Origin of the sequence: Phyllobacterium sophorae (assembly GCF_003010965.1) — a bacterium.
Taxonomy (GTDB): domain Bacteria; phylum Pseudomonadota; class Alphaproteobacteria; order Rhizobiales; family Rhizobiaceae; genus Phyllobacterium; species Phyllobacterium sophorae.
The window spans coordinates 1-112,654 of the sequence record NZ_PGGM01000008.1 but is presented as its reverse complement, the minus strand read 5'-3'; the positions used below and the strand labels follow the sequence as shown (position 1 = coordinate 112,654).

Sequence of the window (112,654 nt, the reverse complement as noted above, 5' to 3'; positions counted from 1 at the left end):
CCAGCGTTACCCCTTTGGTTTTTCTATCGAATCGGCGCATGGTTGCTGCGCCGGTGAGGTTCGACTTAACAGGTGCACAGGATCAACAGGCAGTGATGAATACGCTACAGCCGAATCAACAGGAACGCGTGCGATTGCCGGGCGCGCCATCCCTGTCTGTTGCCATATCGGCCGACCGGGCAATTGCTGCCGATGCGGAGATGCTGTCGGCGCAATTGCGAGCCATGCGCAATCGCCTGTTCCCGCCAACGGCGCAGAAGGCCTTGCGCAAATTCACCAGCGGCGAGGCTGCAAAGTTGATCGGTGTCTCTGACGGCTACTTGCGCCAGTTGTCCATTGCCGGCGAGGGACCGCAGCCGGAAACCGGCAGTGGTGGTCGCAGGCTCTATGCGTTGGCTGAGATCAATGCGCTGCGCCGCCACTTGGCGGAAGCCGGCGGTGCCAAGGCAAAGACCTATCTGCCGCATCGCGATCCTTCGGCCAACGAACATATGCAGGTCATCGCGGTTACAAATTTTAAGGGCGGGTCAGGAAAGACGACGACCAGCGCTCATCTTGCTCAGCACCTGGCCATGGCGGGCTTGCGGGTTCTTGCCGTCGATCTCGACCCCCAGGCGTCGATGTCAGCGCTGTTTGGCTATCAGCCGGAGCTGGACCTCACCGGTAATGACACGCTTTATGGGGCGATCCGTTATGATGGCGAGCGTCGCCCTTTGCGTGACATTATCTGCAAGACCTATTTCGATGGCCTTGACCTCATTCCGGGCAATCTGGAGCTACAGGAATTTGAACATACCACTCCACAAATGTTGGCCGACCGCCAGCATGGCGCGCAGCAAAGTGTTGAACAGCAATTGTTCTTCGCACGTGTCCAGGCTGCCCTGGACACGGTGGCTGGCGACTATGATGTCGTTGTTATCGATTGTCCGCCACAACTCGGGTTCCTGACGCTTTCAGCGCTTTGCGCGGCAACGTCGGTTCTGGTGACAGTTCATCCGCAAATGCTCGACGTGGCGTCCATGAGCCAGTTCCTGTTCATGACCGCGGATCTTCTCACCGTCGTACGCGAGGCGGGCGGTGAACTCAATTTCGACTTCATGCGCTATCTTATCACCCGTTTCGAACCAAATGACGCCCCGCAGCAACAGATCGCCGGCTTCCTGCGATCCCTGTTTGGTGACCGTGTGCTGACGTCGTCGGTGGTGAAATCGACTGCTTTTTCTGACGCGGGCCTGACCAAGCAGACACTTTACGAAGTATCCCGTGATAGTTTTACCCGCGCGACCTATGACCGTGCGATTGAATCGCTGACATCAGTCAATTCTGAAATTCAAGGGCTTATCTTCAAGGCTTGGAACAGGCCGGGGTGAGGGAGCGAGGATGGCAGACAAGAACCGCAGGGATCAGCTCAGGGCACTGTTTGAAACAGTCGAGACATCATCGCCCACTTTCACGCAAAGACAAGCCGACAGCGCTGCACCCATTGAACGCAATTCTTCCCTTGAAACGCCGAAGCCAAGGTCGGCTTCGGGCGCGGTCAAGGCTATGGGCCTGTCACTTGGTGGTATTTCGCAGGAAATCGAGGATGCACGCCGGTTGAAGGAAAGTTTCGAAGGCACGGAGCGTGTGGTCGATATCGATCCGCGATTGGTGGAAAGCTCGTTCATCGAGGACCGGCTCAGCCATGAAACCGGACTTGATGAAGGTTTTGAGAAACTGGTCGAGAGCATCAGGCTGAACGGCCAGCAGGTGCCTATCCTGGTTCGGCCGCATCCACAAAAGCAAGGGTTTTATCAAAGCGCTTATGGCCATCGCCGCCTGCGGGCCGCTGCCCGGGTTGCTAAGCCGGTGCAGGCTATTGTCCGCGACCTGACCGACGTGCAACTGGTTCTGGCGCAGGGTAAGGAAAACACCGAGCGGCGCGATCTTTCATTCATCGAGCGCGCGTTCTTTGCCCGCAATCTCGTCGAGCGCGGCTTTGAACGAGGGCTGGTGCAGGACGCACTTTGCCTCGACAAAGCAGAGATGACACGGTTTTTACAAGTGGCCGCGGCCGTTCCGGCATCGATTGTGCGCGCCATCGGCCCGGCTCCGAAAATCGGGCGGCCGCGATGGGTCCGATTTGCCGAGATGCTCAAATCCGACAATGCGCACCAAGCAGCGCTGGAGGAGATTGCCCTTGATGGTTTCAAGGCGGCCGACAGCAATTCGCGCTTCAATAGGATTTTCGAACGGCTGCTAAAACAGGCGGCACCCGCGGCGGCGCGGGAAGTGAAGGGTATCATCCAGGACAGCACGGGCGTCAAAGTGAGCGCTCTCGCGCAATTGCATTTGGACAAAGGAAGACATGTTCTCGCCTTTGCTGAGCATGCGCCGAACGGTTTTGCCGAATATGTCGCATCGGAACTCGAGACGCTTTTGGATCGCTTTGAAAGCCGGCGGCGAAGTTGAGTCGCTTTTCCGTTTTAAAACGGGAAGAGACAAGGACTCCTTCGGGAAAAAAGGCTGCAGAACATCAGCGCTCTTCATGCCCTTTTCAATGAAGCAGTTCAAAGGCCCAAGCACGTCAATCCCTTTTTCCGAATCGCCAGTTTGGTCAACGCGCTGGCCGATCGTCGCGCAGATGGCGATTGCGCAACTTGCAAAGGGGGCCCGTGCCGTTTGGTTGGCAAAGCTGGCCGTCTCCCGCCCCTGGCAGGGGCTGCTTTGGCCCCTTTTCGAAGCAAGCGGCGCACTTTGTGCCAAGGTCGAGGCAACAATATCTGACTGTTAACTGTCTAATCGACACGGCCGCGCGCGGCAACGCGTGCACTCTCAATGATTTCGTCACCGGAAATGAGGATGACTTCATCAAAGAGGTTTGAGACCACACAGCAATGGTTGGGAATGACGCGAAGGCGATCGCCGACCTTTGGCTTGGAGGCGCACGCACCAAGGTCAATCACCCCATGTTCTTCACTGAGCGAGGTAATCACCGCATCCGGATAGTCTGTGATGCGCCCGAATCCCTCCAGACCCAAAGTATCGCTGGTGAGGGCCTTTGAGCCAGCGTCAATGACTGCGCGGTTTTCCGTTGGCCGGCTGACAACTGTTGCAAGCACCGTCAATGCACAATCATCCCAAGTACCGACCCCTTTCGACACCTGAAATCGATCCAGATAAATATAGGTGCCCGGGCGATGCTCCGTGGCACTTGTCACTTCGTGTGCCCGCCACATATCCGGCGAGCCGCCGTTAGAAATGATGCGGGGATCAAGCCCCGCATCACGCGCCATTTTTTTCGCCAAAGACAGGAAAGCTTCAGTTTGCGCGATCGAACCGGTCTTTGGAAAGGTCATGAAGCCGGCAAAGCTCAAACCGTCGGACCCATCAACCAGCTTGGCCAAGGCCAACGCTTCATCGGGCGTCTGGACACCACATCGGCCCATACCGGTATCGCACTCGATGAGAACAACAAGTGGTTTCGTGCTGTTCTTGAAAGCCTCGGCGAGGCCATGGATGGCAACGTCGCTATCGGCCGTAACGGCAATTTTAATGCGTGCGTTTAGCGCGACGAGGCGATCGAGCTTGGCATGTCCGACGATGTTATAGGGAAGGAAAATGTCGGTGATGCCCGCATCGGCCATGACCTCGGCCTCTCCCAGCTTCTGGCAGGTGATGCCGACTGCACCAAGTTCTATTTGTCGTTTGGCAAAGCGTGGCAGTTTGTGCGTCTTGATATGCGGGCGCACGGCAAGCCGGTGACCGTTGGCATAGCGCTGGAAGCGCTGCAGATTGGCTTCAACGCGATCGACATCGATCAGAACAGCAGGCGTATCAACGTCAGAAAGTTTCACGGTCTAGTCTCCAAGTGGAAGGTTAGGCGCATCGCTCTTATGCATGCCCTGAAGGTTCTTGATGCGGCGCATCCGCTCGACGCCAGGCGCCCCGATCTTTTCGGCAATCGTCATTGCCAGCATATCGGTCAGGGCGAGCAAAGCATAGCGCGCCGGCGAAGGCCGGTACACATTGGTGCCCTCATCCACATGGAACGGCAGGACGAGTTCGGCGGTGCGTGCCAATGAGGAGTTGGGCGCGGTGAAGACGATTGTCCTTGCCCCGTAATGCCCGGCAATCGTGACCGCTTCGATCAAGGGTTTAACCTCTCCGGAAAGTGAGTAGGCGACGATGACCGTTTCCTTGCTGCTGATTGCAGCGGTCATCTGCTGCATCTCGCCGTCGGTATGTGACGACGCCAGGATTCCGAGTCGAAACAACCGGTTTTCCAGTTCGGTCGCCGCCATGGAGGAGGAGCCGCCGGAACCATAAGCCCGGACCATTGCGGCCTGCACCACGATCGTTGCGGCGCGGTCAAGATCGTCGTGATTGATCAGTTTGCCGACCCTTTCAATCGCATCGCGAGCGCCTTGAGTGATTATCCCCGGAACCCCGCTCCCCCCGTTCTCCGCAGAGGGAGTGGCAACGATGAACCGTCCCGCAATGGCGAGTGATTGCGCCAGCCTTACCTTGAACTGGCGCGTGCCTTCAAAGCCGAGCATCCGGCAGAAACGGGTGATGGTCGGCTCGCTCACCCCGGCTTTCTCCGCCAGTCTTTCGATCGATGCATGCGTGGCAAATTCAGCGTCCGACAGGATCGCCGCTGCAACCCGTTGGTCTGATCGCAGCCCGCTATCGGCTATTTCTCTCAGTCGGGCGATGATGTCGAAATGGGGCGATTCCATGGGTAAAATCAGATCCGGATTCCTGTTGCGCGGTCAAAGACATGCACCTTTGCTGGATCGGTCGTCAGCAGCAGCTGACTTCCGGGCTCCGGTGCAACGCGGTCACGAAAGACACAACGCACACCCACGCCCGCGACGGTGCCAAAAATATGGGTTTCCGAGCCCGTCGGTTCGACCACAGCGACCCGATACGGGAAACTTTCAGCGTTGTCAGCCAGCCGGTAGTGTTCGGGGCGAATGCCAATCTCAATTTCCTGGCCCGACGCTGCGCTCGTCTCACTGACGGGTATGGTAAATCCGTCCTGGGTCCGCATCCGGGGCGCGCCATCGCTGCGCTCCAGCGTGCCGGGAATAAAATTCATGGCCGGTGATCCAAGGAACCCGGCGACGAACTTGTTGACCGGTTTGTCGTAAAGCTCCAGTGGCGAGCCGGACTGTTCGATGCAGCCGCCATTCATGACGACGATGCGGTCCGCCATTGTCATGGCCTCGATCTGGTCATGCGTGACATAAACCATCGTGGTCTTCAATTGCTGATGCAGTGCCTTCAATTCCGTCCGCATCTGCACGCGCAACTTGGCGTCAAGGTTGGAAAGCGGTTCATCGAACAGGAACAGGTCGGGCTCGCGTACGATCGTGCGGCCCATGGCGACGCGCTGGCGCTGGCCGCCGGAGAGCTGGCGGGGCAGGCGATCGAGATAATCATGGAGATTGAGCGTCTCGGCCGCCTTGTTGACCTTGGCATCAATCATGCTCCTCGCTTCGCGCCGTATTTTCGGACCAAAGCCGATATTCTTGCGGGTGGTCATATGCGGAAACAGCGCATAGCTCTGGAACACCATGGAAATATTGCGCTGCTGTGGCGCCAGTCCGTTCGACAGACGATCACCGATCCACAGTTCACCCGAGGAAATCTCGTCAAGACCGGCGATCATGCGCAAGAGTGTGGACTTGCCGCAACCCGAGGGGCCAATGAGAACCAGAAACTCGCCGTCACGAACGTCAAGGTCGATGCCGTGGAGTACATTCATGGCGCCATAGGATTTTACCAGCTGCTTGATCTGCAGTCCGGCCATGTCAGTTTCCCCCTGCAAGAATTTCATTGATGAAACGCAGATTGCCGGCCGTCAGTCCCGCATCCACCGCCAGTGCTGTCCCGGTGATCCCCGAAGCGGCAGATGACGCCAGGAAAAGCGTGGCCTGCGCCACTTCCTGCGGCGTTACCATGCGCCCCAGCGGATAGTGCGGCAATAGTTTTTCCACAAGCTCCGGCTTACCTTGCAACCGGTGATCCCAGGCCGGCGTCCGGACAGAACCCGGACAAATCGCATTGGCCCTGATTCCGTAGCGTCCGCGTTCCACTGCGAGTGCTTTCACATAGGAAATCAACCCGGCCTTGGCAGCAGAGTAGGCGGGATTGCCGAAATAGCTGAGACCATTGACCGAGGATATGAAAACAACATTGCCGCTGCCGCGCTCGCTCATGGCGTTGACAACCGGTGCGGTCACGTGGAACACGCCGTTCAGATTGATTGCGATCTCCCGCTCCCAGACCTCATCATCGACATCATCAAGCGTTTCGCCGCGCGTAAAGCCTGCGTTGTTGATCAGCACATCGGGTGTGCCATAGGTTTTGATGAAATCGCGGACAACCTCATGGACTTCAGTTCGGTCAGCCAGATCGAAAACAAGCCGATTTGCGAGTGGCAATGGCTCCATGGAAACGAGATGCTGATCGGCCCCGGAGATAATCGCTCCCGCAGCATGAAAAGCTGTGATGAGAGCCTGTCCGATCCCGCCACCGGCACCGGTAATGAGGACATGTTTGTCTTTGAGATCAAAGAAATCGTTGAAACCTGAAGTGGTCATGGAACTGGCCTGCATGATGTTGATGTGCGAGCTGCGCCCGCTTGCCGTCAGCTAAAGGCGTGTCATGAAAAAAAGCAACATAAAAAACCTGACCGTGGGCGAAATACCGACTTGCATGAAACTAAATTACATTTGATGATAGTGCGCCGGTTGAAGGCGCTTGCCGGGAAAAGGAGAATTCCCTGATGGCGTCAAAAAAGTGCTGCCTGCGTGCAGCTGGAACAAGGGGATTGAAGATGACAATCAAACAGAAATTATGTTTTCTCGCTGGAGCAGGTCTAATCGCGTTCAGCACGAGCGCCTTTGCTGAAAGTACAGTGCGGGTCACTATCGCCGAATACAGCAAGGGCACGGGCCCCTATTTCGAAGAAGCCGCCAAGGCTTTCGAAGCGGCGAACCCCGACACCAAGATCCAGATCGAGGTCGTGCCATGGGACAGTTTGCAGCAAAAGCTCACCACAGATATCTCCGCTGGCGCCAACGCGGATCTTTCCATCATCGGCACACGCTGGCTGCTCGACTATGTCAAGGAAGGCATCGTCGCCCCGCTGGATGAGAACATCACGCCCGAGTTCAGGGCCCGCTTTATCGACACATTCCTCACGCCCTCGGTCATGGATGGCAAGGTCTACGGTCTGCCGATTGCAGCCTCGGCCCGCGCCATGTATTACAACAAGGATATTTTCGCCAAGGCAGGCATTGATACGCCGCCGGCGACCTGGGCCGATTTCAAGATTGACGCGGAAAAAATCAAGAAGCTTGGCGCAGAGACCTATGCGTTCGGCCTTCAGGGCAAGGAAATCGAGACAGACGTCTATTTCTACTATGGCATGTGGTCGAATGGCGGCGAGATCGTCAAGGACGGCAAATCAGGCCTCGATTCACAGGCGGCCATCGATACCGCGAAGCTTTACAAGAGCTTCATCGACGCGGGCATGACCCAGCCCGGCGTTACCTCCTACTCCCGAGAGGATGTGCAAAACCTGTTCAAGCAGGGAAAGGTCGCGACCGTGATCACCGCCCCGTTCCTGTCCAACCAGATCAAGAGCGAAGCACCTGAGCTGAAATATGGTGTTGCGCCCATCCCGGCAGGCCCGAACGGTGACAAGGGTACCTATGGCGTCACAGACTCCATCGTGCTCTTCGAGAATTCGAAGAACAAGGAAGCGGCGTGGAAGTTCCTGGATTTCCTTTTCACCACCGGACAGCGCACGAAATTCGACAAGATCGAAGGGTTCCTGCCGGTCAATGCGGAAGAATCCAAGGACCCCTATTTTGCCGACAACGCTGACTTGAAGGTCTTCACCTCCTTGCTGCCAAATGCCCGCTTCGCGCCGGTTATTCCAGGCTGGGAGGACATCGCACAGACGACCTCGAACGCCATCCAGAAGATCTATCTGGGTCAGGGCGAGGCTGAGGCGACTTTGAAAGAAGCCGCTGCAAAGATCAACGAAACGCTGAAATAAGGCCGACAAAGGAGGGCGGCTTTGCCGTTCTCGGCCAGGTCTTTCAGTGTCTACCATCTCCAGGCAAGGAACGCACGCGGATGCAACGGGCTGCAGCTCCCTATTTTCTCATCCTGCCAAGCTTTCTGCTGGCGGCGGCCATCATTCTCTGGCCGCTCAAGGAGATCGTCTCGCTGTCACTGCACGATGTGAACAGGTTCGGGATGTTGCGCGATTTTATTGGGATGGAGCATTTTCGCGTGCTGTTTGCCGATCCTGATTTCATTGCCGCCACATGGCGCACGCTCGTCTGGACCGCGGCAGTTGTGCTGGGAACATTGATCGTTTCAGTGCCGATCGCGCTCATTCTCAACGAGGATTTCTACGGTCGCGGCGTCGCCCGCATCCTGATCATGCTGCCCTGGGCGATCTCGCTGACCATGACTGCTGTGGTGTGGCGCTGGGCACTTAACGGTGAAAGCGGCATGCTCAATTCAGCCTTGCGCGGTCTTGGCGCGATCAACACCAATATCCAATGGTTGGCGCAGGCCTCAACAGCCTTTCCAATGCAGGTTCTCATTGGCATCCTCGTTTCGGTGCCGTTTACCGTCACCATCTTCCTTGGCGGCCTCTCCTCTGTGCCAGACGACCTTTACGAGGCGGCGGCGACGGAAGGGGCTGGGACATGGGACCAGTTCCGTCTGATCACGCTGCCGCTGCTCAGGCCCTTCATCAATATCGCCTTCGTCCTGAACACCATCTATGTGTTCAATTCTTTCCCGATCATCTGGGCGACAACAGGGGGTGGGCCTGCCAATTCCACCGACATTCTGGTCACCTATCTCTACAAGGTCGGTTTTCGGCTCGGCAAACTCGGCGAGGCCGCCGCAGTATCGCTGATCATGTTCGCAATTCTTCTGGCCTTCACGATTATCTATGTGCGGCTTGCCATGCGCGAGGCGAAGACATGAGCAGGAAATTGAAACTCTCGATCCTTTTCTGGCTTTTTCTGTCGCCGATCGTCGTCGTGATCCTGTTTCCCTATGCGGTGATGACCATTACGTCACTGAAATCCGCAACCGAGGTGCTCAATCCCAATTGGTGGCTCTCCGAATTGCATTGGCAGAACTTTCCAGAGATGTGGCGGACCTCGGGCATTGCCGAGGCTTTGGCCAATTCACTCTACGTTTCGACCCTGACGACCACTTTGACCACCCTTGTCTCGATCCCCGCCGCCTACGCGCTCAGCCGCTATCAGTTTACCGGGCGCGACGCGTTCCGCCAATTCCTGTTGGTCTCGCAGATGCTCTCGCCGATTGTCCTCGTCATCGGCCTGTTTCGGCTGGTAGCCGGCGTCGGCATGATCGACAGTCTCAATGTGCTGGTCGTGATCTACACGGCGTTCAACATCGCCTTCTGCGTGTGGATGCTGCAAAGTTATTTTTCCACTATACCGCGGGATCTTGAGGAAGCTGCATGGATGGAGGGGGCAAATCGATGGCGCACGCTCATTGCCGTGTTCCTGCCCCTGGCGGTCCCCGCCATGGTCGTCACCGCCATCTTCACCTTCATCAATGCCTGGAACGAATTCGTCATCGCATTGACCATGCTGCGCACCGAGGGCACCTATACATTGCCAATCCGTGTCTTTTCGCTGGTGGCAGGGCGTTATACCGTGGACTGGCATTATGTGATGGCTGCGGCTTTCGTGGCTTCGGTGCCCGTTGCCATACTCTTTGCCTGGTTGCAGCGCTATCTGGTGCGCGGACTTGCCATCGGCGCCGTCAAATAATCAGAAAGCAAGGACCTTTGTCATGACCAAGCAACATTTTGGATTGTCGCATGTACCGTTGTCGCCGGCCGTGCGGGCTGGAGATTTCATCTACATCTCAGGCCAGGTACCCGTTGGCAGCGAGGGAACGGTGATCATCGGAGGGATAGAAGCCCAGACGAAACAGGTGATGGAGAATATAAAGTCCGCGCTGGCACTGGCGGGTGCGGAACTTTCCGATGTGGTGAAGACCTTCGTCATTCTTGAGGACGGGCGTGAATTTGCTGCCTTCAACAAGACCTATGCCACCTATTTTCCAGAAAATCCGCCCGCTCGCACCACCATTGAATCCCGGCTGATGATCGACATCAAGATCGAGATCGAAGCCATTGCCTATAAGCCCCTGTGAACCCAGTGTGAAAGCCCACCATGCGCATTTTTACCGCCTCTCTCGCGACCGAAACCAATACCTTCTCCCCAGTACCCACGGATCGCGCCAGCTTCGAGATGGCGTTCTATGCGGCGCCGGGCGAGCATCCGGAAACGCCGACCTTGTGCTCGGCGCCCATGGTGGTGCTTCGGAGCCGGGCGAAAGCGGAAGGCTTCGAACTGGTCGAGGGTACGGCAACCTGGGCAGAGCCGGGCGGACTTTTGCAACGGCGGGCCTATGAAGGTTTGCGTGACGAGATCCTTGGCCAGTTGCAGGCGGCATTGCCGGTTGATGCCGTGATCCTTGGTCTGCATGGTGCCATGGTGGCGCAGGGGTATGATGATTGCGAGGGTGATTTGCTTGAGCGGGCCCGCGGCATTGTCGGCCCCCATGTCCTCATTGCCTCGGAGCTTGATCCACACAGTCATCTCACCCGCAAGCGCGTCGAAAACGCCGATATTCTGGCCGCCTTTCTTGAGTTTCCGCACACGGATTTCTACGAGCGCGGCGAGCACGTCGTCGACCTTGCCCTTAGAACCCTCAAAGGTGAAATCAAGCCGGTAATTTCTACTTTCGATTGTCGCATGATCGGCGTGTATCCGACGAGCCGCGAGCCGATGCGCTCCTATATTGATCGGCTCAAAGCGCTGCAGGGTCATGATGGAATCCTCTCTGTCTCGCTCATCCATGGCTTCATGGCGGGCGATGTTCCGGAGCTGGGCACACAACTCATGGTCATCACCGACAATGACGAAAAAAAGGGGGTCCGACTCGCCGAAAAACTCGGCATGGAGCTGTTTGCCTTGCGCGGCACGACCGCGATGCCGATGCTCGACACGGAAGCCGGACTGGACAAGACGGTTGCGCTCGTTGCGACGAACCCGGGCAAGCCGGTCGTGGTTGCAGATGTCTGGGACAATCCGGGCGGCGGCGTCGCAGGCGACGGTACGCTGATCCTGCGGCGGATCATCGAGCGGGGTATCGGCAACGTTGCCGTAGCGACGATCTGGGACCCGATCGCAGTGACCTTCTGCCTCGCAGCGGGCGAGGGCGCACTTATCCAGCTGCGTTTTGGCGGTAAAGCGGGGCCTGACGGCGGCGCGCCCATTGATGCTCGCGTCGAGGTCCTTCGGACCACAGAAGAAGGTTGGCAGAGCTTTGGCAAGAGCCGCGTCACGCTCGGACCTGCGGCGGTCGTTCGTCTGGAAGGCACGGATATCGAGGTGATCCTCAACACCAACAGGACGCAGACATTCGAACCCGATATTTTCTCCAATGTCGGCATTGATCTGCGGTCGAAGGAGATCCTTTTGGTCAAGTCCACCAATCATTTCCACGCGGGTTTCGAGCCGGTTGCAGCCGAGATCCTCTATATCGATGCGGGTGCGCCCTATCCATCTGATCCAAAGAAAACCGACTACCGCAAACTGTCGCGCGAAATCTGGCCAAGGGTGGAAATGCCTTTCTGAATGTCAAAGAACCGGCGGTCAAAGCGTCGTCGTGGGCAGGTATGCAATCGCGTGGACAGGTCCTTGCGGCCTCTTCTTTTGCGGCGGCAGCAAGGCTCACAGGATAGCCCTGCTTTGCTGCCGCTCAGCGTGCAAACGTACTGCCTGGCCGGTGCGGCCGGCAGCGAGATGATGATCCGCCTCGACATCGAGAGTGAATATTGTGCGCGCCCGTGCGTCGCTTCGGCAATGTTATCCGTCGGAGGGAGGAAGCACCGTCCACGCGCCCGCAATGACCGCATCAACCCGATGGCGTCTGGATGCTCTGCCAGAGCCAAAGATCAGCCGCGGGGTTGCAGCAGCGCCAGGGTGACCGTCGATGCACAAGGCATTGCCAAATTGAATTGATCATCCACTGCACGACAGCGGCGACAAACGCGCTCTCGCGTGCGGAACGTTGCGCCAGGCAGTTGGTTACTATGATAGCGGAATGTTGCCAAAGGCAAAGGCATCCGTCCCGATAGGAGGGTGAAAGCTTTCTTAGGGGACACTCGATTGGCGCGTTCACAGGAAACACCAGGAGGTTCAAAATGCAAACGCTAAGTGGTCTATACGACAACTACGGCGATGCCCGAGCTGTGGTCAGAGAGCTTGAGGATGTCGGAATATTGTCTTCCAACATCAGCATTGTCGGTCGCGGTGCTGTAGCCAATGAGACCAATGCTGCACAGGGCGCAGCCGCGGGTGCTGGCGTTGGAGCTGTTGCCGGAGGCACGGGCGGGCTCCTTGCCGGGCTGGGTATGATCGCCATTCCAGGCGTAGGCCCCGTGGTGGCAGCAGGATGGCTCCTCGCCACCATTGCGGGAGCGGCCGCGGGTGCCGTAGCGGGAGGTGCCGCCGGCGGCGTCATCGGCTCTCTAACTGATGCAGGCGTCGATGAGGACGAAGCGCATGTTTATGTGGAAGGAATCCGTCGGGGCAGCACCTTGGTATCCGTTCGCGTTGACGAGGATCAGGCAGCCATCGCAAGGTCAATCATCAAGGACGATACGTTTGCTGATTTTGAAGCGCGCCGCGCCATGTATCATGAAGAGGGTTGGCAGGGATTTGATGAGACGAACCCGGTGTTTACAGAAGAAGAGGTCGCTAGGGAGCGGCAACGCTTGCGCGAATATCGCCAGCAAATGCCGTAAGCGGGGTGGACCGCAGGTCGGCAGCTGGGTCGGCTCGATAATGACCTAATTTCTGGGTCTATAACGGCTGGCTCGACGAGACCGGAAGGTCCCGATTTCGCCGCCAAAGGGCAGACGATGCGGGTTCCCTATCGTAGGATCGCCCGGAGCGCAGGCTCGAGTGTTGGCGAAAGAGGCTCGAACATACGACCGTTCGCTCGATGCCAGCGCCGCTGCCACAGGCAATTTCATACTGCCCAAACGCGTTGCATTTTACCCGACTTATATGGATTGTCGTTTGTCTGCGTTCGGGTACAGGATTCGTCCAGGCCTGTTAGACAGGATCGGCGCCCATCACCAATCCTTCAATATCATGCTTTTGGGTCACCGGTACTAACTCGTCCACCACCCGGCAGACCAAATGCTTTTGCACCGAATCCGGCAAACTGTCAAAATAGCCCTGGGTGACCATGAGGTCGTGCAGTTGCGCGTGTCCTGCCCCGGGAGCATCGACGCCAAGCACCATGACCGGTCGCGCTATTGGAGATGCATGTTCAGTACCCCTGTGCACAGTCAGCGCCGAACGACAGGAGATATCGCCAAGTTTTGGGAACTTGCGAACAGCTTTGCTTTGAAACACCGGCCAGATATCCTTGCCAGGAAACATCTGGTGCTTCCATTCGCGACCATCGACGTACTGCGTTCCTGGCGCCACTTCGAATGGCCCCATAGCCTCGGTCACATCCACGCCGGTCAAGTTAAAGGCCAAAGATGTAATGCGGCGATCGACATAGGTTTCCGGAGGCGAAGGAAAATCGCGGTGCCATGGTTGAAACTTCGCGCCTTGGAAAGGAACATCAAAACCGATCTCGACGATCTGGTAATCCTTGCCAAGCGCATTTTCGCAAATTGCTGCAACCCAAGGATGCGTTACCAGATCAACGAATCCTCCAAATTGCTCTGGATGGATTTCGACATACCAGCGTCGCGGGCCTCGTCCTACGGCGCCGCCGGGCCGCTGAATTGCAGACCAAAAGGCCGTCATCATATCTTCACGCATGTTTTCGGCCCACTCGCGGGAAAAAGCCGATTTTTTGCCGACAATTCCATCGGTCGTTAGGGTCGCTAAGTCGTGTTGGAGCTCGTCAACGATGAACGGAGTGCCCATAAAACCTCCCAGAATTTATATTATTAGTATGGTCGCTTATAATTATGAGTCAATGTGGAGAATGAAACATGTATGCCTCTTAGTGTTGCGGTTGGACCAGGCGACCGCCGTGCGCATTTGGTGCAGCAGTTGCGAATGAGAGCAAAGCCTTTGGCCAGCGGAAAGGCGGATCTTCCGCAAAAGCATGCCCAGCTTGATAGGTCAGCGATGACAGAAGGTGAGGTCTTTACCCCTCCCCTCGTGGGGGGCCGAAGGCGGGCGAGGCCCGATGTCCCGGGCGCTGGAGGCCGCGCAGCAGCAGGCAGGGAGACTTTACAAAGCGCGAGGACACCCCGTTAAAAGAACTCCTGCGCACCACATGCCTGCAATTCTTTTACGAACCAAGCCGAGCATTTGACTCTCTGCCTCTTTCATGCTGAATTGGCACAATGGTCCAACCAATTTTGGTGAAGCGTTTCGTGATAAGCCCGATCCTTTCCCCCGTGCATACGCCCTCACGCGACGACGCCGTGCTGCATGCGCTGGTGGATTTCGTGACGAGTGAAGGGTTGAGGCCAGGCGACCGGCTGCCGACCGAACGCGTGCTGGCCGAGCACCTGAAAGTCAGCCGGACGACAGTGCGCGAGGCGTTGACGCGTTGGCAGGAGCTTGGCCTTGTCGAACGGCGCCAGGGCAGCGGTACCTATCTGAAAGCGGCGGTCACGCGCAACATGCTGCATCTGCCACTGACGCTGCCATCGGGCAACGACTTCAACAGCCTGATGCACACGCTGGAAATCCGCCGCGGCCTTGAGGCCGAGGCGGCCGTGCTCAGCGCCGAACGCGCCAGCGATGCGGATATTGCCTTCATTGAGCAGAAACTGGTCAAAATGGAGGATGCCTTCCACGCTCGCCATGGCATGTCCGCCGATGAAGACTGGGACTTTCACCTTGCTGTGTTCCGCACCTCCGGCAACCCGCTGTTCGAACAGATTATCGCGGCCATGTATGAGATGTTCCACCGCTTTTGGGAGCATCCGCTTGGCGTGCAGGATTTTGGCCATGCCAGCTTTCCCTATCACCGCACCCTTTTCAACGCCATTGCCGCACGTGATCCCATCGGTGCCCGCGCCGAGGCATTGAAATTGATTGCCACCGTCGAGGACGACCTCAAGCGCGGTGCTGCAAACCTGAAAAAGCAGAACAAGAAGAGCCAAGAATGAGCGACAACCCGTATTTCCACGATCAGGACATGATGGCGCAAGCCGCAACGCTGCTTGCCCATGACGAGCCGTTTCCTGGCGGTTCGGTGGTCCCGCCGATCTACCAGACATCGCTCTTCACTTTCGACAATTATGCAGCAATGGCCGATGCTTTTGCGGGACGCAAACGCCAGCCGATGTATTCGCGCGGCGACAATCCGACCGTTATGGAGTTTGAAGCCAAGATCGCAGCGTTGGAAGGTGCCGAAGCCGCCCGCGCCTTCTCCAGTGGCATGGGCGCCATCAGCGCAATGGTTCTCGCCTTTGTCGGGGCGGGGGATCGGATTGTGGCAGTGCGCAATTGCTACGGCGATGCCTACCGGCTGTTCGAGCGGCTGCTGCCGCATCTTGGCATCAAGGTCGATTACGTTGACGGCTCCGATCCGGACGCGGTGGCGGCGGCCTTGCCGGGTGCGAAGATGCTCTATCTCGAAAGCCCGAGTTCGATGATGTTCGAGTTGCAGGACATTGCCCATTATGCGCGCCTCGCCAAGCAGCACGGCGTTGTGACCACCATCGACAATTCCTGGGCGACGCCGCTGTTCCAGAAGCCGATCATGCACGGCATCGACCTCGTCATGCATTCGGCCTCCAAATATCTCGGCGGTCACAGCGACACGGTGGCCGGCGTCGTTGCCGGTTCGCAGGAAATGATCGATCAGATCAATGCACGCACCTATTCCTATCTCGGAGCGAAGCTATCGCCCTTTGAAGCCTGGCTGCTCTTGCGCGGGTTGCGCACGCTGACTTTGCGGCTGCCGCATCATATGAAGAGCGGGCTTACCATTGCCGAGCGGCTGAAAGCACACGACAGCGTCGAGCGGATCATGCATCCGGCCTATTCCAATCATCCGGGAAAGGCGACGCTCAGCGGCTATTCGGGCCTGTTTTCCTTCGAGGTGAGTAAGGACATCGATGTGCCGACATTCGTTGATGCGCTCCAGATTTTTCGCATCGGCGTCAGCTGGGGCGGTCATGAAAGCCTCGTCGTGCCGGCGCTTGCCTCGTTGCAGCAGACGCCGGATGCAAATTCGATCGGGCGATTTGGTGTCAGCCCGCGAACCATCCGCCTGCATGTGGGACTCGAAAGTGTAGAGGAGCTTTGGGCGGACCTCACAAATGCACTGACAAAAGCAAAACGCTGAACTTCATAAATGGGAGCTTTATAATGCAAAAACGAATGGGAACATTTTTGGCAGGCGCAGTTGCCGCGCTGTCCATGACCGTATCGGCGGCTTGTGCCGACGCGACGATCAAGATGGTGGAGGTGATCTCCAGCCCGCCGCGCACCGAGCTTTTGAAGAAGCAGATCGCCAGTTTCGAACAGGCCAATCCGGGCACGAAGGTCGAGCTTGTCTCGCTGCCCTGGGGTCAGGCATTCGAGAAATTCCTGACCATGGTGCAGGCCGGCGACACCCCCGACATCGTCGAGATGCCTGAGCGCTGGATGGGGCTTTACGCCAACAACGGTCAGCTTGAGGATCTCGGGCCCTACATGGCCAAGTGGAAGGATGCAGGAACGCTCGGGGACCGCGCCAAGCAGTTCGGCTCTGTCGTCGACAACAAGCAATACATGATCCCTTACGGTTATTATGTCCGGGCCATGTTCTGGAACAAGAAGCTCTTCGCGGAAGCCGGCCTGAAGGAGGCGCCGAAGACGCTCGATGAATTCATGCAAGCCAACAAGAAGATTTCGGCAATCCAGGGCAAGTATGGCTACTGCCTGCGCGGTGGTCCCGGCGGTTTTAACGGCGTGCAGATGTTCATGAACATTGCCAACGGCAAGGGTGGCTATTTCAACCAGGATGGCACCGCGACGCTCAATGAACCTGGCGCCGTCAAGGGTTTGGAAATGCTCGCCGATATCTACAAGAACGGCTATGCACCCAAGGACAGCGTCAGCTGGGGCTTCAATGAAGTCGTCACCGGTTTCTACTCCGGGACCTGCGCCATGCTCGACCAGGATCCCGATGCTTTGATCGGCATCGCCGAGAAGATGAAGCCGGAAGATTTCGGTGTCGCGCCGCTGCCGACAGGACCGAACGGCAAGTCGTATCCGACACTCGGCTATGCCGGCTGGGCAATGTTCGCCAATTCCAAGGTCAAGGACGAGGCCTGGAAGTTGATGGGCACACTGCTTTCTCCAGCTGACAATCTGGAGTTTGCCAAGAATGTCGGCGTGCTGCCGATCCACAACGGCGCGGACAAGGATCCGTATTTCGGTTCCGAAAGCTTCAAGGGCTGGTTCCAGGAGTTGAGTGATCCGAAGACATTCGAGTTCGTCACGCCTCCGACCCATCTGGAAAACCTCGGTAATTTCTATGACTCGGTTTCGGTCAAGAATTTCCAGGAGGTGCTGCTTGGCCAGAAGACGCCCAAGGCGGTTGCCGACGAATGGGCCGCGTTCCTCACCGAACAGCAGCAGGCATGGATGGCCAAGAACAAGAAGTAACGTGACTTGCGAGGATGCTCCGGTGCTTTTGCGCCGGAGCATTTTCCTTTGCTTTCACCAGCCAATCAACCGGGTGGCGAAAGACAAGGAGGGCTTTGCCAAAATGAGGGGCCGAAACATATGGTGATGCAATCGACGGCGGCAGGTTTGCCGCAGAATAGCGGCGGCAAGGGTGCCAAGCGGTCCTTTTCGGTCGCATTCGAGCCCTGGCTTTATCTCAGTCCCGGGCTTGTCCTCCTGCTGCTGGTGCTCGTCGTGCCGCTGATCTTCGGCGTGAGCTATTCCTTCCGCAAATTCTCGGCATTCAAATCCGAATATGTCGGTCTGGCGCAATATCAGGCGCTGTTGCACGATCAGGTGCTTGGCCAGGCCTTGATGAACACGCTGTGGTGGACTGTGGCCAGTCTGGTTCTGCAGTTTTTTCTGGGCCTCGGGCTGGCATTGCTCCTTGACCGGGATTTTGCCGGCAAGAAATTCGTCCAGGCAATTGTCTTTCTGCCATGGGCTGTCCCGTCGTTCCTGTCGGGCCTGACCTGGGCCTGGCTGTTCAACCCGATCGTCGGTCCGCTGCCGCATTGGCTCTTTGCGCTTGGCCTGAAAGCTGAGCCAACGAACATTCTGTCAGATCCTGCCACCGCCATGTGGGGACCGATCATCGCCAATGTCTGGTTCGGCGTTCCCTTCTTTGCCATTACGCTGCTGGCGGCACTGAAATCCATTCCAGGTGAACTGCACGAGGCAGCGGCAATCGACGGCGCCAATCCCTGGCAGCGCTTCACCAAGGTGACTCTGCCCTTCCTTGCACCGACCATTGCCATCACGGTGATGTTGCGCACGATCTGGATCGCCACCTTTGCCGACCTCATCTATGTGATGACTGAAGGTGGGCCTGCCGGTTCCACCAATACGGTCGCCACCTATATCTATGTCAGTGCCTTCAAGACGCTCGATAAGGGTTATGCTTCGGCTGTCGCCGTTTTGCTGCTGGCACTACTCATCCTGTACGCGATCGTGCTGATCCGAATTCGCCGCTCGCTTGTGAGGTATTCCTGATGATTGCCGGACGATCCCGCAACGCGCGCATCCTTGGCGGCATTGGCCTTTACGCCGCCATTGGAGCCTATGTCGTCTTCGCGCTGTTCCCCTTGTTCTGGACGCTGAAGATTTCGGTAACGCCGCAGTCGCTGCTCTATTCGGAGGGCATTACATTTTGGCCTTCGACCGCAACATGGGAAAACTACAAGACCGTGCTGCGCGCAACCGACTTTCCGCGTTACTTCCTCAACAGCGTGATCGTGTCGGTAATCACGGCTCTTTTGGTCACCGTCATCGCCTCGGCCGCTGGCTATGCAATGTCGCGTTTTTCGTTCCACGGCAAGACCACCGTCGCGGTGACGCTACTGCTGACACAGACCTTTCCGCTGGTCATGGTGATACCACCCATCTACCGCATCATGGGTCAGCTTGGGCTTACGAACAGCTTGACCGGCCTGATCATCATTTACACAGCCTTCAACATCGCCTTTGCGACCTTCCTCATGCAGTCGTTCTTCGATGGCATTCCCAAGGATCTGGAGGAAGCCGCGATGATCGATGGCTGTAGCCGTAGCCAGGCGCTGCGCAAGGTCATCATTCCGCTGACGCTGCCCGGCATGGGCGCAACGCTAGGCTTCGTCTTTACCGCCGCATGGAGTGAACTGTTGTTCGCGCTGATGCTGATCAGCAGCGACAGTCAGAAAACCTTCGCGGTCGGACTTCTGACGTTCATCGGCAAGTTTGCCGTCGACTGGGGTCAGATGATGGCAGCCTCCGTGCTCGCTCTCATTCCGGCCTGTCTGTTCTTCGCCTTCCTGCAACGCTACCTCGTCACGGGGCTGACCGCCGGTGCAGTGAAGGGCTAACAAAGGATCAACCAATGGCTTCTGTCACCATTTCGAATGTTCAGAAAAACTACGGCGCCATGAATGTGCTTTCGGCGGTGGATCTTTCTATTGCTGATGGCGAATTCGTCGTCCTTGTCGGCCCTTCCGGCTGCGGCAAGTCCACGCTGCTCAGGATGATTGCCGGGCTGGAGGAAATCTCCGCAGGTGAGATCAAAATAGGTGATCGGGTGGTCAATGATGTGGCGCCGAAAGACCGCGACATTGCCATGGTGTTCCAATCCTATGCGCTCTACCCGCATATGGATGTCGCCTCGAACATGGGCTTTAGCCTGATGCTGCGCAAGACGGCCAAGGAACTTGTCCTCAACCGCGTTGGCAGCGCGGCAAAGCGGCTTGGCCTTGATGTCTACCTGCAACGCTTGCCGCGTCAGCTTTCCGGTGGTCAGCGCCAGCGCGTTGCCATGGGCCGCGCCATCGTGCGTGATCCGAAGGTGTTCCTCTTCGACGAGCCATTGTCCAATCTCGATGCCAAGCTGCGCGTGCACATGCGCACGGAGATCAAGGCGCTGCACCAGCAGCTGAAAACCACCTCCGTCTATGTCACGCATGACCAGGTGGAGGCCATGACGATGGCTGATCGCATCGTCGTCATGCATGACGGCGTGATCCAGCAGGTCGGAACCCCGCTCGAACTCTACGATCATCCCGCCAATCTGTTCGTCGCCGGATTCATCGGCTCGCCGGGCATGAACTTTCTGCCCGCGGTGGTCGCGCGGCAAGGCAACAAGGTTTCAGCCGAACTGACCGACGGCCAGATGATACCTTTGCGGCCGGAATTGAAGGTCGAGGATGGCGACAGGGTCACCGTTGGAATTCGCCCCGAGAACATCGAGGTCGGTACTTCAGCTGCGCTGAAGGCAAAGATAGAAGTCATCGAGCCGCTTGGTTTGTCGACCCAGTTCTATACGCGGCTTGCCGGGCAACAGGTCTGCATCTTCGCCATGGGGCGGACCGATCGCGGGCCTGGCGATACGATTGCTCTCGGCATCAAACCGGCAGATGTCCATGTCTTCCACGGCAAGACGGGCTTAAGATTGTCCTAGAAAAATCGGGGATTGGTGGGCGAGCGAGCTTGGAATAATATTCCCACCTTCTGGGGATTTCTGGTATTAATTTCACCATTATAGCCGTTGCGTCAGCGGTGAATGCCTATGCAGGGCCGTCGCAAAGTGACATTTTTCAGTCATTCGCCGAAAGGCACGTAACAAACGGATGGAAACACAATGAACTGGTTGAAATCACTCCTCATCGTTGGCGCCCTCGCAATTGTGCCCGCACAGGCACAGGCTGCCTCCAATCTCGAGCAGATCAAGGCCGCGGGCGTTTTGAAGATTGGCACGGAAGGCACCTATGCCCCGTTCACCTATCATGATGCTGCAGGCAAGCTCGTCGGCTTCGACGTGGAAATTGGTGAGGCCATCGCCAAGAATCTCGGCGTCAGGGCCGAGTTTCTTGAAGGCAAGTGGGATGGACTGATCGCCGGTCTCGACGCCAATCGTTACGACACGGTCATCAACCAGGTCGGCATCACCGAAGCGCGCAAGCAGAAGTACGATTTCTCCGAACCCTATATTGCTTCCAAGGCCGTGCTCATCATCAAGGGCGACAATACCGAGATCAAGAGCTTTGCCGATCTGAAGGGCAAGAAGTCGGCCCAGTCACTCTCCAGCAATTTCGGCAAGATCGCTCAGGAAGCCGGAGCCGAGCTCGTCGGCACCGATGGTTTTGACCAGTCGATCCAGCTCGTTCTCAACGGCCGGGCCGACGCCACGATCAATGACAGCCTGTCCTTCCTCGATTTCAAGAAGCACAAGCCCGATGCCAATGTGAAGATTGCCGCGCAGCAGGAGAATGCAGATTTCTCCGGGATCATTATCCGCAAGGGTGAACCTGATCTACTTGCGGCCATCAACAAGGCACTTGAGACGGTCAAGGCCGACGGCACTTACCAGAAGATCGCCGACAAGTATTTCGGTCAGGATGTTTCGAAGTAACAACCGTTTACCATTGATGGTTTTTACGCTCTAAGGGGGCAGGGAGCAAAACTCCCTGCCCTTGTCTTTGAGGAGAACCGGCTTGCCCCATTGGCTGACATTGATGCTCGAATCGCTGCCCTCACTGTTGTGGGCGGGGCTGATTTTCACCATTCCGCTGACGCTTTTATCTTTCGTGCTCGGCCTCACGGTGGGCCTCATCGCTGCGCTCATCCGGCTGTTCGCGCCTGGCCCGTTGGCAGCAATCATCAAGTTCTACGTCTGGATCATTCGCGGGACGCCCCTCCTGGTGCAGCTCTTCCTCATTTTCTATGGCCTGCCAAGCGTCGGCATCGTGCTCGACGCCTTCACCGCGGCCCTGATCGGCTTCACGCTGAACATTGGTGCCTACACATCGGAAATTCTACGCGCCGTCATTTCCTCGGTTCCAAAGGGGCAATGGGAAGCTGCCTATTCGATCGGTATGAGCTGGTCGCAGGCCATGCGCCGCACCATCTTGCCACAGGCCTCCAGGGTCGCCGTGCCGCCACTGTCAAACACCTTTATTTCGCTGGTGAAAGACACCTCGCTTGCCGCAGCAATCACCGTGCCGGAATTGTTTCAGGCGGCACAGCGTATCGTGGCAACCACCTATGAGCCCCTAATTCTCTATGTCGAGGCGGCGCTGATTTATCTGGTCCTGAGTTCGGTTCTTTCATCGCTGCAGGCGAGGCTGGAGCATCGCCTGAACCGCTATGGCGGATTCCTGGAGGCGCGCTCATGATGATAGAACTGAAAAACATCGAAAAGCGCTTCGGCGATATGACGGTCCTCAACGATGTTTCGCTCAGTGTTGCCGAGGGCGCCGTCATGGCTTTGGTCGGACCGTCCGGCGGCGGCAAGAGCACGCTGCTGCGCTGCATCAATCTGCTTGAGGTACCCACGGCAGGGTCAGTGGAGATCGCGGGGGACAGGCTGGAATTCCACCCCGGCAGCAGAATAAGCTCGAAGCAAATCCAGCTGCTGCGCCGACATACCGGCATGGTCTTTCAGAACTTCCAGCTCTTCCCGCACCGGACCGTGATCGAAAATGTCACCGAGGGCCTGACCACGGTCCTGAAATGGCCAAAGGATCGGGCGCGGCAGCGGGCAATGGCCTTGCTCGAGAAGGTCGGGCTCGCGCATAAGGCCGAAGTCTGGCCATCGACGCTTTCCGGAGGGCAGCAGCAGCGCGTTGCAATCGCCCGTGCCTTGGCACCGTCACCTAAAGTCCTTTTGTGTGACGAGCCGACCTCGGCGCTCGACCCGGAGCTTTCGGGAGAAGTGGTTGACGTGCTGGCACAGTTGGCGCGGGAAGGCACGACGATGGTCATGGCGACGCACGACCTTCGGTTGGCGTCCAAGATTGCTAACGAAGTGATTGTGCTCGATGCGGGCGTTATCGTTGAAACAGGGACATCGCGCGATATCTTCACGCAGCCCAAGCGGGAGCGCACCAAGCGCTTTATTGCGACCTTGACCCATGAGGAAGGTCACACCTACGGCGAGGGTATCTAGGGCCGGTGGAGAACCAAGGTGTTCAGACAAGTTCACCCCCGCGAAAAAGCGCGTTTTGCCCGATCAAACAACGGCCTGATGGAACAGGAGGCCACCCAGCGGTCGGCGGTCTTGATGAAGTTCGACCGGCATGGCCAAGACAGGCTTGATGGCCCAGCCGTGCAATTGCGTCCGGCTTGCTGGCGATGCGTGGCGGGTCGTGGGCGCGAAAATTTGCCGCAGCGTCGCCGATCAGGCGCAGTGTTCCTGCGCCTTAATGAGTTCGTTTGCAGCGCTCGTTTGGCTCAAACGCCGAGATATCGATCCTGCAACGCCGGCGTCAGTTCATCCGGCCTGCCGGTGAAAACCGTTGCTCCCTTTTCGAGAACAAAACAGCGGTCCACCACTGGCAGAAGTTCGGCCAGCGTCTTGTCGACGACAAGAATTGACTGGCCACCAGCCTTGAGCTTGCGAATCGCCGCCCAGATGTCCTGCCGGATCACGGGCGCGAGACCTTCTGTCGCTTCGTCCAGGACAAGCAGGCTCGGATTGGTCATCAGCGCGCGGCCGATCGCCAGCATCTGTTGCTCACCCCCCGAAAGCGTGTTGGTATATTGATCGCGCCTCTCATCAAGACGCGGAAAGAGCTCGCTCACTTTTTGCAGTGTCCACTCGCTCCCGCGCGCTGCGGCAAGCAGGTTTTCACGCACGGTAAGATTGGGGAAGCAGCGCCGGCCTTCAGGTACAAGACCAAGGCCCAGCCTTGCGATACGGTGTGGTCGCATGCCCCCAAGGTATCTGCCGGCAAAGCTGATGGTACCGGCGCGCGGACGGGCAAGCCCGAAAATGGAATTGATCGTGGTCGTCTTGCCCATGCCATTACGCCCCATCAGCGCGACGACCTCTCCCGCTTCCACGTCAAGATCCACGCCGAACAGCGCCTGGGATGCGCCATAGAACGTTTCAAGAGCATTTATTGCCAGAAGTGTCATGCTGCCTCCCCCAGATAGGCTCGACGCACTTCGGGATCGTTTCGGATGTCGTCGACTTTGCCGGACGCGATAATGCGGCCATAAACGAGCACGGATATCCGGTCAGCAAGCGCGAATACGGCATCCATGTCATGTTCGACGAGCAGGATCGGCGCCTCCCGGCGCAGGCCGCCGAGAAATTTGGTCAAGCTCCTGGAGCCTTCCGGTCCCATGCCGGCCATCGGTTCGTCAAAGAGAAAGGCCTTGGACCCAAGCGCAAGCGCAATGGCGATTTCGAGCTGCCTGCGCTCGCCATGCGAAAGCTCCGCTGCAGGCAGATTTGAGCGTGCTGCCAATCCCACGCGTTCCAGCATGGCCATTGCCGGATCTGTCAGGCTCTTGTCGGCCATGACTGGGCGAAAGAAGCGAAAGCTCGGTCCTTGCCGGGCCTGGACGGCCAGCATGACATTGCGCAGCGCGGAAAACTCCGGGGCCAAGGATGATATCTGGAAGCTGCGTCCAAGGCCAAGGCTTGCCCGCGCCGCCATGCCCAGCCCCGCCATGTCCTGTCCGAGGAAGCGGATCGTGCCGCTGTCCTGCCGGATTGACCCTGAGATCTGATGGATCAGCGTGCTTTTACCCGCTCCATTCGGCCCGATCAGAGCATGAATTTCACCCGGTCTGAGATCAAGGTTCACGCCATCGGTTACCTTTAACGCGCCAAAGTTCTTGCGCAAATCACGGATTTCGAGGACAGGCTCAACCATGTTGCACCTTTCCGGCCAGCAGGCCCAACAAGCCGCCGCGTGCAAAAAGCACAACGCCAAGCAAAATAAGACCAAGGAAGAATTGCCACCGCTCGGTAATGCCGCCAAGCGCATACTCAAAAAACACATACAGCATCGCCCCGGCGACAGGACCAAACAAACGGCCTTTGCCTCCAAGAATGATCAGCACGATCAGTTCCCCCGACATATGCCAGGACAGCATGGAGGGGCTGGCGAACCTGTTCAGATCGGCAAAGAGCGCACCTGCCAGACCCGTCATCATGGCTGACATGACAAATGCAGCGAGATTGATATTGAAGGGCGCGATACCGACAGCCGAAAGGCGCGTCGCGTTCTGTCTTGCTGCTTGCAGCGCCGCGCCGAAACGCGAACCTCGTATGAGCCAGAACAGGGCCAGTGCCAGCATCAATAGGGCATAGCAGACCAGGAAGAACGGCAATGGCTTGGCCGTGTTGACGAGAGGGAGGGAATTGCGCACGTACAGTGACAACCCGTCCTCGCCGCCATAAGCCGGCCAGGAGATGGCGAAATAATAGATCATTTGCGCGAAGGCGAGCGTGATCATGATGAAATAGACGCCGGCCGTCCGCAGGCTGATCGCCCCGATGGGTAACGCAATCAGGGCGCAGATCGCGATCGCCACAAACCAGATCACCGGCATCGATGTGGTGCCCGGTATGCCAAGGAAAAGCGGCTCGCCATTGAAGGCATGGGTGGCAAGAATAGCCGCGACATAGCCGCCAAGGCCAAAGAAAGCCGCATGACCGAACGACACCAGCCCGCCGAGCCCGAGCGCAATGTTGAGTCCGACGGCGGCAAGCGCGAGAATGGCGATACGCGTGGCGAGCGTGATATAAAACGGCTCGCCTATCGCCAGTGCTACCAGCGGTACCGCCATAAGCAACAGAGCCAGCAGGGTGTTCACGGTGGGTTCACGGGCGGCCATTGCGGTTCTCACAACTACGCGGCGAACAGGCCGCGCGGCCTGAAAGCGAGAATCAAGGCCATGACGATATAGATCAGCATGGAGGCGAGGGCGGCTCCGATCATCCCGGCCTGTGATGCTGGCAAGATCAGCGCCAGCGTCTTCGGTAAAAGGAAGCGGCCCATCGTGTCGATGGTACCAACCAGGATCGCGCCGACAAGGGCTCCCTTGATCGATCCGATGCCGCCGATGACAATGACGACGAAGGCGAGGATAAGCACCGGCTCGCCCATCCCGACCTGTACCGATTGCAGGGCTCCAACCAGGGCCCCGGCAAGACCGGCAAGAGCCGCACCGAGCGCAAATACGACGGTATAAAGCGTCTGGATATCGATGCCAAGGGCGGCAATCATTTCGCGGTCCGACTCACCCGCCCGGATGCGCATGCCAAGCCTGGTGCGGGAAATGAGGACATGCAGGCCAACGGCGACGCTGATCCCCACACCTATTACGGCCAGGCGGTAGAGCTGGTATTGGCCGCCGCCGGGGAGCGGCACCGCGCCCTGGAGCAGCGGTGGGATATCAAGGTAGAGCGCAAACGAGCCGAACAGCCAGCGCGAACCTTCAGAAAAGATCAGGATGAGTGCGAAGGTGGCCAGCACCTGATCCAGATGGTCACGTTCGTAAAGCCTTCGGATGACCAGAACTTCCATGATCGCGCCAGCGGCCGCTGCCGCCACCAGGCTGGCGATCAGCCCGATCCAGAATGAGCCAGTCGCCGACGCCACGATGGCGCAGGCGAAGGCACCGATCATGTAAAGCGAACCGTGGGCAAGATTGATAAGTCCCATGACCCCGAAGATCAGTGTCAGCCCGGCCGCCATAAGGAACAGCATCACCCCAAGCTGAAGCCCGTTCAAAAGTTGCTCGATCAATAATGCAGTGGACAAGGTGGCGATCCAGGCTTCGTTTCAGGGTTGAATATAGAGGGCTGCCCGTCGTGGCACGCCGGGCAGGCCTGGCAGAACACAAATGCGCGAATTACATCTTGCACTGGTCCGCATATGCATCCTTGTGATGTTCGAAAGCCGTCGCAACAATCCTGTTGGTCAGCACGTCGCCCTCCTTCACCACTTCCCGGACGTACACGTTCTGGATCGGATGGTTGTTGTTGTTGAACACGAACTCGCCGCGTACGGACTTGAAATCCGCCGCCTTCAGCGCCGCACGGAACGCGTCCTTATCCTTTACACTTGTTTTGGAAAGGGCCGCGATGATGAGGTTGGCCGTGTCCCAGCTCTGCGCCGCGTAGATCGAGGGCAGACGCTTGTATTCGGCCTGGAACGCGTCGACGAACTTCCTGTTGGCTTCATTGTCGAGGTCCTTGGACCATGTCGCCGAGTTCTTTACGCCGAGCGCCGCATCACCGATTGCACCCAGGACATCCTGGTCGAACGAGAAGCCCGGTCCCATGACCGGAATGTTCACGCCCGACTGCGCATACTGCTTCATGAAGGCGATTCCCATGCCCCCCGGCAGGAAGAAAAACACCGAATCCGCGCCGGAATCGCGGATCTGGGCGATTTCGGCTGCGTAGTCGGTCTGCCCGACCTGGGTGTAGATTTCACCCGCCAGTTCACCCTTGTAGAAACGCTTGAAGCCCGTCAGCGAATCCTTGCCGGCCGGATAGTTTGGGGCGAGGACAAAGGTCTTTTTGTAGTCCTTGTTGGCGTATTGTCCCATCGCTTCGTGAAAATTGTCGTTCTGGTAGGCGACATTGAAATAGTTCGCATTGCAGTTCGCGCCGGCAAGAGCCGAGGGACCAGCGTTGGGCGACAGATAGATGATGTCCTGCGCCACCGTATTCGGCACGACCGCCATGGCAAGGTTTGACCAGATGATGCCGGTCAGGAGATCGACCTTGTCGCTCTGGATCATTTTTTCTGCCAGCTGCACCGCGATTTCAGGTTTCTGGGCGTCATCCTCGACAATAAGCTCGATCTCCTTGTTGCCAGACTGTTTGATCGCCAGGGTGAACGCGTCACGCATATCAATGCCAAGACCCGCGCCACCGCCAGACAATGTGGTAATCACACCAATTTTCACAGGTTCGGCATTTGCGGCGCTTGCGGTGGCCAGCGAAAGGCCAAGGATGCTGACTGCTATGATACTCTTCATGTTGTTCCCCTTTTGGGTGTTCCCGTTTTTGGTGGTATTTAATGTCAGAGCCGAGCCCGAACTTTGCAGAATTACCGACACAGCAGCTCAAACCTCATGGTAACTGGAAGCGTCTTGCCCGATACCGTCACGTCCAGCAAACAGTGCAGGCCTGCAACTTCGTGCAGCATGACATCTGTTGAAATTTACTTCAAGCACGAAGTTTCAAGATTAAAATGATTGCTTGGCGATCCTTCGAGCCTCTGTTAGCCTTCAGACCGTTCACGTCGACGGAGGGCAAAGCCGATGATCCATCGCCAGATTTCAGACTGGGATGACGCCTATGCCAATGGCCCGAATATTGCCGGGGGCGACCGCTGGCCGCATGCCTGGGTCGAGCCAGCCAAAATCTACCGCGAGACCCTTTTAGCCGCTGGCCGGGCGAAACTTGATCAGGCCTACGGTAACGGGGCACGCAATCGTTACGACCTCTTCGTGCCTGGAGCGACAGCGAAGGGATTGGTGGTTTTCGTCCACGGTGGATTCTGGCTCAGGCTCGACAAGAGTTTTTGGTCGCACCTTTCAGCCGGTCCGCTGGCTCATGGCTATGCCGTTGCCATGTTGTCGTATTCGCTCTGCCCACAGATACGCATCGCCGGCATCGTGAAAGAGATCGCTGCGGCGATCAGCATAGTGGCAGACATGATCGACGGTCCGCTCCTGCTGGTTGGGCATTCGGCCGGTGGCCACCTCATAAGCAGAATGGTGTCTGCCACATCGCCGCTTCCAGTGCGCCTTGCCGTTCGCATCCGCCATGCAGTGTCTATTTCAGGCATCCACGATCTGCGGCCAATCCTCTCCACCGCAATGAATGGCCATCTTCACATCGATGAAGCCGAGGCGCTGGCGGAAAGTCCGGCTCTGCTGCGTCCGATGGAAAATGCACGCATCACGTGCTGGGTCGGCGGCGGTGAGCGGGCTGAGTTTGTACGCCAGAGCGAACTGCTGGCCAATATTTGGACCGGTCTGGGCGCCGCCACGGCGACAGTGGTGGAACCGGATCGTCACCACTTCAACATCATCGATGGTCTCGCCGATCCTGCGCACGAACTGACGACAACCTTGCTGTCCGGTTGAGTGACAAGAATGGTCGCATTGAACCTGTGATCCCCACAATGATCCCAGCGACAGCCAATGCGCCGCGCTTTGCGTTTTCAAGCTCCCTGCCAGGTGCGGATTGGTGTCCGAGCTTTAGACCAGTCAGAATACGGCATGCAACGGCATGGGTCGTCAGAGATCCAAATGAGTGATGGTCATTGCCTGGTTTTGATAAGGTCGGCCATCCGCTCAGCAATCATGATGGTGGGAATGTTGGTATTTGCGCAAGGTATGCTCGGCATCAGTGAGGCGTCGCAAACACGCAGGTTCTGTGTCCCGTAAACTCTGCCGGATGGCGATGTGACGGCCATGGGATCGACTTGCGCCCCCATCCTGCATGTGCCGGAGGGGTGCCATGTGCCGCCAACATTTTTCTGAACAAAGGACGTGAGTGCCTCATCGTCATCAAGAAGGCCATCGATCGTGACGCCGAGCGTAACGACGCCATGGATGAGGCCTTTGCGCAGGGGCCCGGCATAGTCGAGCATTGCCGCAAGCGCGCCGCGCTGGACGGCGTTCAATCTGCCGGGCGCTGCGACTTTCGCGACGCGCGGCGAATAGCTTGAAGGAAAAACAATATCTCTGAAGCCATTCATCATCGGATTGGTCAGCGTATCCGCGCCGAGCCGCAAAGCGAGTTTCAGCCGTTGCAGATCGCGCTCGTCTGACAGCATCCTGAAATCGACGCAGGGTTCTATCCGCGCGTCAGCAGAGGCAAGTGTAAGCAAGCCGCGCGAATAGGATTTGTTGACCCAGAAAAACAGGCTGCCCATGCGCATGCCGATCGAATGCCATCCGGAGCGGGCAAGGATCGCGCCATGCATGTCGCCCTGCGGTGTGCCTTGCAAGCCTGACGAGAAGCGCAGGATGCACTGTTCGTGATGCTCGGCCTGATCGGTTACCCGCGCCGCAGGAGGCAGGAAGGCGGCGACGGCAATGGATGGATGCTCCATCAGGTTGCGCCCGACCCCAGGCCGATGAGCGATCACCGGAATACCCAGGCTTGCAAGGTCAGCGCCGGGTCCGACGCCGCTGCGCAGCAGCAGCGCCGGCGTGTGGACAGCGCCGGATGAAACGATAATTTCGGAAGCCCGGATCGTGGTGGCCGGTCCACCGCCATGTGCAAGGAGAGTTGCTCCGATGGCCCGGGTCCCCTCAAACAGCAGCCGTTCGACTGTCCGTCCGGTAATGACACGCAGATTTGGCCGCTGTCGCACCATTGGTGTCAGATACACTACCGACGTTGGCACTCGTTCGCCGTTTTCACTGACGGCCACTGCACCGACGAAGACACCGTCTTGCCAGGCACCGTTCTGATCGGGCTGCATCGGATATCCGGTCGCGGTCAATGTGCGCGCAACGGCGCCGACGAAGGGAGACATCCGATCCATCGCCAGCCGTCTGATCGGCAGGGGACCATTGTTCCCATGCAGCGGACCGCCGAAATCACGATCATTCTCGAGCTTGCGGAAATAGGGCAGACAGTTGTCCCAGTTCCAACCGGCGGCACCAAGGGTTTGCCATTCATCGTAATCGCCGGGCGCACCGCGATTGGCCATCAGCGCATTGATCGCCGAGCCGCCTCCGAGGATTCGCGCCTGTTCATAGCGGCGGGGAGTGGGGGGCGCCCGGTTGCTCGTCGCAAAGCCCATGCGTGCAGTCAGCGCGTTCCATATGTTGCCGGTATCGAGATAGGCGCGGCCGGGGTAACGGCTACGAATTTCGCCTGGCATGGTCTCCAGCGTCAGATCGCGGCCGGCCTCGACGAGGGTGACGGTGTTGCGCGGATCTTCCGACAGCCGGGCAGCCAGGACGCATCCGGCTGATCCGCCGCCGACAATAAGGAAGTCGCTTGTCACGCCGGCATGCTCCAGATCTCAATGCCCATTGACGCGCTCTTCCGGCACTGGCTTGGCCTCTCTGGCATTGAGTGCGATCAAAATGACGAGCAGGAATGATACGGCAGTGAGGAGCGAACTGATCGCTGCGATGGTCGGATCAATCTCGTCTCGCAGCGCGGTAAACATTCGCTTGGTCAATGTCTGGTTCTCGCCGCCTGCGATGAACAGGGCAACGACGGTCTCATCCAGGGCCGAGATGAAGGCGAACAACGTTCCCGAAATCACACTCGGCCTGATCTGTGGCAGTGTAACCACGAAGAAGCTGCGCAGCCGGTTCATGCCAAGACTGCGCGCGACCATTTCTTGCGTGGGGTCGAACTTGCGCAGCCCGACGAGCACCGCCGTGATGACATAAGGAATGCCCAGCATGACATTGGCGAGCACGAGCCCCGGTATCGTTGCAAGCAGGCCGACCTTTGCATAAACGAAGAACACACCGATTGCGATGATGACGATCGGCGTCACGAGTGGCAGGAGCAGGATGACCTGGAGGCTCTGCACAAGCCGCGATTTCGAATTGTTGAGCGCATAGGCGGCGGCCGTGCCGAGAACGGTGGAGATAACCGAGCTCGACACTGCAAGGATCAGGCTCACTTTTGTCGCCTGCATCCAGGCTACGCTGCCAAGATAGGCTTCATACCAGCGCAGCGAGAAGGCGGGCGGAGGAAAGCTCAAGAACCGAGCGCTGGAAAACGACATGGGCACGATGATGATGACCGGGATCATCAGGTAAAGCAGAACGAGGCCGACGAAACCGTAAAGTGCAAGGCGAACGGGTGTCATCTCAGTCACCTCATCCCCATCAGCCGCTCGACCGGGATCAAGCGACTGGCGGCCCAGAAGATGGCGAAGACGCAGGCAAGCAGGACGACACTGATCGAACTTGCTGCGCCCCATTCGTTATAGAGCTCGACGTTGCGGCTGACGAGCATGGAGACCATGAAGGTCCGCCCGCCGCCCAAAAGCTCAGGGGTGATGTAGAAACCGAGTGTCAGGACAAAGACAAGCACAGAGCCGGCGATGATGCCTGGCAGCGACAAGGGCAGGAATACGCGCAAGAAGACGTGCGCCGGCGTTCCGCCAAGACTTGCGCCAGCCATGGTCAGCTCCGCGGGTATTTTCTGCATGGTGGCATAAAGCGGCAGCACCATGAAGGGCAGTAGAATGTGAACCGTAGCAATGACGGTACCAAATTCATTGTTCACCAGGATCAGAGGCGTATCAATCAGACCCAGCGATTTCAGGATGCTGTTGATGATGCCTGTGCGCTGCAGGAGGATCAGCCAGGCGTAGGCGCGTACCAGAACACTTGTCCAGAATGGAAGCACGACCATCGCCAGAACCACGATGCTCCAGCGGCGCGGCAGCGATGCCGCCACGTAAGCCACCGGATAGCCGAGCAAAATGGTCGCCGCGGTCACGATGAAGGCGATGCGGAACGTCTGGAGAAAGCTGTGCCAATAGACATCTTCGCTCAAGATGCGGCGATAATTTTCCAACGTGAAACCGTCGTGATAGACCGATTGCCAGGCGAGCCACAGCAGGGGAACAAGCAGCAGGGTAACGATGACGGCCAAAGCCGGCACCAGGAGCAGAAACATCAGTATCTGCTCCTGGCGGTCGTGTCGCCGGAAGGCTTCGGGTCGCGATCGAGGCAAGGAAAATCCTCCCGTCAGACTATATGTCATGGCTTTTGGATAAACTCCGCCCAGCGCTTTTGAACCGCTTCCCCTTCCGCTGAACTCCACCATTCGGTCGAGATCAGAACCTGCTTTGCCGCATTGTCCGGTGAACTGGGCAGTTCGGCTGCCCGTTCAGCCGGGATCTTGCCAGTCTTGAAGGCTTCGGGGTTGCCGGGTCCATAGTCGATCTCAAGTGGCAGATTGGCCTGAATTTCCGGTGCCAGCGCCTCGTTCACGAATTTGATGGCCGTTTCCAGATTCGGCGCGTTCTTGAGAATGCACAGCGAGGTGTTTTGCAAAAAACCCTGGTTGAAGGTAAAGCCGACATCGCCGCCTTCTTTCTGAACCGCGCTCACGCGCCCGTTCCACGCCATTTCCATGTCGACTTCACCGTCGCTCAAAAGCTGGGCCGATTGGCCACCGGAGGTCCACCAGACCGTGATATGCGGTTTGATCTCTTCCAGCTTCTTGAACGCCCGGTCGACATCGATCGGATAGATCTTGTCAGGGGCAACGCCGTCAGCAAGAAGTGCGGCTTCGAGCGTGGCCAGGGGATGATTGCGAAGCGCCCGGGTTCCAGGAAACTTCTTCACATCCCAGAAATCCGCCCATGACTGCGGTGGATTATCGCCGAACTTGCTCTTGTTGTAGGCCAGCACGCTCGAATAGAATTCATATGCGGCCGAATAAGGCGTCTTGTATTTTTCCGGCATCTTTTCGGCATTGGGAATCTTGCTGAAATCGAGCTTTTCGATCAGCCCCTGTTCACCGCCGCGGATGCAGTCTTTGGTTGGCGTATCAACGACATCCCAGACCGGCTTTCCGGTCGCGCCCTGCGTCTTGATCACAGGCCAGGCATCAGGGGAACTGTCCTGATTGATGGTGATGCCGAGTTTTTCGGCAACCGGGTCAAGGATGGCCTTGGTCTGGGCCTCCTGATAGGCACCCCCTTGCGAAATGAAGGTGATCTGCTCGGCAAATGCGCTTGTGGCCATCAGGGTCGCGCCCGCGCAAGCCACCGCGAGGGTAACTTTGGAATGTTGGTACCGCATGTTCGTTCTCCTCTGTTTTTCCTGAGGCGCCAGGCCTCTTTAACGGTCACTCAAATCGGCGGGTCTTAACGCCCGATTGCATCAAGGAACTGGTACCAGCCGGCAACAAGCCGGACGGCGGGTTCTCGAATGGGGTAGAAGGGGACTTTCTTCAGGCGTTCTGACGCAAGAAGTCCGATATTCGGCCTGTTGCCGGTAACAATCTCCGCCAGATATTTGCCCATCAGCGTCGACATCGCGACCCCGGTGCCATTATATCCGACGGCATAGCTGATCCTGTCGTCGAGCCGCCCAACATGTGGAATGCTGTCGAGTGTCATGCCAACCAGCCCCGACCAGCGATGCGTTACCTGGACATCGGCGAGTTCCGGAAACTGCGCGACCATGGCTTTTTGCAAGGCAGCGAAGGCCGATGGTGAATCGGTCTTGCCGAACGCACCGCGGCCGCCAAACAGCAGCCGGTCGCCAGATTTGCGGAACCAGCGCATCATGCGCCGTGTCTCCGTGTAGCTGCGGCCCTTGCAAAGCAGCGTTGCCGCCGGCTTGCCGGTTAGCGGTTCGGTCGCGATTATGGCGCTGCGGAAGGGGATAAGGGTTCGCTGCACACTTTGTGTGGCTGAAGTCAGATCCGAGTAGGCGTTCGTCGCCATGACTGCGTGGCGGGAGTTGATGGTTCCGCTTGGCGTTTCGAGCACCAGCCCTGCGCTGTCACGCCGTATCGAGGTGACCGGGCTCTGTTCGAAAATCGCAATGCCCTCGGCGGCTATTCCGGAAGCAATGCCGCGAACGAAATTGAGGGGGTGGATGACGCCGCCATGGGTATTGAGAAGTCCCCCGGTAAAACCTTCCGACCCGGTTTCCTCCAGCATTTGTGATGGCGCAAGAATGGACGTGGAATGATCGCCGAGCACCCCGTTAAGCCATGCGACCTCCTGCTTGAGGGCAGCGAGCGAAATTTCATTGTGCGCACAGCGCAGGCTGCCGCTTTCCTGAAAGTTTGCCTCTTTGATACCATAGGCTTCGACCAGTTCGCCGACATGATCAATGGCCTCGATACCGAGGTCGTGCATGTGCCGCGCCATGTCGATGCCCCAGCCTTCGGCAATGCCGGAGAAGGTCAGGCGGAACTTGCCCGAAACCACACCGCCATTGCGCCCGCTCGCACCCCAGCCAACGCGGCTCGCCTCAAGCACGACGGGGCTCAGACCCTTGCGTGCCAGATAGCGGGCGGCGGCGAGCCCCGTATAGCCACCGCCTATGATGGCAACATCATATTGCCTGTCGCCGGACAGCTTGCCAAAGCGCGGCTCACTGGCGGCCGTATCACTCCACAGCGATGTGATTTCAGACAGGGGCGGGGCGGAGACCATGGATATGCTTCTCCGGATCAGGCTGCCGTTGCCGAATTGTGGAAGCTGAGAATTTCCGCGTCCACCGCGTCGGCAAGCTGCTTCAGCGACGCAAAATGATAGTCGGGCTTTGTCAGCGTTGCCGGGGCGGGGGTTCCGCCAAAACCTTCCAGGCCCTGTCGGCGCTCGATCCAGCACACAGTGTAGCCAAGATCCTTGGCGATGCCGATATCGTGGTGCTGGCTCTGCGCCACGTGAAGGATCTCGTTGAACTGGTAGCCATGCGCGGACTGGCGGCCGCGGTTGAACGCAAAGAACTGCGGGTTCGGCTTGGCAACACCTGTCTCATCGCATGTGACACTGTCATGGAACGGATTGCCGAGCGTGGCAGAATAAGCGGAAAACGCAGTGCGATCCGCATTGGTCATGGCAACCAGGCGGAAATTCTTGCGCAGCCGCTTCAACGCGGCAACGGAATCGGCGAAAGCGGGCCAGCGGAATATCGAAAGCTGGAAGGCGTCCGCCGTTGCATCGTCGTTCCGCAAACCGAGTTCAGTGGCAAGCGACCGATAGACGTCCTTCATGGCAAAGCTGGAGCGGCCGTAGAATTTGTCCCTGCCGCGCTTGTAGGCTTCGAAAATCTCGTCTTCGGGAGCCCTGGCTGCCTTGTCGCCGCCAAGTTCGCGAATGGCGCTTATGACGCCCGTTTCGAAGTCGATCAGTGTGCCGACAACGTCGAATGTGAGGACTTTGAAGGTTGTAAGTGACATTTGCATTCTCTCGTCAGTTTGTTCGGATTGCGGTTATTTGATTAATAGGCGGCCTTGGGAACCACGATCGTATCCTGGGGATGGAGCCCGATGGTCATTCTGGATCCCACGGGTTTGATCTTTGTCAGGCCCGTGTGATTGCTCGGCTGGCGCAGACTCAACTTCGTACCATCGTCGAGTTTTACGAAGACGCGAGCACTTTCACCTTGATAGAGGACCTCAGTCACGGTGCCGGCCATGCGATTGAGGATGCCGTCATCGGCATCATCGGCGATCAGCAATTTCTCGGCGTGGACAGCGAGAAAAATTTCTTTGCCCTGAGGGACCGGGTGGGCGGAGCGCAGATGGTACGGTCCAAGCCTGGCACACCCTGTCGCCGCATAGTCCACAGGAACGAGGGTTGCTTCGCCGATAAAGCTTGCAACAAAGGAATCCGACGGATGATCGTGCAGGCGGACCGGTGTATCGATCTGCACGATCTTGCCGCGATTCATGATGGCCACACGGTCGCTCATCGTCAGCGCTTCCCGCTGATCATGGGTCACGTAAATGATGGTTGCGCGCAGTTTCTGGTGCAGATGGCGCAGTTCGATCTGCATGTTCTCGCGCAACTGTTTGTCCAGCGCAGACAGCGGTTCATCCATTAAAATAAGCCGCGGTTCGAAGATGATGGCGCGTGCAAGGGCAACGCGCTGCCGCTGGCCGCCGGAAAGTTCGGTAATGCGCCGGTGCTCGAAGCCTGTGAGTTCGACCATCGAAAGTGCGTCCCGCACCTTGGCGGCCCATGTTGACTTCGGCTGGCGGCGTGCGCGCAGCGGGAAAGCAACATTCTCGCCCACGCTCATATGCGGAAACAGCGCGTAGTTCTGAAAAACGATACCGATATCGCGCTTGTGGGGCGGAGCATATGTAATATCCTTCTCGCCGAGAAACACCGAACCGGAGGTGGGCTGTACAAAGCCGCCGAGAATGCCGAGAAAGGTGGTCTTGCCCGACCCCGAGGGGCCAAGGAGGGAAACGAACTCACCCGCACCGACCTCGAGGCTTACGTCGTCCAGGGCGTGAAAGGCTCCGTAGCTCTTGCGCGCATTGCGGATCGATACACCGACACTTTCAATATTTCTTGCGATATTCATTGAGATCCACTGCAACTTTCCTTGCAAACCAGCACCGAAGCCGGATGCAATCCTGTTCATTGAGCAGAGATATACAGCCCCTTTCGCTGGCGAAGGACTCCCCGCCAGACGGCAAAACCGTATCGATTTCCCCTTGTTCTTGGCCTTTCCAAAAAGCCTGTTGACGATAACAGATCAAAAGATGGATGAGCTGGCAATTGAAAAAAAGTTGGCTGAGGTGTTACATGGTGTAATGACCTTACTGCGCCGTTCCCTGCCGTCGATGAATGCCCTCTTTACTTTCGAGGCGGCAGCCCGTTGCGGGAATTTTTCCAAAGCGGCGAACGAACTGAATGTCACACCCGCGGCAGTCAGCCGGATGATCGCGCGGCTGGAAGACCATCTCGGCACGCAGCTTTTCGTTCGCATTGCGACAGGATCGTCCTTAAGTGAAGCGGGCACGATCCTGTTCGAGAGCATAACCAAAGGTTTTTCGGGAATTGAAAATGCGTTGCGCGAAATCGAGGACCGCCAGACCGGTCTCGAAACGGTTTCGCTTTCGGTTTCAACCGGGTTCACCACGCATTGGCTGATGCCACGAATGAGCAAGTTCAAGTCAGACTTCCCGAATGTCGACCTGCGCTTCCAACTTGTCATAGGTGCACTTGGTGGTTCCGTTGCCGATGTCGACCTTGGAATGCGCTTTGTCGACGGCGCGGATGAACGGCACGAAGCCGCTTTGATCATGCCGGAAATCCTGATGCCGATTTGCAGCCCATCCTATTATGAGCAGTACGCGACCGGACAGGAGGGGGTGGAGGCACCCGTCTATACAATCGTCAATCTGGATAGCGCCCAGCCCGACTGGTCCGGCCTGTTTCTGCCCCGCCAGGCCGGAGAAACGGTCAATTCGCTCATCTTTTCGGACTATGCGATTGTTGTGCAAGCGGCATTGCTCGGTCAGGGTGTGGCCCTGGGCTGGCTGAATGTCGTTGCGCACTGGCTGCGCACGCGGGCACTGGTCCCTGCGCGGCAGGATCTGATGGTAACGGGGCGGCTTTGCCATCTGGTGCGCATGCGCGACAAGCCGCGCCGCCCAGTGGTGTCGCACATCCGCGACTGGATTATCGCCGAACTGCTTGAAGACGTTCTCGATCTTGATAGGCAATATCCTGCTCTCGGACTCCAGGCACTGCTCGATAGGAAATCGCCTATGGCGTCAACCGAGAATTGACCGGTGTTGCTGCCCGTGTCTGCCTTGAATGAGTGCTTTCAAAGGCCTTGACCTTACCACGATGGGAAGCCCTATCTTGCTGGCAACAGGACAAAAGAGGTCTTCCAATGAGCATGCCAGACGTTCAGATTCGCCCAAATCATCGATTGGTCATTGAAGGCATGACATGCGCCTCATGCGTTGGCCGGGTGGAGAAAGCCATTGCAAATGTACCTGGCGTCGCCAAGGCTTCGGTTAATCTTGCAACAGAACGCGCCGATATTGCCTTTTCCGGCACGCCCGACGTTCCAGCCGTGATCACTGCGATCCGCAATGCCGGTTACGAGGTGGGCGAAAGAACCATCGAGCTCGATATCGAAGGCATGAACTGTGCGTCCTGTGTCGGCCGGGTCGAGAAGGCGCTCCGGGCCGTCTCCGGGGTTACCAATGCCAGCGTCAACCTGGCGATGGAACGGGCAACCGTGCGGGTTGCGACCGCAAGTACGACCGCTTCGCGTCTGGCACAGGCCATCAAGGCTGCAGGCTACGCAGCCAATGAGGTCGCTACAGGCAAGGCCGAAGATGGCGGTCCTGACCGGCGCGAAGCCGAGTTGCGCAGCCTGAAGATCAGTCTCGCGGCCGCTGCCGTGCTGACGATACCGGTGTTTGTCCTTGAAATGGGATCGCATCTCGTGCCCGCTATCCACGAATTCGTCATGGAAACCGTGGGCATGCGGGAGAGCTGGTATCTCCAGTTTCTGTTGACCACGCTGGTGCTGTTTGGTCCTGGCTTGCGCTTCTTCAGGAAGGGGGTGCCGGCACTGTTGCGCTTGGCACCCGACATGGATTCGCTTGTCGTACTCGGTACCACGGCGGCTTGGGGCTTCTCGGTCGTCGCCACCATTGCGCCGCAACTCCTGCCCGAAGGCACAACCAATGTCTATTATGAGGCCGCCGCGGTTATCGTGTCGCTTATCCTGCTCGGGCGCTATCTTGAAGCCCGCGCCAAGGGCCGCACGAGCGAAGCGATCAAGCGGCTGCTCGGACTGCAGGCCAGGTCGGCGCGCGTTCTGCGCAATGGGGAAGCGGTCGATGTACCACTTCAGCAGGTACGCACGGGCGATGTGGTCATTGTCCGTCCCGGCGAGAAAGTCCCGGTTGACGGTGTGGTGATCGACGGGTCGTCCTACGTGGATGAATCGATGATTACTGGCGAGCCCGTGCCCGTGAACAAGGCCGGCGGTTCGGACGTCGTTGGCGGGACGGTCAACAAGAACGGCTCCTTCGCCTTCCGGGCAACGAAGGTTGGAAGTGACACGCTGATTGCCCAGATCATTCGCATGGTCGAGGAGGCCCAGGCGGACAAGCTGCCGATCCAGGCGATGGTGGACAGGGTGACAAACTGGTTCGTGCCCGCTGTCATGCTTGCGGCTGCCGCGACGTTCATTGTCTGGCTCATTTTCGGTCCCGATCCCGCCCTGACCTTTGCCCTTGTGAATGCAGTCGCCGTTTTGATCATAGCCTGCCCCTGCGCGATGGGGCTGGCAACACCGACGTCGATCATGGTGGGGACCGGCCGCGCGGCGGAGATGGGTGTGCTGTTTCGCCGAGGAGATGCCCTGCAGACGCTGCGCGACGCTGAAGTCATCGCGCTCGACAAGACCGGTACGCTGACACTCGGCGAACCGACACTTGCCTATTTCAAGACGAGCGAAGGTTTCGCTCGCAACGAAATCTTGAGCCTCGTCGCCTCACTCGAAGCGCGATCCGAGCATCCCATTGCCGAGGCCATTGTCGACGCCGCCAGGCGTGACGGCTTGCCGCTCGCTGCCGCAGATAATTTCGCAGCAACACCCGGTTTTGGTGTTGCCGCAATGATTGGCGGCCGGAAAGTCGAAGTAGGCGCCGACCGGTTCATGGCAAGGCTCGGCCACAGCGTCGCCCCTTTTGCCAATGATGCCGAGCGCCTTGCCCGGGAAGGGCAGTCACCGCTTTATGCTGCCGTTGATGGCAGGCTTGCTGCGATCATCACGGTTGCCGACCCGATCAAGCCGACAACGCCCGAAGCGATTGCCGCATTGCATGGACTGGGCCTCAAAGTTGCGATGATTACGGGCGACAATCGCCGCACCGCCGAAGCGATCGCCCGGCGTCTGGGGATCGATGAAGTTGTGGCAGAAGTGCTGCCTGACGGTAAGGTCGAGGCGGTAAAGCGGCTGGCGTCAAAGGGGCAGCGCGTCGCCTTTGTCGGCGACGGTATCAACGACGCTCCAGCGCTGGCCGCTGCGGATGTCGGCATTGCCATCGGCACGGGCACAGATGTCGCGATTGAAAGTGCCGGCGTGGTGCTGATGTCCGGGGATCTGCGCGGCGTGGTCAATGCCATTGCCCTGTCGAGAGCCACAATCCGGAACATCGGCCAGAACCTGTTCTGGGCCTTTGCCTACAATGCGGCGCTCATTCCGGTGGCTGCAGGCGCGCTCTATCCGGTTAATGGCACATTGTTGTCCCCCGTGCTCGCAGCGGGTGCCATGGCCCTTTCGAGTGTGTTCGTTCTGACCAACGCGCTACGGCTCAAAAGATTCAGCCCTCCACTGCATGGGGCATGATCGCGCAGACGATCGAGGCGACCCATGATCAAGCTGGTACGGGTCAAGATCGGGAACCGCAATCAATTCAACGTCGGAAGAGACGGCACTTGCCCGAAACATGGGACAACCGATTTGATGTCTATTTTGGCGTCAGGGCATCACGTGACCTATATATGGTTGAGGACTTTCGTGAATTGAGCATGCTGTACGCCAGCCCCAGCTTTGTTCCCGTCTGGTCGCAGCAAGCGCAAGCTGGAAGACGCAGTGATCAAGTGGGAGCGGGCGCCGACGAGGATTTCAACGACCGTGATGGCTGGAAAGCCCATCTTGCCGGACCGCCCGCCATGATCGATGCTACGGCACCGCTCCTCATCAGGCGGGGTGTTCGGGCGGCCGACATTCACGCAGAGCGTTAGACGAACTGACAGGAGCAAGACGATGAACATTGGTGAAGCAGCTACCGCCTCGGGCGTTTCCGCAAAGATGATCCGGCACTACGAGTCGATCGGCCTGATCAAATCGGCGGATCGCACGGGGTCTGGCTATCGTGTCTATTCAGGCAACGATCTGGAGACGCTTCGCTTCATCCGGCGCGGGCGTGACCTTGGATTCTCAATCGAACAAATTCGCCATCTTCTGGCGTTGTGGCGCGATCGCAGCAGGGCATCGTCCGATGTAAAGCGGATTGCGCTGGAACATGTCGAAGAGTTGGAAGCGAAGATGCGCCAGCTTCAGGAAATGGCCAATACGTTGCGCCATCTCGCCACGCACTGCCACGGCGACAGCCGACCAGATTGTCCGATCATTCAAGACCTGGCGCATGCTGACACGAGTGATTTCGCCCCAGCTGTTGCTGCATCCAAGCGGTCGGGTGCACTGAAAGGCACGTTGGCCGGTCAATGAGGGGTGGCCAACACCATTCTGTTTTCTCGCAAACCAGAATGTTGTGCTGACAAATCCACGCAAATGCGTTGGAATATCCTCTTATCCTTGAGTTCCCCCGTTCGCCACTGAACCCGTGCGCGCCTGCAGCCGAAAATGGCGAAACAATCCGCTATCCGATCTCGTCGGTAGTGGCCGGCGCCTGACGAGGTGTCGAGCCTTTTCTATTCAGCACGCGGATCGCGTTCGCAGCCCTTCTCTTTGCCCGGTAGCGGTTGAATTGCTGATCTGCCAAGACCCCGGACAGGATCACCGCTCCCATCACAGCGAAGTTGAGCGAGGAAGGGATGCCGAGAAGATTGACCAAGTTCTGCAACTCCTGGAGCAATACCGCGCCCAACACGACGCCGATGATCGAGCCTTCTCCGCCACGCAACGAGAAGCCGCCCAAGACGGCAGCTGCGATAGCGTAGAGTTCGTAGAAATTGCCATGTGACGAGGGCTGCACCGATCTGGTGAACATAGCAAAATAAACCGCGGCAACGGCGGTCAGCACAGCACAGATAACATAGGCAGCGGTGATGACGAAACCGGTGCGGATGCCCGAGTAGCGTGCCGCATCCTCATTCTTGCCCACCGCCTGCAAATGCCGGCCAAAGACAGAGCGGTGAAGCAGGAACCAACAGACCACCCCTATGATAATCATGGCGTAGAAGGAGTGCGGAACTCCAAACGAGCGCCCAATGGTCAGCCATTCCAATGCTGGATAGTGCGCGCCGAAGGGAAAGCCGGCAGTGGCTTCGCCCGTATAGCCGCGCGCGACGCCGCGATAGATCAGCAGGCCACACAGCGTCACCACGAAGGGTTGCATCCTGAGTTTGGTGATCAAAATGCCATGAGCAAGTCCGAGGAGCGTTCCGATGGCGATAACGACAAGGATCGCCACCGGCCACGGCACTCCGAACTTACCTACCATATCGACGAATATGACACCGAGCAGCGCAATCATCGACCCAACCGACAGATCGATACCACCCGTCATGATCACAAAGCCCTGCCCGATAGCGAAGAGACCGAACAGGCCGATCAGGTTGGCTGTATTGCCCAGATTGATTGGCGAAAGGAACAGCGGATTTCGAAGATAGACCACCGCTCCCACAATGATGATCAGAACTGCCAACCCGAGGTCTTTTTTATGCATTGGTCTTCCTAATTGCGCCGACAGCGAGCTTGAGCACATTGTGTTCGGAGAACTGCGATCGCGACAGCGATCCGGCGATTGCCCCTTCCCGCAACACGACGATACGGTCGGACACGCCAATCACTTCTTCCATGTCGCTGGAGATCATCATGACGCCAACGCCTGTGTCTGCCAATGCGCGCATGAGCCTGTAGATTTCAACTTTGGAGGCGACATCAATGCCGCGGGTAGGCTCGTCAAAAATGATCAATACTGGCCGCATGGAAAGCCATTTTCCCAACACAACCTTTTGTTGATTGCCGCCGGAGAGTTCTGCAGTATTACGCATGACATCGGTGGTTCTGATGGCGAGTTTTGTACGTTGATCCTCGGCGCGCTCTTTAACCAAGTTTTGCGACACGAAGCCGTTGCGGGACACTGCGCCAAGATCGGCGAGGCAAATATTCTCGCAGATCGCGCTTTCCAACACGAGGCCAGTGCGTTTGCGATCCTCTGGTACGAGATAGACGCCCGCTTCGATAGCGTCACGCGGCGAAGCCGCCCTGAATGGCTTGCCCGCCAGCATGATCTCGCCCTCGAGAATGGTGCCGATCCCGAAAATGGCCTCGGCCAGTTCCGTTCGTCCCGCGCCGACCAGTCCGGCCACCCCCAGAATCTCCCCGTAATGGATATCGAAATCGACCAAAGCCCATGGTTTTGCGCCGGTTCTGACAGCCCTCAGAGACAAGACGGCCTCTCCGGCAGGGCGAGCCGGCGGCGCATATAACGAATTGAGGTCGCGTCCGATCATCATACGGATCATGGCGTCATGGTTTATTTCAAACTGGCTGAGTTCACCGGCCGCCTTGCCGTCGCGCAGCGCGAAGACACGGTCGGCGCATTCCTCAATCTCGCTCAGACGATGCGATATGTAGATGACGGCGATGCCCTCGGCCTTGAGATCGGCTATGACCTTCATCAGTGTTTTCGTTTCTGACAGCGTCAGTGATGACGTTGGTTCATCCATGATGATGACCCCCGCCTTGATGGAGAGCGCCTTGGCGATTTCGAGCAATTGCCGTTCGGCCAATGACAGATCAGCGACGGGTGTGTCGGGCCTGAACATGGCGCCTACGCGTCGCAGAAGCGGTTCGGCTGCGGCACGCATGGCTTTTTCGTCCAGGAGCCCGAGGAAACCCGAGCGTATTTCGCGGCCCAGGAACATGTTGGCAGCGACATCGAGATTGTCGAAGACATTGAGTTCCTGATGCACGAATGCGATCCCGGCGGATTGTGACTCGGTCACCAGAAATCGGTCGCATCGCACATCATCGACAATGATATGGCCCGAACTGGGCTGGACAACACCCCCCAGAATTTTCATCAGCGTGGATTTGCCGGCGCCATTTTCTCCGATCAGGGCCAGCACCTCGCCGGCCATGACCGACATGGACACATTGGAGAGGGCCACCACGCCGGGATAGGCTTTTGAAATGCTTTCAAGCACCAACAGGGGGCGCTTCCGATCCGCTTTCGTCGTCATGTGTCGTGGCCATCTGATTTACTGGAAGCAGAGATAGTCGACGCCATTGGCCGAATATTCCAAGTAAGTTCGCACCGGGCCGGATGAACCGTCCGAGCCCGATGCGGCTGCACTGGCCGAGAGGAGTTTACCCGCCAATGCGCTCTTTGAGTTCCGCCTCGAAGGCATCAACGTTGGAAGCGTTGATGACTTTGGTTGGAACAATAATGAGGCCATCCGCCGGAACCCCCGACTTGTCACCCTCGAGATACTTCGCCATCAAATGCATGCCTTGATAGCCCCACTGGTAGGGATCCTGAACAACCGTTCCGGCGAACTTGCCTTCGCGCACCGCACCCAGGGTGATCGGGTCCTCATCGAATGCGATGACCGTGATGGCGCCAAGCTTGCCCGCTGCCTGGAGGGCCTCGTAAATCTTTGGTGGGTTGTAGGAATAAAACCCGACCATGCAGGTGATGTCCGGATTGGCGGCAAGCACGTCATCGACATTGGACCGGGCACGAGCGAAATCGACGTCGTCGCCGCGCACATCGGCAAGCTCGATCCCGGATCCTTCCACGGCCTTACGGAACCCGGCGATACGCTCGATAGCGTTGTCGGCCCCCAGGAACCCGACAAAACCCATGCATTTTCCACCTTTGGGCATCGCGGCGACTGCGATTTCGCCAGCCTGCACGCCTGCTAAGGTGTTGGAGGAGCCAAGATAGGCGATGCGCTTGCTGGCGGGCGCGTCACTGTCGGTGGTGAACAGCGGCACCTGGGCCGCAACACGATTGAATGCGTCGATGGAGTTCTTCGGGTCGGCTGACGATATCATGATTGCATCGGTGCCGGCAGCGACAAGGTCATCCATCAGGGCATTCTGCAGGGCCGCGGTACCCTGAGCCGGATAGCGGAACTGCAGTTCGTAGCCCGGCAACTCCCCTTGAGCCTTCTTGACGCCGGCTTCGGCGAGCTTCCAAAAGTCCGAAGCGGCATTCACGACGAAAGCCAACTGGGGCTTGTCCTGAGCCACAGCGGGGCCGGCCAGGCCGGAAACCACCATGGCGATCGAGACGGCAAGGTTCAGGTTCATTGGTTATCCTCCCATTTTGAGAGCATGGTCGCGGCCATACTCCTCGGTGTTACTGAATGCCCCGAAGCAATCCATTTGCCGCAGGGCGGTACATATCCATTGCTTTGGGCGTCCGCCCGGACGATCGCATTCGGATAGCCCCCGGAGCTGGCGTCGGATATTGCTTGCCGCGCGTGTCCGCGCACGGTCTCGAACGTTACATGGCGGGATTGCGTCGGATCACTCGATGATGATACCGGGCGCAGAAGCCCGGCTCTTCACTCGTGCACACATCCAGACCGGTGTTGATCGTGTCCGCGACGGTCTCCCCTCAATCAGTTGGATCACTACCTCAGGGGTGCGCTGACCCACTTGGGAGCGGCTCCGTGCTTGGTTAAAGCTGCACCTGCGGCCAAGCGCACGCCAGAACTGTTGCCGCCGTGATCCACCCTGCGGCACGTAATGAGGTATGAAATCAAGTCATCGAACCAACATCGATGTTCAATGCGGTCGCAGATCTGGTCATATTAAATGCTAATAACAGCACTTAATTAGCGCAGCCGTCAAGCACGAAATTCAACAACGGGTGCGCAGCATACGGGCCGTACGTACAGGAAATGCAACAAGGGTGCCTGTGGCAGCCACGGCACGCAGGCGGGGTGCCTTCAAACGATCATCGCGCCGCCACGGTGGCTTCGGCATCATCCAAGCGCCGGCGGGCGGTGGACCCCCGCGCAATCAGTTCACATTCAACCTTTATGCGACTGGGAGTGGTGTGCAGGCCGCCGGCCGCGTCGATAAGCAGCTCCGCAGCCGTCCGCCCCATTTCATAGAGCGGGAGAACGAGGGTTGATAGCGGAGGGTGCATGTACTGCGCGATATTGCGATCGTCGAAGCCAATAACGGCCACATCGTCCGGTACTATGGCGCCCAATTGCTTGAGTGCGTCGAAACAGCCGACTGCCATCATGTCGTTGGCGCAGAAGATGGCATCGGGCGGATTGTCCAATGCCATCAGTTCCAGCGTCATTTCGTAACCCGACGATGGCTCCCAATTGCCCGGACGCACCAGCGCAGGATCGAAGGCGATATCGTTGCTGGCCAACGCCTGCTTGTAGCCCTTGAGACGATCACGCGCCGCATCCACCCCCTGTTGGCCATTGATAAAACCGATGCGCCGGCGACCGTACAGCAGCAGGTGTTCGGTCGCGGTGCGGCCGCCCAACAGATCGCCAGGCAGAACGGAGTGATGCTCGCGATGCTCGTCATAGCAGTTCACCAGGACGATACGACGGTCGGCAAGAGCCACAGGAATCTGCACGAGCCTTGTCAGGATTGTACCGTAGATCAAACCAAGAATGGGCAACTTACCCAGACCCGCGACGATGTTGGTCTCAACGTCAGCGTCGCCATGACTAACTGCCATCAGCACGTTGATACCATATTCGAGCGCTTTATCCCGGGCGCCTTCGAACGCCAGCGACATCCAGGGATCCGTTGAGGTTTCATCGGCAACGAAAACTATTGTGGACTGCCCACCCGGGACTGCCTTGGTTCCACGGCGCACAAAACGGTAGCCAAGCGCCTGCGCTGCTTCCAGCACGCGGCCCCTTGTGGCGTCGGCAAGCCGCGCACCTTTCGTTCCGCTGAGAACCAGTGAGACGGTGGCCTGGGAGACGCCCGCCGCTGCGGCAACATCCATCATGGTGGGGCGCCCCACGCTCAATTGCCTCTTGGATTTGGACATAAATCGATAATTTCTCCGTGAAATAAACATCTGCCATGCGGCCGTGAATATTCGGCGCCGTAGGTTTCGCTGGTTCGGCCGCCCGGCCCGTTCATGCGCCCTCTTAGGTAATATCAAACCAATAATGAATTGATTATGCAAATACATATTGATGATATTAGCAATTGCCTTTGCGCAGAAGTGCTGTGGTGGAGACTGGGTGTTGTCGGCGTGCAGGCGGAAGTTCAGGCGGCCACCTGAATCGAGCGAACCAATGTCGTCCGCGCCGAGGTCATGTGGCGCAAACACGTGCGCTCGATTTCATGCGTGTCGCCGCTCAACAGCGCGTCGATGTAGGCGAGGTGCTCGCGTATCGCGGCCTCGTTGCGCTGCAGTTCATCTTTCTTGTTCCACTGGTAGTGGTAGTGGAAGATCAAGGTAATGACGTCGTAGAAATCGTCGATGAAGCGGTTCGGCGCAGCGCGATTTATGAGGCGGTGCAGACGATTGTCCAACCGCGAAAAATCGTGGAAGCGCCCGCCGATTTCCCGCAGCAACCGTTGGTGCTCCGTCTTCAGGTCGGCAAGTTCCCCCCACAATGGCGAGTCGTCCGGAAGCTCGGCGAAAAGGTGAGCCGAGCGCAATTCGAACATGACGCGGATCTCGAAGAGTTCGAGCGCGAAAGCCTCGGTGAATCCCTTGAACAGCCAGCCAGAATTCTGCTTTTTTTCGATCAGCCCGAACCGGCTGAAGCGGATCAGGAATTCGCGCACGCCGTTGGTGGCTACCCCGAACTGTCTGGCGAGCTGAAGCTCATTTATAAGCGTGCCGGGCTGAGTGTCCCCGCGCAGCATCCACTCCATGAACTGTTCTTCGACATGCTGACGTTTCGATGTCGTTTCGAGATCGGGAAAATAGTCGGATTTCAGTATGTTTCGGCCGACCGTGGCTCCATCTTCAGAGATCCGCATTATGCCGCGTGCTTGGAGTTCGCCCAGAACCTTCCGTACTGTCGTGCGGCTGACGCCGATCCTTGCCCGCAGAGCGTTCTCGGAGGTCGCGCTGATGTCGACGGCGCCCTCGTCGAGCAGTTGCAGTGTGCGGTTGAAAGCTTTCTTGAAAACTGAATCGGGCTTCACGATATGCACCTGTCCTTTTCGTTTGCATATTACTTATAAAAAACAACTTGACCTTCGTCCAGTCCTGCGGCTTTTTATCGATAAGAATACAAACCCCGGGTTGCATCGTCATCAGGAGGTTGTGTTGACGGGGATGGACGAACCGCTTGAACGAGAAGTCGCTGAACCGCGAGCGGGCGCCGTTGCGAACAGCGAGCGCATCGCGGTGGCGGTCGGCCTCAAGATGCTCGGTGCCGGCGCGGTCCTCATCTTGCTCGGGCTCGTCCTGGCCTTGAGCTTTTTGTCGCCGTACTTCCTGTCGTCGCGCAACCTCGGCAACATCCTGGCGCAGACCGCGGTGATCTGCGTCGTCGCCATGGGGCAGCATCTGGTCATCCTGACCAAGGGGATCGACCTTTCGGTTGGATCAAACCTCGCACTGGCTTCTGTACTCGGGGCGCTGAGCTTTCACGCCGGAGCTTCGACGCTGACGGTGATTGCCGTGATGGTGGCGGCCGGCGCGGCCGTCGGCGCCATCAACGGCCTGTTTTATGTCTACGGACGCCTGCCGCACCCGTTTATCATCACGTTGGCGACGCTCAGTATTGCCAAAGGCGTCGCCCTCCAGCTTGCCGACGGCCGCGCCATTCCGGGGATGCCGCCAGCCATCCGGAGCTTGGGACAGGAGGCATTTGCCGGACTTCCCGGATCGGTGTTCGTGGTCGCGGGGGTTGCGGGACTGATGTTTGTCGTGACGCAGTCGACAGTCTGGGGCCGCTGGATGTATGCCGTGGGCGGCAGGGCCGACGCCGCGGTGCGCATGGGCATCCCGGTTTCCGCGGTCTTGGTGTCTACCTACGTCATTTCAGGGACCTGCGCCGGCGTCGGGGCCGTGCTTCTCGCTGGCCGCACCGATGCGGGGTCGCCCCTGTTCGGCAATCTCCTCGAACTTGACACCATCGCCGCGGTCATCATCGGCGGAGCCAGCTTTCTCGGCGGCCGCGGGCACATCGGCCATGCCTTGATCGGGGCGATCATGATCGGCGTGATCCGCAACGCCCTCAATCTCTTGAACGTCGGGGTGTTTTACCAGCTGATCGTCATCGGCGTTGTCATCGTCGTTGCCGTCGAGGCCGACGTCCTGCGCAATCATCTCGAGTCCCGCATGCGGGTCCTGCGCGCGGAAACCGGACCATGACGCAGCACCCGCCAGAAGCACACCCCCAACGTCCGGTCCTGTGCGTCCGCGGCGCTTGCAAGCGTTTCGGCTCGGTGGTTGCGCTCGACGACGTCAGCATCGAGGTCAATCGCGGCGAGATCCTCGCCCTGCTGGGAGACAACGGCGCGGGCAAATCCACGCTTATCAAGTGCATCAGCGGCGTCCACCGGCTGGACGCAGGCGACGTCGTAATAGACGGCGCGGCCAACGTTCTGCGGTCGCCCGCCGACGCGCGGTCGGCCGGCATCGAGACGGTTTATCAAGACTTGGCGCTGTTCGATAACCTTACCCCGGCCCAGAACTTCTTCGCCGGACGCGAGATCGCTGGTCCGAGATGGCTACCGCGCGCCATGCGCTTCCTTAACAAACGGGAGATGGACGAACAGACGCGCGCGTTGATCCGGTCGCTCAACGTGTCGCTGCCACACCTCGACGGGGTCGTGGCGTTGATGTCCGGCGGCCAGCGGCAAGCCATCGCCGTCGCCCGCTCGGCGGTCTTCGCTCGCAAGGTGGTCATCCTGGACGAACCGACCGCGGCCCTCGGTCTGCGCGAGTCACGCAGGGTGCTAGACCTCATCGGCGTGCTGCGCGACCGTGGCAACGCGATCATTCTGATTACCCACAACATGGAGCACGTGACCGAACTTGCAGATCGAGCAGCGGTGCTCAGACAGGGGCGGAAAGTCGGCGAGCTCGTGCCGACGCGCGATAACAAACAGCAGCTGGTCTCGATGATCGTCGGGGCCTGATCAAAAGTTTGCGGGTTCGAAAGTCGGCCGCGAGGAGACCGCGCAGGGCCCGCCAAAACAGGGAGGAAGCGATGAGACTGCAGTTCTTGATGGGACCGGCGCTCGCCGTAATGGCAAGCCCAACGGCAGCCGCCGAAAGCGTGAAGATCGGCTTGATCACCAAATTTCCGGTGCCGTTCTATTCGACGATGGAAGAGGCCGCCAAAAAGTACGCGGCGGACCATCCGGGGATCGAACTCGTCACGGGGCAAGGTCAGTCGGCAACCGACATCGAAGGTCAGATCGCCCTGATCGAATCGATGGTCACCCAAGGGGTCAAGGGGCTGGCGATCACGCCCGTCGACCCCACCGTCGCACCGGCGCTGGACAAGGCCGTCGCCGCGGGCATCAAGGTGGTGCTGGTCGACAACAGCATCCCGGGCTGGAAGGGCCAGACGGCGCTGGTGTCCACTAACAACCTCAACGGCGGCAAGATCGCCGGCGAGTTCCTCAAGACCAAGCTCAAGGACGGCGACAAGATCGCCATTTTGGAAGGGGTGCCGGGCGTGCCGGCGCTGGACGAACGCGTCACCGGGATGATGGAGGGTTTGGGCGGCGTCAAGGTCGACGTCGTCGCCAAGGGCGCGACCAACTGCACGCTCGAACTCGGCACCTCCGTCACCGAAGACATCCTGACGGCCAATCCGGATCTGAAGGCAATTTACGCGGCCTGCGGTCCGCCCATTCCCGGGGCCGTCAAGTCGCTCGCCAATGCGAACATTGCCAACGACAAAATCATTCTTGTGGGTTTTGATGCCTGTTGCGGCGAACTTGAAGCCATCAGGGCCGGAACGGAAGATGCGAGCGTCGCGCAATTTCCCGCGAGGATGGGCGAGCTTGGCATAGCGACCGTTGTCAAGGCCATCCATGGTGATCCTGTAGACGCCAACGTCGACACCGGGGCCGGGCTTGTCACCCCGGAAAACGTCAAGGATTTCGAATGAGTGAGAAGAGCCCGACGGGTTTTCCGCCGGGCGCCTCCCTGCGACGCCGCACATGCACGAAAAGGCGCGGTTGGTCCAAAAGCCCCGCCGAGTCGTTTGCGGTACTCCTCGCCGCCGCGGCACTTCGCTCCACCATGACCCACCCGGCGGTCACATCGGTGCTCCTGAGCGCAGCAATGTCGATGCAATCCATGCATCGTGGCCCAAGGGCGCTGATGCAATCTTCGACCCGCTAGGATAGGGCGTGAATGCGCAGCGAGGAGAGCAGTGTTTGCTTCGAAGTGCGCAGGTGATCGCGAGCTGCCGCGAGTGCGGAGGTTTCGTCGCGCGATTTCAGGGCCGCGATCAGTCTTAGATGTTCGTCGATCGCGGCTGCGTTGCGCTCGCGTTCGTCCTTCTTATCCCACTGATAATGGTAGTGGAAAATCAGGGAGATCACCTTCTGGAACTCGGCGACGAAGCGATTGCGCGTGACGCTGCCTATCGCCAGGTGAAAGCGCTCGTCCAGCAGGGAAAAATCGTGAAAGCGCTCATCGATTGCCTCTGCCAGTGCGCGATGCGCCTCTTCTAGCTCCTCGATCTTGTGCCAAATCCGGTGGTTGTCGGGCAGCGCAATGAGCTGCGAAATCGCGTTGAGCTCAATCATCATTCGGAAATCGGAAAGCTCGATCGCAAAATCAGAAGTGAATCCAACCAGTTCCCAACCATTTTTGGGCCGCCGTTTGACAAGGCCGAACCGGCTCAACGACGCTAGGAATTCCTGCAGGCCGTGGACGCTGACCCGAAAACGCCGGGCAAGTTCGGCGACATTGAGCGGCGTCCCCGGCGGCACGTCGAAGCGCAGGATCCAGTAGAGAAACTGGCGTTCGAGCTCTTCGGGGGAAACCTGGCTCGCACTTACCGTCAGCCATTCGTCTGGGCGCGGCGTCCGCATGAGCGCCTTCTGGCGCCCCCTCCATTGCACCACCCCGATCATGTCCAGACGTTCGAGGATTGAACGGATCACCGTACGGCTCACGTCGAATTGCGCAGCAAGCGCCAGTTCCGAAGCCAGCAAATCGCCGGGTTTCAACGCGGAACACTCACGGAGAAGCGCATTGAAAGTTGCCCTGAAACGTTCATCTGTTCTTGCCATCGCGCGCCCTTCTGTCGCTGTTCGCAATATACCAAAAGACAAATGTCGACAATAATTAAAAACAATTGACAGCGCATACTCTGACCTGCAGTCTGCATTTAATTATTTTATACCGCTCAGGGAGGGGCGTTATGTCAGTTGATGTGGATCGGATTGTTGTGCCGTTAGCTCGGGTCAAAATTACATCCGATGCCCTGCACAAGCTTTCCGCGCTGTTCACGCTTTTCATGCTGATAGCACTCTTCGCCTTCGGCAATGCAGCCTTCCTGAGCGTTGGCAACGGGCTGACGGTGTTGTTGCAGACGTCGGTAATCGGCCTGCTCGGGATCGGAATGACGCTGGTAATCGTGACCGGCGGGATCGATCTCAGCGTGGGTTCGGTGCTGGCGCTTTCCGGAACCGTGGCTGGTCTTGCGGTCAAGGCCGGCATGCCCGTACCGCTCGGCATGTCCATGGGAATCGTAGTCGGGGCACTGTGTGGAGCTGTCAATGGGATCGTGGTCACGAAGATGCGCATCACGCCCTTTGTCGCCACGCTCGGCATGATGCTGATCGCGCGGGGCACCGCCTTGCAGATCACCGGCGCCGCTCCGATTTCGCAATTGGGCGAGGCGTTCGGCAAACTGGGCAACGGTTCGCTTTTCCGTGTGATTGGCATGGGTTCGAATGGGTTGCCCAAGGTCATTTTTCCGGGAATTCCCTATCCGGCGATCCTGCTTGTTGTCGTCGCCGTGACCGTCGCCTTCATGTTGCGCCGCCGCTCTATCGGCCGCCACATCTATGCCACTGGTTCGAATGAGGAAGCTGCGCGGCTTTCCGGTGTCGCGGTCGATCGAACCAAGCTTGCCGCCTATGTCATGTCCGGCGCGCTCGCCGGTCTGGCAGGGATCGTCTTGATGTCCCGTCTGGTCACCGCACAGCCCAATGAGGGCGTCATGTACGAGCTCGACGCAATCGCTGCGGCCGTCATCGGCGGGTCGTCACTGATGGGCGGGGTGGGAACCGTTTCCGGAACGATGATCGGCGCCTTCATCATCGGAGTTTTGCGCAATGGCCTGAACATGGCCGGCGTCTCAGCCTTTATTCAGCAGATCATCATCGGCTTCGTCGTGATCATGGCGGTCTATGTCGATCAGCTGCGAAGCCGCCGTTAACCGGCAAAACTGTCTTCATCACAGGAGGAGAAAATGAAGAAGACCTTGAAAGCACTGCTGCTGGCAAGCACGATGATCGCCGCGCCCGCCACCGTCATGGCGGGAGAAATCGCCGTGATCGTCAAGACTACCAACTCCAACTTCTGGCAAAATGTCAACAAAGGCGCTTCTGCCGCGATCGCCGGCCAGAGCGAACACACGATGACCTTCAACGGCCCGGCTGCCGAATCCGCGATTGCCGACGAGCTCAGCATGGTCGAAAACGCTATCAATCGCGGTGTGATTGGCATCGTGCTCGCACCGTCGGATCCGGATGCGCTTGCTCCGGCCGTCAAAAAGGCCCACGAAGCTGGTATCCCGGTCGCAATCATCGACTCCGCTCTCTCAGAGGCTGCCAAGGATACCTATCAGACCTTCCTTTCGACCGATAACTGCGCGGCCGGCAAGCTTGCCGCGACGATGATGATCGACAAGGTCGGCACCGAAGGCAAGGTGGCCGTGATGTCTTATGTGGCGGGCGTCGGTTCAGAAGTGGGTCGTGTCGGCTGCTTCGTCGATCATCTGAAGGCGAATTCCAAACTGGAAATTGTTGGTCCCTTTTATTCGCAATCCCAGATGGCCACGGCACTCAACCAGACGACGGACATGCTTTCCGCCAATCCGGATCTTAAAGGCATTTTCGGTGCCAACGAGCCAACTGCCGTCGGCATGGGGCGTGCGATCGTCCAGGCCGGCAAGAAGGGACAGGTCGTTGCCATCGGCTTTGACGGCAACGAAGACCTGCAGGCTTTCGTCAAGGATGGCACGCTCGCAGCGACCATGGTCCAGGGTTCCTACCAGATGGGCGAACTCGGCGTGAAGGCCATTCTTGACATCGTCGGCGGCAAGAAGGTCGAGGCGCAGATCGATACGGGCGTGGTCGCCGTCACCAAGGACAACATCGCTGCTCCCGAGGCCAAGAACGTTCTTTACTGAACGGCGGGCCGTGAGAAGGCAGGGCTTTGGCTCTGCCTTCTCCTCTCATCAGGAAAATCCATGAACGCGCAAGTCAAAGAATCGCGGCCGCTGGTCGAGATGATCGATATCCAGAAGAGTTTCGGCGGCGTGCACGCTGTTGAAAACGTGTCAGTCGACCTCTTTCCCGGAGAGGTCGTCGGCGTACTCGGCCACAATGGGGCAGGAAAATCCTGCCTGATGCGGATCCTCTCTGGCGCCATGGCGCCGAACGCCGGCAGGATCAGGATGCGGGGCGAGGATGTCCGCTTCGTGTCACCCCAGGATGCCCGACGCCAGGGCGTCGAGACCATCTATCAGACACTCGCCCTTGCCGATCACCTCGATGCGCCCTCCAACCTGTTTCTCGGCCGCGAGCTAAAGACGCGCTGGGGCAATCTCGATGACAAGCGAATGATGGTCGAAGCGCGGCGGGTGCTGCATCGGCTCAATCCCAACTTCAAGAATCTGAGCGATCCGGTGTCGCGGCTCTCCGGCGGCCAGCGGCAGGTCATCGCCATCGCGCGCGCCATTTATTTCAACGTGAAGGTCCTTATCATGGACGAGCCGACGGCTGCCCTCGGGCCAGCTGAGACGGCCATGGTCGCCGATCTCATCAGGCAGTTGCGCAGCGAAGGTATCGGCATCTTTCTCATCAGCCACGACATCCACGACGTCTTTGACCTTTGTGACCGCATCGTGGTGATGAACCGGGGACGCAATGTCGGCGGTTACCACATCGAACAGGTAACCAAGGATGATGTGCTGAGCCTGATCATCAAGGGCGAGATGCCCGACGGCTGGCGGCCGCGCAACGCTGCTAGCGCATTGCAACCCGGCCTGAATTCGCATTGAGGAAGGACAACGGAATGTTATGCGGCACCTGTGTCGAACCGGGACGGTTCGAGCTCATCGAACGGCCTCTTCCCGTGGACTTGCCGGAAGGCTGGGCCTTTGTCGATATCGCGGCGGTCGGCATTTGCGGAACGGATTATCACATCTATGCCGGCAAGCATCCCTATCTCAATTATCCACGCGTTATCGGCCATGAACTCAGTGGCCGGCTGGTCACCTCTGCAGGCGGCATCGAGGCCGGTACCCTTGTCGTGATCAATCCCTATATCGCCTGCGGCAAATGCCGGGCCTGCTTGCGCGGCAAGCCCAATTGCTGCTCGAACATTGCGGTGTTGGGCGTTCATCGCGACGGCGGCCTCTGCCAGCGCATTGCTGTTCCGGCGGGCAACCTGACAGCCGCCGAAGGACTCGACGAAATCCAGGCGGCCATGGTCGAATTCCTGGCGATCGGGGCCCATGCCGTGGCCCGTTCGGGACTGGCCGCCGGCGACCGGGTGCTGGTCACGGGAGCCGGACCCATCGGCATCGGGACAGCGCTTTTCGCGCGGCTCGCAGGCGCGGAGGTCCATCTTTTGGATTTGAGCGCGCAGCGGCTGGCCTTGGCGCGCGAGAAGTTCGGTTTTCAAAATACGTATGAAGATGCGTCGCGGGTCCTCGAAGGCGACCGCGCCGATGGCTTCGATACCGTCTTCGACGCGACGGGGGCTGCGGCAGCCATAGAGGCAGGCTTTCCATTCCTCGCGCATGGCAGCAGCTATGTGCTCGTCAGCGTCGTGAAGGATCATATTCGTTTTGACGACGCGGAATTCCACAAGCGGGAAACGCGCATCATCGGCAGCCGCAATGCAGTCCAGTCAGATTTCGAAACCGTCATGGCGGCCATCCGTGAGGGCAAGATTTCCACGCATGCCCTCTGCTCGGTGATCTTGCCGCTGGCCGATCTGCCGCAGCGCCTGCCCGAACTCGCGCAGGACAGGGCCGGACTGATCAAGGCGGTGGTAAGGCTCTGAGGGCTCTGCCGGGTTTCGGGAATAATTGGGCTGTCCCTCGGTGGTCGCGCTCGACGACCTGCTTCGACAGATATCGCTCGCCGTCGCCAGCACCAGGCAGCCGTTCGTCTTCTACGGAGTCACGTGCCTGATCAACCTGGTGATGACGACCTTATCCAACCTCCTTCTTATGGCGCGCCTTGGAAGCCAAGCGGCGGCTGGAGGCCGAGCAAACAGATTGGGATCTGTTTGCACGATTTGGCCCGATACTAACGTCTGGCTCTTTAGGCACCGGCCCGGGCATCAATCGAGGCATTCTTGTGCGGCGCGGAGGCAATGCATCAATCCCATTGTTGCTTGAAATCTGCATCGTAGTGCTTCAGCCGAGCTGCGGATTTCAGGTACGGGCAGAATTGGGATTTAGGGTCTTGTCCGATGCGGAGCTTGCAGTGGCATCAGCATATTTCTGAGCAATTACTGCGCAGGCCATTAGCTGAATCTGGTGGAAAATCATCAGCGGCAGCACGATGGCGCCGATAGACTGGCCGGCGAAGATAACGCCCGCCATCGGTACGCCGCTGGCAAGACTCTTCTTCGATCCACAAAACGTGATGGTGATTTCGTCAGCCCTGTTGAAGCCGAGGTGGCGGCTGCCATACATGGTGAGCACCAGCACAAAGGCGAGAAGCAGTGCGTCGAGCACAATGACAACTGCAATATCTCTGAGCGAGAAGGTCTGCCACAATCCCTCCACCACCGCTTTGCTGAAGGCGAGATAAACCACCATCAGGATAGAACCTCTATCGACAGGCGTTAGAATTCTCTTCTTGGAGCGGATCCAATTCCCGATCCATGGCTGCAGGATCTGCCCGACGGCGAAAGGCGCGAGGAGCTGCAGCAGGATCTTCTGCAGGACATCCCAGGAAAAGCCGCCATGGCCACCGATGGAAAAGAGCAAGCCAACGAGCAGCGGTGTCAGGAACATGCCGAAGATGTTGGAAGCCGAAGCCGAGCAGATGGCGGCAGGCACATTCCCGCCTGCCATCGACGTGAATGCGATCGAAGACTGCACGGTTGACGGCAGGACACACAAGAAAAGGATGCCGAGATAGAGCGGCTGGGGCAGGATCGAAATGGGAATGAAACCCAGCGCCATACCAAGAAGCGGAAATAGGGCGAATGTCGTCAGAAGAATGACGAGGTGCAGACGCCAATGCAGCAAGCCGGCAATGACAACATCGGTGGACAGGCGCGCGCCATGCAGGAAGAACAGCAGCCCGATAGCGAGGCTGGTGGCAATGCCGAAATAATCTGCGAAAGTGCCGCTCGCCGGAAGCAGTGAGGCCAGGATGACGGTGGAGATCAGCAGTGTCGTGAAGATATCGGGTAAAAAGCGGCGCATGATGCTTCCTCGCATTCGGTCAGACGGATTCTGTAACCAGCTTGATGTTGAAAAAGTTGTCCATCGCCTCAGTTCCACCTTCGGATCCATAGCCAGAGTCCTTTGTTCCGCCGAAGGGTAACTCCGGCAGCGCGAGACCATGATGATTGATTGAGAGCATTCCGCATTGTACGTCACGGCCGAGTGCGGCGCTCGTTTTCGCGGATGTCGTGTAGGCATAGGCAGCCAAGCCATAGGGGAGGCGGTTGGCTTCTTCGATCGCGGCATCATAGGTCGAAAAAGGACTGACGATCGCGATGGGACCGAAAGGCTCCTCGTTCAGTACCCGGGCTTCCAACGGTACATTGGTGAGCACCGTGGGTTTGTAGAAATTCCCGCGATTTCCAATTTTGTCGCCGCCGGTCGCAATCGTTCCTCCCAGGGATACAGCGTTGGACGTCAGCGCCTCCATGGCGTCAAGTCGTCTGCCGTTTGCGAGTGGCCCCATGGTCACGCCAGCATCCAATCCGTTGCCCACCGTGATCGCCTCGGCCGCCTTGACGAAGCCATCAAGGAAACTGGCATAGACTTTCTCCTGAATGAGGAAGCGGGTTGGAGCAACGCAGACCTGGCCCGCATTGCGGAATTTCGCTCCGGCCAGGATCCGGACGGCCAGATCGACGTCGGCGTCGTCAAATACGATTGCTGGCGCGTGCCCGCCCAGCTCCATGGTCACCCGCTTCATATGGGCACCGGCAAGAGCGGCAAGTTGTTTGCCGACGGGCGTTGAGCCAGTAAACGAGATCTTGCGAATGATCGGGTGCGAAATGAGGTGGTCGGAGATATCCGCCGGGACACCGAACACCAGGTTGAGCACGCCCGCAGGCAGACCGGCGTCCGCAAATGCGCGTACAAGTTCGGCGCAGCTTGCCGGGGTCTCCTCGGGTCCTTTCAGGATAACGGAGCAGCCGGCCGCAAGACCAGCAGCTACCTTGCGTACCGCCTGGTTCAGCGGAAAATTCCACGGACTGAATGCTGCGACAGGACCGACAGGCTCCTTGACGACAACCTGCCGGACATTGAGGGAGCGGGAAGGGATAACACGACCGTAGGCACGCCGGGCCTCCTCAGCGAACCAATCGATCGTGTCGGCTGCTCCCAATGTCTCTGTTGTGGACTCCGCGATCGGCTTGCCCTGTTCAAGCGTCATGATGGTTGCGATCTTTTCAACGCGATCCCGCAGCAATTGCGCGGCGTTGTGCAGAAGCTTTGCCCGTTCGAATGCACTGATCTGGCGCCAAAGGTTAAAACCGGTAGCCGCTGCGGCGAGGCTCTCGTCAAGGTTATCCCGCCCGGCATTCGCCACGGTGCCGATGATCTCATCGGAGGCAGGATTGATGATCGAAAGGCGCTCTTTCGAGCCCTCGCGCCAGCCGCCGTTGATATAAAGTTGGGTTTGCGGATAGTCTGACATCTGGTTCTCCGATGTTCATATCAGTAACCGAGGGCGCAACCATCCTTGCGGTGATCAGACGCGCCGAGGAGGGTTCCGTGCTGATGGTCAATCCAAACCGCCTGCGCACCGCCGATGGCCCATTTCGGAGGAACCACCTCAAAGCCGCGGCCCGCCAGATCATCGCCGACGGCGTTGCGTATGGCCTCCTCCGCTTCGATTGTCGCGGTGCCGGGGAGAGGGAACAGACGGGGCAGGTCGGCCGCCGATTGGATATCCAGTCCATAGTCGAACAGCTTGGACAGAAAGTGTGCATGTCCCATGGCCTGATAGTGCCCGCCCATGACGCCGAATGAGAGCAAGGTTTTGCCGTCTCGGGTCACCATTCCCGGGATGATGGTGTGCATGGGCCTCTTGCGCGGACCGATCGCGTTTGGATGCCCCTCTTTCAGCACGAAACTTTGGCCGCGATTGTGGAACAACACCCCCGACTTCGGTGCCATGAGGCCACTGCCGTACGGGTGGAAAATCGAATTGATGAAGCTGACGGCGTTGCGGTCTTTGTCGACCACCGAGATGTAGACCGTGTCGGAATGCTCAACGCCATCGATGATGCCGGTCGCGTCACAGGCATGGTCCAATGTGATCTTGGATGCGAGGCTGTCGGCGAGCTGATCGGAAAGCAGGAAATTTGCCGGAACATCGGATATCGCCGAGTCCGCCAGCCAACGGTCCCGTGCGGCGTAGGCTAGCCGCGTCGCCTCAACCTCAATGTGCAAGTTGTCGGCACTCAAGGGATCTCCGGATGGCGCGAAACGCTTAAGAATATTGAGGATCATCAAAGCAACAATGCCTTGGCCGTTCGCAGGGCACTCGTGCACTGTCCAACCGCGATAGGTCGCGCTGGTGGGAGTGACATATTCCCCGGCGGCGGATGCGAAATCCTCGATCGTGTGCAGGCCGCCGAGCGAGCGAAGATGCGCGACCATGTCTTCGGCGACTTCACCGCGATAAAAGGCATCCCGGCCGTGCCTGCCGATCGCCGACAACGTCTGCGCGAGTTCCGGCTGACGCTGGATGGAACCAACTTCGGGCACTTCATCGTTGTCGAGGAAAATGCGGCGCGTGGACGGGTCGCATGCGAGCATAGTGCGCTGATGCGAAATGTCGGCGGCGACGCGCGGTGTAATGCCATAGCCGTCAAGCGCAAGCGCGATCGCAGGTGCCAAGATATCGGCCATCGACATGCGTCCATGGTCAGCGACAAGCCGCGTCCAGGCATCGATGGCGCCCGGAATTGTCACCGCATGGGGCGACGACCGGGCGATTTCGGAAATTCCGCGATCCTTGAACCATCCCAATTGTGCCGCTGCGGGAGTGCGGCCAGAGCCGTTATATGCAATCACGTCGTCGCCGCCGCTCGGTGCCAGCAACGCGAAACAATCGCCGCCGATTCCGGTGGAGCCAGCCTCGACGACGCACTGAACCGCACAGGCCGCGACGGCAGCATCGATTGCCTTGCCACCGCTTTTGAGAATGTCGATTGCGGTCAAGGTTGCCATTGGATGGGACGTTGCAGCCATACCGCTCCGCCCCACGGCAATCGACCGTCCCGGATGTTCGAAGTTCCGCATCCTGTTTGCCTTGTTCAGTAGAGGTTGTTGGTGCGCGCCCAAGTGTAGGTGTCATCAAGGGCCCTTTCGGAGCGATCAAACATGTCGTTGATCTGCGCTTCCGTGATGATCAGGGGCGGGCAGAGGGAATAATTGTCGCCGAGCGCGCGTGTGACCACGCCGTGCGCTTGCGCCTGCTTGCCGGCATGTATTGCGATACCGTCCGCCGGGTTGAAGGGCTCCTTGGTCTCCTTGTTGCGAACAAGTTCGAGCGTCCCGATCAGGCCGCGTCCGCGGGCGTTTCCGACAAGCGGATGTTCACCGAGTGCGTGCAGTCTTCGCTGAAAGAGCGGCGCCACCTGTTGAACATGTCCTACGATGTCTCGTTCTTCGTAGATTTTCAGGGTTTCCAGGGCCACGGCAGTGGCGACCGGGTGCCCGCTATAGGTGAAACCGTGTCCAAACGTGCCGATCTTTTCGCTCTCGGCAACGATAGCGGCGTGAACTTTCTCGTTGACCATCAGTGCCGAAATCGGCTGGTATGCTGCCGACAGCTGCTTGGCCATCGCGATCATATCCGGCTGCAGTCCGAAACTCTCCGAACCGAACATCGTCCCCAGCCGGCCGAAGCCGCAAATAACTTCATCGGCAATCAGCAGAATATCGTACTTCCTCAGGATAGTCTGGATCTTTTCGTAGTAGGTCGGCGGCGGAACGATGCAGCCCCCGGATGCCATCAGCGGCTCGGCGAAGAAGGCGCCAATCGTGTCAGGCCCTTCTGCGAGGATCAGATCCTCGAGCGAAACCGCGCAACGGGTAGCAAACTCCTCTTCTGTCTCGCCTGGAAGACCGTAGCGATAATATTCAGGGCAGTCAGTATGGAGTACCCGGTCTATCGGGAGATCGAAATCACGGTGGTTGTTGGGCAGGCCCGTCAAGCTTGCGGAGGCTATCGTTACCCCATGGTAGGCCCGCCAACGGGAGATCACCTTCTTCTTTTCCGGCTTGCCAATCGCATTATGGTAGTACCAGACAAGCTTCAACGCAGTGTCATTGGCCTCCGAACCCGAATTGGCGAAGAAGACTTTCGACATGGGCACTGGAGCAAGCCGGATCAGCCGTTCGGCAAGTTCGATGGCCGTTTCGTGCGATTTGCCGCCAAAACTGTGATAAAATGGCAATTCCTGCATTTGCCGCGTTGCGGCGTCGACCAGCCGTTGCTCGCTAAAGCCAAGCGACGCGCAGAACAATCCTCCGAGCCCTTCGATGTATTTGTTGCCGTCGCTGTCGATAATGTAGATCCCTTCACCCTTGGCGATCACAAGGGGACCGTCCTTCAAATGTTGAGACGCATTCGTATAAGGATGCAGAACAAACGCAGTATCGCGCGCCTCCAGGGAATTGAGTAGAATGGTCACAATGGATCTCCAATCGATGGTCTAAGCGAGATGATAAGTCGCAGCGATGTTACCGGTCGCCGAGTTCGCAGAAGGCGTGGCGACCGCCGTGTCTCAGGATCGTCAGGCCGCGTTCGGGCAATTATTCGAAGCCGGTTTTCATCCATTTTTCCGCAAGCTTGTTGATTGTGCCGTCAGCCTTCGCGGCGTTGATCGCGGCATCGAACATGGATTTCAATTCGACGTCGTCCTTGCGCAGGCCGGCAGCGATACCTTGGCCAAATACGCCGCCGGTGAGAGTGGGGCCGGCAATGGCGTAGTCTTTGAAATCGTCCTTTGACAGCGTTGCGGTGAGTGATGTTTTTTGAGCCACGACGGCATCGATGCGACCTGCCTGCAGATCGAGATCATGTTGCTCGACAGTCTTGTACTCGCGTGGGTCGACCACACCCTTGAAATAGGTATCAAGGAACGCAACGTTCGCAGTTGAGACCTGCGCGCCGACAGCCTTGCCCTTCAGCGCGTCTCGAAGAGGCTGCAGTTCCTGTTCGACCTTTGCTTTGTCGCCGGCGAGATCCACGGTTGTTCCTGTGCCCGGGAGGTTTGCGAGAGGGCCCGACTTTTCGACCATGATAGCTGCCGCGGTCGGGGCGTAAGGTTCGCTGAAGGAGATGACGGCAAGGCGTTTTTCCGTCACGATCATCGACGCCATGATAGCGTCGAATTTCTTGGCGTTGAGCGCCGGGATAAGCCCGTCCCAGTCCTGGGCAACGATTTTGCACTTGATCTTCATGCGCGCGCAAAGATCGTTGGCGAGATCGATTTCGAAGCCGACAAGCTTGCCGTCGGGACCGGTGAAATTCCAGGGCTCGTAGGCTCCCTCGGTTGCAATAGTGATTTCGGTTGGCTTGGACTGGGCATGCGCGCTGCTCGCGGCAGCGGTTGCAAGCACAATGGCGGCAAGCACCGGATTGTTTTTTCTCATTGTTGTTCCCCTTTTTGTTTTGCCGCTCTCTTCCAAGATGAGCGGCGGTTGCTGTTGATCAGCGCGGCGGCTTCATGATTGCGCGCGGATCCTTACCGCCTCTGCGGCCAGGCAGAGGAGTTCGAAAAAAACCTGAGCGGCGACCTGAGCCGTGTTCGTTGTCGGGTCGTATTGAGGGGCAATCTCCACAACATCGCCGCCGACAATGTCGAGCCCGGAAAGGCCGCGAAGGATGCCAAGGGCCTGCGTGGAAGTGAGCCCCCCGATCTCGGGTGTTCCGGTGCCGGAAGCGAAAGCCGGGTCGAGGGCGTCTACATCAAAACTGACATAGGTCGGGCCATCGCCGGCAATCGCGCGGGCTTTTTCGATCACCGCCTTCATGCCGAGTTCCTCTACCTCTTCCGCATGAATGACAGTCATCCCAGAGGCGTAGGAAAACTCCCAGAGATATTCGGAGTTGCCGCGAATGCCGATCTGTACGGTCCGTCGGGGATCCAGCACACCGTCGAGAACAGCCTGCCGGAATGGACCGCCATGATGAAACTTGCATCCCTCAAATGAGCCGCTCGTGTCGCAGTGCGCATCGATGTGTATCATGCCGACGGGGCGATCACGCCCCACAGCGCGAAGCAGTGGAAGTCCGATCGAGTGATCACCACCAACTGACAGCGGCACGACACCAGCTTCGACGATGATACGAACAAACCGCTCGATATCCTCGTGCGACATTGCCAGGTCAAAACGGCTCCGAAATGGCACGTCGCCGACATCTGCGACGCGGACGTGTGCAGTTGGAACGGCTCGCAGCACGTGATCATATGGCCCCACCCGCTCGACGTTGCGAACGGCGCGAGGGCCGAAACGGGCACCGGGACGGTTGGTGACGCCAAGATCAAGTGGAATGCCCAGAAGTGCGACATCGATATCTGTAAAATCAGGCGCGGCATCCTGCCGAAGCGGCGCTTTCAACAGTGTCGGAACGCCCCAATAGGGGGCTTGGCGGTTGTCGCCGTCGCCGAAGACCAAGTCCGCAACCTTGCGAAACTCCGGATCGAAAATCTCGGACCCGGATGCGTTTTGATACCGGTCGCGCAACGCCTCTAGGCATAAGATCTCCGGCATGTGAGTCCTCCATTCGCCTCGTTCCGTTACGATTTCGCCAATTGCGACGGTAACCAAAATAGCAATTGATTGCTGTGGGCAATATTGTATACATATTCGTATTCCGCTTGATCCTGCAAGAGGAAAAAAGATATCTTCTCTGCAATGGCCCGGATTTGCCGCTCTGCAGATGACGGAAGGGGACTGGCTTGACACTCAGCAAGAACGAGTCACGCGGCTCGCTGCGCGAAACGACATATGCTCAATTGAAGGATTTGATCCTCACCGGGCAACTGCGGCCCTCCGAGCGACTTTCCGAAAATACGCTTGCCAAAAGGTTTGGAGTAAGCCGAACGCCTCTGCGCGAAGCGCTGATGAAGCTCGAAGAGGAAGGATTGGTCGTTGGCCAGAGAAACCTTGGCTACACCGTTTCGGATCTGGACATTACCGCGTTCTGCAATCTTCTGGTCGTCAGGGAAGCGTTGGACGTTTGCGCCGCCCGCCTCGCCTGTATCACGGCGACGGAAGATGACCTTGACAGACTGAGGGGCGTCATCACCCAGATGGTTGACCTTAAGGAGAATGGGTATGACACACCGTCGGACGCTGCGCGAAACCTCGATCTTGGTCTCTATATCCATCGCGTAATCTCAGAGGCGACCCGGAACGACGCCCTCGTGCGGGTAAGCGACCAAGTGTATCAGCAACTGCGGCTGGCGTTGTGGCTCGAGGTTTTGTGGGTGGACCTGGAGCATACCGATCTGGAGGAACATCGCGCCATCGCAGAGGCGATCTGCGCTCGCGATCCCGAGGCGGCCGAGGCCGCAGCGCGAGCGCACGTTCAAAGTTCGCTCAAGAATATGTCGAAGCTCCAGCGCATATGGGCGCATCGACGGGCTGTGGATTAAGTCACCGGGTGAAGAGAGGCCAAAATACGCATGGAACTCATGGACAGATACCTGGCGCTCGTCGGATTTGGCGAAACCGGTTGGGGAGCATTGCTTCTCACTGCGGCGGCTATGACCCTCGGGGTCTCGGTCTGCGGTTTCCTGACGGGGATGGTGCTTGGATCCGTCATCACGTTCATGCAGCTGTCACGCTACATGGTTCTCCGGTGGCTGGCAGATGGGTACACGACCGTTCTGCGCGGCGTACCCGATCTTCTTGTCGTCTACCTGTTCTATTTTGGCGGGACCGCATTTCTCGGCTATCTTGGAGGGTTTTTTGGATATCAGGGATTTATTGGCATGCCGGCTTTTCTCACCGGTACCCTGGCGCTCGGCGTTGTCTCCGCCGCATACCAGTCCGAAGTGTTTCGCGGCGCTTTCAATTCGGTTGCCAGAGGGGAGCTTGAAGCGGCGAGTGCCGTCGGAATGCGGCCCTGGCCGAAGTTTCGGCGCATCATTGCGCCGCTGGTCCTGCGCTACGCCATCCCGGGATTGGGCAATACCTGGCAACTTGTGCTCAAGGAATCGGCGCTCATCTCCGTTACGGGCCTTGTCGAACTTCTGCGTCAGTCTCAGATCGCAGCCGGTTCGACAAGGCGACCCTTCGAGTTCTATCTTACCGCCGTCGTTCTCTATCTCGTCATCACCTGGGTGTCATCGATCGTTTTCCGGCGCCTGGAAACGCGAACGCTGCGTGGCACCCGGAGGGCTTTGTGATGGACTTCGCGTTCATGTGGGAGACGTTTCTCACCCTGCTGCCAGGTCTCCCGCTCACGTTGGAACTGGCCGCGACATCAATTCTGGCCGGCGGCATCCTTGCCGCCATCATTTCCCTCGTTGCGGTAATAGGCGGGCCGATCGGCCGGGGATTCACCCAAGGCTATGTCTTCGTTTTTCGAGGATCGCCGCTGCTGGTACAGATGTTTCTGATTTACTATGGCCTCGGACAATTCCGCCCGTTTCTGCAGGAAATCGGCGTTTGGGGGATCTTCCGTGAGCCGTACTGGTGCGCCGTGATCGCACTCACATTGAACACAGCAGCGTATTCAAGCGAGATTTTCCGGGGAGGGTTACAAGCTGTTTCCATCCAGCAGGTGGAGGCGGCCAGGGCTTGCGGCATGTCCGGCGTGCTGCTGTTCCGCCGCATAATTCTGCCAATCGCCATCCGGCAGGCGCTTCCTGCCTACGGCAACGAGATCATCCTGATGCTCAAGGCAACCGCGCTGGCGTCTGTCATTACCATAATGGAAGTCACCGGCCTTGCGGGAAAGCTGATTGCCGACAGTTTTCGCGCCTTTGAGGTTTTCATTGTCGCCGGTGCAATTTACCTCGCGATCACCTTCCTCGTGACGCGATTGCTGAGGATCATCGAATTCTGGCTCTCGCCGCATCTGCGCCTGAGGCCGCCATCCTTGACCTAAACGGGAGTATGCATGTCTGACAGGGGAACAATGTTGACGGCCGATAACAACAAAAACAGCACCGCCGCCGTCTCGGTTAAGGACCTTCGCAAATGCTTCGGACAACTTGAAGTTCTCAAGGGCGTGTCCCTGGAGGCGCAGGAGGGCGACGTCATCTCGATTCTCGGCTCGTCCGGATCCGGAAAATCGACAATGCTGCGATGCATCAATATGCTTGAAGTTCCCGACAGTGGTGAAATCCGGATCGGCGGGGAAATGTTTGCCTTAAAGAAGGGCAGGCACAAGACGCAACCCGCAGACCGGCGGCAGGTCGACCGGCTTCGCGAACATATCGGAATGGTGTTCCAGAGCTTCAATCTCTGGTCTCACATGACGATCCTTGAGAACGTGATCGAGGCACCCGTGCATGTACAGAAGCGCAATCGCGCCGAATGTATCGAAGAAGCGGAGGCTTTGCTTGAGCGGGTCGGAATTGCCGAAAAACGCAACTTCTACCCGGCTCACCTGTCCGGCGGCCAACAGCAGCGAGCTGCAATCGCACGGGCGCTCGCCCAGCGGCCAAGGGTCATGCTCTTCGATGAGCCGACATCTGCCCTTGATCCAGAGCTTGTCGGCGAGGTCCTGAAGGTCATGCGTTCATTGGCCGAAGAAGGCCGGACAATGCTCGTCGTCACCCACGAAATGGCGTTCGCACGCGACGTGTCCAGCAGAGTGGTTTTCCTGCATAAAGGCGTTGTGGAGGAAGAAGGGAATCCTGACGAGATTTTTCGAAATCCAAATTCCGAGCGCTTCAAGCAGTTTCTTTCGGTTGAACGGTAGCCTGGCGCCAGCAGGACGTAACCAAGTCCAAAATCAGGCGCTGCTTTGCCGCCGGGCACGCGATTCTCCCCTTGACTGCGTTTGGGCCCGGTTGGGACCAGGCGTTGCTTGGAGCCGATTGCAGCCGCTGCGAATTTTCTCCAAAATGCCTGCCGTGCCCGGTCTCTTAGGCTTAGAAATCCGCAACCTTTCCCCAGGCCGCGGTTTGGAAGCGGTTGGGATGGTAAGGGCTTGGGTCGACCAGATGCTCTGCGCCTGCGACAAGAGAGGCAACCATATGACCGGCACCTGGGGCAATGCCGAACCCGTGACCGCTGAATCCCGCAGCGAGTATGAACCCCGGGACAGATTCGATCTCACCAATGCCGGGCACGCCGTCCGGGGTGCTGTCGATATAGCCCGCCCACGCTGCGGTAATGTGGGATTTGGCCAGCGATGGTAAAAGTTCGCAGGCCCTGCGATAGGTCAATGCGATAGTGCTTTGATCTGGCGCCGGATCGAGAACCCGCATTCTCTCCATGGGGGTGGGCGCGTCGAGCCGCCAGCGTGCCAGGGTTTCATGGCCGCAACGCCAGCCTTCGGCGCTTCCGGGCGCAAGGCTGCGCCAGCGCCGGAGGAACATTGGCAGGAATTGCGCAGTAAAGCGGATTTGCTGGGGGGTCGGGTCCACCCGCCCACGCCCGCTGATCGCAAGCGTATAGCCACCATCGCCACGCCGTGTGACTGATACATGAGCTGTGTGCAGAGCGTTAGGGAGCTCCCCTGCGCCCGAAACCGACAGAATGGACGACCGGATCGACGCCTGTGGGAACCGGACATGAAGCTGCCGGCAGAACGACGAAGCCCAGGCGCCACCGGCCATGACGGCCACGGGCGTTCGAATTGTCCCTTTCTCTGTCACCACGGCGGTAAGGCGCCCGGCCGTGGTCTCTATGCCGCGGGCGGCGCAATGCTGATGGACGCTTCCGCCGAGGGCCATGATCGCCCTGGCGACGGCGGGGGCAGCGCGCGATGGGTCAGCGGTGCCGTCGGAGGGCGAGAAGACGCCGCCTTTCCAGATGCGACCGCTGGCGCGGCCGTGCTCGCTCGCCTGCGCGCTATCAAGCATATGCGTTGTCACGCCTGCTGATCGCGCAAAGGTTCCCCAACGGGCCCAGGCGTCAAGTTCCGCGTCATCGTTGCTGAGATAGAGCAGACCACAGCGCCGGAAACCAGTGTCTTCGCCAGTGTCTGCTGCAAACCGCTCCCATAATTCGAGACTCTTCGTGGCGATAGGAAGTTCTCGCGCGTCCCGATTCTGCTGCCGGCACCAGCCCCAATTTCGACTCGACTGTTCGGCGCCAACCCGGCCTTTCTCCAGCAGCGCGACTTTGAGACCCCGGCGCGCAAGGTAGTACGCGGCAAAGGCGCCGACGATGCCGCCTCCAATCACGACCGCGTCAGCGCTGTCGGGCAGAGCCTGGTTTGTTTGTATCTTCTGAAGCGGGGCGGGCATGAAAGATCTCCAGTTCTCATCATCAATTTACTCTTCGGCCCAAGAAGACGTAGCTGGAGTTTGGCGATGGATAGCATTTTATGTCGTTCAATCGTAAACGGGCCATAGTTTATGCCGGTCGCGGAGACCGCATCGACAATGACAGGCTACCCATATGTGTTTATATTCCCGACAGGATATGCAGCATTTTCTGCTTTACATATGGAAGTGAGTGTCAAGGGGCGCGTCGCATGAAGATGGACCGGATCGACATCAAGATTCTCTACGAGTTGCAAAAGAACGGCCGCATCACCAATGTCGAGCTGGCCGAACGCGTCAACCTGTCGCCGAGTCCCTGCCTGATGCGGGTGAAGAAACTGGAGGCAGAAGGCTATATCGTCGGCTATTCGGCGCAGGTGAACGTCGCCAAGCTCGGCCAGACCCTGACGGTCTTTACCGAGATCACCTTGAAGAACCACCGGCAGATCGACTTCTCCCGCTTTCTCGCCGCAGTCGAGAAAGTCGAACAGGTTATCGAGTGCCATCTGGTTTCCGGTGGTTACGATTATCTTGTGAAATTCGTTACCGCCGGCATCGGGGAGTACCAGACCATAATGGAACGGCTGACCGACTTGGATATCGGCATCGACAAATATTTCAGCTTCGTCGTGCTGAAGTCACCGATCGTCAAGGCGCATATGCCACTGACAAGTTTGTTTCGGCTCTGATTACCTGACCCTCAGCGCTGGCAATAGGCGCGAACCAGTTCCGGATCCCGCTCCAGGCCATCGAGCCAATGCGGATCGAGTTTGGGAACCGAAGAAAACAGCAATTGCGAATAGGGATGATGAGGACGCTTGCCTGCCGTCGACGGGATGACTTGCTCCACCTTTTCACCCGCATACATGACGACGATTTCGTCACAGATCGCCTCCACCACCGAAATGTCATGGCTTATGAAAATGTACGAGAGACCGAGTTCCCTCTGCAGTTCCTTCAATAGTTCGATGACGGCCGCGGCGACCACGGTGTCAAGCGCCGAGGTAATCTCATCGCACAGGATCAGCTTCGGATCAGCTGCAAGCGCGCGAGCGAAATTCACCCGCTGCTTCTGCCCCCCGGACAGTTCCGCAGGCCGCCGATTGCGGACCGAAGCGGGCAACTGGACCATGTCCAAAAGTGCAGTAATCCGCTTGTCGCGCGCCGCACCATACATGCCGTGATAGAAGCTGAGGGGACGTGCAATTATGTCCTCGATCGATTTGGCGGGGTTGAGCGCTGTATCGGCATACTGGAAGACGATCTGCATCTCGCGCAATTGCTCGTGTGTGCGCTTGGAAGCACTGGGTGCAAGCTCCTGGCCATCAAAAATGACCCTGCCGCCGCAGGTCGGTAGAATGCCGGCAATTGTCCGGGCAAGGGTCGATTTTCCGCAGCCGGATTCACCGATAATGCCAAGATTGCGGCCTTTTTCCACCGTCAGACTCACGGAACGCACAGCGCAGATGAGTGGCAGCCCGTTGCTCTGGATGGTGCCGTAGCCGGCAACGATGTTCTCAATCTCAAGAATGGGACGTACTTGCGAAACCACCGGGGCTGCGCCTCGTGCCTTGGGTTCGAAAGCAGCGAGCAGTTCGCGCGTGTAGGGGTGTTTCGCATCCGACAGGATTTGCTCCGTGCTGCCTGCCTCCTGCACCTCGCCGCCTTTCAGAACGACGATCCGGTCTGCGATTTGGGCCACGACCGCAAGATCATGCGAGACGTAAACCCCCGCGATACCACCCCTGCGCATCACGGCCTTGAAGGCACGTAGGACCTCGATCTGGGTCGTGACGTCGAGCGCTGTCGTCGGCTCGTCGAAGATCACGATCTTCGGATCGCCGATTAGCGCCATTGCCGCGGAAAGGCGCTGCAACTGGCCGCCCGAGACCTGATGCGGATAACGGTTGCCGATCGTGTCGGGCTCCGGCAGGGACAGCGCCCGGAAGAGTTCGATCGCACGGGCTTTTGCCTCGGCGGCGGGCATGAGGTCATGGATGCGGGTAATCTCGATAACTTGCTCCATGATCGTTGCGGCGGGATTGAAAGCTGCTGCCGCACTCTGTGGAACATAGGAAACTTCGGTGCCGCGGACACGGGCCCGCGCCTTTTCCGAAAGCTGGACCATATCCTTGCCTGCAACTCTGACGCTGCCGCCGGAAATGCGGCAGCCAGGGCGGGCATGTCCCATCAAGGTCAAGGCGACCGTGGTCTTTCCCGATCCGCTTTCGCCGATGAGCGCAACGATCTCGCCTTCCGCCACATCGAAGCTAACCCCTTTGATGATCTCGACAATACGTCCAGAGTCTGTCTTTGCCTCGACCTTCAGATCGCGGATTTCAACGAGATTTGTCATTGTGCACTCCGGTCCCGGATCTTGTTGGGCAAGTTGTCGATCAGCAGGTTGACGCTGATGGTGAGGCTCGCGATCGCGATCGACGGGAACATGACCGCGGGGGCGCCAAAGGGCAGGCCGCCAATATTTTCGCGCACGAGCGCCCCCCAATCGGCATAGGGCGGCTGAACGCCGAGACCGAGGAAGGAGAGCCCGGAAAGCAGCAGCACGATGAAAACGAAACGAAGGCCGAGGTCGGCCAGTACCGGACCGAGGATGTTCGGCAGGATTTCGGAACGAATGATGTAAAAGACGTTCTCGCCACGCGTACGTGCCACTGTGATGAAATCCATGGCATTGATGTTCACTGCCAGAGCGCGCGCAAAGCGGTAGGCGCCCGGGATATAGATGACGGACAGCGTGATAATCAGAACCGGGATCGACGATCCGACCGCGGCGACGACAACCAAGCCGAACAGCTTGCTTGGGATCGAGCTCATGGCATCGAGAAAGCGGCTGAGCAAAGTGTCGGTCCAGCCACCGCTGACGGCTGCGATCATGCCGAGCACGACTCCCGTCGTACAGGCGATCGCCACGGCGGCCACTGAGATCCCGACAGTGTAGCGCGCGCCCATCACGATGCGCGAGAAGATGTCCCGACCAAGGTAGTCCGACCCCAACCAGAACTGCTTCGACATTGGCCCGAAATAGTCGACATCAACGATGTCTCCGACCGGATAGGGTGTGAGAAGATGCGCGAAGACGGCAACAAGTCCCCACAGGAGAATGACGGCAAGGGCCAGCATCCCGACAAGATTAAAGCGGTAGCCCAGGCGGCCTGCCGCCGGCGTTTTTGCGGTATCTGTTGTCATCGCAGCCTCGGATTCGAAAGGATGGCAAGAATGTCGGCAAGCGTGATCAGGATCAGATAGCCAACGCAAAAGATCATGGCGCAACTCTGGATCAGAGGCAGGTCGCGCGTGGCGACGGCATCGACCATCAGTTTTGCTATCCCGGGATAGTTGAAGATCGTCTCAACAATGATCACACCACCCAAAAGATAGGACAGCGACAGCGCCACGGCATTGACGATGGGGCCAAGTGCGTTGGGAAGTGCGTGCTTCAGCACGATCCGCTTTCGCGATGCGCCCTTCAGGAGGGCCATCTCGACATAGGGCGTGTTGAGCGTTTCCACCACCGCAGCACGGGTCATGCGGATCATCTGAGCGGAAACGACGAAAGTGAGTGTGACGACCGGCATCGCATAGACGCGGAGCAGATCGGTGATGGAGTGAACCTCGTTGGCAAAGGACAAGGCCGGCAGCCATTTGAGATAGACGGCGAACAGAAGGACGGCAGACGTCGCGACCATGAATTCCGGAACCGATATAACGCCGATCGTCAGTACGGTAACGATCCGGTCATAAAGCGAGCCGCGCATCATGGCGGCGGTTATGCCGAGTGTAAGAGCGATCGGAACCGAGAACAGGGCAGTCACGCCAGCCAGCTTCAACGTGTTGATAAAGCGTCCGGCGATCAGATCGGCGATCGGCATGTCGTTGGCGTAGGACGTGCCGAGATCGCCCGTGAGGAGCCCTCCGAACCACCGGATGAATCGGATAACCGCCGGCTCATCCAGATGCATGGCCGTGCGAAGGCCCGCGACAGCCTCGGGCGTTGCCGCCTGGCCAAGGAGGATCGTTGCCGTATCGCCGGGGAGCATCATCGTGGCGAAGAACACCGCGAAGGATACGATCACCAGGGTAATTGCGGTGATGAGCAGTCTGCTCATCACCAGAGAAAGAATCCGATGGTTCATCCACGCATCTCCTTTGACGTTCGGCTGACCGACTATACGCGATCACAAGGCGAGCCGAGAGCATTTCTGCCCTCGGCCACTCGCCTCGTCAGGCTTCGAGCCAGACATATTCCGCAAAGGCGTAGCCCATTTGGCCACCGAGCGGGCTCGGTGCCAGCCCTTTCAATTTGGCCGTGGTGGCATCGACATTTGAAAGGTAGGCGGGGATAACAGTGCCCGCTTCCTCCGCGATCATGAGCTGCATCGCGTTGTAGATTTCCTTGCGCTTGGCCTGGTCGAGCGAGCCGCGCGCTTCGACGAGCATCTTGTCGAACGTTGCGGATTTGTACTGGCTCTCGTTCCACGGCGCGTCCGATGCATAGAGTAACGAGAACAGAATGTCGGGTGTCGGCCGCGGATTGATGTTGCCAAAATGAACTGGTGCCTTCAGCCAGTAATTGTCCCAATAGCCGTCCGAAGGCACGCGCTGGACGTCGAATGTCATTCCGATCTGCGCGCCGGCAGCCTGAACGATCATCGCCATATCGATCGAGGCGTTCGCTGCTTCAGAGGCGACCATCGGGATCGACCGACCCAACACGCCTGCCTTCTCGAAGTGGAACTTCGCCTTCTCCGGATCGAAGGCCTTCGGCTTGAGATCGGCGTTGTAATAGAAGTTGGCGGGAGAAATCGGCTGATCGTTGCCGATTTCCGCAAGGCCTCGCAAGGCTGATTTCTGGATCTGCTCGCGGTTGATCAGGTACTTCATGCCGTGAATGAAATCCTTCTTGTCCCCCGGTGCCATGTCCATCCGAATGTTGAGGTTGGTATAGTTGCCGGAGGTGGTCTTCGAGAGTGTGAAACCGTCCTGGCTTTCAATCAGCCGCATCGAACGCGGATTAATGGATGCGGCAAGATGAATATCGCCGGACAGAAGGGCATTCACGCGCGCGTTGTCGTCGCTGATGGCGAAATATTCGAAAGAATCGACATTCGGGCCGCTGGATTTCCAGTAATTCTTGTTCTTGAGGCCCACCGAGCGGACGCCGGGTTCGAAAACTTCGCGCACGAAGGCGCCGGTGCCGTTGGCTTTGGAAAAGTCCGTGGTGCCATCGGCCACGATCATGAAATGATGCATGCCGAGGATCGTGGGCAGGTCGGCATTCGCGTTGGCCAGTGTGATTTCCACAGTCTGCTTGTCAATTGCCTTGAACCCGGTCATTTGCGCCGCGATCTTGGCAACTTTCGATCCGACGCCAGGGTCCAGGTGACGCTTCAGCGAAAAAACGACGTCGTCTGCGGTCAGCGGCTTGCCATCATGGAACGTCACGCCGTTGCGCAGCTTGACAGTCCAGACCGTGGCATCCTTGCTCTCGACAGATTCGGCCAGTTCCATCTGCGTCGCGCCGGCCTGGTCGATATAGGTCAGGCGATTATAGAAGGCGCAGCAACGCACGTAATCGGTTGAGAGCGAGGCCTTGGCCGGGTCGAGCGTATCTGCGGTGGAGGAAGACCAGCCGGCCGCCTTCAAAGCGCCGCCGGAAACCGGAGTGGCAGCAACGGCTCGCGTGACATTGCCAAGGACGAGACCGCCCGCCGCCGTGGCGATGCCGCCGGCCAGCATCAATTGAAGAAGTTCGCGACGGGTTGCGCCACGCCGGATAGCGTTCTCAACCATTGCGTCGTCGGTTTTTGTCCAATTCGTGATCTTGTCGTTCATGGCATTCCCCTTTTTGTTGAATTTCTGCTCGCCCGCCTTTTCGACGGATCTATGCGGATCAAAGGCCGGTTTCGTAGAGCGGTTTCGACCGCCAAGCGTCGCACCGATTGAAAGTGACGTGGGCAGTTGCGCATGTGCCTTTTTCCTGTCACCAGTTTCGCAGCAAAGGCCTGCCGGATTCTCTGTTTTGAACCTGCCAGACGGCACAAAATTGCGAATATGCGCATTTTACCATATTCCCGGATCGCCGCCGCCGGCGCGCTGTCTTCACACCATCGCGGCGCGCACCGTGGGATCGGCAAGTGTCTCGTCCAGCGTCTGCCGCGTCCGCTCGATGATGGCGTCGATATCGCTGTCGGTACAGCAGAGCGGCGGCGCGTAACCCAGAACGCCGCTGGCAAAGGCGCGAACAATAAGACCGTTGTGCCAGGCACGGTCGAAAATGCGGCGCGCCGGGTCGGCCGCTGCCGGAAGAGGCGTCTTCCGCTCCTTGTCCACCACAAGTTCGACCGCAGCAAGCATTCCGCGGCCGCGGACGTCGCCGACCAGCGGGTGATCCCCCAGACTTTCAAGGCCCGCCATCAGGCGCGCGCCGGCCTTGCGGCCATTTTCAAGAAGCCCGCCTTCATAGAGGCGCAGAACTTCCAAGCCGACCGCAGCACTGACGGGATGAGCCGAGTAAGTATAGCCGTGCCCGACGGCAGAGGCGCCGGCTGCCTCCGCAATGGTCTGATAGACGTGTTCACACATGAAGAGCGCTCCCATCGGTACATAGCCGGACGTCAGGCCCTTGGCGACCGTCAGGAGGTCGGGGACAATCCCCTCCTCGGAGCATGCAAACAACGGGCCGGTGCGGCCAAAGCCGGTGATGACCTCATCGGCAACGAAAAGGATGTCGAACCTGCGGCAGACCTCCCGCATGGCCTTCATCCAGCCTTTGGGTGGTACGAGTACTCCGCCGGAGCCTTGGATTGGTTCGGCATAAAATGCCGCGATCCGCTCAGCACCAAGCTGTTCGATCTTCTGCTTCAATGCGGCAACGGACGCGGCGATGATCGCTTCTGGATCGGTGCCAACCGGGTTGCGATAGGCATAATGGGATGGAATCTTGTGCTGCCAATCGAAGGGAAGGCCGAAACCGGCGTGGAAGGCCGGCAACGCAGTCAGACCGGCGCCCACGGTGGACGAGCCATGATAGCCCTGTTCGATGGAGATGAACTGGTTCTTGTCCGGTTTGCCGCGGGCATTCCAGTAATAGTGGATAAAGCGAACCGTGCTGTCGACGGCATCGGAGCCACCAAGCGTGAAATAGACGTGGTTGAGGTCGCCCGGTGCACGGTCGGCAAGTTCTGCGGCGAGCCGGATGGCGGGCTCCGAACCAAGGCCGAAATAGCCGGTCGCATAGGGAAGTTCACGCATCTGCCTTGCTGCGGCCTCCACAATGCTGTCATGACCATAACCGGCATTGACGCACCAAAGCCCGGCAAAACCGTCGATAAGCTGCTTGCCCGTGGCATCGGTGACCGTAGCGCCGGAGGCGGATGCCAGCACGCGCACCCCGAGCGTTTCGTGCGTTCGATAGGAAGCGACCGGATGAATCAAGTGCGCACGGTCAAGTTCGATGAGGGAATTGCTAAACATGCGGGGTCTCCAGGTCAGCCGAAGGCTTGGTTGGCGAGAGCGTAGGTCTTGTAGGGGGAGCGAGCCGGCGCGCCGGTGCCACCGGTGCGCATGGCTATGCCGCCGCCGGCATGGGTAAGTCCCAAGCTTTCCAGCCAGGGTGCAAGTCCCGTGTCGGCTATGGTATCAATGCGCACAAAAGCACCCGGTCGGCTCCCGATAAACGCGGAAATGAGCGCGCGGGCATCGTTTAAATTCTTGGCCACGACCGGACCGATCACGTCGCCTCGTCCGAAAGCACGCAGAGCAGCAAAACCCTGAACCCGGCCTGCGCGCCGTATCACGACAAATTCTGCGACCTTTGCCAGGTGTTCCAAGAGACACCTCCGGTCGGCCTCGAAGGCGGCGTGATCGAGCGCTGTGACAGCGTCAAAATCGGCTTCGCAGGCGTTCTCAATCCCATCGGCTGCTGCTATGGCGGGGATCTTCCCCTGATATTGCAGGATCGTGCCGACCGGCCGGAACCCAAGCTTTTCGTAGAGCGGAAGCCCCTCGGTGGTTGCAACCAGACGCAACTGGCGCTTGCCGCCGATGTCGAGTGCGGCCTGCATCAGCCTGCGCCCGAGACCGCGGCCGCGAGCAACTTCATCAACGATCACCATGTTGATCGTTGCGCACTCTGCACCGTACGGAGTGACCAGTGCCGTCCCGACCACTTGGTGATCGTCTGCAACGGCAGCGATCCCGCGGCTTACGGCCAGCGCCATTTGCCAGTCTTCCGGGCGATGTGGCCAGCCGGCCTGACGCGACAGTGCGACAGCACCTTCGAGATGTTCGGGCCCGAAGGCCACAAGATCGATTTGACTTGTGTGCATCTGTTGGATCCTTGGAAACCTCCCTTATTCTTAGCCCCACGGCGTCAGAATATCGTCCCGAGGACCGGGTGCTGCCGGTATCTTTGACCGTAGCCTTGAGGGCTTACCGCATCTTATGCTGACAAGCGGACGCCTGGGGGACCCGTGTCGAGCAAGCCCAGCCGAGCCGATGATCGCTGCGGCGGAACACTGTGCCAAAGAATGTATGTGATACGGAACAATCTGCTATGCCGCCGCTGATTTTCAGTCGAGCGGGGCGGGGCGCGCGGCCTATGATTGCGACAGGCAACATCGCTCCGGCTATTTAAGGATTTACAGCAATGGCTCACTTCCGCCCGAAATTCATCACCTTCGACTGCTACGGGACACTGACCAACTTCCAGATGGCCGAGGCTGCCCGGGATCTCTATGGCAGCCGGCTTGACGATGCGCGCATGGTGGAATTCATCAAGAATTTCGCCGCCTACCGCCTGGATGAAATCCTGGGTGACTGGAAACCCTACAACGAAGTGGTCCACAATGCCGTCGAACGCACGTGCAAGAGGAACGGCGTCACCTTCCACGACGAAGATGCCAGGACGATCTATGAGCGCGTTCCGACCTGGGGGCCGCATCCCGATGTTCCCGCGGGTCTTGCCAAGGTCGCCAAGGAAATCCCGCTCGTCGTGCTTTCCAATGCCATGAACTCGCAGATCATGTCCAATGTCGAAAAACTTGGAGCACCTTTCCACGCCGTCTACACTGCGCAGCAGGCCAATGCCTACAAGCCGCGTTTCAGGGCCTTCGAATACATGTTCGACATGCTGGGTTGCGGGCCGGAAGACGTGCTGCACTGCTCCTCGTCGTTTCGCTACGATCTGATGTCCGCGCATGACCTGGGGATCAAGAACAAGGTATGGGTCAATCGCGGTCATGAGCCGGCAAACCAATACTATGGCTATGTCGAGATTGCGGACATTTCGGGTCTGCCCGGCGTCGTCGGGCTCTGACGGCACATGGCGATGAAGTTCCAATCCTACTGGCACGACACAACCACCCCGGCGTACGACGGTGCCAGACCGGGCCCCGTCGGGGGACATTACGACGTTGCCGTCGTCGGTGGGGGCTTTACCGGGCTTGCTGCGGCACGCCAACTCGCAATGGCCGGGTCGCGCGTCGTCGTGCTGGAGGCGGAAAAGGTCGGCTGGGGCGCATCCGGGCGAAATGGCGGACACCTCAACAATGGCCTCGCTCACAGCTTCCTCGCCGCCAAGTCCGAACTTGGCATCGAGCGTGCCGTGGCCCTCTACCGTGCGCATGACGATTCCATCGATGCCATCGAGGCGATCATTGCAGAGGAGGGGATCGACTGCAGTTTCCGACGTGCGGGAAAACTCAAGCTGGCCTCCAAGCCGCAGCATTTCGATGCGATCGCCCGCAACTTCGAGGCGATTCATAGAGAGGTTGATCGCGACACCGCCCTCCTGACGGCAGTGGACCTGAAGCGCGAGGTCGGATCGCCCTTCCATGGGGCCATGCTCTCCAAGAAAAGTGCGATGATGCATATGGGGCGCTATGTCGTGGGGCTTGCGGGTGCCGCCGCGCGCCATGGTGCCGCCATTTTCGAGAAGGCAGCAGTCACCGCCCACAAAAATAGCGGTGGCAGGCACACTCTCACGACAGAACGCGGCATTGTCACCGCGGACCACGTGCTCGTCGCCACCGGCGCTTATACGCCGCCGATGTTCAGCTATTTCCGCCGCCGCATCATCACCGTCGGCAGCTTCCTCATCGCCACCCGGCCATTGACGCCTGCGGAAATTGCGGCGACCATGCCGGGCAATAGGACCTGCGTAACCTCGATGAACATAGGCAATTATTTCCGGCTGGCCCCCGACGACCGGTTGATCTTTGGCGGGCGAGCCCGCTTTTCCGCCACATCCGACCAGCGGTCGGACGCAAAGAGCGGAGACGTTCTTCGGGCGAGCCTCCTTCAAATCTTCCCACAGCTGGCGGGCGTCGAAATTGACTATTGCTGGGGCGGGCTCGTGGACATGACCCAGGATCGTTATCCCCGGGCCGGCTATGTCGACGGAGTTTGGTACGCCATGGGCTATTCCGGCCACGGAGCGCAGCTGTCGACCCATCTGGGCGTGATCATTGCCGATGCCATCCTGGGCAGGGAAGACCGCAACCCACTGAAGGGGCTCGCTTGGCCGGCCATTCCCGGCCATTTCGGCAAGCCGTGGTTCCTGCCGCTTGTCGGGCTGTACTACAAGACCCTCGACCGGTTGCAATAACAGAACTTCAAGAAAAGAAAAAAGGCGCTGGGATGATTTCCCGGCGCCTTTATTCGTTGTTCGGTCGGCCGATCAGGCGAGGCCACCGATGTGGAAGCTCTTCAGTTCCAGATACTCTTCGATACCACATTGAGCACCCTCGCGGCCAAGGCCGGACTGTTTCACGCCGCCAAAAGGGGCCACCTCGGTGGAAATCGCTCCGGTGTTGAGGCCGATCATGCCGAACTCCAGCGCCTCGGCAACGCGCCAGGAACGCTTCAGGCTTTCGGTATAGAAATAGGCCGCTAAACCGAAGGGGGTTGCATTGGCGATCCTGATTGCCTCTTCCTCCTTCTCGAAGCGGAAGAGGGGGGCAACGGGCCCGAAGGTTTCCTCGCTGGCCAGCTGCATGTCGATGGTCGCGCCACCAAGGACAATCGGCGCCGCGTACTGATCACCCGCAGGCATGGTCGCAGGCGTCGTGGTGAGGATGCGGGCGCCCTTGGCGACAGCATCGTCCACATGGCGATTGATCTTGTCGATCGCCGCGCTGTTGATCATCGGGCCGATATCGACGCCAGCCTCCGTGCCGGGTCCGACCTTCATGGCCGAGACGCGGGCGGCCAGTTTTTCGGCGAAGGCGTCATACACACCCGACTGGACGAGAAGGCGATTGGCGCAGACACAGGTCTGGCCGCCATTGCGGAATTTCGAAGCGATCGCCCCCTCGATGGCACGATCGAGGTCGGCATCATCGAAGACGATGAATGGCGCGTTGCCGCCAAGCTCCAGGCTGAGCCGCTTGATGCTGTCGGATGCGCCGCGCATCAGGAGCGAGCCGACGCGGGTGGAGCCGGTGAAGGAAATCTTGCGAACAGTCTCATTGGCCATCAACTCGTTTCCGATCTCGGTCGGCATGCCGGTGACGATATTGATGACGCCCTTCGGAATGCCGGCGCGTTCTGCCAGAACGCCGAGCGCAAGTGCTGAATATGGCGTCAGCTCCGATGGCTTGATGACGACGGTGCAGCCGGCGGCAAGTGCCGGCCCAACCTTGCGGGTAATCATCGCATTGGGGAAATTCCAGGGCGTGATGATCGCCGAGACACCGACCGGCTCCTTCAGGACAACGATCCGCCGGTCCGCTGTCGGGGAGGGTATGGTCGTGCCGCCGATACGGCGGGCCTCCTCGGAAAACCATTTGACGAACGAAGCGCCGTAGCGAATCTCGCCGCGCGCTTCGGTGAGCGGCTTGCCCTGTTCTCTGGTGAGGATCAGCGCGAGATCCTCGATGTTTTCCATCATCAGGTCATGCCAGGCCTCCAGCAAGGCGGCGCGCTCGGCATGGGTTTGCTTGCGCCACGACCCGAAGGCATTTTCTGCCGCCTCGATCGCCGCTCGGGTATCGCTGCCATCCATGTCAGGAACGGTGCCCAGAACGCTCTGGGTTGATGGGTCGATGACCTCGATCTTGCGTCCCGCCGCCGCGCCGCGCCATTCGCCGCCGATGAGCCCGTCCTCGCGAAACAGGCGAGTGTCCTTCAATTCCTTCATTGCGTCCTCTTCTCTTGTCAGCCCAGCGCAGAAAGCACTGCTGTGGTGATTGCTTCTGTTTTGTCCTTGCCGGGGATGGCGCCGATGCCGCGCGCAGTCGTTGCCTCGATCGCGGCCATGACATTGTTGGCGGCGGTTTTCTCACCAAGGTGATCCAGCATCATCGCGCCCGACCATATGGCGGCGATCGGGTTGGCAATGCCGAGATGGGCGATGTCTGGCGCCGAACCATGAACGGGTTCGAACATGGATGGAGCCGAGCGCTCCGGATTGATATTGGCGGAGGCGGCGAACCCAAGCCCGCCTTGAATGGCGGCGCCAAGGTCTGTGATTATGTCGCCGAACAGATTGGAGGCGACCAACACGTCGAGGCTCTCTGGCGCCATGACCATCCGGGCGGCCATGGCGTCGATATGATAGCTCGTCACCTCGACATCGGGATATTCGCTGGCAAGTGTCCGGGTGATCTCGTCCCAGAACACCATCGAATATTTCTGCGCATTGGACTTTGTAACCGAGGCGAGCTTGCCACGGCGGGCGCGCGCCTGCTCGAAACCGAAGCGCAGGATGCGTTCCACGCCCTTGCGGGTGAATATCGAGGTCTCGACCGCCACTTCATTGTCAGCACCCTGATGAACGCGGCCGCCGGCGCCCGAATACTCGCCCTCGGTGTTTTCGCGGATGCAGAGAATGTCGAAACCGTTGGCCTTCAGCGGGCCCGGAACGCCCGGCAGCAGCCTGTGCGGGCGGATGTTGGCGTATTGGACGAAGGCTTTGCGGATGGGCAGGAGAAGGCCGTGCAGCGAGACAGAGTCCGGAACTTGCGCCGGCCAGCCGACCGCGCCAAGCAAGACGGCATCAAAGGATTTCAGGGTGTCAATACCGTCGGCAGGCATCATCGTGCCATGCTGGAGATAGTAGTCGCAGGACCAGGGATAACTGGTGCCTGCGAGGGCAAAATCGCCACTGCGGGAGGCTTTTCCCAGCACCGCCCAGGCAGCATCGGTGACATCGCGGCCGATACCGTCTCCGGGCAAAAGGGCGATCTTGTAGGTCTTCATGGTCGGTCGATCCTTAGAGGCTGATGAGCACGCTCTTGCTCTTGCGGTTGGCGAGAAAGGCATCGCGTCCGAGATCCTTGCCAATACCGGATTGTTTGTAGCCGCCGGTCGGCAAGATATGATCGCGCGAGCGGCCGTAGCGGTTGACCCAAACCGTGCCGGCCTGCAGGCGGCGCGTCAGGCGGATGGCGCGGGAAAGGTCGCGGGTGAAGAGGCCCGCAGCGAGCCCATAGGTCGGGTGGTCGGCGAGTGTCAGCGCCTCTTCCTCATCCTCGAACGTCTGGATGGTCAGCACCGGGCCGAAGATTTCTTCAAGCACGGCGGGCGATGTTGCCGTCACGCCGGAGATCAGCGTCGGCGCGTAGAAGTAGCCTTCACGGTCGAGGCGCTTGCCACCCGCCAGGCATTCGGCGCCGCCTTCGATCGTGGCGCGCACGATGTTGTCCATGCGGCCGAGCTGACGCTCGGAGATGATTGGCGGATAATCAGTGGTCTCGTCCCAGGTGGGGCCGGGGCGGACGGTGGCCAATCTGACAATGATGGCCTCCGCCAAGGCATCCGCCACCCTCGCCTCGACGATGAGGCGCGATCCGGCCACGCAGGCCTGTCCAGCGTTGGAAAGAAGGCTGGTGGCGATGGCTCCGGCTGCCAGATCAAGGTCGGCGTCGGCAAACACGAGTTGTGGGCTCTTGCCGCCGAGCTCAAGCGTCATCGGCTTGACACCAGTGCGAGCGATATTGGCCATGATGGCCGAGCCCGCGCCGGTCGAGCCGGTGAAACTCACCTTGGCAATGCCCGGATGACCTGTGATCGCACTGCCTGTGGTCGCACCGTCGCCCAGAACGATGTTGATGAGGCCTCCCGGCAAGCCGGCGCGCATCGCAAGCTCGGCTAGGTAGAGCGTCGAGAAAGGCGTCATCTCGGAGGGTTTCAGCACGACCGCATTGCCGGCAGCGAGCGCGGGAGCGAGTTTCCACGCGGCCATCGACAACGGGAAGTTCCAGGGCGTGATCGCGCCGACGACGCCATAAGGCTCGGTCATGATCATGCCGAGACTGTTGCCGTCGGTGGGGACGACATCGCTGCCTTCCTTGTCTGCGAATTCGGCGAAGAAGCGGATCTGTTCGGCGGTCACGCCAATATCGCCGGCAATCAGATGTCCGACGGGGCGCGTCGAACCGACGGCTTCCATTTTAGCAAGCGGGATGGCCTCTTCTTCGATCAGATCGGCCCACCTTTGCATGAGCCGGGTGCGCTCGCGGGGGCGCAAGGTTGCCCACCCGCTTTCCTTCAAGGTCCGATGGGCCGTGTCCACCGCCCGATCAACGATGCCTGCATCGGCAATCGGGCAATCCCAATAGGCCCTTGCGTCAGACGGGCGCTTGATTGGAAGCTGGCCCGGTGCCTCGATCAGCCGGCCACCAATGAAATGCCCTTTCGGCAGCGCAAGCGAGTCTGGGTCGAAGCTAAGGGTCATTGCATATCCTTGCGATAGGTTTGCACAAGATTACCGGCAGATTCCCCGCATCATGCGTCGACTAGCGCCCGCAGACGAACAAAAACGCCGTTTTGCCAAGCCTCGCCAGCTGAATCTTCGGTGGCGGCCGCGGGAAAAGTTGCCTTGTCGGGATGTTACGAAGAAGCGGCGGCACGACGCATGAGCATGCGCGGCCGCCGGAGGTTACAGAGCAGCGAGGGGTCAGCCCCAGGATGGTGTCACATGATGGTGACGTAGATCTTCCGGACTGTCTCGATAGTTTTCCAGATACCGGTAAAACCGGGCTTCATGATGAAGCTGTCACCCGCCTTGTAGAGCGTCGGCTCCCCGTCGTCGGGCGTGATCTCGACGATGCCGGACAGGATGTGGCAGAACTCAAACGTCTCCCCCTTGATCGAACGCGTCTCGCCCGGCGTCGCTTCCCAGATGCCCGTGTGGATCATCTCGCCGCGGGTTACGTCCTGTGGCCAGGTCTTGAAGGACGGGTCGCCGCTGATGAGGCGTTCCGGCAAGGGCTTCGAATCCCGCGGCGAGACGGAAGGATTGGTGTCGATGGTTTTCAGCAGAGTCATGGATAACCTTTCTTGGTTGACAGATCAGTAGCCGCGCGCCCGATCGACCAGGCCGATCGGATCGAGACCTGCGCGGTGGCGCTTGATGTTGTCGATGACGGCGCTTGCTGCCGTTTCCGCCTGGGTGACACTCGCCACATGCGGCGTGAGGATGATCTTCGGATGCGACCAGAAGACATGACCGGGCGGCAGCGGCTCCGGATCTGTCACGTCGATCACCGCACTCGCCAGATGGCCACTGTCAAGTGCTGCGACCAGAGCGGCATGATCGAGATGCGGGCCGCGTCCGGTATGGATGAGACTGGCACCGGCCGGCAGCCTGTTGAACAGGTCAGAATTCAGGAAACCGCGCGTTTCTTCGGTCAGGGGCAGCAAACAGATCAGAATGTCGACTTTTCTCAAAAAATCTTGCAGCCCGTCCTGTCCGCTATGGGTGGTCACACCTTCTATCTCGTGCCGGCTGCGACTCCAGCCGGACAATACAAAACCAAAAGGCTTCAGGCGATCGAGTACGGCACTGCCCAGCGCGCCCAGACCGAGAACGCCGACCACCCGGCCAGCCGATTGTGTCTGCGGAATGCTTCGCCATTCCTGCCTTCTCTGTTGGGAGAGATAGGCCGGAAAATTGCGGTGCAGCGCCAGCACGGCCAAGGTCACATATTCCTGCATCATGCGGATGATGCCATCCTCGACCATGCGCACCAGCTTCACGCTCTGCGGCAAACGGTGGATCTGGAATTGATCGACGCCGGCGCCGATCGAAAAGACGATCTCCAGATTGCCATATCGGCCGAGGTCCTCCGGCGCCGTCCAGGTTACCAGGTAACGCACGTCACGCGCATCAACGGCCGCCGGATCCATGGAAAAGGGGAGATGCGGAAGCTCACGGGCGAAAGCCTTTTGGAAGATACGCCCGCGTTCAGCATCGGAGTTGAACAGCAAAGTCATCTGCATTCTCTCGTTTGGTCGCCTGTTGCATCCGCGACTATCACTGTGTCCGCCGTTCTCATCTTGAAAGCCTCGCGCCGAGTGCTTCGATCATGGATTGGCAGGCGATCAGTTCGTCCCTGTGAATGAACTCGTCGGGACGGTGTGCACGCGAAATATCGCCCGGACCGCAGATGATCGCATCGATCCCGGCCCCCTGATAGAGACCGGCTTCCGTTCCGTAGCTAACCGCCGCAAGCGGCTGCTGCCTCGTCAATTCCCTGAGCAGCTGTGTGAGTGGCGCATCGCTCGCGAGCGACAAGGCTGGATATTCGCTCATTGGTTCCCAGTTCACCTGGAAACCCCGGCTTCGCAGGCTTTCGGCCTTTTCTTTGATCGGGGCCAGCAGTGCGGAGGGGGAAACGCCGGGGATGGCGCGTGCTTCGAATTCGGCGGCACATAGATCGGGGATGATGTTGACGGCCTGCCCGCCCTTGATCGTGCCGGCCTGGAGGGAGGAGTAAGGGGGTTCGAAAGCAGGATCGAACGGACCAAACGCAAGACGTTTGGCGCCGGCTACTGCGTCCGTGAGGATCTCCGTCATGGCATGAATGGCATTCAAGCCTTGATCGGGTCGCGAGGAGTGGCCCGACTGGCCCCGGATTTCAACGCGCGCTGCCGCCTTGCCCTTATGGGCGCAGATCGCGCGCATGTTGCTCGGTTCGCCGATAATCGCGCCTTCAGGCTTGGCGCAGAGTTCGGGAAGACGCCTGATCAAATGCGGCACGCCCCGGCAGCCCGCCTCCTCATCGTACGAAAAAGCAAAATGGATAGGTTGCGAAAGCTGTCTTGATGCGAGTTGCGGCAAGGCGCCGAGTGCTGCTGCCAGAAAGCTCTTCATGTCAGAGGTGCCGCGACCGTAGAGCCGGTCGCCCTGTGTCCGCAATACAAAGGGATTCGAAGACCACTCCGGTTCGTTGGCGGGCACCACGTCCATGTGACCTGAAAGGACATAGCCGGGAACGTTCTTTGGACCAATGGTTGCGAAGAGGTTCGAGCGGTCGCCTTCTGGCCCTGGAAGGATAGTTACCTCTTGAGTGAAACGCGCGACATAAGCGCGGATCCATTCGACGATGGCGCCGTTCGCCTGGCCAACGACCGATGGAAAAGCCACCAGCTTTTCAAGAATTTCAATGGCCTGCATAGTGTTTACCTGAACTTGAGGCTTCTCTGAGCACTGGTATTTCTCCTGCCAAGGTGGTGGATGGAGTTGGATCCAAAGCTTAATGGCCTGTTGCCGGATTGCGTGCCGAAAGCGCCCCATTTTTAGTGTATTGTTCCAAAGGGCAGGCAATCTGAAGCTATTTGTATTGGCCGTTTCGCTTTACATTCCATTCGCGATGATACTCACATCGCAGGATCCGGCATTTCCCGCGTTGCCGCGCAACAAAAAGTTTGAGGGTGCCAATAATGACATCCAGATCTCTGATGATCGATTCCATACAGATGACGATCGCCGATATTACTGAGGCAGAGGTCGATCAACTGCATGCCTTGTCCATAGGGGTGGGTTGGCCTCACCGGGCAGAGGATTGGCAATTCTTGCGCCAAGTCGGAAAGGGCGTCGTAGCCATGGACAACATCGGCCGCGTGCTTGGTTCTGCCATGTGGTTCCCCCACGGGGACAAGTTTGCCACCATAGGGATGGTTATTACCTCCCCACGCCTGCAGGCGAACGGAACCGCCCACTGGCTGATGCGTCACGCCTTTACACAGCTGGACGGGTGCATGTTGCGTCTCAACGCAACCCGGGCAGCGCGGCGATTGTATCGTTCCCTTGGGTTCGTCACGGAAAAAACCGTCTATCAGTGCCAGGGGGAGGCTATCGAGCCTGGCACGCCATCCTTCGCAGTGGACGATATGATTCTGAGGGAAATTCGCCAAGGCGATCTTCCATCTCTGGGTAAGCTCGATCAGGCGGCCTACGGCGCCGATCGAACACCGCTTCTCTCAGAGTTGCTGTCTCATTCCAAGGGTCTGGGCATCTTTCGCAACGAGCGGATGGAAGCTTTTTCCCTGTGCCGGCCATTCGGGCGCGGGCATTTGATCGGCCCCGTGGTTGCCAATAGCGACGACGATGCGATTGCGGTCATCCGGCCTCACGTCGCACAACATGCTGGCCGGTTTCTTCGTCTTGATACCAGCCAGAACAACGGTCCCTTCTCCGAATTCGTTGACCGGTCCGGCCTTTCTGTCTTCGATACCGTCACGACGATGAGGCTGGGTGAACTGCCGGTTCCCGCTGAGGGTCGCGACGGCCTTCCGAAGATCTACGCGCTGGCGAGCCACGCACTGGGATAAGCCGGCGGAAGTTTTCTCGGTGGCGATCCCCGCGCCTTTCGAGGATGCATTGTCTCGATCTACCCGGGCTCAGCAGCGGCGATTGTTGGCAGGTCTGGCCTGTCGCTTGCGCATCATATGGATCATTTCGATGCCGGACACGATGAAGTGTGATCGGCGATGGCATTTACTGTATCCTCGATGTCACGATCGTGGATTTCGTGGCCACCCCCTTCGACCTTCATGAACTTCGCATCCGCTACAGATCGCGCGAGTGCCTCGCCGTGCGCCAGCGGGAAAACCGGATCGGCCGTACCATGAACGACGAGAAGCGGCACTTTCATCTCATTCAGCCGGCCCTGCCATGTCTCGCCGATCTCAAAGAGGATGCTGTGGTTGGTGGCGCTGAGATAGCCTTCGGAGCGGTCGAAATCCCGTTCGATGAAGGCTCGGGTCCCGGCTTCGTCGAACGGATGTGCCGTCCCTGCAGTCAGGCGCGCGTCCTCGACCAGGTACGCGACCGCGGCTGCCCGGTCCGACCAGTCCGCCTCCACGGCCATGTGTTCCATCCAGGCTTCGCCGCTCGCAGGGAAGTGCGATTTGTCCACTCCGACCGGCGAGCTGCTGATCGCCGTCAGGGAAAGCACGCGCTCAGGGTTCTTTAGTGCGGCCACCTGGCCGACCATACCCCCGAGGGAAAAGCCGACGAGATGGGCGGTCGAAATCCCGTAGCCGTCGAGCACGCGGAAGACGTCCGCGACGGCGTCCTCGAAGGTGTAGCCCGGTCGTCCGGGGGGATATTTCGTCGAAAGACCGGTGTCGCGCTGGTCATAACGGATGACGAAGCGACCATGCTCGGCCAAGCGCAGACAGAAGCTCTCAGGCCACCACAACATCGACGCCATCCCGCCCATTATCAGAACGACGGGCGGGCGCGCCGGGTCGCCGAACACCTCCGTGGCGATTTCTAGTCCGCTGCAGCGGATCACGCGCTGACCTGTTTGCATCCTGTCCTCCCAATGGTTTGAGCTTTGTAGTGATGGCTCGGGTTCCTCTCGCAAGCGAGGGCAGAACAAGCGCCGGTGAGACCTTCACGTCGTTCTGCCTGCCGTACGGCCCATGCGTTGAGGAAGCCACCGGCCAGTGCCCCATGCGGAACGTCCTGCCGAAATCGACCTCGCCTATCCCCCATCGCTCGCAGTGCCTCGTCGTCCCGGCCGTCAAAAACGCGCTCGATATCCGCATCATAGGACACAATCGTCGTCGGTTGCAGACTGCCGATCTGATGGCCTCCCGCGACGCCGTCACGACCGACAGGGACGTGTAGAGTGCTGGCGTCCGCATAGATCTTCTGGCATCCGGCAGCAGCGAGGCTTGCCCGCCGATGTGTGAGGTCCTGGTCGTCCGTGGAGACGCGGGCATAACCCAGCAGCAGTCATGTCTCGCAATGTCAGGATTTGCGCGATGACGCTTGCACGGTGCTAGCACGCAGACTAAAATGCAGTCATTGAATGCACGATTTGTAGGAGGGCCGTCGATGGCGACACTTACCATAAGAAATCTGCCCGAAGAGGTGCACCGCGCGCTCCGGATGCGAGCGGCCACGCACGGCCGCAGCACTGAGGCCGAAGTTAGAGACATTCTAGAAACGACTGTCCGGCCGCCCGAGCGCGTCAAGCTCGGCTCGTTGCTGGCGTCCATCGCCCGCGACGCGGGTTTCAACGACGCCGAAGCGGAGCAGTTCGACCAGCTCCGCGATAAGACCCCGGCCGAGCCGGTAAGGTTTGAATGATCCTCATCGACACCAACGTGATTTCGGAGCCGTGGAGGCTCACGCCCGATGCGCGTGTGCTGGCATGGATCGACGCCCAGGCCATCGAAACCCTATACCTGTCGGCGGTCACTATCGCCGAGCTGCGTTTCGGTATTGCCTCGATGCCCGCCGGCAAGCGCCGCACGACCTTGCATGATCGCTTAGAAAACGAGGTGCTGCCGCTGTTTGAAGGCCGCCTGCTGCCCTTCGATTTACACGCTTCGCAAGCCTATGCAGACCTGATGGCGCAGGCGAAGGCGGCAGGAAGGGCGATCGGCAAGGCAGACGGCTACATCGCCGCCACGGCCGCCGCGCACGGCCTCATGGTGGCTACTCGCGACACCAGCCCGTTTGAAGCCGCTGGCATTCCCATCATCAATCCTTGGGAGACCAGCGACTAAGGTGGTGACGGCGCGAGCTCCTTGTCGCCAATACCAATCCGGTGCGTAAAGGCGCATCCCATCAGCAGCTTACGGCCCGATTGCGAAATCACACGCAGCGCTGGAGCCGGTTGCGGCGATGGTCCCGGCATAGTCTGCCGGGGTCTGGTATCCGAGCCACCGCGACTGCTACATCCGTTTCTCAGTCGCCTGGTCGAAGACATGCAGCGCACTGGCATCGATGCTGAAGCGTTGCGGCGTGCCGACTGTCACCGTTGATCTGGGCGGCAGGCTTGCCGTCAGCCGTTGACTTCCTATCGTTGACGTAACCACCAGCTCCGGACCGGTCAATTCCACCACCTCGACCTTCGCATCAATAGTAAGACCCTTGCCGTCGCCTGACACGAGCGACAAGCTCTCCGGGCGAATGCCGATGATGACATTGCGCGCTTTCCCAGCGCGCTCCTGCACATCGTGGGGCAGCAGGATACCACTGAGCGACCCGTCAATGTGAGCAACGCCATTACCGACCGTCGCATCGAGCATGTTCATCGGCGGCGAGCCGACGAAACTTGCCACATAGCGCGTGGCCGGTCGGTTATAGATTTCATCGGGTGTCGCCAGTTGTTCAATCTGGCCATCGCGCATAACGGCAATACGCGTCGCCAAGGTCATCGCTTCGATCTGGTCATGGGTCACATAGACGATTGTCGTGCCGAGCATCTGGTGCAGACGCTTCAGTTCGGTGCGCATCTCCATGCGCAATTTCGCATCGAGGTTGGACAAGGGTTCGTCAAACAGAAATATCTGCGGGTCTCGTACCAGCGCCCGACCGATGGCAACGCGCTGGCGCTGGCCACCGGAAAGCTCCGATGGCTTGCGGCCAAGAAGATTTTCGATCTGCAGGATCCTTGCCGTCTTCTCCACGGCCTCGGTACGCTCGGCCGCAGGAACATTGCGCATCTCGAGACCAAATCCAATGTTCCTCGCCACCGACATGTTCGGGTAAAGCGCATAGGACTGGAACACCATGGCGATGTCGCGGTTCTTGGGATGCACCCCTGTGACAGAGCGATCGCCAATTCGGACATCGCCTTCGCTCGCCTCGGCTAGACCGGCGATTATGTTGAGCAAAGTCGACTTGCCGCAGCCGGATGAGCCGAGCAGGACCAGGAACTCGCCGCTGGCGAGAGAAAGTTCAATGCCCTTCAGCGTTTCGACCGTTCCGTAGCGTTTGCGGATATTGACAAGCTCAAGGGCGCTCATGGAGCCTCCGGTATCGTTTGCAGGGCCTGGCCGTCATAGCGGCGCGGAACAGTGGATATGGCCATCGAGGCAACGCGCACGCCGGCCTCCAGGCTGTGTTCGAGCGTCTGGCTACCCGCCAAGACAGCGAGAAAAGCAGCATTGAATACATCGCCGGCGCCAATTGTATCGGCAACCTGCACAACGGGGGCGGGCACCGAGACCAATTGATTGTCCGGACCCACAGCAAGAGCACCGTCAGGGCCCTGCTTGACGACGACAACAGCGTTCATGGGCATCAGCGTCTTGAGCTTATGTGCGGCTTGTCCCGGGTCGACACTGTTTGCGAGGCGGGTCGTTTCGACCTCATTGAACAGGGCAAGATGACAACGCGACAGCCATTTTCTTGCTTTTTCCCGATTGGCATCCGTCCAGCCATCGATCGGCCAGCCGGTATCGAGTGCAATCTGGATATCGTTCGCATCGGCCCAGTCAAACAGTTCGTCATATTGCGCAACCAGCGCATCGGTCAGAAACGACCCGCACAGGAGCACGGTTCCGCCCCCCAAGCGCTCAGTATCGAGCATGCCAACAACCTCGGGCCAGGACAGCGCCGCAATATGCCCGCGCGTGGTGAAAAATGTGCGCTCACCATTGGGATGGGTGATACCGACGGAAAGCGTGGTTCCCATGGGGGCAACCGGCCAGCGCGCTGCGTGTGCTCCGAAACCCTGCCTTAGCCATTTGCCGAACTGGTCATTGCCGACATTGGCGGCGATCTGAAAATCGAGGCCGAGCCCTCCCCAAGTCAAGGCAGCGTTGCCCGCCGAACCGCCGACACGCAGTTCATCATAGTCCACCATGATTTCGCTGCCGGGCGTCGGCCAGGGATCGGCAGGGCCGAGAATAAGATCGACATTGACGTTTCCAATGACGGCGAGGGGACGCATTATTCGCTCCGCGTGATCTTGGTCGTGCGGATGGGCATTCCGAGATCGGCGACGCGTGCCCCGGCAAAGCCCAGCATAAAGCGCTGTGCTGCCGGCAGGAGTGCGAAAATTGCGGCGATTCCGCTCGCCGCGCCGGTATCGATCGTTGCAACACCCGCGATGGGGTTTTCACCTGATGCATCAAAGACCACGACAGGTGAACCTGCCTCCAATGCCGAAACCGCCATGCGGGCGACGAGGTCCGACGTCGCGTCCCTGGCGCGGAAGAGGACAACCCCAACGTTTGGCCCGAGCATTTCCATCGGACCGTGGCGCAACTGCCCGCCTTCCAGCGGGAAACAGGGAATGCGGGAAAGTTCGGTAAGGCCAAGCGCGATGGCTTCGGCGACACCCTGCATCAGGCGACCGGAGGTCACGACAGCCGATACATCAGACAAGGCGGCCACGGCGGCATCGACGTCCGGCTTGCGTTCCAAATGCAAGATGGCAAGAGCCTCGGCTGGGTCCTCGCCAAGAGCGCTGAGAATGGCCAGATGCAGGGCAAAACTCACCGTCAGACTACGCGTCGCCGCGAAAGCATTTTCCGTGCCGCCAGCGCCGACCAGAGAGGGCACGGTGCGGGCAAGGGTAGAACCAACTTCGAGCGTCAGGCCGAATGTATCGCCTGCCACGGCGGCTTCCGCCAGCCAGCGCAACACCTCGGCGCTTTCGCCTGACTGTGAGGTAACAAGGACCGTCTTGCCAACGAGCGTCAGCGGTTGGCCAAGCTGCTCGGAGAGCGGCAGGGCGATGGCATCGATACCGAGGCTGCGATAGAGCGGCTCGAGGGCGCGGCCAACGGCATGCGAGCCGCCCATTCCGAGCAGCAGGAGCCGCCCGCTCTTGCGCAGGGACTGAGCGATGGTCATGGCAGCGGGCGCGGCAGCCTCGAAGGAGGCAATCGCGTCGGCATTTTGCCGGGCCATTTCCTTTTCGATCGCCACAAGGCCGGCCGGTTTGCTGGTTTGCGAAGTCATGTCGTGCTCATCCTTTAACGCCGCCGCTGGTCAGACCCGAGATCAGGGCACGCTGCATGAAAAGACCGATCAGCAGCGGGGGGAGGGCGGCCAGCACACCCGCTGTGGCTATCAGTCCGTAGTCCGAGACGCGTCCGCCTGCGAGATCGGCAATCGCCACGGTGAGGGTTTTGGCCTGCTGGTCGGAGGTGAAAAGCAGGGCATAAAAGAATTCGTCCCAGGCAAGCAGGAAGGCAAAGAGCGCTGCCGTCGCCATGACCGGCGCGGCCAGCGGCAATGTGATCAGCCGCAATGTCTGGTCGAGCCGAGCGCCATCCATGGTGGCGGCGCTTTCGATTTCGCGCGGAATCGAGTCGAAGCCGGATTTCAACAGCCAGGTGGTGAACGGCGCGAGGATGGTCAGATAGACCAGCGCCAGACCGAAAACATTGTTGAGGAGGCCGATCCACGAAAGCGCCATGTAGAGCGGCACGGCGAGGGCTACCGGCGGCAGCATATAGGTCGCAATGACCGCATAGAGCGACCAGCCGACTGAAGGTGTGCGGGAAACGGCCCAGGCGGAGGGGATGGCGACGACGAGTGCGGCCACGGTCGCCATGCCGGCAACTTTGAGACTGTTGAACAGCGAGGCGACGAAAGCCTGGCCCGCGCTGTTGACTGCCGATGACAACAGCACACCGTAGCGTGACAGGTCGATCGTGTCCGGCCACCAGTGCAGGGGTTTGGCAATCAGATCGGGCGTCGAGGAAATGCTCATAATAAACAGCCAAACGACCGGCGCAAGAATGACAACAAGCAGAAGCAGCGCTGCCACATGCACGAGTATCGCTGCGGAGAGACTGCGCCGTTCCATCACGAAGCCCCTGCGCTCTTGCGGATCAGCGCGGCGTAGGCCACGGCCAGCACCGTCACCAGCAGTGTGACGATCAGCGCCAGCGATGCGCCGGATCCGGCCCGCTGGAAGGAAAACGCCTCCTGATAGACAAGGATCGACAAGGTCCGCGTGCTGTTGGCCGGACCGCCGCGGGTCATGACCCAGATGATATCGAACACCTTGAATGCTTCTATCGTACGCAGGACCAGCGCCACCATCAGAGGGCCGGCAAGATAGGGCATGATGACGAAGCGGAAACGCGACCAGGCGCCGGCACCGTCCACCATCGAGGCAGCCGTGATATCGCGCGGCACGGCCTGCAAGGCGGCCAGGGCAATGAGCGCCACCAGCGGAAAATTCTTCCAGCAATCGGCAAGGATCAGCGAGGCAAGCGCCGTGTTGGGTTCACCCAACCAGGAGCGGTAGGCATCAATGAGCCCCATCTGCAGCAGCGCCGCATTGAGCGCGCCATATTCCGGATTGTAGATCAGACGCCAAAGCGTGGCATTGACCACTGTCGGCAGCGCCCAGGGCAGGATCATCAGGGCACGCAAGACCGAACGGCCATAGAATTGCTGGTTGAGAAGCAGTGCGGCGAGAACGCCGATCACCATCTCCAGAGCAACAGACAACACCGCAAACCAGAAGGTCGTGACAAGCGCGCGTTGAAAGTTTGTGCCGGAAAGGATCTTCACGTAATTATCCAGACCGACAAAACTGCCTTGGGTGCCTACAAGCTTGGCGTCGGTGAAGGAGAGGCGCACCGTATCGATAAGCGGCCATCCGATAACCGCGATCATGACGATCAGCAGGGGCAGCATCAAGAACCATGCCCGGGTGGTAATCCAGTTGCTCGTCATGCAAAGGTGTCCGCCACAATATCAATCCCGCAATATCAATCTTTGACAAAGACGCAGGCGGAGAAGCAAGCCCACCGCCTGCATGTCCCATCAAAGGCCGCTGTTTTCAGCTGCCGTCTTTAGGGCGTCTTCAGGCTTGGCCTGTCCAAGCAGGGATTCCTGCACCGCCTGCTGCAATGCAGTCGACAGCTCCTGATATTTCGGCGTGGTCGGGCGCGGATACATGGCGGCAAGACCAATCTTGGCCGCGGCGATCAGCTCTTCCTGGCCCTTTGATACGGCCGGATCGTCATAGGAGGAAGCCCAGATTGGCAGGCTAAGCTTGGCATACTGGTTCTGTGTTGGCTGCGACGTCATGAAGGTAATGTATTTCCACGCTTCGTCCGGATGCTTGCTTGTCGAGGTGATACCGAGGCCCATGGAACCGTTAACCGCCGAAACAGTGCTTTTGCCTTCGACACCCGGAGCGGGAACAACGCCGACCTTGCCGGCAACCTTACTGTCCTTCGGGTCATTGGCCATATTGTACATGTAGGTCCAGTTGAGGGCGAAGGCAGCCTCGCCATTTTGGAACACTCTGCGGACGTCCTCTTCGAGGAATTCCTTGGAGTTGGGGTTGGTCAGACCGGATTTGTAGCTGTCGACCATGTAGTTGAGCGCATCGAGACCGCCACCGGTCTGAAAGACCGGCTTGCCATCCTTGATGAAGCTGCCGCCGTAAGCGCTGACCAGCGTCGTGTAATCGCAAATTGCAGCTTCCGCCTGCGACCAGCTCCAGGCGATCGGTGTTGCGAGCAGGCCCTTGTCCTTTATCGTCTTGGCCTGTTCGGAAAGTTCGGCCCAGGTCTTCGGCGGGTTTTTGATGCCAGCCTTTTCCAGGATTTCCTTGTTGTAGAACAGATACTTCGTGTCGAGAATCCACGGCATGCCGTAATGTCTGCCCTCGTATTCGACCGTGGTCCAGGCACCGGGCAGGACACCCGATTTCATCTCGGGAGTGACCTTGTCGCTTACATCCACAAGGACCTTGTTGGTTGCATATTCAGCCGGCCAGATCACGTCGAAGAGAACAACATCATAGCCGCCGCCCGACCCTTGCGCGAGGACCGTCTTGTCATGCAGGCCCTCGTAGGGAACAAATTCCAGGTTGACCGTCACGTCCGGGTTGGCTTTGGTAAAGGCGTCCGTCATTGCGCGGACATCGGCCTCGCTATAGGCGGCCTGGGCCATGAACAGCGCATTGATCTTGGTTTCAGCATGGGCAGGTGCAGCGAGCGCCGCTCCCACAAGTGTCGCGCCGAGAAGCGCCGTCTGCATGGATTTCAACATCATTACCTCCTATTTGGCCTTGGCAGTTTGCGGCGCTGACCATCATGGGCAGAAACCGGTTCGTCGTTTCAGTCCGAGAGCCTCAACCAGGACCGGCCTGCGACGTATTTGTCTCCAGCCAGTGCTCACGTTCCCCTAAGACTCTTGTGGTCTTTTATTAAATCAATTCACTTGACTTATTTGTTGATGAATATTCTTCTGGAGTCAAGAGGGGTCGTGGATGGACACAAAAAGATCGATACGGGCCAAGAGCGGAACCAATCTCGGGGGTGCGAGCGCGCATAACCGCCGCATCATGATCGATGCGCTGCGCGTTAATGGCGCACTGTCGCGGGCCGACCTTGCTCGAGCGACTGGCCTCACCCCACAAGCCGTTTCCAACATCATAGAGGAACTTGCCCTGGACGGACTGGTGCGTTCGCAGGCGACCATACGCAGGGGACGCGGCCAGCCGGCGACACCCTATCAGCTGGTACCAGAAGGGGCCTTCGCCGTTGGCCTGCAGATCGACCGCCACGTGACGCGTACGGTCATCGTCAACCTCGTCGGAGAAGTGCTCGTCCAGATGGAAGCCAAGCTGCCACCAGGCGGACCGGCAGAGGGTGTAGTGGTTGTTCTCGATCTGATCAGGAAGGCGCGCATTGCGTTGCAGGCGCAGTCACCAGAGGCAGAAAAACGGCTTGTCGGCCTCGGTGTCGCCATGCCCGGGCCTTTTGGCATCAACACCCTTTATGATGACCCGTGGATGATGACCGCATGGCAGAATTTCCCGCTCATCGACACGATTGCCCAAGGAACCGGTCTCGCAGTCGCCCTGCAAAACGACGCGGCTGCAGCAGCAACAGCTGAACGCCTGCTTGGCGCGGCACATGGACTTGACCACGCGATCTGCATCTATTTCGGCTACGGTCTTGGAACCGGATTGATCCTCAACGGCGAACTCTATGGCGGCGCCCATTCCAACGCCGGCGAAATCGGCATGATCCTCGCCCTTGTGCCGGGTGACGGTCCGGATGTGGAACCGCTGGAGCACTACGCCTCCATGGCGGCACTGTGCAAACTGCTTAAACTCGATCCATCGGAACCCGAGCTCTTCGCCATGGTCACGGACGCGCTCATGCGCGGCGGTCCCAAGGTAGAGCAATGGATCGACGACGTCGCCCAGCGACTGCGCCGGACGGTACAGGCGCTGGAATCGATCTTCGATCCGCAAACGATCATTTTGTGTGGTGGCGCCCCACGCGCACTGATCGACCGCCTTGTCGCAGAGATAGGGCCATTGCTCCCATCAATCGCCGACCGGGCAAGTCGCTATCCCGAAGCGAGGCTTCAGGCCGGACTCGCCGATCCCTGGTCGGTTGCTCTTGGCGCTGCAGCCGAGCCGATCGCGCGGACTTTCGATCCGCGCTTTTCAGCCATTCTCAAGACGGCCTAGGCAGCGCGTTTGATCGCTTCTCCCAGCATGGAGGCCATGATGTCGATCTGTTCCCTCTCCACGATCAATGGCGGGGAGAGGGCGATGGTATCGCCAGTAACGCGCACCAGCAGGCCCTTGTTGAAGCAATCGACGAAAATGTCATAGCCACGCGCGCCAGCAGCATCGGGCCGCGATGACAATTCGATACCGGCGACGAGGCCGATTGTGCGGATATCGACGATATTGGGAAGACCCTTCAGGCCGTGCATCGCATCCTGCCAATGATCAGCAACGTCTGCCGCGCGGGTCAAAAGGCCCTCCTCTTCGTAGACTTCCAGTGTCGCCAGACCCGCAGCGCACGCTGCAGGATGCCCCGAATAGGTGTAACCGTGGAAGAGCTCGATCTGGCTTTCCGGACCATTCATCATTGCTTCGTAAACGGCTTCGCTGGCGAAAACCGCCCCCATGGGCAAAGCGCCATTGGTCAGGCCCTTGGCCGTGGTGACAAGGTCCGGCACGACGCCGAAATAATCGACGGCAAACGGCGTGCCGAGACGGCCGAAACCGGTGATGACCTCATCGAAAATCAGCAAAATGCCGTGCTTTTTGCTGATGGCGCGCAGACGCTCCAGATAGCCCTTTGGCGGCAGGAGTACGCCGGTTGAACCGGCGACGGGCTCGACAATCACCGCAGCGATGGTTTCCGCGCCGTGCAGGGCGACAAGACGCTCCAGATCTTCGGCAAGGTCCCCACCGTGTTCCGGCAACCCCTTGACGAACGAATTGCGTACCGCGTCATGGGTGTGACGCAAATGATCGACGCCGGGAAGCAGCGGAAAAACGCGGCGGTTATTGACAAGACCACCAACGGAAATGCCGCCAAAGCCGACGCCATGATAACCACGCTCACGGCCAATGACGCGGGTGCGGGTTCCCTGGCCGATAGAGCGCTGGTAGGCAATAGCGATTTTCAGGGCTGTGTCGACCGATTCCGATCCGGAACCGGTGAAGAACACCTTGGTGAGGCCGGCTTCCTGGCCGCCAGGCGCACGCGCTGCCAGCTTTTGGGCAAAATCGAACACGATCGGATGGCCCATCTGGAAAGATGGCGCATAGTCCATGGTCATCAGCTGGCGTGCAACCGCATCGGCGATCTTCTGGCGGCCGTGGCCGGCATTGACACACCACAGACCCGCGGTGCCATCCAGCACCTGAGCGCCATCGACATCGGTGTAGTACATGCCTTTGGCGGCGGCGAGCAGGCGCGGGGCCGCCTTGAACTGGCGGTTGGCCGTAAACGGCATCCAGTAGTTTTCGAGTGACGGCGTGTTGGACATCAGCATGGGAAACTCCTCTTCTGGCACGAAAGAGCCATGCTTTGCATTGCCCAACAAGTCCTTTTCTATGTTCATCCAAACTGTTGATATTATTGCATCAGTGCGCGAAAGTTGTTCTATATAAAACATCTGAAACAGAAGGATGCAAACCATGAGCGTCGATCTTGGCGGGCGATTGCGCTTTTTGCGCGAACGGCACGGATTGTCCCAGCGCGAACTCGCCAAGCGCGCCGGGGTAACCAACTCCACCATCTCGCTTATTGAATCAAACCAGACGAACCCGTCTGTCGGTGCGCTGAAACGCATTCTCGATGGCATACCCATCGGGCTTGCCGCGTTCTTTGCCCTGGAGCCCGACCGCAGGCAGAAGGTGTTCTACGAGAAAGGCGAACTGGTCGAGATCGGAAAGGGCAAAATTTCCTACCGCCAGATCGGGGAAAACCTGTTCGGCCGCGCGCTGCAGATTTTGAAGGAGCGCTATGAGCCCGGTGGCGATACCGGCAAGGTGCCGCTTGTGCATGAGGGCGAGGAGGGCGGGGTCGTTATCAGCGGGCGGATCGAGGTGACGGTCGATGATGAGCGGCGCATCCTTGGCCCGGGCGATGCCTATTACTTTGAAAGCCGCCGTCCGCATCGCTTTCGCTGCATCGGTCCGAACCCATGCGAAGTGGTCAGCGCCTGTACGCCGCCGACGTTCTGACAACTATCGCAGCGATGAGAACCAGGCGATGAGCTCGGCACTGTTGCGCAGGCCATAGGCGCGCATGAGACGGGCACGGTGCGCCTCAACGGTGCGTTTGGACAAGCCCATCTCCTGGGCAATCTGCGCGTTGGTCTTGCCCTGCGAGACCAGGGTCAGAACCTGTTTTTGCCGGTCGGAGAGGAGGCTTGCATTGCCGGCAACGGCGCGGTTCATCGGCTCAAAACAGTAAAGTGCTTCGGCAAAGGGATCCGCCTGGTTGCGGCTGCGTCCGCGCACCCGGCACCAGAAGCTCGAACCATCACGGCGGCGCATGATGCGCTCGTCATAATAGACGTGGCCCCCGGCAAAGTTTGTCCGCCACATCTCGCCCGTGCGCACGAAGTCCCGGACCTTTGGATAGAGGCGGCTGAAACTCTGGTCGATCAGTTCATCACGTTCGTAGCCGAATTCTTCCGCGAATTCGAAATTGCAGTCGCGTATGATACGGTGCGTGGCATAGACCATCGGCACCGGCAGATCCGTCAGCCAGAAGCGCCTAGCGCTTCCAGAACTTGCAATGTCGGACCTGGGAAACTCCGGTGCTGTCATGCAGTATTAATACGACTACCTGTGCTGCCAAGACAAGCCATACCGTTGATGGCAGAGGATGGAGAAATGGGAGACTGTTCTTGAGAAAAGTTCATTCAAAAGTAAGCGCCGCGCTTGACGGTGTGCTGTTCGACGGCATGACCATAATGGCGGGCGGTTTTGGCCTGTGCGGCATTCCCGAGGCGCTGATCTACGCGATCCGCGACTCAGGCGTCAAGGATTTGACCGTCATCTCGAACAATGCGGGTGTCGATGGCATTGGCCTCGGCGTCCTGTTGGAAACCCGGCAGATTCGCAAGATGGTCTCGTCCTATGTCGGCGAAAACAAGCTGTTCGCCCAGCAATATCTGTCGGGCGAGCTGGAGCTGGAATTCAATCCGCAGGGCACGCTCGCCGAGCGCATCCGCGCCGGTGGTGCAGGCATTCCGGCGTTTTACACCAAGACCGGTGTCGGAACGGTCATTGCCGACGGCAAGGACGTGCGCGCGTTCGACGGCGAATCGTATGTGATGGAGCGCGGCCTGTTTGCCGATCTTTCCATCGTCCACGCGTTCAAGGGCGATACGGAAGGCAATCTCGTGTACCGGAAAACCGCCCGCAACTTCAATCCAATCATGGCGACAGCCGCCAAAATCACGGTGGCGGAGGTCGAGCATCTGGTTGATGCGGGCAAGATCGACCCGGACCACGTGCATACGCCCGGCATTTTCGTCAAGCGGATCGTGCACGTGCCCAATCCTGTCAAGCATATCGAACAACGCACGACCCGCCCGCGTAACATCGCTGCAAGTGAGGTGAAGTAAGATGGCCTGGACCCGCGATCAGATGGCCGAACGGGCTGCAAAGGAGCTACAGGATGGTTTCTACGTCAATCTGGGTATTGGCATTCCGACCCTGGTGGCAAACTACATTCCCAGCGGAATGAGCGTTCAACTGCAGAGCGAGAACGGCATGCTCGGCATGGGGCCTTTCCCCTATGAGGGCGAGGAAGATGCCGATCTCATCAATGCCGGCAAGCAGACGATTACCGAACTGCCAACGACCAGCTATTTCTCTGGTGCCGACAGTTTCGGCATGATTCGTGGCGGTCACATCGATCTTTCCATTCTGGGTGCAATGCAGGTTGCCCGCAACGGCGATCTCGCCAACTGGATGGTGCCGGGCAAGATGGTCAAGGGGATGGGCGGCGCCATGGACCTCGTCGCCGGCGTGAAGAAGGTGGTCGTCGTCATGGAGCATGAGGCCAAGGGCGAAGCCAAGCTGTTGGAGCAATGTACGCTGCCGTTGACCGGACAGCGCGTCACCGACCTCGTGATCACCGATCTTGGTGTCTTCACCATCGAGCGCCGCGGTGAGCCAAAGATGACGCTGATTGAGATCGCGCCGGGCGTGACGGTGGATGAGATCAAGGCAAAGACGCAGGCCTCGTTCGACGTTGCGCTCTAGATCAATGAAGGATGGAGGACGGGCGAAAACCGGTTCTCTATCTCGTCCTCTCGACGACACACACAGGGCTCCTGCCGGGATAGCGCGGGTCTTGGTCGACACAGGCTGCGTCATAGCGGAAGCTACCATAGTAAACGCGGGCGCAGCCCGACAAAAGCGGAGCAAATGTTACAATCACCAGAAACATGACTTTGAAATATTTTCTGGGGGCAGGGTTCATTTTCTTGCCTTGGCTCCTATATATAGCCAGTTGTGAGTGACACAGTGGTATAATAATCCACTGATATTCTTCAGCAATTGGTCGAGTTAATAGTCGGCATCTTTAACATTGTATCCAAATCTGGTGCCACAATAAGGCAGGTTCCATTCGGGCTTTCCGTTCACGTTTTTTGTGAAGCGTCATAAAAGGCTTGATCGAGCGCGATGGACGTATAAGTTCGGCCTTCCGATTTGTTAACCAAACCTTTCACGTTAGGAGCAAAGCGATGAACAACAGCGACTATTCATTGCCAGAAGCAATTTCCACGGCGCTAGCCAATGGTACAAATATTGTCAGGGCATTTCGCGAACAATTCGGATATTCCGTCGAGGATCTGGCCGTTGCGTGCGGTCTGACTTCACTCGAAATTGAAACAATCGAAAGCGGTCAGAATTCTGACCCCAGCAAACTGGAACGTATTGCCCATGCGCTCGGCCTTCCGAGCAATGCAATGATACTTGAAGAGTCGAAGCGCCTAAGCGCCTGAAATTCTTAGATTAATAAATCGGTATTCAAAAGGCTGCCAGGGTGAAATCCCAACTCTGGCAGCCTTTTGTTTGCCCCTTAAACTGCACTAAAGGCACAGCAGCCTGCGCGTCAGCGGATGATCGGGCTCGACCAAGCCCTCGATAATATTGGCGTGATTCCTGCCTGGTTCCTCGACCGCATCCACACGGCAATCAAAACCTGACCAGATATTGGCAAGGAGCGCATTTTGCCGCACAAATTCGGGCCGCTCCGCAGCGCCGGCCCAGGCGGTCACGTCAATGCCTTCCTGCGGCTCCAGAAGGGCAGGACTCTCCAACCGGGCCTCGACGGCATCAAGGTGCAGCGTCTTGTTCATTTCAGTCCGCATTAACGGACGCAGATCGCAAAGCGGTGATATCGGTACCGTCTTGCGTATGCGTTGCCGGACAGCCTGTGCCAGAGGCGATGTCGACGTCACCATGCGGGCCACGAGATGGCCACCGGCCGAATGACCCGTCAGATGGATCGGTCCGGCAATTTCGCTGGCCGCACGCGTGATGGCGAGGCCGACCTGCACCGTGATATCGCTAACGCGAACTTCGGGACAAAGCACGTATGAAGGGACGGCGACAGCAAATCCATGGGCAAGCGCACCCTTTGCCAGATGCGACCAGGCCGACTTGTCAAAATCCTCCATCCAGTAGCCGCCGTGGACGAAGACGGCCAGACCGTGCAAATCCCCATGCGGCATAAACAGATCAAGCCGGTTGCGCGCATGCGCACCATAGGCGAGATCGGCTTTCAAAAGACCTTTGCTGTTCATCTCCTCACGAAATTGCCCAGCAAGGCTCAGCCATTTGGCGGGATATGCATGACTGTCGGCAATATGGGCAAAATTTGAATAGGCGTCGTCCCAGTCGATGGCATCATCCGCGTTCATTGATTGCTCCTCCCTGGCACGGGAACTCTACTCCCTGACCTTCTCGCGTATCGCTACGCCGCCGCCCGACTTGCGCAAGTTCGGCAGGGCCAGCATCAGCAGAACGAAGGCGCCGGTTGCAAATTTCAGGTCGGCAGGAGCAAGACCGAGCGTCAAACAGAACGAAATCAATTGATAGTAGACCAGTGAGCCGACGACCGGGGCTAGCACCTGGCGCAAAATCGTCTGGCGTCCGGTGATGGCCTCACCGATAATCAAGGCCGCAAGACCATTGATCAGGATACCAAAGCCCATATTGACGTCGGCAAAACCCTGCGTCTGCACCATGATACTGCCACCGGTGGCCGAAAGGGCGCTCGCAGCGCCGACACCAATGATCGTTGCAGTACCGACATTGATCCCCTGTGCCTCCGCCATATCGGGGCTCGCACCCACGGCCCGCATGGACGTGCCCTTTTCCGACATGAAGAAATACAGCATCGCTGCAACCACGATGGCGATCAGCAGCCCGACGATGAGAATCTTGACCCAGGGAAAATTCGCGGACGCACCCGCCACAATGGTGAAGACCGTGTCATAGGTGAAGAGTGGAATATTGGTGCGGCCCATGATGCGCAAATTGATGCTGTAAAGCATCGTCATCACCAGGATACCTGCCAGCAGCGTGTTTATCTTGAAGCGCAAATGGATAAAAGCTGTTGTGCACCCTGCTGCAAAACCACACACAAGCGCAACGAAACAGGCCAGAAACGGATTAACCCCGGCAGCGATCAAGGTGCCGCAGACGCAGCCGCCGAGCGGAAAGGCGCCTTCGGAGGTCAGATCGGGGAAATTGAGGATGCGGAACGGCAGCATGACGCCAAGAACCACAAAGGAGACGATCAGGCTCTGGGCGATGGTGACGGGAATCAGGCCATAGAAACTATTGAACACGTCCATGGTCTCAGCTCCCCTGCAGTGCGATGGCGTCGGATTTGGTGTGGAAGCGGTCAATAAGATCCGAAACGGTGATACCGCGTTTCTCCTCCTGACCGATCTCAACCAGTACCTTGCCCGCATCCATCATAACGATCTTGTTGCCGTATTTGATCGCATGTTCCATGTTGTGGGTGACCATCAGCGTCGTCAGCTGCAATTCTTCCACCGCGCGCACCGTCGTATCCATGACAAGCCTGGCCGTGCGGGGATCGAGCGCTGCCGTGTGCTCGTCAAGCAGCAGAAGCTTGGGCTGCGTTGATACGGCCATGACCAGCGACAGCGACTGGCGCTGCCCGCCCGAAAGAAGTCCAACAGCCATATCCAACCGCTTTTCAAGCCCAAGATTGAGTTCGGCCAGCTGTTTGCTGTATTTGGCCCGCCGCGCCGCGGTAAGACCATAGGAAAAGCCTCGCGGTTTTCCCCGCAGCTCAGCCAGGAGCATGTTTTCGCCGATGGTCATGGTTGGCGCCGTGCCGATCATCGGGTCCTGGAAAACGCGGGCAATGAACTGGGCACGGCGATGCGCATTGAGTTTGGTGACATCCTGGCCATCGATGCAGATACGGCCCGAGTCGAGCGGCATCTTGCCGGAAACTGCATTGAGAAAACTCGACTTGCCTGCGCCATTGCTGCCGATCACGACACAGAAATCCGCTGGTTTCAGCGTGATAGTGAGGCCGTCGAGTGCCCGGCGCTCGTCCTGCGTGCCCCGGTAAAAAATCTTGGTGCCGCCCTTAACGGAAAGCATGTCGGTTGTCATGTGTAAGCCCTCAAAACCAAGGCAACGCGCCGCCCTGTGGCAATAGTTCCTGCGCCACGGATGGGGCAGGAACTATATGTTTGTGTCCTAAAGGAGAAGGCTTATTTGACGAAGCACTCACAATCTTTGAAGCTATCGGGCACTTTCTGGCCGGTTTTCGCCAGAACGGCCTCATTGATCAGCGCCGTATGGTCTTCATACGTCGGCTTGATCGGGGCGAGGCTGGCTGGCGACTTGCCGGCGATGATCTCTGATGCCAGCTTGGCGGCATTCTGGCCGACCTTTGTGTAAGAGACTTCGAATGCAGCGGCAACAAGACCATCGCGGACGGCCTGGGCCGAGGCGTTGACGATCGGAATATTGACGCTGAGCGCCGCAGCCGCGACAGCCGGAACCGCCGGCTGGACCAGGTTCGAACCCGGCACATAGATCACATCGGCCTTGCCGGCGAGCGAGCTGACACGGATGGGAATGTCGTTGGTGTTGTCGAGGCCGACTTCAACCAGCTCCATGCCCTCGGCCGCCGCCGCATCCTTGATCAGCTTCAACACGGCAACATCATTGTCCTCGCCGGGATTATAGAGATAGGCAAGGCGCTTTGCGTCCGGCAGCAACTTGCGGACGAACTTGACCACCGAGCTGACATCCTGAAGGTCGGACGCACCGGTCATGCCGGCATCGCCCGCTTCCCATGACGGCGTCAGCTTGGCCGCGACCGGATCGGTGACGGCCGCAAAGACCACCGGCGTGCCGGAATTGCCGACGATTTGCCGCGCGCCCTGCGCAACGGGGGTTGTCACGGCAAGAATGAGCTTCGGGCTGGTGGAAACAAGCTTGGTGACCATTTGCGGGATAAGCGTCGCGTCAAAATTGACCTGCAATTCGTCATATACTGCGTCCGCTACGCCAAGCTTGGCGAGTTCCGCCTTGAATGCTGTCACGGTTTCATCCAGCTGCGGATGCTTGCCAAACTGGGCAATGCCGATCTTGGTTTCGGCAAAGGCAGCTCCAAGGCCAAGGCCCAAGCCGAGCGCTGCCGCGAGCGCTGTACGCGCTACATAATTTGCGCCGATCATCGATTGTTCTCCCTTATTTGTGTCTTGCTTCTCCCAGAGCGAGATGAGGCTTGAAAATAATATAACAAACGTGAAATGATATACAATACAAAACGGCGAAGCCGAAGGGAAAACAATGGCCGAAAGGGTCAAATCGGACAGCCTCTATGCGGCGCTGCGATCGCGCATCCTCAATGGGGGATTGCGGCCGGGCCAATCCTTGCGCCTGCGTGCGCTCGCGCAGGAGCTTGGCAGCAGCGCAACCCCGGTGCGGGAAGCATTGAACCGTCTTCACGCCGAAAACTTTGTCACGACCGAAGCAAACAAAGGGTTTCGCGTTGCGACCATGACGCTGGAAGAGCTGGAGGACCTGGAATCGGCGCGATCAGCGATCGAAACGCAGTTACTGCTGCGTTCCATCGAGAAGGGCGGGCGTGACTGGGAGGCCAGCCTGGTAAGTGCCCATTATCGCTTGTCGAAATGCCAGGTCCCCAATTCGTTTTCACAATCAGCGGCCATTGATGTGTGGGATGCTGCCCACAGCGAATTTCACTTTGCGCTGATTGCCGGCGCGTCTTCGATATGGATGATGAATTTTGCCCAACAGGTCAATGCGCAGCTGCAGCGCTATCGGCGATACATCATCTTGCGCATCGACCATCTCAACCGTGCCGCCGAGGCAAAAGGCGATGGTGCACTCGGCGTTCTGTCGCGCGAAGCGCTCGGCATCGATGCGCATACAGCGCTGATGCAGGCGGCACTCGATCGCGACAAGGTCAGGGCGGAAGCCTTGATGCTCGATCACGTGGGTCTTGCCAAGGAAGCCTTTCTTAAGCTTGCCAAGGCCAGTGGCATTGCCGGCATCGATGCGGCTGCCTGATTTATGAAAAGGGACGACATGGAAAGAACCATTGCAAAGATCGATGTCAGACAAGCCGACCAGACCGATCCGCTGCGCGCCTTCCGCGACAGGTTTGAGCTGCCGGAGGGTGTGATCTATCTCGACGGCAATTCGCTGGGCGCTTTGCCAAAAACCGTCAAGCAGCGGGTGGCAAGGACGATCAGCCAAGAATGGGGCGAGCAGTTGATCCGCAGCTGGAATGCGGCTGACTGGGTGCATCTGCCGCAACGGGTCGGCAACAAGATTGCGCGTCTCATCGGGGCGCAAGAGGCAACAGTGGTTGCAGCCGACAGTACCTCGATCAATCTGTTCAAGGTCTTGTCCGCCGCCCTTCAACTCAATCCCGGCCGCAGCAAGATCATCTCTGAAGGCGACAACTTTCCCACTGACCTCTACATTGCTGAAGGCGTGGCAAAGCAAATTGGCAAGGACCACCAACTGGTTCTGGCGGACACGGCCGCTGATATTTGCGCCATGCTTGATGAAGATGTGGCGGTTTTAATGCTCACGCACGTCAACTACCGCACCGGCTACCGCCATGACATGAAGGCACTGACAAAGGCTGCGCATGACAGGGGCATCCTGGTCATTTGGGATCTATGTCATACGGCCGGCGCCATGCAGGTCGATCTTGCCGGCGCCAACGCCGATTTCGCCATTGGCTGCGGTTATAAATATCTCAATGGCGGGCCGGGCGCGCCGGCCTTCCTATATGTCAATCCGCGCCATCAGGGCGGGTTCCGCCAACCGCTCTCCGGCTGGTTCGGCCATCGCGCACCGTTTGATTTTGATCCGTCCTACGCCCCATCAGGCAGCATCGAACAATACCTGTGCGGTACGCCGCCAGTCCTTGGGATGGTTGCGATGGATGAGGCAATGTCAGTGTGGGATGATGTCGATATGACCGCAGTGCGCGCGAAATCCGTCGCGCTTTGCGATTGCTTCATTCAAAACGTCGGTGCGTACGCTGATCAATTCAACCTGACATTGGTGACCCCGCGCGATGCGGACCGGCGCGGCAGCCAGGTCTCCTATTCATGTGATAATGGCTATGCCATCATGCAGGCACTTATTGCCCGCGGTGTTATTGGTGATTTCCGTGCGCCCGATATTATTCGTTTCGGCATGACGCCGCTCTATTTGAGCTTTGCCGAGGTGGAGGGGGCCGCGGCGATCCTGAAGGATGTCCTGGCCACGCGCGCCTGGGATGCAGCCGAATATCAGGTCAGGGGAGCCGTCACATGACCCGTACACCCTATGATCCGCAAGGCGAAGGTGCGCAGATGTCGTTCGAAGGACGCATGTCCTATGGTGACTATCTGCGTCTCGACAAGATCCTCACGGCGCAATTGCCGCTTTCCAATGCCCATGATGAAATGCTGTTCATCGTGCAGCATCAAGCTTCGGAAATCTGGATGCGACTGGTCATTCATGAGCTCACATCGGTTTGCCAGCATATTGCCCGGGACGATCTGGCACCGTCCTTCAAGATGCTGGCGCGCGTTTCACGCATTCTCGACCAGTTGAACTCGGCATGGGATGTGTTGCGCACCATGACGCCAAGCGAGTACACAACTTTTCGCCAAGCGCTCGGCATGTCGTCGGGGTTTCAGTCATTCCAGTACCGGGCGATAGAATTCCTCGCCGGCAACAAGAATGCGGCGATGATGCGACCCCACGAACACAAGCCGGATATCCATGCCTGGCTCAAGGCCTTCCTCCAGGCACCAAGCATTTACGATCAGTCGATCCGGCTTTTGGCGCGCAAGGGCTTTGCAATCGACAAATCGGTGCTGGAGCGCGACTGCTCACTCCCCTACCAGCCCAATGACAGCGTACGCGATGCGTGGCTGGAGATCTATCGCGATCCGCAAGCGCATTGGCCACTGTATGAACTTGCTGAAAAGCTGGTGGATTTCGAGGATTATTTCCGGCGCTGGCGTTTCAACCATGTCACGACGGTCGAGCGGATTATCGGATTCAAGACCGGCACGGGTGGAACATCCGGCGTCAATTATTTGCGAAAAATGCTCGAAGTGGTGCTGTTTCCGGAATTGTGGAGCATGCGGACGGAGCTTTAGGCCGCGCGGTTGTCGATTGCAACGCAGTCCATGGCGGATTTGGCATGAATTTGATTGCTGTGGGCGAAACCATGTTTGGCGATTGCCGCCAGATCATCATCCGGCTTGATCGGCCGTGACCACCAGTTATCGTTAAGGGTCCAGCCCTGGGCAGCCGCGCTTTCGACCTCGAAACTGTCGGGCCTAAGCACGCAGGATTCATGCACGATGCGGGCATCGGGTGATCGCTTGCTCATCATCTGACGCCCGCGCCCAAGTGCGCTGGCTTCATCTTCGGCAATGACCAGCTGGTGGAAAAGATGACGTGTCTGTTTGTACTTCGTCAGATAAGCGAACTTGACCTGATAGGCTGGCATAGATGCTCCTGGGATCCAAGAATCAGTCGTTAACCATTTATTAACATTATTGGCGAACCGGTCTTTTTCAAGGCGGGCATTTGAAGTGAGATTTCCAATGAGCCATGGATATGCATTATCTTGCCGTCATTGCGGCAACTGAACTAATGCCATGAATGACCGAGATGGGGCCGAAAGCCGACGTTTAGATAGTTGCGACCTGATGACCGTAATGGGGTTTTGCTGAACGAAAGCTATTTGCTCAATGCGCCCCGTAGCAGACTGCTCTCGGTCCCATCTCAGTCATTAATGCGACCACAATGATGATTGGAGGGTGCGTATGCGTTATTTGGCTCTCTACGCCTTGAAGGGAGCGGAACCAACGACCCCATCATTCCGTGCCAGGACAATGGGCCAGATGTTCTACTAGCCGCTGAATGGAGGTCCGTTTTGCGCCTTGCTAGCGGCTATTGGTACGATTTCACGATCGAGTTCTGGTCTTCCAAACATCAGATTTTAAGTTGTCCCCGTAGCCCCGGTACTCACGTCGGTGAGTGGATAGGTAACCCGTCACCATAATATCAGGGAAATATCAGATCACGGTTGGGACTATTTGCTCCGAAGCGACTCTTGATCCATCGAATGCAACCGATGGAGCCGGACCCAATCTGCTTGTGCTCGGGCTGTTCGCCACGGCTGCCGGCTTCGGACTCAGACATACGCCCAGAAATGCATATTCGGCGCGATTGGCGCATTTACTGCGCTCAACGAAAGGCCGCCGCCATTCGTTATGGTCGGCACGGCTGTGATTTTTTCGATTGCTCCAGTTTCCTTGTCGGCCGAGGAAACGCGAGACAAGGTCGATGTCTACCGATAGAGTTTGCCGATCTTCATTTCCTACCCACGGACATTACGATGCCATTCGAGAACGCGCATCCGCAACCAACTCTCATCCAGTCGCTTCAGGCTTCTGTCGCGCCGGCATTCGCGCTTCATGCTGGCGTTATGCTGGGGGTGTTCACCATTCTTGGTGAGGCCACGCTTTCTGCAGACGAAGTCGCCAAACTACTCGACGTCGATCCACGGCGTCTCGAGCGCCTGCTCTATGCATTGGTCGCGACGGGGATTCTGGAAATCCGCGACGATGGCTTCCGCAACAGCCTGGAGGCAGCAGTCTACCTCGTGCGTGGAAAACCGGGCTATATCGGCGACGAGCACCAACTTTTCGACCAACTCTGGCATGCCGATCTATTGACGGCGACGTCGATCAGGCAGCGTCAACCGGCGGCAAAGCACGACTTCGCCTGTGCCGATCCCGGGTCGTCGCGGGCATTCTTCCGCGGTCTTGCGCCAATTGCGCTGATATTTGGCCGTCGACTTGCGGAAATGATCGACCTTCGCGAGGTAAATTCCGCCATCGATATCGGCGGCGGACCAGGCCATTCGCTGATAGGCCTGCGCGAAACAAAACCGGGCCTGCGGTTGACGCTGCTGGAATTGGCACCGAGCGTCGCCCTTGCGAAAGAGCTTCTCGCAGATGAGCCGCTGGCCGATGGGATGGAATTCGAAATCGGTGACATCGTCCAGGCACCCTCGGCAACGACGCATGACCTCGCCATTCTCAAGGCGGTCATTCAGGTTCTGTCGCCCCAAGATGCGGCGGCGGCTATCCGTAATGCGCATGCCAGCTTGAATTCGGGCGGCAGGCTGTTCATCAGTGGAGTCGGCATTCTCAACGATGACCGAGTATCTCCCCTGGAAGCCGTCTTCTATAATTTGACCTTTATGAACCTCTATTCCGACGGCGCATCCTATACCCGGAGCGAATATTCTCGCTGGCTGTCCGAGGCAGGCTTTGGCGAAATCACGTTCGGCACTATGCCGTCTGGCAGCCAGCTGATCTCCGCAAGGAAGCCGTGAATGTCCGTTTTCAATGGCTTGCACGGCGCAAAAATCGGGTCAGTTTAGTGACCGCTTAGGGCCGACAGGCGACCACGGCTGGCGTCTCGTTCGCGCCAGAAGCGGCGATCGACGCAGCCGTTTGAGGACAAGCCGAAGAATCCGATAGCCTGCGCGTCCGGAAAAAGCGCCCGGTGGATCGCCAACTACGTCCGCAATCAATAGTATGGGGAGACGCACGCCCGTCGCGGACCGTAGTAGGGCTGGAACGTGTTGTCGTAAGCCCTATAGGACCGGTAGCGCGCATAGCACCAGCGCGTGTGTGTGTTGCCGCCATAATAGACCTGGCGGTAATTGCGTGGCGCGTAGTAGCGCGGACGGTAATAGGTCGGCCCGTAATAGCCCTGATCGTAGTAGCCCTGATCGTAGTAGCTGGGGCCATAATACCTCGGCTGCGCCAGCAATCCGCCGATAATTGCGCCGACCGCGAGCCCGCCGAGTGCCAATGCCCAATCGTCGTTACCATTGTGGTGTCCATGCCCGCGGTAGCCCCGATAGCCGCCCCAGTATCCACGGTTGTAACCGCCGCGGTAACGCCTGTACTGGACCGGCTGCGCCTCTTGGACTTCGATCTTCGGCACGGCAACGGTGGGAAACGCCATCGCCGGCGGAACGCTCGTCAGCGCCGTCACCAGCGACAGGGCAAAGATTGCTAACCTTTTCATTGGCCTCACCTTTCCTCTACAGTGCTCCGCGTCGAAGACGGCGCGCAAGGACGCTGCAGCCCTTTAAATGCTCTGTGCAATTTTACTCCAAAATCGATTTTGACTCGAGAAATTATGCGTTACCAGGAAAGCTTTCTTTCAAAAATGGCCCATTCGCGGTGTCGCATCGCCGCGCGCGAAAAACGCATTCTGTTGATTGCGAACGCTCGTATCGTTGGCCCTCTTTCCATCCGGTGCGGTCCTTCTGCAGGTGAGGCCGCTTTGGGCCAACACCGGACTTTGATGCACGCGAGAAAGTCCGCTAATGCTGCGATTATGGCACCGCCCCACATATTGATCTTCGGACGCATGCGCCAGTTGAATTCGAGCCGAAACAGCTCACCTCTGCGGCATAAGAGGGACTTATTTTCCGTTCGCGCCAACGGAGATAATTGATCCGGTACAGCGATGATCATTTGTTCTTCGGCCGCCTGTTTCCCAACCCGATCAGTATTTTGAGGGGACGTAGAGTTCCGGCGGCAGGACCTTTCGCTCATAATCTGGATTGAACACCCGCTGCGGCAGCGTGATGTCCTCGTGTGGAACATCCTCATAGGGAATTTGTTGCAGGAGATGATCCATGCAATTCAGGCGGGCCCGCTTCTTGTCATTGCCCTCGACGATATACCACGGTGCTTCGGGAATAT

106 protein-coding genes and 1 pseudogene are annotated in these 112,654 nt (G+C 58.7%); 49 read left to right on the top strand and 58 right to left on the bottom strand.

The features are described 5' to 3' along the window. Positions 1–95 precede the first annotated feature (95 nt). Positions 96–1,370 (top strand): plasmid partitioning protein RepA, encoded by a 1,275-nt coding sequence (gene repA / locus CU103_RS17700; protein WP_245448858.1) that lies wholly within the window; start codon positions 96–98, stop codon positions 1,368–1,370. 10 nt (positions 1,371–1,380) lie between these two features. Beyond that, entirely contained in the window at positions 1,381–2,451 is a 1,071-nt protein-coding gene (gene repB / locus CU103_RS17695) for a plasmid partitioning protein RepB (protein WP_106665364.1), read from the top strand. Positions 2,452–2,777: 326 nt separating this feature from the next. Here repB and CU103_RS17685 read toward each other — a convergent pair whose 3' ends face one another. Genes CU103_RS17685 through CU103_RS17670 form a run of 4 tightly spaced genes read right to left on the bottom strand, consistent with a single transcriptional unit; the run spans position 2,778 to position 6,590 of the window. Further along, complete coding sequence (locus CU103_RS17685) at positions 2,778–3,836, bottom strand: D-TA family PLP-dependent enzyme (RefSeq protein WP_106665362.1); 1,059 nt, start codon at positions 3,834–3,836, stop codon at positions 2,778–2,780. A 3-nt stretch (positions 3,837–3,839) separates the two neighbouring features. Then, complete coding sequence (locus CU103_RS17680; RefSeq protein ID WP_106665361.1) at positions 3,840–4,721, bottom strand: MurR/RpiR family transcriptional regulator; 882 nt, start codon at positions 4,719–4,721, stop codon at positions 3,840–3,842. 8 nt (positions 4,722–4,729) lie between these two features. Next, complete coding sequence (locus CU103_RS17675; RefSeq protein ID WP_106665360.1) at positions 4,730–5,797, bottom strand: ABC transporter ATP-binding protein; 1,068 nt, start codon at positions 5,795–5,797, stop codon at positions 4,730–4,732. A gap of 1 nt (position 5,798) precedes the next feature. Then, a complete protein-coding gene (locus tag CU103_RS17670; protein ID WP_106665499.1) occupies positions 5,799–6,590 on the bottom strand; it encodes an SDR family oxidoreductase in 792 nt (263 codons plus the stop codon). 236 nt (positions 6,591–6,826) lie between these two features. Between CU103_RS17670 and CU103_RS17665 the strand changes: the two genes are divergently transcribed. The 6 genes from CU103_RS17665 to CU103_RS17635 all read left to right on the top strand — a co-directional run bounded on the left by CU103_RS17665 (position 6,827) and on the right by CU103_RS17635 (position 12,877). Then, on the top strand, positions 6,827–8,056 hold the full coding sequence (locus tag CU103_RS17665) for an ABC transporter substrate-binding protein (RefSeq protein ID WP_106665498.1): 1,230 nt from the start codon (positions 6,827–6,829) through the stop codon (positions 8,054–8,056). Positions 8,057–8,136: 80 nt separating this feature from the next. After that, positions 8,137–9,006, top strand: coding sequence for a carbohydrate ABC transporter permease (locus CU103_RS17660; RefSeq protein ID WP_106665359.1), 870 nt, complete (start codon positions 8,137–8,139; stop codon positions 9,004–9,006). Continuing rightward, entirely contained in the window at positions 9,003–9,827 is an 825-nt protein-coding gene (locus tag CU103_RS17655) for a carbohydrate ABC transporter permease (protein ID WP_106665358.1), read from the top strand. Before CU103_RS17660 ends, CU103_RS17655 begins: the two co-directional genes overlap by 4 nt. Before the next feature lie 22 nt (positions 9,828–9,849). Continuing rightward, a complete protein-coding gene (locus CU103_RS17650; protein WP_106665357.1) occupies positions 9,850–10,215 on the top strand; it encodes a RidA family protein in 366 nt (121 codons plus the stop codon). 20 nt (positions 10,216–10,235) lie between these two features. Then, positions 10,236–11,705 (top strand): M81 family metallopeptidase, encoded by a 1,470-nt coding sequence (locus tag CU103_RS17645; RefSeq protein WP_106665356.1) that lies wholly within the window; start codon positions 10,236–10,238, stop codon positions 11,703–11,705. Positions 11,706–12,274: 569 nt separating this feature from the next. Beyond that, entirely contained in the window at positions 12,275–12,877 is a 603-nt protein-coding gene (locus tag CU103_RS17635; RefSeq protein ID WP_106665354.1) for a general stress protein, read from the top strand. Positions 12,878–13,190: 313 nt separating this feature from the next. On the opposite strand, the gene CU103_RS17630 is transcribed toward CU103_RS17635, so the two are convergent. After that, positions 13,191–14,024 carry a phytanoyl-CoA dioxygenase family protein gene (locus CU103_RS17630; protein WP_106665353.1) on the bottom strand — a complete coding sequence of 278 codons (834 nt, stop codon included), beginning with the start codon at positions 14,022–14,024 and terminating at the stop codon, positions 13,191–13,193. A 428-nt stretch (positions 14,025–14,452) separates the two neighbouring features. On the opposite strand from CU103_RS17630, the gene CU103_RS17625 reads away from it, so the two are divergent. The 9 genes from CU103_RS17625 (at position 14,453) to CU103_RS17585 (ending at position 23,190) form a co-directional block, all read left to right on the top strand. Continuing rightward, the gene (locus CU103_RS17625; protein WP_106665352.1) at positions 14,453–15,226 is read left to right on the top strand and encodes a FadR/GntR family transcriptional regulator; all 774 of its coding nucleotides are present in this window, start codon (positions 14,453–14,455) and stop codon (positions 15,224–15,226) included. After that, positions 15,223–16,410, top strand: a complete 1,188-nt coding sequence (locus CU103_RS17620) for a PLP-dependent transferase (protein WP_106665351.1) — start codon at positions 15,223–15,225, stop codon at positions 16,408–16,410. Before CU103_RS17625 ends, CU103_RS17620 begins: the two co-directional genes overlap by 4 nt. A gap of 35 nt (positions 16,411–16,445) precedes the next feature. Then, entirely contained in the window at positions 16,446–17,717 is a 1,272-nt protein-coding gene (locus CU103_RS17615) for an ABC transporter substrate-binding protein (RefSeq protein WP_162707129.1), read from the top strand. A gap of 120 nt (positions 17,718–17,837) precedes the next feature. After that, positions 17,838–18,770 (top strand): carbohydrate ABC transporter permease, encoded by a 933-nt coding sequence (locus CU103_RS17610; protein ID WP_106665349.1) that lies wholly within the window; start codon positions 17,838–17,840, stop codon positions 18,768–18,770. After that, the gene (locus CU103_RS17605; protein ID WP_106665348.1) at positions 18,770–19,618 is read left to right on the top strand and encodes a carbohydrate ABC transporter permease; all 849 of its coding nucleotides are present in this window, start codon (positions 18,770–18,772) and stop codon (positions 19,616–19,618) included. The genes CU103_RS17610 and CU103_RS17605 overlap by 1 nt, the downstream gene beginning before the upstream one ends. 14 nt (positions 19,619–19,632) lie before the next feature. Further along, positions 19,633–20,703 carry an ABC transporter ATP-binding protein gene (locus CU103_RS17600; RefSeq protein ID WP_106665347.1) on the top strand — a complete coding sequence of 357 codons (1,071 nt, stop codon included), beginning with the start codon at positions 19,633–19,635 and terminating at the stop codon, positions 20,701–20,703. A gap of 180 nt (positions 20,704–20,883) precedes the next feature. Next, complete coding sequence (locus CU103_RS17595) at positions 20,884–21,654, top strand: amino acid ABC transporter substrate-binding protein (RefSeq protein WP_106665346.1); 771 nt, start codon at positions 20,884–20,886, stop codon at positions 21,652–21,654. Between the two features lie 82 nt (positions 21,655–21,736). Then, positions 21,737–22,417, top strand: coding sequence for an amino acid ABC transporter permease (locus CU103_RS17590; RefSeq protein WP_106665345.1), 681 nt, complete (start codon positions 21,737–21,739; stop codon positions 22,415–22,417). After that, entirely contained in the window at positions 22,417–23,190 is a 774-nt protein-coding gene (locus tag CU103_RS17585) for an amino acid ABC transporter ATP-binding protein (RefSeq protein ID WP_106665497.1), read from the top strand. The genes CU103_RS17590 and CU103_RS17585 overlap by 1 nt, the downstream gene beginning before the upstream one ends. Before the next feature lie 284 nt (positions 23,191–23,474). On the opposite strand, the gene CU103_RS17580 is transcribed toward CU103_RS17585, so the two are convergent. The 5 genes from CU103_RS17580 to CU103_RS17560 all read right to left on the bottom strand — a co-directional run bounded on the left by CU103_RS17580 (position 23,475) and on the right by CU103_RS17560 (position 28,031). Then, positions 23,475–24,161 carry an ABC transporter ATP-binding protein gene (locus CU103_RS17580; protein WP_106665344.1) on the bottom strand — a complete coding sequence of 229 codons (687 nt, stop codon included), beginning with the start codon at positions 24,159–24,161 and terminating at the stop codon, positions 23,475–23,477. Further along, entirely contained in the window at positions 24,158–24,907 is a 750-nt protein-coding gene (locus tag CU103_RS17575; RefSeq protein WP_106665343.1) for an ABC transporter ATP-binding protein, read from the bottom strand. The genes CU103_RS17580 and CU103_RS17575 overlap by 4 nt, the downstream gene beginning before the upstream one ends. Continuing rightward, positions 24,900–25,874, bottom strand: coding sequence for a branched-chain amino acid ABC transporter permease (locus CU103_RS17570; RefSeq protein WP_106665342.1), 975 nt, complete (start codon positions 25,872–25,874; stop codon positions 24,900–24,902). The genes CU103_RS17575 and CU103_RS17570 overlap by 8 nt, the downstream gene beginning before the upstream one ends. Positions 25,875–25,888: 14 nt before the next feature. After that, entirely contained in the window at positions 25,889–26,803 is a 915-nt protein-coding gene (locus CU103_RS17565; protein ID WP_106665341.1) for a branched-chain amino acid ABC transporter permease, read from the bottom strand. 91 nt (positions 26,804–26,894) lie between these two features. Beyond that, entirely contained in the window at positions 26,895–28,031 is a 1,137-nt protein-coding gene (locus CU103_RS17560; RefSeq protein WP_106665340.1) for an ABC transporter substrate-binding protein, read from the bottom strand. 285 nt (positions 28,032–28,316) lie between these two features. Between CU103_RS17560 and CU103_RS17555 the strand changes: the two genes are divergently transcribed. Further along, a complete protein-coding gene (locus CU103_RS17555) occupies positions 28,317–29,147 on the top strand; it encodes an alpha/beta hydrolase (protein WP_106665339.1) in 831 nt (276 codons plus the stop codon). A 176-nt stretch (positions 29,148–29,323) separates the two neighbouring features. Here the strand turns inward: CU103_RS17555 and CU103_RS17550 are convergent, their stop codons facing one another. From CU103_RS17550 to CU103_RS17520, 7 genes are all read right to left on the bottom strand, one after another. Further along, entirely contained in the window at positions 29,324–31,027 is a 1,704-nt protein-coding gene (locus CU103_RS17550) for a GMC family oxidoreductase (RefSeq protein ID WP_106665338.1), read from the bottom strand. A gap of 18 nt (positions 31,028–31,045) precedes the next feature. Further along, positions 31,046–31,852 carry an ABC transporter permease gene (locus CU103_RS17545; RefSeq protein ID WP_106665337.1) on the bottom strand — a complete coding sequence of 269 codons (807 nt, stop codon included), beginning with the start codon at positions 31,850–31,852 and terminating at the stop codon, positions 31,046–31,048. A gap of 5 nt (positions 31,853–31,857) precedes the next feature. Further along, positions 31,858–32,670 carry an ABC transporter permease gene (locus CU103_RS17540; protein ID WP_245448856.1) on the bottom strand — a complete coding sequence of 271 codons (813 nt, stop codon included), beginning with the start codon at positions 32,668–32,670 and terminating at the stop codon, positions 31,858–31,860. Between the two features lie 83 nt (positions 32,671–32,753). Then, positions 32,754–33,803, bottom strand: coding sequence for an ABC transporter substrate-binding protein (locus CU103_RS17535; RefSeq protein ID WP_106665335.1), 1,050 nt, complete (start codon positions 33,801–33,803; stop codon positions 32,754–32,756). Positions 33,804–33,868: 65 nt separating this feature from the next. Next, positions 33,869–35,173 carry an NAD(P)/FAD-dependent oxidoreductase gene (locus CU103_RS17530; protein WP_106665334.1) on the bottom strand — a complete coding sequence of 435 codons (1,305 nt, stop codon included), beginning with the start codon at positions 35,171–35,173 and terminating at the stop codon, positions 33,869–33,871. Between the two features lie 17 nt (positions 35,174–35,190). Continuing rightward, positions 35,191–35,922 carry an HAD-IA family hydrolase gene (locus CU103_RS17525; protein WP_106665333.1) on the bottom strand — a complete coding sequence of 244 codons (732 nt, stop codon included), beginning with the start codon at positions 35,920–35,922 and terminating at the stop codon, positions 35,191–35,193. Between the two features lie 41 nt (positions 35,923–35,963). Beyond that, positions 35,964–37,058 carry an ABC transporter ATP-binding protein gene (locus CU103_RS17520; RefSeq protein WP_106665496.1) on the bottom strand — a complete coding sequence of 365 codons (1,095 nt, stop codon included), beginning with the start codon at positions 37,056–37,058 and terminating at the stop codon, positions 35,964–35,966. Positions 37,059–37,290: 232 nt separating this feature from the next. On the opposite strand from CU103_RS17520, the gene CU103_RS17515 reads away from it, so the two are divergent. The 4 genes from CU103_RS17515 (at position 37,291) to cueR (ending at position 41,744) form a co-directional block, all read left to right on the top strand. Next, a complete protein-coding gene (locus CU103_RS17515; RefSeq protein ID WP_106665495.1) occupies positions 37,291–38,271 on the top strand; it encodes a LysR family transcriptional regulator in 981 nt (326 codons plus the stop codon). A 107-nt stretch (positions 38,272–38,378) separates the two neighbouring features. Beyond that, positions 38,379–40,859: a heavy metal translocating P-type ATPase gene (locus tag CU103_RS17510; protein WP_106665332.1), complete on the top strand. Its 2,481-nt coding sequence runs from the start codon at positions 38,379–38,381 to the stop codon at positions 40,857–40,859. An 89-nt stretch (positions 40,860–40,948) separates the two neighbouring features. Beyond that, complete coding sequence (locus CU103_RS17505; protein ID WP_146147811.1) at positions 40,949–41,257, top strand: ferredoxin reductase domain-containing protein; 309 nt, start codon at positions 40,949–40,951, stop codon at positions 41,255–41,257. Between the two features lie 22 nt (positions 41,258–41,279). Beyond that, positions 41,280–41,744: a Cu(I)-responsive transcriptional regulator gene (cueR, locus tag CU103_RS17500; RefSeq protein ID WP_106665330.1), complete on the top strand. Its 465-nt coding sequence runs from the start codon at positions 41,280–41,282 to the stop codon at positions 41,742–41,744. Positions 41,745–41,895: 151 nt separating this feature from the next. On the opposite strand, the gene CU103_RS17495 is transcribed toward cueR, so the two are convergent. The 5 genes from CU103_RS17495 to CU103_RS17475 form a co-directional block, all read right to left on the bottom strand. Further along, the gene (locus tag CU103_RS17495; protein WP_106665329.1) at positions 41,896–42,924 is read right to left on the bottom strand and encodes an ABC transporter permease; all 1,029 of its coding nucleotides are present in this window, start codon (positions 42,922–42,924) and stop codon (positions 41,896–41,898) included. Next, complete coding sequence (locus CU103_RS17490; protein ID WP_106665328.1) at positions 42,917–44,446, bottom strand: sugar ABC transporter ATP-binding protein; 1,530 nt, start codon at positions 44,444–44,446, stop codon at positions 42,917–42,919. Before CU103_RS17490 ends, CU103_RS17495 begins: the two co-directional genes overlap by 8 nt. 127 nt (positions 44,447–44,573) lie before the next feature. After that, positions 44,574–45,521, bottom strand: a complete 948-nt coding sequence (locus tag CU103_RS17485; RefSeq protein WP_106665327.1) for a sugar-binding protein — start codon at positions 45,519–45,521, stop codon at positions 44,574–44,576. 652 nt (positions 45,522–46,173) lie between these two features. After that, entirely contained in the window at positions 46,174–47,247 is a 1,074-nt protein-coding gene (locus tag CU103_RS17480; protein ID WP_245448854.1) for a LacI family DNA-binding transcriptional regulator, read from the bottom strand. A 224-nt stretch (positions 47,248–47,471) separates the two neighbouring features. Further along, a complete protein-coding gene (locus CU103_RS17475; RefSeq protein ID WP_106665493.1) occupies positions 47,472–48,365 on the bottom strand; it encodes a GntR family transcriptional regulator in 894 nt (297 codons plus the stop codon). 223 nt (positions 48,366–48,588) lie between these two features. On the opposite strand from CU103_RS17475, the gene CU103_RS17470 reads away from it, so the two are divergent. The 3 genes from CU103_RS17470 (at position 48,589) to CU103_RS17460 (ending at position 51,295) form a co-directional block, all read left to right on the top strand. Next, the gene (locus tag CU103_RS17470) at positions 48,589–49,542 is read left to right on the top strand and encodes an ABC transporter permease (protein ID WP_106665492.1); all 954 of its coding nucleotides are present in this window, start codon (positions 48,589–48,591) and stop codon (positions 49,540–49,542) included. Then, positions 49,539–50,312: an ATP-binding cassette domain-containing protein gene (locus CU103_RS17465; protein ID WP_106665326.1), complete on the top strand. Its 774-nt coding sequence runs from the start codon at positions 49,539–49,541 to the stop codon at positions 50,310–50,312. The genes CU103_RS17470 and CU103_RS17465 overlap by 4 nt, the downstream gene beginning before the upstream one ends. 71 nt (positions 50,313–50,383) lie before the next feature. Next, complete coding sequence (locus CU103_RS17460; protein WP_106665325.1) at positions 50,384–51,295, top strand: sugar ABC transporter substrate-binding protein; 912 nt, start codon at positions 50,384–50,386, stop codon at positions 51,293–51,295. A 232-nt stretch (positions 51,296–51,527) separates the two neighbouring features. Here the strand turns inward: CU103_RS17460 and CU103_RS17450 are convergent, their stop codons facing one another. After that, positions 51,528–52,430, bottom strand: a complete 903-nt coding sequence (locus tag CU103_RS17450; RefSeq protein ID WP_106665323.1) for a GntR family transcriptional regulator — start codon at positions 52,428–52,430, stop codon at positions 51,528–51,530. 131 nt (positions 52,431–52,561) lie between these two features. Between CU103_RS17450 and CU103_RS17445 the strand changes: the two genes are divergently transcribed. From CU103_RS17445 to CU103_RS17430, 4 genes are read left to right on the top strand one after another with little or no spacing between them, the layout of a single operon-like run. Then, a complete protein-coding gene (locus CU103_RS17445; RefSeq protein WP_106665322.1) occupies positions 52,562–53,584 on the top strand; it encodes an ABC transporter permease in 1,023 nt (340 codons plus the stop codon). Between the two features lie 33 nt (positions 53,585–53,617). After that, a complete protein-coding gene (locus CU103_RS17440) occupies positions 53,618–54,559 on the top strand; it encodes an ABC transporter substrate-binding protein (protein WP_106665321.1) in 942 nt (313 codons plus the stop codon). 60 nt (positions 54,560–54,619) lie between these two features. Beyond that, positions 54,620–55,432, top strand: a complete 813-nt coding sequence (locus CU103_RS17435) for an ATP-binding cassette domain-containing protein (protein ID WP_210203780.1) — start codon at positions 54,620–54,622, stop codon at positions 55,430–55,432. 14 nt (positions 55,433–55,446) lie between these two features. Then, a complete protein-coding gene (locus CU103_RS17430) occupies positions 55,447–56,442 on the top strand; it encodes a zinc-binding alcohol dehydrogenase family protein (RefSeq protein WP_106665320.1) in 996 nt (331 codons plus the stop codon). A 376-nt stretch (positions 56,443–56,818) separates the two neighbouring features. On the opposite strand, the gene CU103_RS17425 is transcribed toward CU103_RS17430, so the two are convergent. The 6 genes from CU103_RS17425 to speB all read right to left on the bottom strand — a co-directional run bounded on the left by CU103_RS17425 (position 56,819) and on the right by speB (position 64,372). After that, positions 56,819–57,823 (bottom strand): bile acid:sodium symporter family protein, encoded by a 1,005-nt coding sequence (locus tag CU103_RS17425; protein ID WP_106665319.1) that lies wholly within the window; start codon positions 57,821–57,823, stop codon positions 56,819–56,821. A 19-nt stretch (positions 57,824–57,842) separates the two neighbouring features. Beyond that, on the bottom strand, positions 57,843–59,276 hold the full coding sequence (locus CU103_RS17420; protein WP_106665318.1) for an NAD-dependent succinate-semialdehyde dehydrogenase: 1,434 nt from the start codon (positions 59,274–59,276) through the stop codon (positions 57,843–57,845). Between the two features lie 20 nt (positions 59,277–59,296). Next, the gene (ggt, locus tag CU103_RS17415) at positions 59,297–60,889 is read right to left on the bottom strand and encodes a gamma-glutamyltransferase (RefSeq protein WP_106665317.1); all 1,593 of its coding nucleotides are present in this window, start codon (positions 60,887–60,889) and stop codon (positions 59,297–59,299) included. A gap of 14 nt (positions 60,890–60,903) precedes the next feature. Beyond that, the gene (locus CU103_RS17410) at positions 60,904–62,286 is read right to left on the bottom strand and encodes an aspartate aminotransferase family protein (protein ID WP_106665316.1); all 1,383 of its coding nucleotides are present in this window, start codon (positions 62,284–62,286) and stop codon (positions 60,904–60,906) included. A gap of 121 nt (positions 62,287–62,407) precedes the next feature. Continuing rightward, positions 62,408–63,250: a lysine/arginine/ornithine ABC transporter substrate-binding protein gene (locus CU103_RS17405; protein ID WP_106665315.1), complete on the bottom strand. Its 843-nt coding sequence runs from the start codon at positions 63,248–63,250 to the stop codon at positions 62,408–62,410. A gap of 72 nt (positions 63,251–63,322) precedes the next feature. Then, the gene (speB, locus tag CU103_RS17400; protein WP_106665314.1) at positions 63,323–64,372 is read right to left on the bottom strand and encodes an agmatinase; all 1,050 of its coding nucleotides are present in this window, start codon (positions 64,370–64,372) and stop codon (positions 63,323–63,325) included. A gap of 188 nt (positions 64,373–64,560) precedes the next feature. Between speB and CU103_RS17395 the strand changes: the two genes are divergently transcribed. The 4 genes from CU103_RS17395 to CU103_RS17380 are packed head-to-tail and all read left to right on the top strand — an operon-like array spanning position 64,561 to position 67,538. Next, a complete protein-coding gene (locus CU103_RS17395; protein ID WP_106665313.1) occupies positions 64,561–65,259 on the top strand; it encodes a GntR family transcriptional regulator in 699 nt (232 codons plus the stop codon). Positions 65,260–65,289: 30 nt separating this feature from the next. Beyond that, the gene (locus tag CU103_RS17390) at positions 65,290–66,015 is read left to right on the top strand and encodes an ABC transporter permease (RefSeq protein WP_106665312.1); all 726 of its coding nucleotides are present in this window, start codon (positions 65,290–65,292) and stop codon (positions 66,013–66,015) included. After that, on the top strand, positions 66,015–66,719 hold the full coding sequence (locus CU103_RS17385; RefSeq protein ID WP_106665311.1) for an ABC transporter permease: 705 nt from the start codon (positions 66,015–66,017) through the stop codon (positions 66,717–66,719). The genes CU103_RS17390 and CU103_RS17385 overlap by 1 nt, the downstream gene beginning before the upstream one ends. Positions 66,720–66,731: 12 nt before the next feature. Further along, on the top strand, positions 66,732–67,538 hold the full coding sequence (locus CU103_RS17380; protein WP_106665310.1) for an ABC transporter ATP-binding protein: 807 nt from the start codon (positions 66,732–66,734) through the stop codon (positions 67,536–67,538). A gap of 172 nt (positions 67,539–67,710) precedes the next feature. On the opposite strand, the gene CU103_RS17375 is transcribed toward CU103_RS17380, so the two are convergent. After that, a complete protein-coding gene (locus CU103_RS17375; RefSeq protein WP_106665309.1) occupies positions 67,711–69,033 on the bottom strand; it encodes an NAD(P)/FAD-dependent oxidoreductase in 1,323 nt (440 codons plus the stop codon). Positions 69,034–69,263: 230 nt separating this feature from the next. Here CU103_RS17375 and CU103_RS17370 point away from each other — a divergent pair, with 230 nt between their 5' ends. Then, positions 69,264–69,740, top strand: coding sequence for an Lrp/AsnC family transcriptional regulator (locus CU103_RS17370; protein WP_106665308.1), 477 nt, complete (start codon positions 69,264–69,266; stop codon positions 69,738–69,740). A gap of 11 nt (positions 69,741–69,751) precedes the next feature. Here CU103_RS17370 and CU103_RS17365 read toward each other — a convergent pair whose 3' ends face one another. The 6 genes from CU103_RS17365 to CU103_RS17340 all read right to left on the bottom strand — a co-directional run bounded on the left by CU103_RS17365 (position 69,752) and on the right by CU103_RS17340 (position 77,399). Beyond that, a complete protein-coding gene (locus CU103_RS17365; protein ID WP_106665307.1) occupies positions 69,752–71,407 on the bottom strand; it encodes an ABC transporter ATP-binding protein in 1,656 nt (551 codons plus the stop codon). Next, positions 71,404–72,258, bottom strand: coding sequence for an ABC transporter permease (locus CU103_RS17360; protein ID WP_106665306.1), 855 nt, complete (start codon positions 72,256–72,258; stop codon positions 71,404–71,406). The genes CU103_RS17365 and CU103_RS17360 overlap by 4 nt, the downstream gene beginning before the upstream one ends. Then, entirely contained in the window at positions 72,255–73,205 is a 951-nt protein-coding gene (locus tag CU103_RS17355; RefSeq protein WP_106665305.1) for an ABC transporter permease, read from the bottom strand. The genes CU103_RS17360 and CU103_RS17355 overlap by 4 nt, the downstream gene beginning before the upstream one ends. Before the next feature lie 88 nt (positions 73,206–73,293). Next, positions 73,294–74,904 (bottom strand): ABC transporter substrate-binding protein, encoded by a 1,611-nt coding sequence (locus tag CU103_RS17350; protein ID WP_106665490.1) that lies wholly within the window; start codon positions 74,902–74,904, stop codon positions 73,294–73,296. 267 nt (positions 74,905–75,171) lie between these two features. After that, on the bottom strand, positions 75,172–76,545 hold the full coding sequence (locus CU103_RS17345) for an aspartate aminotransferase family protein (RefSeq protein WP_106665304.1): 1,374 nt from the start codon (positions 76,543–76,545) through the stop codon (positions 75,172–75,174). A 14-nt stretch (positions 76,546–76,559) separates the two neighbouring features. After that, the gene (locus tag CU103_RS17340) at positions 76,560–77,399 is read right to left on the bottom strand and encodes a GNAT family N-acetyltransferase (protein ID WP_106665303.1); all 840 of its coding nucleotides are present in this window, start codon (positions 77,397–77,399) and stop codon (positions 76,560–76,562) included. Positions 77,400–77,719: 320 nt separating this feature from the next. On the opposite strand from CU103_RS17340, the gene CU103_RS17335 reads away from it, so the two are divergent. Both CU103_RS17335 and CU103_RS17330 read left to right on the top strand, forming a co-directional pair. Then, positions 77,720–78,388, top strand: a complete 669-nt coding sequence (locus tag CU103_RS17335) for a haloacid dehalogenase type II (RefSeq protein WP_106665302.1) — start codon at positions 77,720–77,722, stop codon at positions 78,386–78,388. 12 nt (positions 78,389–78,400) lie between these two features. After that, entirely contained in the window at positions 78,401–79,678 is a 1,278-nt protein-coding gene (locus tag CU103_RS17330) for an NAD(P)/FAD-dependent oxidoreductase (RefSeq protein WP_106665301.1), read from the top strand. 72 nt (positions 79,679–79,750) lie between these two features. Here CU103_RS17330 and CU103_RS17325 read toward each other — a convergent pair whose 3' ends face one another. The 6 genes from CU103_RS17325 to argE all read right to left on the bottom strand — a co-directional run bounded on the left by CU103_RS17325 (position 79,751) and on the right by argE (position 86,473). Further along, positions 79,751–81,211 carry an NAD-dependent succinate-semialdehyde dehydrogenase gene (locus tag CU103_RS17325; RefSeq protein ID WP_106665300.1) on the bottom strand — a complete coding sequence of 487 codons (1,461 nt, stop codon included), beginning with the start codon at positions 81,209–81,211 and terminating at the stop codon, positions 79,751–79,753. Positions 81,212–81,228: 17 nt separating this feature from the next. Continuing rightward, complete coding sequence (locus CU103_RS17320; protein ID WP_106665299.1) at positions 81,229–82,272, bottom strand: tartrate dehydrogenase; 1,044 nt, start codon at positions 82,270–82,272, stop codon at positions 81,229–81,231. 13 nt (positions 82,273–82,285) lie between these two features. Next, positions 82,286–83,749: an aldehyde dehydrogenase family protein gene (locus CU103_RS17315; RefSeq protein ID WP_106665298.1), complete on the bottom strand. Its 1,464-nt coding sequence runs from the start codon at positions 83,747–83,749 to the stop codon at positions 82,286–82,288. Between the two features lie 239 nt (positions 83,750–83,988). Beyond that, positions 83,989–84,342, bottom strand: a complete 354-nt coding sequence (locus CU103_RS17310) for a cupin domain-containing protein (RefSeq protein WP_106665297.1) — start codon at positions 84,340–84,342, stop codon at positions 83,989–83,991. A 24-nt stretch (positions 84,343–84,366) separates the two neighbouring features. Further along, on the bottom strand, positions 84,367–85,290 hold the full coding sequence (locus tag CU103_RS17305) for a 2-hydroxyacid dehydrogenase (protein WP_106665489.1): 924 nt from the start codon (positions 85,288–85,290) through the stop codon (positions 84,367–84,369). Positions 85,291–85,348: 58 nt separating this feature from the next. Further along, positions 85,349–86,473: an acetylornithine deacetylase gene (gene argE / locus CU103_RS17300; protein WP_106665296.1), complete on the bottom strand. Its 1,125-nt coding sequence runs from the start codon at positions 86,471–86,473 to the stop codon at positions 85,349–85,351. 266 nt (positions 86,474–86,739) lie between these two features. On the opposite strand from argE, the gene CU103_RS17295 reads away from it, so the two are divergent. Continuing rightward, positions 86,740–87,630, top strand: a complete 891-nt coding sequence (locus CU103_RS17295; protein WP_106665295.1) for a GNAT family N-acetyltransferase — start codon at positions 86,740–86,742, stop codon at positions 87,628–87,630. Positions 87,631–87,752: 122 nt separating this feature from the next. Here CU103_RS17295 and CU103_RS17290 read toward each other — a convergent pair whose 3' ends face one another. Continuing rightward, the gene (locus tag CU103_RS17290) at positions 87,753–88,616 is read right to left on the bottom strand and encodes an alpha/beta fold hydrolase (protein WP_106665294.1); all 864 of its coding nucleotides are present in this window, start codon (positions 88,614–88,616) and stop codon (positions 87,753–87,755) included. A 32-nt stretch (positions 88,617–88,648) separates the two neighbouring features. Here CU103_RS17290 and CU103_RS32810 point away from each other — a divergent pair, with 32 nt between their 5' ends. The 3 genes from CU103_RS32810 to CU103_RS17275 all read left to right on the top strand — a co-directional run bounded on the left by CU103_RS32810 (position 88,649) and on the right by CU103_RS17275 (position 89,823). Then, on the top strand, positions 88,649–88,936 hold the full coding sequence (locus CU103_RS32810) for a hypothetical protein (protein WP_210203779.1): 288 nt from the start codon (positions 88,649–88,651) through the stop codon (positions 88,934–88,936). Positions 88,937–89,146: 210 nt separating this feature from the next. Next, positions 89,147–89,401, top strand: coding sequence for a FitA-like ribbon-helix-helix domain-containing protein (locus tag CU103_RS17280; RefSeq protein ID WP_106665293.1), 255 nt, complete (start codon positions 89,147–89,149; stop codon positions 89,399–89,401). Then, positions 89,398–89,823 carry a type II toxin-antitoxin system VapC family toxin gene (locus tag CU103_RS17275; protein ID WP_106665292.1) on the top strand — a complete coding sequence of 142 codons (426 nt, stop codon included), beginning with the start codon at positions 89,398–89,400 and terminating at the stop codon, positions 89,821–89,823. The genes CU103_RS17280 and CU103_RS17275 overlap by 4 nt, the downstream gene beginning before the upstream one ends. Positions 89,824–89,991: 168 nt before the next feature. Here CU103_RS17275 and CU103_RS17270 read toward each other — a convergent pair whose 3' ends face one another. The 6 genes from CU103_RS17270 to CU103_RS17245 all read right to left on the bottom strand — a co-directional run bounded on the left by CU103_RS17270 (position 89,992) and on the right by CU103_RS17245 (position 96,076). Further along, positions 89,992–91,068 carry an ABC transporter ATP-binding protein gene (locus tag CU103_RS17270; RefSeq protein ID WP_106665291.1) on the bottom strand — a complete coding sequence of 359 codons (1,077 nt, stop codon included), beginning with the start codon at positions 91,066–91,068 and terminating at the stop codon, positions 89,992–89,994. Beyond that, on the bottom strand, positions 91,065–91,997 hold the full coding sequence (locus CU103_RS17265) for a carbohydrate kinase family protein (protein WP_106665290.1): 933 nt from the start codon (positions 91,995–91,997) through the stop codon (positions 91,065–91,067). The genes CU103_RS17270 and CU103_RS17265 overlap by 4 nt, the downstream gene beginning before the upstream one ends. Then, a complete protein-coding gene (locus tag CU103_RS17260) occupies positions 91,997–93,013 on the bottom strand; it encodes an SIS domain-containing protein (RefSeq protein WP_106665289.1) in 1,017 nt (338 codons plus the stop codon). Before CU103_RS17260 ends, CU103_RS17265 begins: the two co-directional genes overlap by 1 nt. 7 nt (positions 93,014–93,020) lie before the next feature. Next, entirely contained in the window at positions 93,021–93,866 is an 846-nt protein-coding gene (locus CU103_RS17255; RefSeq protein WP_106665288.1) for a carbohydrate ABC transporter permease, read from the bottom strand. Further along, entirely contained in the window at positions 93,866–94,747 is an 882-nt protein-coding gene (locus CU103_RS17250; protein WP_106665287.1) for a carbohydrate ABC transporter permease, read from the bottom strand. Before CU103_RS17250 ends, CU103_RS17255 begins: the two co-directional genes overlap by 1 nt. A gap of 90 nt (positions 94,748–94,837) precedes the next feature. Then, on the bottom strand, positions 94,838–96,076 hold the full coding sequence (locus CU103_RS17245; protein ID WP_106665286.1) for an extracellular solute-binding protein: 1,239 nt from the start codon (positions 96,074–96,076) through the stop codon (positions 94,838–94,840). A gap of 220 nt (positions 96,077–96,296) precedes the next feature. Here CU103_RS17245 and CU103_RS17240 point away from each other — a divergent pair, with 220 nt between their 5' ends. After that, on the top strand, positions 96,297–97,511 hold the full coding sequence (locus tag CU103_RS17240; RefSeq protein WP_106665285.1) for an ROK family transcriptional regulator: 1,215 nt from the start codon (positions 96,297–96,299) through the stop codon (positions 97,509–97,511). On the opposite strand, the gene aptA is transcribed toward CU103_RS17240, so the two are convergent. Next, positions 97,508–98,836 carry an omega-aminotransferase AptA gene (aptA, locus tag CU103_RS17235; protein ID WP_106665488.1) on the bottom strand — a complete coding sequence of 443 codons (1,329 nt, stop codon included), beginning with the start codon at positions 98,834–98,836 and terminating at the stop codon, positions 97,508–97,510. The genes CU103_RS17240 and aptA overlap by 4 nt on opposite strands. Positions 98,837–98,981: 145 nt before the next feature. Between aptA and CU103_RS17230 the strand changes: the two genes are divergently transcribed. Then, positions 98,982–99,530 (top strand): cupin domain-containing protein, encoded by a 549-nt coding sequence (locus tag CU103_RS17230; RefSeq protein WP_106665284.1) that lies wholly within the window; start codon positions 98,982–98,984, stop codon positions 99,528–99,530. Between the two features lie 3 nt (positions 99,531–99,533). Here the strand turns inward: CU103_RS17230 and CU103_RS17225 are convergent, their stop codons facing one another. Next, entirely contained in the window at positions 99,534–100,121 is a 588-nt protein-coding gene (locus CU103_RS17225) for a helix-turn-helix transcriptional regulator (protein WP_146147810.1), read from the bottom strand. An 80-nt stretch (positions 100,122–100,201) separates the two neighbouring features. On the opposite strand from CU103_RS17225, the gene CU103_RS17220 reads away from it, so the two are divergent. The 3 genes from CU103_RS17220 to CU103_RS17210 all read left to right on the top strand — a co-directional run bounded on the left by CU103_RS17220 (position 100,202) and on the right by CU103_RS17210 (position 102,313). Then, positions 100,202–100,924 (top strand): CoA transferase subunit A, encoded by a 723-nt coding sequence (locus tag CU103_RS17220; RefSeq protein ID WP_210203778.1) that lies wholly within the window; start codon positions 100,202–100,204, stop codon positions 100,922–100,924. A 1-nt stretch (position 100,925) separates the two neighbouring features. Next, a complete protein-coding gene (locus CU103_RS17215; RefSeq protein ID WP_106665282.1) occupies positions 100,926–101,567 on the top strand; it encodes a 3-oxoacid CoA-transferase subunit B in 642 nt (213 codons plus the stop codon). A 485-nt stretch (positions 101,568–102,052) separates the two neighbouring features. Beyond that, positions 102,053–102,313 (top strand): helix-turn-helix domain-containing protein, encoded by a 261-nt coding sequence (locus CU103_RS17210; RefSeq protein WP_106665281.1) that lies wholly within the window; start codon positions 102,053–102,055, stop codon positions 102,311–102,313. An 87-nt stretch (positions 102,314–102,400) separates the two neighbouring features. Here the strand turns inward: CU103_RS17210 and CU103_RS17205 are convergent, their stop codons facing one another. From CU103_RS17205 to CU103_RS17190, 4 genes are all read right to left on the bottom strand, one after another. Then, positions 102,401–103,234 (bottom strand): alpha/beta hydrolase, encoded by an 834-nt coding sequence (locus CU103_RS17205; RefSeq protein WP_106665280.1) that lies wholly within the window; start codon positions 103,232–103,234, stop codon positions 102,401–102,403. A 27-nt stretch (positions 103,235–103,261) separates the two neighbouring features. Further along, positions 103,262–104,173 (bottom strand): ABC transporter permease, encoded by a 912-nt coding sequence (locus CU103_RS17200; protein ID WP_106665279.1) that lies wholly within the window; start codon positions 104,171–104,173, stop codon positions 103,262–103,264. A gap of 4 nt (positions 104,174–104,177) precedes the next feature. Further along, the gene (locus CU103_RS17195) at positions 104,178–104,960 is read right to left on the bottom strand and encodes an ABC transporter ATP-binding protein (protein WP_106665486.1); all 783 of its coding nucleotides are present in this window, start codon (positions 104,958–104,960) and stop codon (positions 104,178–104,180) included. Between the two features lie 113 nt (positions 104,961–105,073). Further along, positions 105,074–106,048 carry an ABC transporter substrate-binding protein gene (locus CU103_RS17190; protein ID WP_106665278.1) on the bottom strand — a complete coding sequence of 325 codons (975 nt, stop codon included), beginning with the start codon at positions 106,046–106,048 and terminating at the stop codon, positions 105,074–105,076. Between the two features lie 115 nt (positions 106,049–106,163). Between CU103_RS17190 and CU103_RS17185 the strand changes: the two genes are divergently transcribed. From CU103_RS17185 to kynA, 3 genes are read left to right on the top strand one after another with little or no spacing between them, the layout of a single operon-like run. Continuing rightward, positions 106,164–106,907 carry a GntR family transcriptional regulator gene (locus tag CU103_RS17185; protein WP_106665277.1) on the top strand — a complete coding sequence of 248 codons (744 nt, stop codon included), beginning with the start codon at positions 106,164–106,166 and terminating at the stop codon, positions 106,905–106,907. Between the two features lie 18 nt (positions 106,908–106,925). Beyond that, positions 106,926–108,173, top strand: a complete 1,248-nt coding sequence (gene kynU, locus CU103_RS17180; RefSeq protein WP_106665276.1) for a kynureninase — start codon at positions 106,926–106,928, stop codon at positions 108,171–108,173. After that, positions 108,170–109,009, top strand: coding sequence for a tryptophan 2,3-dioxygenase (kynA, locus tag CU103_RS17175; protein WP_106665275.1), 840 nt, complete (start codon positions 108,170–108,172; stop codon positions 109,007–109,009). Before kynU ends, kynA begins: the two co-directional genes overlap by 4 nt. Here the strand turns inward: kynA and CU103_RS17170 are convergent. Further along, complete coding sequence (locus tag CU103_RS17170) at positions 109,006–109,365, bottom strand: hypothetical protein (protein ID WP_106665274.1); 360 nt, start codon at positions 109,363–109,365, stop codon at positions 109,006–109,008. The two genes, kynA and CU103_RS17170, sit on opposite strands and share 4 nt — an antisense overlap. Positions 109,366–110,259: 894 nt before the next feature. Between CU103_RS17170 and CU103_RS17165 the strand changes: the two genes are divergently transcribed. After that, on the top strand, positions 110,260–111,264 hold the full coding sequence (locus tag CU103_RS17165; protein ID WP_106665273.1) for a methyltransferase: 1,005 nt from the start codon (positions 110,260–110,262) through the stop codon (positions 111,262–111,264). A 197-nt stretch (positions 111,265–111,461) separates the two neighbouring features. Here the strand turns inward: CU103_RS17165 and CU103_RS17160 are convergent, their stop codons facing one another. Beyond that, positions 111,462–111,968 carry a BA14K family protein gene (locus CU103_RS17160; protein WP_106665272.1) on the bottom strand — a complete coding sequence of 169 codons (507 nt, stop codon included), beginning with the start codon at positions 111,966–111,968 and terminating at the stop codon, positions 111,462–111,464. Between the two features lie 486 nt (positions 111,969–112,454). Then, positions 112,455–112,654, bottom strand: a pseudogene (locus CU103_RS17150) (polyphosphate kinase 2); the annotation flags it as partial.

Excerpts from the sequence above, each read along its gene's own strand:
- repA (WP_245448858.1), top strand. The coding sequence starts at position 96 with ATGAATACGCTACAGCCGAATCAACAGGAACGCGTGCGATTGCCGGGC.
- repB (WP_106665364.1), top strand. The coding sequence starts at position 1,381 with ATGGCAGACAAGAACCGCAGGGATCAGCTCAGGGCACTGTTTGAAACA.
- CU103_RS17680 (WP_106665361.1), bottom strand. The coding sequence starts at position 4,721 with ATGGAATCGCCCCATTTCGACATCATCGCCCGACTGAGAGAAATAGCC.
- CU103_RS17675 (WP_106665360.1), bottom strand. The coding sequence starts at position 5,797 with ATGGCCGGACTGCAGATCAAGCAGCTGGTAAAATCCTATGGCGCCATG.
- CU103_RS17670 (WP_106665499.1), bottom strand. The coding sequence starts at position 6,590 with ATGACCACTTCAGGTTTCAACGATTTCTTTGATCTCAAAGACAAACAT.
- CU103_RS17665 (WP_106665498.1), top strand. The coding sequence starts at position 6,827 with ATGACAATCAAACAGAAATTATGTTTTCTCGCTGGAGCAGGTCTAATC.
- CU103_RS17660 (WP_106665359.1), top strand. The coding sequence starts at position 8,137 with ATGCAACGGGCTGCAGCTCCCTATTTTCTCATCCTGCCAAGCTTTCTG.
- CU103_RS17655 (WP_106665358.1), top strand. The coding sequence starts at position 9,003 with ATGAGCAGGAAATTGAAACTCTCGATCCTTTTCTGGCTTTTTCTGTCG.
- CU103_RS17650 (WP_106665357.1), top strand. The coding sequence starts at position 9,850 with ATGACCAAGCAACATTTTGGATTGTCGCATGTACCGTTGTCGCCGGCC.
- CU103_RS17645 (WP_106665356.1), top strand. The coding sequence starts at position 10,236 with ATGCGCATTTTTACCGCCTCTCTCGCGACCGAAACCAATACCTTCTCC.
- CU103_RS17635 (WP_106665354.1), top strand. The coding sequence starts at position 12,275 with ATGCAAACGCTAAGTGGTCTATACGACAACTACGGCGATGCCCGAGCT.
- CU103_RS17630 (WP_106665353.1), bottom strand. The coding sequence starts at position 14,024 with ATGGGCACTCCGTTCATCGTTGACGAGCTCCAACACGACTTAGCGACC.
- CU103_RS17625 (WP_106665352.1), top strand. The coding sequence starts at position 14,453 with ATGGTCCAACCAATTTTGGTGAAGCGTTTCGTGATAAGCCCGATCCTT.
- CU103_RS17620 (WP_106665351.1), top strand. The coding sequence starts at position 15,223 with ATGAGCGACAACCCGTATTTCCACGATCAGGACATGATGGCGCAAGCC.
- CU103_RS17615 (WP_162707129.1), top strand. The coding sequence starts at position 16,446 with ATGGGAACATTTTTGGCAGGCGCAGTTGCCGCGCTGTCCATGACCGTA.
- CU103_RS17610 (WP_106665349.1), top strand. The coding sequence starts at position 17,838 with ATGGTGATGCAATCGACGGCGGCAGGTTTGCCGCAGAATAGCGGCGGC.
- CU103_RS17605 (WP_106665348.1), top strand. The coding sequence starts at position 18,770 with ATGATTGCCGGACGATCCCGCAACGCGCGCATCCTTGGCGGCATTGGC.
- CU103_RS17600 (WP_106665347.1), top strand. The coding sequence starts at position 19,633 with ATGGCTTCTGTCACCATTTCGAATGTTCAGAAAAACTACGGCGCCATG.
- CU103_RS17595 (WP_106665346.1), top strand. The coding sequence starts at position 20,884 with ATGAACTGGTTGAAATCACTCCTCATCGTTGGCGCCCTCGCAATTGTG.
- CU103_RS17585 (WP_106665497.1), top strand. The coding sequence starts at position 22,417 with ATGATAGAACTGAAAAACATCGAAAAGCGCTTCGGCGATATGACGGTC.
- CU103_RS17580 (WP_106665344.1), bottom strand. The coding sequence starts at position 24,161 with ATGACACTTCTGGCAATAAATGCTCTTGAAACGTTCTATGGCGCATCC.
- CU103_RS17575 (WP_106665343.1), bottom strand. The coding sequence starts at position 24,907 with ATGGTTGAGCCTGTCCTCGAAATCCGTGATTTGCGCAAGAACTTTGGC.
- CU103_RS17570 (WP_106665342.1), bottom strand. The coding sequence starts at position 25,874 with ATGGCCGCCCGTGAACCCACCGTGAACACCCTGCTGGCTCTGTTGCTT.
- CU103_RS17560 (WP_106665340.1), bottom strand. The coding sequence starts at position 28,031 with ATGAAGAGTATCATAGCAGTCAGCATCCTTGGCCTTTCGCTGGCCACC.
- CU103_RS17555 (WP_106665339.1), top strand. The coding sequence starts at position 28,317 with ATGATCCATCGCCAGATTTCAGACTGGGATGACGCCTATGCCAATGGC.
- CU103_RS17545 (WP_106665337.1), bottom strand. The coding sequence starts at position 31,852 with ATGACACCCGTTCGCCTTGCACTTTACGGTTTCGTCGGCCTCGTTCTG.
- CU103_RS17540 (WP_245448856.1), bottom strand. The coding sequence starts at position 32,670 with ATGTTTCTGCTCCTGGTGCCGGCTTTGGCCGTCATCGTTACCCTGCTG.
- CU103_RS17535 (WP_106665335.1), bottom strand. The coding sequence starts at position 33,803 with ATGCGGTACCAACATTCCAAAGTTACCCTCGCGGTGGCTTGCGCGGGC.
- CU103_RS17530 (WP_106665334.1), bottom strand. The coding sequence starts at position 35,173 with ATGGTCTCCGCCCCGCCCCTGTCTGAAATCACATCGCTGTGGAGTGAT.
- CU103_RS17525 (WP_106665333.1), bottom strand. The coding sequence starts at position 35,922 with ATGTCACTTACAACCTTCAAAGTCCTCACATTCGACGTTGTCGGCACA.
- CU103_RS17520 (WP_106665496.1), bottom strand. The coding sequence starts at position 37,058 with ATGAATATCGCAAGAAATATTGAAAGTGTCGGTGTATCGATCCGCAAT.
- CU103_RS17515 (WP_106665495.1), top strand. The coding sequence starts at position 37,291 with ATGACCTTACTGCGCCGTTCCCTGCCGTCGATGAATGCCCTCTTTACT.
- CU103_RS17510 (WP_106665332.1), top strand. The coding sequence starts at position 38,379 with ATGAGCATGCCAGACGTTCAGATTCGCCCAAATCATCGATTGGTCATT.
- cueR (WP_106665330.1), top strand. The coding sequence starts at position 41,280 with ATGAACATTGGTGAAGCAGCTACCGCCTCGGGCGTTTCCGCAAAGATG.
- CU103_RS17495 (WP_106665329.1), bottom strand. The coding sequence starts at position 42,924 with ATGCATAAAAAAGACCTCGGGTTGGCAGTTCTGATCATCATTGTGGGA.
- CU103_RS17490 (WP_106665328.1), bottom strand. The coding sequence starts at position 44,446 with ATGACGACGAAAGCGGATCGGAAGCGCCCCCTGTTGGTGCTTGAAAGC.
- CU103_RS17485 (WP_106665327.1), bottom strand. The coding sequence starts at position 45,521 with ATGAACCTGAACCTTGCCGTCTCGATCGCCATGGTGGTTTCCGGCCTG.
- CU103_RS17480 (WP_245448854.1), bottom strand. The coding sequence starts at position 47,247 with ATGTCCAAATCCAAGAGGCAATTGAGCGTGGGGCGCCCCACCATGATG.
- CU103_RS17470 (WP_106665492.1), top strand. The coding sequence starts at position 48,589 with ATGCTCGGTGCCGGCGCGGTCCTCATCTTGCTCGGGCTCGTCCTGGCC.
- CU103_RS17465 (WP_106665326.1), top strand. The coding sequence starts at position 49,539 with ATGACGCAGCACCCGCCAGAAGCACACCCCCAACGTCCGGTCCTGTGC.
- CU103_RS17460 (WP_106665325.1), top strand. The coding sequence starts at position 50,384 with ATGAGACTGCAGTTCTTGATGGGACCGGCGCTCGCCGTAATGGCAAGC.
- CU103_RS17450 (WP_106665323.1), bottom strand. The coding sequence starts at position 52,430 with ATGGCAAGAACAGATGAACGTTTCAGGGCAACTTTCAATGCGCTTCTC.
- CU103_RS17445 (WP_106665322.1), top strand. The coding sequence starts at position 52,562 with ATGTCAGTTGATGTGGATCGGATTGTTGTGCCGTTAGCTCGGGTCAAA.
- CU103_RS17440 (WP_106665321.1), top strand. The coding sequence starts at position 53,618 with ATGAAGAAGACCTTGAAAGCACTGCTGCTGGCAAGCACGATGATCGCC.
- CU103_RS17435 (WP_210203780.1), top strand. The coding sequence starts at position 54,620 with ATGAACGCGCAAGTCAAAGAATCGCGGCCGCTGGTCGAGATGATCGAT.
- CU103_RS17430 (WP_106665320.1), top strand. The coding sequence starts at position 55,447 with ATGTTATGCGGCACCTGTGTCGAACCGGGACGGTTCGAGCTCATCGAA.
- CU103_RS17425 (WP_106665319.1), bottom strand. The coding sequence starts at position 57,823 with ATGCGCCGCTTTTTACCCGATATCTTCACGACACTGCTGATCTCCACC.
- CU103_RS17420 (WP_106665318.1), bottom strand. The coding sequence starts at position 59,276 with ATGTCAGACTATCCGCAAACCCAACTTTATATCAACGGCGGCTGGCGC.
- ggt (WP_106665317.1), bottom strand. The coding sequence starts at position 60,889 with ATGCGGAACTTCGAACATCCGGGACGGTCGATTGCCGTGGGGCGGAGC.
- CU103_RS17405 (WP_106665315.1), bottom strand. The coding sequence starts at position 63,250 with ATGAGAAAAAACAATCCGGTGCTTGCCGCCATTGTGCTTGCAACCGCT.
- speB (WP_106665314.1), bottom strand. The coding sequence starts at position 64,372 with ATGCCGGAGATCTTATGCCTAGAGGCGTTGCGCGACCGGTATCAAAAC.
- CU103_RS17390 (WP_106665312.1), top strand. The coding sequence starts at position 65,290 with ATGGAACTCATGGACAGATACCTGGCGCTCGTCGGATTTGGCGAAACC.
- CU103_RS17385 (WP_106665311.1), top strand. The coding sequence starts at position 66,015 with ATGGACTTCGCGTTCATGTGGGAGACGTTTCTCACCCTGCTGCCAGGT.
- CU103_RS17380 (WP_106665310.1), top strand. The coding sequence starts at position 66,732 with ATGTCTGACAGGGGAACAATGTTGACGGCCGATAACAACAAAAACAGC.
- CU103_RS17375 (WP_106665309.1), bottom strand. The coding sequence starts at position 69,033 with ATGCCCGCCCCGCTTCAGAAGATACAAACAAACCAGGCTCTGCCCGAC.
- CU103_RS17370 (WP_106665308.1), top strand. The coding sequence starts at position 69,264 with ATGAAGATGGACCGGATCGACATCAAGATTCTCTACGAGTTGCAAAAG.
- CU103_RS17365 (WP_106665307.1), bottom strand. The coding sequence starts at position 71,407 with ATGACAAATCTCGTTGAAATCCGCGATCTGAAGGTCGAGGCAAAGACA.
- CU103_RS17360 (WP_106665306.1), bottom strand. The coding sequence starts at position 72,258 with ATGACAACAGATACCGCAAAAACGCCGGCGGCAGGCCGCCTGGGCTAC.
- CU103_RS17355 (WP_106665305.1), bottom strand. The coding sequence starts at position 73,205 with ATGAACCATCGGATTCTTTCTCTGGTGATGAGCAGACTGCTCATCACC.
- CU103_RS17350 (WP_106665490.1), bottom strand. The coding sequence starts at position 74,904 with ATGAACGACAAGATCACGAATTGGACAAAAACCGACGACGCAATGGTT.
- CU103_RS17345 (WP_106665304.1), bottom strand. The coding sequence starts at position 76,545 with ATGTTTAGCAATTCCCTCATCGAACTTGACCGTGCGCACTTGATTCAT.
- CU103_RS17340 (WP_106665303.1), bottom strand. The coding sequence starts at position 77,399 with ATGCACACAAGTCAAATCGATCTTGTGGCCTTCGGGCCCGAACATCTC.
- CU103_RS17335 (WP_106665302.1), top strand. The coding sequence starts at position 77,720 with ATGGCTCACTTCCGCCCGAAATTCATCACCTTCGACTGCTACGGGACA.
- CU103_RS17330 (WP_106665301.1), top strand. The coding sequence starts at position 78,401 with ATGAAGTTCCAATCCTACTGGCACGACACAACCACCCCGGCGTACGAC.
- CU103_RS17325 (WP_106665300.1), bottom strand. The coding sequence starts at position 81,211 with ATGAAGGAATTGAAGGACACTCGCCTGTTTCGCGAGGACGGGCTCATC.
- CU103_RS17320 (WP_106665299.1), bottom strand. The coding sequence starts at position 82,272 with ATGAAGACCTACAAGATCGCCCTTTTGCCCGGAGACGGTATCGGCCGC.
- CU103_RS17315 (WP_106665298.1), bottom strand. The coding sequence starts at position 83,749 with ATGACCCTTAGCTTCGACCCAGACTCGCTTGCGCTGCCGAAAGGGCAT.
- CU103_RS17310 (WP_106665297.1), bottom strand. The coding sequence starts at position 84,342 with ATGACTCTGCTGAAAACCATCGACACCAATCCTTCCGTCTCGCCGCGG.
- CU103_RS17305 (WP_106665489.1), bottom strand. The coding sequence starts at position 85,290 with ATGACTTTGCTGTTCAACTCCGATGCTGAACGCGGGCGTATCTTCCAA.
- argE (WP_106665296.1), bottom strand. The coding sequence starts at position 86,473 with ATGCAGGCCATTGAAATTCTTGAAAAGCTGGTGGCTTTTCCATCGGTC.
- CU103_RS17295 (WP_106665295.1), top strand. The coding sequence starts at position 86,740 with ATGACATCCAGATCTCTGATGATCGATTCCATACAGATGACGATCGCC.
- CU103_RS17290 (WP_106665294.1), bottom strand. The coding sequence starts at position 88,616 with ATGCAAACAGGTCAGCGCGTGATCCGCTGCAGCGGACTAGAAATCGCC.
- CU103_RS32810 (WP_210203779.1), top strand. The coding sequence starts at position 88,649 with ATGGCTCGGGTTCCTCTCGCAAGCGAGGGCAGAACAAGCGCCGGTGAG.
- CU103_RS17280 (WP_106665293.1), top strand. The coding sequence starts at position 89,147 with ATGGCGACACTTACCATAAGAAATCTGCCCGAAGAGGTGCACCGCGCG.
- CU103_RS17275 (WP_106665292.1), top strand. The coding sequence starts at position 89,398 with ATGATCCTCATCGACACCAACGTGATTTCGGAGCCGTGGAGGCTCACG.
- CU103_RS17270 (WP_106665291.1), bottom strand. The coding sequence starts at position 91,068 with ATGAGCGCCCTTGAGCTTGTCAATATCCGCAAACGCTACGGAACGGTC.
- CU103_RS17265 (WP_106665290.1), bottom strand. The coding sequence starts at position 91,997 with ATGCGTCCCCTCGCCGTCATTGGAAACGTCAATGTCGATCTTATTCTC.
- CU103_RS17260 (WP_106665289.1), bottom strand. The coding sequence starts at position 93,013 with ATGACTTCGCAAACCAGCAAACCGGCCGGCCTTGTGGCGATCGAAAAG.
- CU103_RS17255 (WP_106665288.1), bottom strand. The coding sequence starts at position 93,866 with ATGGAACGGCGCAGTCTCTCCGCAGCGATACTCGTGCATGTGGCAGCG.
- CU103_RS17250 (WP_106665287.1), bottom strand. The coding sequence starts at position 94,747 with ATGACGAGCAACTGGATTACCACCCGGGCATGGTTCTTGATGCTGCCC.
- CU103_RS17245 (WP_106665286.1), bottom strand. The coding sequence starts at position 96,076 with ATGTTGAAATCCATGCAGACGGCGCTTCTCGGCGCGACACTTGTGGGA.
- CU103_RS17240 (WP_106665285.1), top strand. The coding sequence starts at position 96,297 with ATGGACACAAAAAGATCGATACGGGCCAAGAGCGGAACCAATCTCGGG.
- aptA (WP_106665488.1), bottom strand. The coding sequence starts at position 98,836 with ATGCTGATGTCCAACACGCCGTCACTCGAAAACTACTGGATGCCGTTT.
- CU103_RS17230 (WP_106665284.1), top strand. The coding sequence starts at position 98,982 with ATGAGCGTCGATCTTGGCGGGCGATTGCGCTTTTTGCGCGAACGGCAC.
- CU103_RS17225 (WP_146147810.1), bottom strand. The coding sequence starts at position 100,121 with ATGACAGCACCGGAGTTTCCCAGGTCCGACATTGCAAGTTCTGGAAGC.
- CU103_RS17215 (WP_106665282.1), top strand. The coding sequence starts at position 100,926 with ATGGCCTGGACCCGCGATCAGATGGCCGAACGGGCTGCAAAGGAGCTA.
- CU103_RS17210 (WP_106665281.1), top strand. The coding sequence starts at position 102,053 with ATGAACAACAGCGACTATTCATTGCCAGAAGCAATTTCCACGGCGCTA.
- CU103_RS17205 (WP_106665280.1), bottom strand. The coding sequence starts at position 103,234 with ATGAACGCGGATGATGCCATCGACTGGGACGACGCCTATTCAAATTTT.
- CU103_RS17200 (WP_106665279.1), bottom strand. The coding sequence starts at position 104,173 with ATGGACGTGTTCAATAGTTTCTATGGCCTGATTCCCGTCACCATCGCC.
- CU103_RS17195 (WP_106665486.1), bottom strand. The coding sequence starts at position 104,960 with ATGCTTTCCGTTAAGGGCGGCACCAAGATTTTTTACCGGGGCACGCAG.
- CU103_RS17190 (WP_106665278.1), bottom strand. The coding sequence starts at position 106,048 with ATGATCGGCGCAAATTATGTAGCGCGTACAGCGCTCGCGGCAGCGCTC.
- CU103_RS17185 (WP_106665277.1), top strand. The coding sequence starts at position 106,164 with ATGGCCGAAAGGGTCAAATCGGACAGCCTCTATGCGGCGCTGCGATCG.
- kynU (WP_106665276.1), top strand. The coding sequence starts at position 106,926 with ATGGAAAGAACCATTGCAAAGATCGATGTCAGACAAGCCGACCAGACC.
- kynA (WP_106665275.1), top strand. The coding sequence starts at position 108,170 with ATGACCCGTACACCCTATGATCCGCAAGGCGAAGGTGCGCAGATGTCG.
- CU103_RS17170 (WP_106665274.1), bottom strand. The coding sequence starts at position 109,365 with ATGCCAGCCTATCAGGTCAAGTTCGCTTATCTGACGAAGTACAAACAG.
- CU103_RS17165 (WP_106665273.1), top strand. The coding sequence starts at position 110,260 with ATGCCATTCGAGAACGCGCATCCGCAACCAACTCTCATCCAGTCGCTT.
- CU103_RS17160 (WP_106665272.1), bottom strand. The coding sequence starts at position 111,968 with ATGAAAAGGTTAGCAATCTTTGCCCTGTCGCTGGTGACGGCGCTGACG.